Consider the following 96,970-nt stretch of genomic DNA (forward strand, 5'->3'; position numbering starts at 1 on the left):
ATCCTCACTCGACCCACGCGACTTCGACTGCAGCGTCGACAGCGTCTGCGCTCCCATGTCGAACTTCATCAGGCTCCCCCTGCCGGGCTGGACGGCTGTCGTTGTAAGTGGAGTCATATTTATCAAGTCGGGATGAGTGCTGCAATCGAGGGTACAAAGCCTGTGGATAACCGTGTGGCGGCGTACGTGTGGCGGCGTACCAGCGAGCCGCCCGATTACGACCCGGTGGTTCCGCCACAGCCTAGATTCGGTTTATGAAGATCCTCAGTGTGAATGTCGGGGCGGCGAAGGCGGTCGAGTACACCGACGCGCCGTCCGGAACGACCGGTATCGACAAGCAGCCGGTGACCGGGCCGGTGCGGGTGACGGCCCCGGGCCCGGCCGGGGTCGGAGCGAGCGGGGTGGCCGGTGACACGGTCTGCGACCTGCGCTATCACGGGGGCGACGACCGGGCCGTCTACGCGTTCGCCCGGGAGGACCTGGACACGTGGGAGCGGGAGCTGGGGCGGCCGCTGACCAACGGCGCATTCGGGGAGAACCTCACCACCGTGGCGATGGACCTGCGGGAGGCGCTGGTCGGCGAGCGGTGGCGGGTCGGGGACGAGGTCGTGCTGGAGGTGACGGGGGGCCGCATCCCGTGCCGTACGTTCGCGGGCCGGCTCGCCGAGAAGGGCTGGCTGCGGCGGTTCACGCAGGCGGGCTCCTCGGGGGCGATGCTGCGCGTCATCGAGCCGGGCGAGTTCCGCGCCGGCGACCGGGTCGAGGTGGTGGACCGCCCGGATCACGAGGTCACGGTCGGGCGGCTGTTCCGCGCCGTGACGACCGAGCGGAAGTCGCTGCCGGACATGCTGGTCGCCGCGGAGTGGATGGAACGCGAGCAGCTCGAGATCGCCAGGAAGTACGCCGCCAAGTACGGGAGCCGCTGACGGCCCGGCCGTACCCGGTCCCCGGCCGTACCCGGCTCCCGCCGAAAGGCCCGTGGGCCGTCCGCCGCGCTACCGCCCGCGGCGCGCCATCGACGGGCGGAGGCGGTTCATGACGCTCATGTACGAGGCGGGGAAGAGGCGGGCCAGCACGTCGGGGACGACGGCGGAGGCGGCGATCAGGACCCGGGGCCGGCGGGTGCGAATGCCCGCCAGGATCTGCTCGGCGGCCTTGTCGGCCGGGTAGGTCAGCAGCTTGGCGAAGCTCTCCTTGCCCGCGCGGGACTCGGCGGCGTCGGCCGCGGCGGCCACGCGCGCGTTCTCGGCGATACGGGTGCGGATGCCGCCGGGGTGGACGGTGGTGACTCCGGTGGCGCGGTCGGCGAGCTCGTGGCGGAGCGCCTCGCTGAAGCCGCGCAGCGCGAACTTGCTGGCGGCGTACGCCGACTGGCCGGGCGGCGCGATCAGCCCGAAGAGGCTGGAGATGTTGACGATGTGGCTGCCGGGGGAGCGCAGGAGGTGCGGGAGGAAGAGGCGGGTGAGGGCCACCGGGGCGCGGAAGTTGATGGCCTGTACCCAGTCGAACTCCTCGGCCGTCAACTGCTCGAAGCGGCCGCCGAGCGCCACCCCGGCGTTGTTGATCAGAAGCGTGATGCGGGGGTAGGCCTCGGTGATCCGCGCGACGAGGGCGTCCAGGCCGTCGGTGTCGGAGAGGTCGGCGATGTGGGTGTCGACGGTCAGGTGCGGGTGGTTGGCGCGTACCTTGCCGGCGACCGCCGCCAGCCGGTCGGCGTCCCGGTCGATGAGGACGAGACCGCTGCCGCGCGCCGCGAGGCCGTAGGCAAGCTGCTCGCCCATGCCGCCGGCCGCGCCGGTCAGGACCGCGGTACCGCCGGCGAAACGGTACGGGGAGAGGGCGGCGGCAGGCATGGGACTCCTCCGGTCAGGGGCTTCGGTGATCTCCGGCCGCCCAGTCTGCCCTTGAAGCGCCGTCCGCGGCTTGACCCTGCGCGACAGAGGCTTGTCTCTGCGCGACAGCCGGTCACCGCCGCGCGGCGCCCGAAGTCAGCTCGTACGCCCCTCCGGAGGGTCCGGAAGACCCGGAAGCCGTTCCCCGCGCCGCACCCCCGTCGGCGACGTCCCCCACCACCGTCGGCAGCAGCGGCTCAGGGCCGACTGTTCGGAGAGGCCGAGGAGGGCGGCGATCTGGGTCATCGGGATGGCGGTGCCCGTGAGGTAGTGGCGCGCTGCCTGGCGGCGTACGTCGTCGAGGATCGCGGCGTACGTCGTGCCTTCGTCGCGCAGCCGCCGCTGCAGCGTGCGCGGGTGGACGCTGAGCAGCCGCGCCACGGCGCCGATGTCGGGCGGGGTGGTGCCCAGCGACTGCTGCACCGCGCCGCGGACCCGGAGGACGATATCGGCCCGTTCGTCCGGTGCCTGTTCGGCGAGGAACGCCAGGGCGAGCCGCCGGAGGTGTTCGTCGCCGCCCGCGAGCGGCCGGTCGCCGAGGCTCTTCGGTACGCGGAGCAGGGCGGCGGGGCGTCCGACGCGTACAGGGACGCCGAAGAACTCCTCGTACGTGGCGAGCGGGGCGGCGGGCCGGTACGGGAGCTCGACGGTGCGCAGCCCGTAGGGGCCGTCGACGAGGAACTGGATCGCGCGGTGCAGGAAGCCGAGGCCCAGGTCGGTGCCCTGGACGGGCGCCGGCAGTCCGGGGTGCGGGCCGTAGCGGAGCGCGGCGATGCCCGGCGCGTCGTACGGGTCGGGTTCGAGGGTGAGGCTGAGGGCCTGCGCGTGGACGAAGAGGTAGCGCGAGGTGCATTCGAGCGCGTCGGCGACGGTGGGGGAGTGCTGGATGGCCAGGGCCAGCGCGCCGAGCATGCCGAAGTCCTGCCGGGCCGCGACGCGCAGCCCGAGGTCGGGACGGTCCAGCCCGGCGGCGGCCAGCTCCAGCACCTTCGTCATGGCCTGGTCGTCGACCAGGAGGTCGTCGGCGTCGAGCGCGGCGACGGGCAGGCCGGCGGCCGCGGCGTATTCCTCGGCGTCGCCGCCCAGCTCGGCGACCGTCGCGCGGAAGCCCCGCAGCCCCGCCGATCTGATCACCGACATGCGGGGAGCCTGTGGCTGGACCCGGTCACCGACATGTCGTTCAGGGTCAAATACGTGTCGCGTGAAGTCAAGAACCCCACCGGCCCCATTGCGCACACTGGGGCCATGACCACTTCCGCCGGCCAGCGGCCGGACACCGAGCACATCGATGTCGTGATCGTCGGCGCCGGGCTGTCCGGCGTGGGCGCGGCCTACCGGCTGCAGACGGAGTGCCCGGGACGCTCGTACGCGATCCTGGAGGCGCGCGATTCCATGGGCGGCACCTGGGACCTGTTCCGCTACCCCGGAATCCGCTCGGACTCCGACATGTTCACGCTCGGCTATCCGTTCAAACCGTGGCGGGACGCCAAGTCGATCGCGGACGGCCCGACGATCCTGCGGTACATCAAGGAGACGGCGGCGGAATTCGGGATCGACCGGCACATCCGGTACCGCACGAAGGTGCTCTCCGCCGACTGGTCGACGCGGGAGGCGCGCTGGACGCTGACCCTCGAGCGCACCGACGAGGCGACGGGCGAGGCCGTGCGCTCCACCCTCACCTGCGACTTCCTGTACTCCTGCGCCGGGTACTACAACTACGACCGGGGGCACGCGCCCGACTTCCCCGGCCTCGACTCCTTCGCCGGGACGGTCGTCCACCCGCAGTTCTGGCCCGAGGAGCTGGACTACAAGGGCAAGCGCGTGGTCGTCATCGGCAGCGGGGCCACCGCCGTGACGCTGGTGCCGGCGATGGCCGGACAGGCCGATCGGGTCACCATGCTGCAGCGCACGCCGACCTGGATCAGCGCCGTGCCGGGCCGCGACAAGATCGCCGACAAGGTGCGGAGCGCGCTGCCCGCGGGCGTGGCCCACCGCGCCGTGCGAACGAAGAACATCCTCTTCGGCATCGGCTTCTACCAGTTCTGCCGGCGGCGCCCGCAGGCCGCGCGCAAGCTGCTCACCCGCCTGAACACCCGCATGCTGAAGGACGAGCAGGCGGTGCGGGAGCACTTCACGCCCTCGTACAACCCCTGGGACCAGCGGCTGTGCGCGGTGCCGGACGCCGACCTCTTCAAGGCGCTGAAGACGGGCCGGGCCGAGGTCGTCACCGATCACATCGACACCTTCGTGCCCGAGGGCATCCGGCTGAAGTCGGGGAAGGTGCTCGAAGCGGACGTCGTCGTCACCGCCACCGGGCTGCAACTGCTGGCCTTCGGCGGGATCACGCCGGAGATCGACGGGCGGCCGGTCGAGCTGTCGCGGCAGTTCGTGTGGCGCGGCGCGATGATGACCGGCGTGCCCAACTTCGCCGTCTGCATCGGCTACACCAACGCCTCCTGGACGCTCCGCGCCGACCTCACCTCGCGGCTGGTGTGCAAGGTGCTGAACTTCATGGACCGGAACGATTACGCGGCGGTGGTGCCGGAGCCCGGCCGCCCGCTCGCCGAGCGGCCGCTGCTCGATCTCGCCGCCGGGTACGTCAAGCGCTCCATCGACGCCTTCCCGCGCCAGGGCGACCGCGGGCCGTGGAAGGTACGGCAGAACTATGTGCTGGACGCCGCCACGACGATGCGGACCAACCTCCGGCGCACGCTGAGGCCCACGCCCCGCGCGGCCGTGCGCGGCGGGCAGCACGTGCCGGGCCGCGAGCCGGAGCGCGCGCCGGCCGGTGTGCCGGGGCAGGACCGGGCGCACACGCGGGCGGAGGCCGCCAAGTGACCGCCGCCGACACGACATATGTAGACGTCGCGGGCCATTCCGTACGCGTACGCGTCAGCGGCGCCGCGGACGGCCCGCCGGTCGTGCTGCTGCACGGCATCGCGCGCAGCCTGGAGGACTGGCAGCTCACCCACGACCTGCTCGCGGCGCGCGGGTACCGGGTCATCAGCACCGACCTGCCCGGCTTCGGCCTGACCCGCCGGATGAAGGGCCGCGCCGGGCTCGCCTCCTTCGCGCGCGCCGTGGTGGGCGTGCTGGACGCGCTGGGGGAGCGGCGGCCCGTCCACCTGATGGGCAACTCGCTCGGCGGCGCGGTCGCCATGACCGTCGCGGCGGAGTACCCGGACCGGGTGGCGGCCCTCGTCCTCGCCAACAGCGCCGGCTTCGGCCGCGAGGCCAACCTCTCGCTGAGCTCCATGGGGTACGCCGCACTGGCGGCGCTGCCCGGCGTCGGGAAGCGGTTCCGGGGGCGGGCCCGGGAGGCCGGTGTCCAGGTCAACCGCGATCTGTTCCACGACCCGCGGCACGCGACGGAGGAGCTGATCCGGCACGCCGGGCTGGTCGGCCGGCAGCCCGACTTCCGCGCCACCTTCGTGGCCACGATGCTGAGCCTGGGCGTGCCGGTCCTCGGCTCGTACCCCGGCTGGCGCCGCGCCCTCCTCGCGCGGACCGCGGCGGCCCGCGTGCCCACGCTCGTCGTCTGGGGCGACGCGGACGCGGTGCTGCCGGTCGCGCACTTCCACGCCGCGGTCGCCGCGCTGCCGCACGCCCGCAGCCACCTCTTTCCCGCCACCGGGCATATGCCCCAGATCGAACGGGCGGCGGAATTCACCGCGCTGGCGGCCGGGTTCCTGGACAGCGTGGCGGGCCCCGCGAAGGATGTTCCGGACCCCGCGGAGGGCACTGTGGGGGACGACGCCGGGAACGCGGCGGCGAGGGGCACCGCGAAGGGATGACGTGACCGATGGCGGGGACGTGCGCGCCGGCCGCCCGGGCCGCACCGGTACCGGCCCCGCTGCGCGCCCGCTACGAAGTGACGCGCTCGACGGTGGCCGGCCGCCCGGTCCTGCGGCTCACCCCGCGCCGCGGCGCCACCGGCCGCCACCTGCTCTACACGCACGGCGGCGCGTACGCCTTCCCGCTGCAGACCGCCCACTGGTGGCTCCTCCAGCACGCCGCGAAGGGCACCGGCGTCACCCTGACCGTGCCGCTGTACCGGCTCGCCCCCGAGGGTGACGCGCCCGCGGCGTACGCCCTGCTGCGTACGGTCTACGACGCGCTGTGCGCCGAGGCGGGGTCCGGGAACGTCACACTCGGCGGCGACTCGGCCGGCGGCGGGCTCGCGCTCGGCCAGGCCGTCGCGTACCGGGACGCGGGCCTGCCCCCGCCGCGCCAGGTGCTGCTGTTCTCGCCCTGGCTGGACCTCACGATGTCGCACCCCGCGCTGCCGTCCCTCGAACCGCTCGACCCGTTGCTCCGTACCGATGACCTGATCGAGGCGGGGCGGCTGTGGGCGCACGGCGCCGATCCGCGCGACCCGCTGCTCAGCCCGCGGTTCGCGGATGTGGCCGGGCTGCCGCCGGTGCACGTCTTCCAAGGCGGCCGGGACCTCTTCGCCGCCGACGCGCGGCTGCTGGCGGACCGGCTGGCGGCGGCCGGCAACGGCGGCACGTACACGTATGAGCCGGAGGCGGGCCACGTCTACGTGAGCGCGGTGTGGACCCCCGAAGCGCGGAGATCTCTGCCCCGGGTCCGCCGCCTGCTCGGCGACCCAGTGACTCGCCAAGTGGGTTGATCCTACGAAGAGTTGAGCCCGCGGTCGGCGTAACTGACAGAGAGTCAGTTGGCCTGAAGTCGCCTCTCGGGGCGGCGTGTTACCCGCGGTACAACAACGGAATGACTCTTCCGAAACGGACGCCGGAACTGACCCGAAGAACGGTCCTCGCCGGCCTCGGCAGCGTGCCCCTGGCCGCGGGCATCGCCGGCGCGGCGCCACGCCAGGAGGCGCCGCCCGGCCCCGGTGACGGCGACCGCGCCACCCTGCTCCGCGGCGCCGACCTCGTCCTCACCATGGACCCGGAGGTGGGGGACGGCGAGCTGGGCACCCTGGAGCACGCGGACGTACTGATGCGCGGCGGACGGCTGGCCGCGGTGGGCCCCGGGCTGACCGCGCCGGCGGGCGCCCGTGTGATCGACGCGCGCGGCAGGCTCGTTCTCCCCGGCTTCGTCGACCTGCACAACCACCTCTGGCAGTCCAGCATCCGCGGCGGCTGCTCGGACCAGGACCTGAACGGCTGGCTGGCCGCCTGCAACCGCGCCACCCTCCCGAAGATCGACGCCGCGGACATGTACCGCTTCGTGCGCCTCGCCGCCCTGGACGCCCTGCAGGCCGGCGTCACCACCGTCGTCGACTGGGTGCACGGCATCCCGTACGACACCAGTGAGCAGTACGTCCGGGCGCTGGACGACACGGGGCTGCGCTTCGTGTACGCGATGACGCAGAGCGCCGACGCGATCGACCTCATACCGCGGGTCAAGAAGGAGCTGCTGGATCCGCTGCCGCTCGCCTCCGCGCAGGTGTCCGTGCACGCGGGCATGGAGGCGGTACCGGAGCTGCGCCGCTTCCGGGAGGTCGCGCATGACCTGGGCGTCATGCTCAACTCGCATGTACTGGAGCACCGCGACGATCGCACGGACGACCCGATCCGCTCGCTCCGCGAGGCCGGCGCCTTCGGGCCCGGACTGCTGATGAACCACGCGATCCACCTCACCGACGACGAGATCGCGCTGACCGCAGAGCACGACGTGCGGGTGGCGCACTGCCCGCTCAGCAACATGCGGCTGGCCTCCGGGATCATGCCGCTGCCCGCCATGCACCGGCGCGGCATCAAGGCCGGGCTCGGCCACGACGGCGGCACCAACGACACCTCGGACATGTTCAACGTGATGAAGGCCGCGGTCGGGCTCCAGCGCGCGCTGCACGAGGACGCGGAGATCCACCCCACCCTCCCGGCCGTGCTGCGGATGGCGACGCTGGGCGGGGCCGAGTGCATCGGAATGGCCGACCGGATCGGCTCCCTGACGCCCGGCAAGCGCGCCGACGTCCTCGTCCTGGACCCCGGCACGCTCAACTTCGCGCCCCGCTTCGACTGGATCAGCCAGATCGTCCTGAACGGCCAGCCGCCGAACGTCTCGTACGTCTTCGTCGACGGCCTGCTGCGCAAGGCGGACGGGGAGCTGGCAGGCGTCGACACGGAGGAGGCCGTACGGGAGGCGGAGCGCGCGGCCGCGCACGTCCGGGCCGCGGCGTAGCAGCCCCGGTGAGTGGCTGCGGGGCGGCGCTCAGCGGGGGAAGACCTCGAAGGTGACCGCCGGGAGGCCGCGGTGGCGTTCGCCCCCCATCTGGAGCATCTGCTCGATGAAGCCGCGGGCGTAGGCCAGCGGGTCCTGGGCCCCGCCGTTCAGGCCTTCGATGTACGAGCGGTGCTCGGCGAGCGAGGCGATGGCGCGCTCGATGCCGGGGCCGACCTCGACGGCGTGCGTGGGGTGCGGCGAGCCGGCGACCGCCACCCGGCGCACGCCGTTCCAGGGCGCGAGCCCGTACTCCTTGAGCAGCTCGGGGAAGATCCAGCGGTTGCCCGCGTCGCCCGCCGCGTCCAGGACGGCCCGCCCGACCACCCGGTGGTCGGGCGTGTTCCAGTGCACGCCGCCCCAGGTGTCGTGGTGGTTGAGGGTGATCAGCAGCTCCGGGCGGTGCCGCCGGACGGCGGCCGACAGGTCGCGGCGGAGCGGCAGCCCGGCCTCGATGACGCCGTCCGGATGGTGCAGGAACTCCACGTTCTGCACGCCGACCGCCGCCGCGCTCGCCCGCTGCTCGGCCTCCCGGATCACCGCGCACTCCTCGGGGACGAGCCCGTCGATGCCCGCCTCTCCGTGGGTGACCAGCAGATACGTGACCTCGCGGCCGGCGTCGGTCCACTCGGCGACCGCGGCGGCGGCGCCGTATTCGAGGTCGTCGGGGTGGGCGACGATCGCCAGCGCGCGCTGCCAGTCGTCGGGCAGCGGAGTGAGGCCGGCAGGGCCGGGGGCCGTGGGGTCGGGTGCGGGCACGAGGGGCTCCTTCCCGGGGCGGCGCTACGCGGCGCGTCCCTGCGCGGCGTACCCGGCGGACGGCGTACGCCTGCTTCGAGCATGCCACGGTGCGGCGGCCGGGCATGGCGGAAACGGGGCGGTCGGAAACGGCTGATCCTCGACGGTCGCGGGGGCCTGCGGGCGGTTCCAGGGACTCCCGGGAGGCGCCGGCGCGCGGCCGTGGCGCGCGCCGGGCGCGCGAGTGACCCCGCCACTGTGCCTGCTGAGCTGCATGTCATCACATCGGGTGAATAAGTGGCCCAGGCTTGCGGGTGGCAACGGTGGGTTGCCACGCTGTTGCTGACTGTCAAGCCCTTGGGAGGGCATGTGCCTTTCGGTGAGCAGCCCGCGTACCTCCGCGTCGCCGGTGACCTGCGTCAGAAGATCGTCGACGGCGTGCTGCCGCCGCACACCCGCCTCCCCTCGCAAGCCCGCATCCGCGAGGAGTACGGAGTTTCGGACACGGTCGCGCTGGAGGCGCGCAAGGTCCTGATGGCCGAAGGGCTGGTGGAGGGCCGCTCGGGATCGGGGACGTACGTCCGCGAGCGCCCCGCCCAGCGCCGCATCGCCCGCGCCGGATTCCGTACCGGCGCCGGCGCGACACCGTTCCGCCAGGAGCAGTCGGACGAGAAGGTCAAGGGCACCTGGGAGTCCAGCAGCGAGCAGGACGAGGCGAGCGAGGCGATCGCGGACCGGCTGCGCATCAGGCCGGGCGAGCGGGTCATGCGCACCCACTACCTCTTCCGCACCGAGGGCGAGCCGGTGATGCTCTCCACCTCCTGGGAGCCACTGGAGGTGACGGGCCGGACGCCCGTGATGCTGCCCGAGGAGGGACCGCTGGCCGGGCGCGGCGTGGTCGAGCGGATGGCCGCCATCGACGTGATCGTCGACAACGTCGTCGAGGAGGTCGGGGCCCGGCCGGGGCTGGCCGAGGAGGCGATGGTGCTGGGCGGCGTGCCCGGCCATTCCGTACTGGTCATCTCGCGGACGTATTACGCGGGCGGCCGGCCCGTGGAGACCGCCGATGTGGTCATGCTCGCCGACCGGCACCGGATCGCGTACCACCTGCCGGTGAAGTGATCCTGAAGCGGCCGGTGAGATGGCCGCCTGAAGGGGTTGATGCGGGAACCGGTGGCGTGGCGCCGTTCCCGGTAGCGAAGTGCCTCGTGGGGGCTGGTGACTGACGTCGGCACAGCACCGTCCGTACTGGTGCGTAACCACCAGGTCAGCACCCCATAACGCCCGTCAATGTCCGCATTTGTCGCCCACTTTGCGATGTTGAAAAACTCACACCACCCAAGTGAACAGGGGCATTTGACCGAACCTTGGATTCCGATCTTCCGTTTCGCTCTTACGATGGCGAAGTTTGTGCACGGCCGTGGGGGAAGATCAGGAGACCAAGCACGTTGAGCACGCCGAAGACCTCGAGCGCGGAGCAGGGCTCCCACTCGAACTACCGCAGGTCCCTCGGGACCATCGCCCTGACGGCCACGGGACTCGGGTCGATCATCGGCTCCGGCTGGCTGTTCGGAGCCGAGCGCGCCGCCGCCATCGCCGGTCCTGCCGCCATCCTGGCCTGGGTCATCGGCGCCGTCGTCGCCCTCACCATCGCGCTCACCTACAGCGAGCTGGGCGCGATGTTCCCCAAGGCCGGCGGCATGGTCCGGTACGGCCAGTACTCGCACGGCTCGCTGGCCGGCTACCTCGCCGCCTGGGCCAACTGGATCGCGATCGTCTCGGTCATCCCCGGTGAGGCCACCGCGTCCGTCCAGTACATGAGCTCGTGGGACTTCGGCTGGGCGCAGGGCCTGTACGACGGCAAGGAGCTCACCGGCTCCGGCGTCGCCTGCGCCAGCGTGCTGCTGGTCTTCTACTTCTTCCTGAACTGGTTCGCGATCACGCTGTTCGCGAAGACCAACACCGCGATCACGGTCTTCAAGGTCGTCGTACCGATCATGACCGCGGGCGCGCTGATGCTGGCGCACTTCGACACCAGCAACGTCAAGCAGTTCGGCGGCTTCGCCCCGAACGGCTGGAGCGCGGTCTTCACCGCCGTCGCCCTCTCCGGCATCGTCTGGGCCTACAACGGCTTCCAGTCCCCGCTGAACATGGCGGCCGAGGCGCGCAACCCCGGCAAGTCGCTGCCCAAGGCGGTCATCCTCTCGATCGTCATCGCGCTGGTCATCTACCTCGCGCTGCAGGTCGCCTTCCTCATGGGCGTTCCGCACGGCGACCTGACCAAGGCCGGCAGCTGGGCCGGGCTCGGCTTCAACTCCCCGCTGGCCGACCTCTCGCTCGCCTGGGGCCTGAACTGGCTGGCGATGCTGCTGTACGCGGACGCCTTCATCTCCCCGTCCGGCACCGGCATGATCTACGCCGCCACCACCTCGCGCATGATCCACGGCGTGCAGGAGAACGGCCACCTGCCCGGCATCTTCGGCCGCGTCGACAAGAAGACCGGCGTGCCGCGCCCGGCCCTGGTCCTCAACCTGGTCATCGCGTTCCTCTTCCTCGCGGTCTTCCGCGGCTGGGGCTCGCTCGCCGAGATCGTCTCCATCGCGACGGTCATCTCCTACATCACCGGCCCGGTCGCCGTGATGTCGCTGCGCCGCCTCTCGCCGGACCTCAAGCGCCCGGTGCAGCTCCGTGCGATGCCCGTCATCGCCCCGATCGCCATGGTCTTCGGCTCGCTCGTCCTGTACTGGGGCCGCTGGCCGCTCACCGGCAAGGTCATCCTGATCATGGCCGTGGGCCTGCCGGTCTGGGCCTGGTACGAGCTGCGCAAGCCCTGGGTCGAGCTGAAGCCGCACCTGAAGGCCGGGGCCTGGATGGTCGCGTACCTGCTGGTCATGGCCGCGGTCTCGTACTGCGGCGGCACGGAGTTCGGCGGCCGCGGCTTCATCCCGCAGGGCGTGGACCTCGCGGTCGTCGTGGTGCTCGCGCTGGCCTTCTACTACTGGGGCGTGCGCAGCTCCTGGCGCAACCCCTCGCTCGTCGAGGCCGAGGCCGAGGCGCGCGCCGCCGCCGAGCGGGACGAGGTCACCGACGGTGGCGACGAGGGCCGGGACCCGGCCGACAAGGTCGACGCCCGCGTCTGACCCGCCACCCGCACACGTCCGGCCGCCCGGCACCTTCTCGGTGCCGGGCGGCCGCCGTTTCCGGGCCCGCCTGCCGGCCCGTCAGCGGTACGAGTGACGTGCGGCAACGGATGTGGACGGTGACATGGCCGGTTCGGTGCCTCTTTGTGCAAAGACGTATCCGGTGCGTGAAGGTCGGGCGTAGGCTCGGGCATATGCGGATCGGGTTTTCGGTGTTAGTGCAGGACGGGCGCGCCACGGCGCGCCGGACGGCGGACGGAGGAGCGCGATGACCGACAGTGGCGCCGTACTGCCGTGGCTGGTCATCCGCGAGGACGACAACGGCAACCGCTACCGCGTCGGCCGGTACGCCACCCGCACGGAAGCGGAGCAGGTCGCCGACCGGCTCGGTGCCCGTGCCCACGAGCGGCTCTACGTGGTCGAGCGCGTCGACCGCGCCACGGCCTGACGGTCGCGGGCGGCGGGACCGGCCGGGACCGGCGCGGGAAGGGCGAGGCGGACAGGGACGACGAAACGGGGAGCGGCGGCCGCATAGGCTGCCGCGTATGAGTGCGGTGCGCGTGGTGGTGGGCGGAGCGGTGCTGGACCGCGGGCGGTTGCTGGCCGCGCGGCGCAGCGCGCCGCCGGAGCTGGCCGGGCGCTGGGAGCTGCCCGGCGGCAAGGTCGAGGACGGCGAGACGCCCGAGCAGGCGCTCGTACGGGAGCTGCGCGAGGAACTGGGCGTCGCGGTCGAGCCGCTGGCGCGCATCCCGGGGGAGTGGCCGCTGAAACCCGGACTGGTGCTCCAGGTGTGGACCGTACGGCTGGTCTCCGGGACGCCGCGGCCGCTGCAGGACCACGATGCGCTGCGCTGGCTGCCGCCGGGCGACGAGGACACGGTGGACTGGCTGGACCAGGACCGGCCGGCCGTCGCCGAGGCGATGACCCGGCTGGTGAAGCAGGGGGCGCTCGGCTGACGGGCTACGCCGTTCGCGCCACGATGCACCTGGTTGACCCTCTTGGGGCGATAACCGAACCCTGATATCGGGTATGTGCTGATTAACCCCCCTCAAAATGTACAAAACCGCCGGGGGAGCATCGGGCTGGGGAAGTGATCGGCGTGAGCGACAGCGCAGCGGCAGGGCCCCCGGGGTCTCCTGCGTCGCAGGCCCGCCGGCTGGGCACGGCCGCGGTCCCTCCGATCGCCGAGTGGAGCTTCCCCGCCGAGCCGGGCGTGGTCCGTACGGCCCGTGCCATGGTCCGCGAGACGCTGCACGACTGGGACATGGAGCCGGCGGTGGACGTGGCCGTCCTCCTGGTCAGCGAGCTGGTGACCAACTCCCTGCGGTACGCCAGCGGGCCGATCGGCGTACGGATCGTCCGGCTGCGCGGCGGCGACCTCCTCGTCGAGGTGTCCGACCCGCTCCCCGACCCGCCCCGCGAGCGCACGGCCGCGCCCGACGACGAGGGCGGCCGCGGGCTGCAGCTCGTGGCATGCAGTGCCCGCCGCTGGGGCACCCGACGGGGCAGGAGCGGCAAGACGGTGTGGTTCGAGCTCGCCGAAACCGGCTGACGCCCCCCGGACGATCGCGCCCCATGTGGTCGTCGCGCAGAAAACACTGCTTCGTGCCTGGTGGGGAGGTTGGAGCGCACCGTGGCTGGTTATGAGTCTGGGTGACGTCACGATCGTTGCAGATTCATCGAGACCTCGTCGATGACCTGCGATCGAGACTGTGCTGTGATCGTGAAGACCGTGTTCCGGATAGCCGTGTTGCTGGATACTCGGCCTGTCCGGTCCGGGCACGATGAGCTGGAGGGGACGGGGCTCGTGAGCGAGATGTCAGCGGGTGAGGAACACCCTGCGATGAGGGATGGGTCGGGCCGGATGGACGTACCGGACGGCCCGCCCGTCTGGCAGAGCAGCGCGCCCGGATCGATCTACGACTACATCCGCGTCGCCTCCTTCGCCCTCGGGCCCGACGGCCGCATCGAGCAGTGGAGCCGCCGCGCCGCAGACATGCTCGGCATCCCCGCCAAGGACGCGATCGGCCAGGATCCCGTGGAGGCGTTCGTCCCGCGCGAGCTGCGCGAGGCCGGGCACCGCACGGTCAGCGAGATCCTCGACGGCCGCGAGTGGACCGGCCTGGTGCCCTACCGCACGGGCCCGGAAGCCCCTGTCGACGGCCTCGCCGAGATCTATGTCATGCCGTCCGAGACCGGCACGGGTGAACGGGCCGCGGTCTGCCTCGTCGTGGACGTACGGGCGCTGCGCGGCATCGAGACCGATCTCGCCGCCGCGCAGGCGGTTTTCGGACAGTCCCCGATCGGATTCATGCTCTTCGGCACGGACCTGAGGCTGCGTCGGGTCAACGAGCGCTTCGCCACCGTCTTCGGCGGCCCGCCGAGCAGGTTCAGCGGCGCGGCGCCCGAGGAGTACCTGCCCCGCCCCGAGGCCGACCGGCTCAACGCCGCGCTGCGCCGGGTCCTGGAGACCGGCGACCCGGTCGCCGAGATGCAGCTCGTGGGCACCCCGCACGGCACGAACGAACGCCGCCGCTGGTCGGTGTCGCTGTACCGGCTGCACAGCGCCAGCGGGCGCCCCATCGGCGTCGCGGCGCTCGCCCAGGACGTCACGGGCCGCCGCCGCGCCGAGCGGGAGGCCGCCAACGCCCGCCGCAATCTGGCGCTGTTGAACGAAGCGGGGGCGCGCATAGGCAATTCGCTGGACCTGGAGACCACGGCCCGCACTCTCCTCGACGTCGCCGTGCCGCAGTTCTGCGACCTGGCCTCGGTCGACCTGTACCAAGGACTGCTGGCCGGGGACGAGGCGCCGCCCGGCATGACCGACGGCAGCGCCGAGCTGCGCCGGGTCGCCTTCGCCAGCGCCGTGTCCGACGGGCCGCTCCCGGAGGGCGGCAGCGGCGGCAGCGCCCCGGGCGGTGACGCGGCGGAGGACGACGGCACGCCGGTCGCGGTCGGCGCGGTGCACCGCTTCCCCTTCAACTCCCCTTGCGCGGGCGCCCTCCGTACGGCCCAGGCGCAGATCATGCCGGGGCGGCAGACGGACGACGAGCGGCCCGAGCTCGGCGCCGTGGTGCACTCCACCCTCGCCGTGCCGATGGTCGCCCGCGACACCGTCGTCGGCCTGGTGCAGTTCTCCCGTACGAAGGGCAGCGAGTCCTTCGGCGAGCGGGACACCGCGCTCGCCGTGGAGCTGGCGGCGCGCGCCGCCGTCTGCATCGACAACGCCCGGCTGTACCGCCGCGAGCACGAGCGCGCGCTGATCCTCCAGCGCAGCCTGCTGCCCCCCGGCGACCCCGAGGCGGCGGGCCTGGACATCGCCTGCCGCTATCTGCCCGGTACGACCGCGACGGAGGTCGGCGGCGACTGGTTCGACGTCATCGAGCTGCCCGGCCACCGCACGGCGCTGGTCGTCGGCGACGTCATGGGCCGCGGGCTGCGCGCAGCCGTCGCCATGGGCGAACTGCGCACGGCGGTACGGACGTTGGCCCTGCTGGACCTGGAGCCGGCCGAGGTGCTCTCGGCGCTCGACGAGATCGCGCGCGGGCTGGGTGCCACGGGCAGCGAGGGACGCTCGGGCCCGCGGGGGCGCGGAGCGGCGGGGGGCGCCGGGCCGGCAGCGGGCGGGTACGGAAGTACGGCTACGGGCGCGGAGACCGGCGCGGAGGAGGGTGTGCACGCGGGCTCGCGGCGCACCGACCGCGCCGCCGACCTCTCCGAGGTCTACCTCGCCACCTGCGTGTACGCCGTCTACGACCCGGTCACCCGGCGATGTACGTTCGCCAACGCCGGCCATCTGCCGCCCGTCCTGGTCGAGGAGGGCGAGGACGCCCTGCTCCTCGACGTCCCGCCCGGCATGCCGCTGGGCGTCGGCGGCGAGCCCTTCGAGGAGACCGAGGTCGAGCTGCCGGACGGCGCGCTGCTCGCCCTGTACACCGACGGTCTGGTCGAGTCCCGGGACCATCCGCTGGACGAGGGCCTGCAGGCGTTCCGTACGGCCCTGTCGGCGGCCGGCCGCCCGCTGGAGGACGCCTGCGACCACGTACTGTCCGCGCTGGACACCCGGCACGGCGAGGACGACATCGCCCTGCTGATGGCCCGGGTGCACGGCCTCCCGAAGGACGCGGTCGGCGACTGGAACCTCGCCCCCGAGGCCCGCTCGGTCGCCCGCGCCCGCGAACTGGCCCGCGACCAGCTCACCGACTGGGGCCTGGAGCCCCTCGTCGACACCACCGAACTGCTGGTCAGTGAGCTGGTCACCAACGCCCTGCGGCACGGCCACGGCGACATCCGGCTGCGGCTGCTGCTGGACCGCACGCTGGTCTGCGAGGTCTGGGACGCGGACCTCGCGCAGCCGCGGCGGCGGCGCGCGCGGGACACCGACGAGGGCGGCCGCGGTCTCCAGCTCGTCGGCCTCCTCAGCAGGGGCTGGGGCAGCCGGCGTACGCCGCGGGGCAAGACCGTCTGGTTCGAACTGGACCTGCCCGACGGCGACACGGAGCCGGTGGATCCGGCGGATGCGCTGCTGGACCTCTTCTGACCGGACCTCTTCTGAGCGGCGCGGCCGGCCGGGTCACCCCGACCGGCGTCGCCGGATCGTCTTCCCCAGCCAGATCAGTGGGTCGTACTTGCGGTCCGCCGCACGCTCCTTGAGCGGGATCAGTGCGTTGTCCGTGATGCGGATGTTCTCGGGGCAGACCTCGGTGCAGCACTTGGTGATGTTGCAGTAGCCCAGGCCGTGGTCGTCCTGGGCGGTGCTCTTGCGGTCCAGGCCCACCTCGGACGCGGCGTCCAGCGGGTGCATGTCCAGTTCGGCGACGCGCATCAGGAAGCGGGGGCCCGCGAACGCCTCCTTGTTCTCCTCGTGGTCGCGGACGACATGGCAGGTGTCCTGGCAGAGGAAGCACTCGATGCACTTCCGGAACTCCTGCGAGCGCCCCACGTCCTCCTGCCGCATCCGGTACTCGCCGGGCTTGAGGTCGGCGGGCGGTACGAAGGAGGGCACCTCGCGGGCCTTGGCGTAGTTGAAGGAGACGTCCGTGACCAGGTCGCGGACGACGGGGAAGGCCCGCATCGGGGTGACCGTGACGGTCTCCGCACGGTCGAAGACGGACATCCGCGTCATGCACATCAGCCGCGGCCGGCCGTTGATCTCCGCGCTGCACGAGCCGCACTTGCCGGCCTTGCAGTTCCAGCGCACGGCCAGGTCCGGCGCCTGGGTGGCCTGCAGCCGGTGGATGATGTCCAGCACCACCTCGCCCTCGTTCACCTCGACGGTGAAGTCGCCGAGGCTGCCGCCCGCCGCGTCCCCCCGCCACACCCTGAAGTGCGCGTCGTACGAACTCACGAGCTCAGCTCCTCGTCCGTCAGGTACTTCGCCAGTTCGTCCCGCTCGAACAGCTCCAGCAGGTCGGCGCGGATCGCCGGCGTCTCCCGCCGTTCCAGCCGGATGTGGGCGAGCGCCGGATCCTCGGGGAGCCCCGGGCGGCCGTCGTTCGTGGCCAGTCGGCACAGCAGGTTGACGCGGCGCCAGCGGCGGTCCATCTCCGGGTGGTCGTCGCGGGTGTGGCCGCCGCGGCTCTCCCGGCGCTCCAGCGCGGCCCGCGCCACGCACTCGCTGACCAGCAGCATGTTCCGCAGGTCGATGGAGAGGTGCCAGCCGGGGTTGTACTGCCGGTGGCCCTCCACCCCGGCCCGCCGCGCCCGCACCCGCAGGTCCGCCAGCTTGTCCAGCGCCTGCTCCATCTCCGGCTGCCGCCGGATGATGCCCACCAGGTCGTTCATCGCCTGCTGGAGCTCCTGGTGGAGCGTGTACGGATTCTCCGCCGGGCCCCCGGTGTGCAGCGGGTCGGCGCCCTCCGCGCTGAACGGCCGCAGCGCCTCCGCCTCGGCCGCCTCGATCTCCCGCGGGTCCACGGCGGGCCGCTCGCCGCTCACCAGCGCCGCGGCGTACTCCGCCGCGTACAGCCCGGCCCGCCGCCCGAAGACCAGCAGGTCGGAGAGGGAGTTGCCGCCGAGCCGGTTGGAGCCGTGCATACCGCCGGCCACCTCGCCCGCGGCGAACAGCCCGGGCACGCCGGCCGCCGCCGCGGTGTCCGGGTCGACGTCCACGCCGCCCATCACGTAGTGGCAGGTCGGCCCGACCTCCATCGCCTCGGCCGTGATGTCCACGTCCGCCAGTTCCTTGAACTGGTGGTGCATGGAGGGCAGCCGGCGGCGGATCACCTCGGCGGGCATCCGCGTGGAGACGTCCAGGAAGACGCCGCCGTGCGGGGAGCCACGGCCCGCCTTGACCTCGGAGTTGATGGCCCGCGCGACCTCGTCGCGGGGCAGCAGCTCGGGCGGCCGGCGGTTGTTGTCCGGGTCCTCGTACCAGCGGTCGCCCTCGTCCTCGGACTGCGCGTACTTCTCCTTGAAGACGTCCGGGACGTAGTCGAACATGAAGCGCTTGCCGTCGCTGTTGCGCAGCACGCCGCCGTCGCCGCGCACGGACTCGGTGACGAGGATGCCCTTCACCGACGGCGGCCAGACCATGCCGGTCGGGTGGAACTGCACGAACTCCATGTTCACCAGCGGTGCCCCGGCGAGCAGCGCGAGGGCGTGGCCGTCGCCGGTGTACTCCCAGGAGTTCGAGGTGACCTTGAAGGACTTGCCGATGCCGCCGGTGGCGAGGACGACGGCCGGGGCCTCCAGGACGAAGAAGCGGCCGGACTCGCGCTCGTAACAGAACGCTCCCGCGACCCGGCCGTCCTGCTTGAGGCTGTGTTCTTTCAAGATCCGGGTGACCGTGCACTCCTGGAACACCTTCAGGCGCGCGTCGTACGTGCCGAACTCCCGCTCGTCCTCCTGCTGCAGGGAGACGATCTTCTGCTGGAGGGTGCGGATCAGCTCCAGGCCCGTACGGTCGCCGACGTGCGCGAGGCGCGGGTACTCGTGCCCGCCGAAGTTGCGCTGCGAGATCCGCCCGTCCGGCGTGCGGTCGAAGAGCGCGCCCCAGGTCTCCAGCTCCCAGACCCGGTCCGGGGCCTCGCGCGCGTGCAGCTCGGCCATCCGCCAGTGGTTCAGGAACTTGCCCCCGCGCATGGTGTCGCGGAAATGGACCTTCCAGTTGTCGCCCTCGTTGACGTTCCCCATGCTGGCCGCGATGCCGCCCTCGGCCATGACCGTATGGGCCTTGCCGAAGAGCGACTTGCAGATCACCGCCGTCCGCATGCCCTGCTCGCGGGCCTCGATGGCGGCCCGCAGCCCGGCGCCGCCCGCGCCCACCACGACCACGTCCCAGCCCTGCCGTTCGACTTGCGTCATGAAAGTGCGCACCTTCCTGGAAGCTCTAGAAGAACCGCGGATCGTCGAAGGCCCCGACGGACAGCAGGTAGACGTAGAAGTCGGCGGCGGCCACGCTGATCAGCGAGGCCCAGGCGAGTACCGCGTGCCGGGCGTTGAGCTTCCCGACCCAGCCCCACAGCCGGTACCGCACCGGATGCTTGGAGAAGTGCTTCAGGCGGCCGCCGACGATGTGCCGGCAGGAGTGGCAGGAGAGGGTGTACGCCCAGATCAGCACGATGTTGACGAGGAAGACCAGGCTGCCCAGGCCCATATGGCCCCAGGCGTAGCTCTCGTCGCGGAAGGCGAGGACGGTGTCGTACGTCAGCACGCCCGCGACCAGCAGCGCGGCGTAGAAGAAGTACCGGTGGATGTTCTGCAGGATCAGCGGGAAGCGGGTCTCGCCGCTGTAGCTCTTGTGCGGCTCGGCGACCGCGCAGGCCGGCGGCGAGGCCCAGAAGCCGCGGTAGTACGCCTTGCGGTAGTAGTAGCAGGTCAGCCGGAAGCCCAGCGGGAAGATCAGGATCAGCAGCGCGGGGGACAGGCCCCACCAGCTACCGAAGATCTCCCAGTTGGGGCCTGCGCGCATCGTCTCGCAGTTCTCCGCGAGGCAGGGGGAGTAGAACGGCGAGACGTAGGGCGCGTGGTAGTAGTCGGCGTTCGCGAACGCCCGCCACGTCGAGTACACGACGAACGCGAGCAGTCCGGCCGCGGTGCTCGCCGGGTACAGCCACCAGCGCTCGGTGCGCAGGTGACGGGCGGGGATGGCGGCGCGAGCGGGGCCGTGCACCCCGCTCGCGCCGGTCGTGGATGAGGGTTCTGTGCCTGTGGCCAACGTCGGTCTCCGTGAGCGGGGGGTGACGGACTGAAGGGGGGCGTCCGGGGGGGCGGCCGGCCGCTACGGCGCGCGGCGGTCGCGGGCGCCCAGTCCCTCGTCCTCGGCGTCGGTCCACAGGGAGGCGTCGTAGGGGGCGTCCGGGATGGTCACCATGTCGGACACCGCGCGCCCCGCGGTCGGCACCGGCCGGTCGCCGGCATCGGGCGCGGCCTGAGCACGCAGCAGTTCGAGACTCTCGCGCAGATGCTCGGTGTCGCTGCGGACCCGGCGTATCTCCAGCCCGCCGCCGACCCGCTGTTCCAGGCGTCCCACCGAGCGGACCAGGTCGTCCAGGCTGCGCTGCACAGCCGTCAGATCATCGTGCAAGGACATGACGAGCCCTCACTTCCGAGGGTGCGGTCGGCAATCTCATGCGCCTGCGAGTGTCGCGCGTCACAGTCGCGGTTGGGAAGGGATTCGCCGGTATTCCGGGTCACGATGGCGCATAGGGGGGCGTGACCGGTCGTACCGGAACGCGTTGGGCCGGGCGGGTGGCCTTGGGGAGTACGCCCGCCGTGTCGCCGGGCCGCGCGGCGCGCCGTCGTTTTGAGTGGACGGGCCATAGATGTGATGAGCCGCAAAGTCGGCCGAATGTGATCAGCGGCGGCGCCGCCGCGCGGGCGAGCCCGGAGGTAACAGTGATGACCGACGACGTCGGACCGCAGGGCGCGAACGGCGGCCGGACGGCGGGCCGCGGGCGCCGCCGGGTCGCGCTCCTCACCGCGGGCGCGCTGCTCCCGCTGCCCGTACTGGCCGGCTGCAGCGGCGACGAGCCGCGGCCCGCCGGCGCCGGCAGCCAGGACATCGCCCCGGCCGCCCCGGCGACGCTGCGCGACGGCGGCACGGTGCGCTGGGCCGTGGACGAGCTCCCCCGTACCTTCAACGCCTTCCAGGCGGACGCCGGCGAGAGCACGGACACGGTGGCGGGCGCCGTGCTGCCCGCGCTGTTCACCCTGGACGCCGACGGCGTACCGCAGCGCAACCCGGACTACCTCAAGGCCGCCGAGGTCACCCAGCGCGAGCCGAAGCAGGTCGTGCGGTACGCCCTGAACCCCGCGGCGCGCTGGAGCGACGGCCGGAAGGTCTCGGCGGCCGACTTCGCCGCCCAGTGGAAGGCGCTGCGCGGCAGGAACGCCGCGTACTGGACGGCGCGCAACGCCGGCTACGACCGCATCGAGAAGGTCGAACCGGGCGACGGTTCCGGCGAGGTCCGGGTGACCTTCGACCGCCCGTACGCCGACTGGCAGTCGCTCTTCACGCCGCTGTACCCGAAGAGCGTCATGGGCAGCCCGGCGGCGTTCAACGACGGCGCGCGCAAGAAGCTCGCGAGCAGCGCCGGGCCGTTCCGGGTGCGGGAGCGGGACGCCCGCGCCGGCACGGTCACCCTCGTACGGAACGCGGAGTGGTGGGGCGGCCGGGCCCGGCTGAAGAAGATCGTGCTGACCGAGCTGCCCGTCACGAAGCGGCCCGCCGCGCTGGCCAAGGGGAAGATCGACGTCGCGGAGATCGACCGTGGCACGGCCAAGGAGCTGACCACGGCGGGCGGCGGGAACCAGCAGGCCGCCGTCGGGGACGACGCGCCGCGCGGCGCCGTCTCCGCCGACGCGCTGCGCCACCAGGCACTGGCCCGCGGCACCGACGCCGAGCGCACGGCGGAGCAGAAGCACCGCAAGGAGGCAGCGGCCGCCGCCGAGCGCCGCGCACACCTGCGCGGCTACACCGTCCACCGCGCCCTCTCTCCGTCCTTCACACAGCTCGCCCTCAACGGCAGCACCGGGCCGCTCACCGACGAGCGGGTCCGCCGCGCGGTGGCCCGCGCCATCGACCGCGGCACGCTGGCCAAGGAGGTACTGGGCCCGCTCGGGCTGCCCGCGGCGCCGGTCGGCAGCCATCTGCTGCTCGCCGGGCAGCCCGGGTACCGCGACAACAGCGGCGCGCTGGGCGGCCAGGACACCGGGGCCGCGCAGGCGCTGCTGGCCGACGCGGGCTGGCGGATGCCGGAGGGCGGCGCCGAGGAGAAGACCGACGCACAGCCCGGCGAGCGCGAGGCACCGGAGCGGCGCAGCGCCGCGGAGGGCGGGCGGACGGACGGGGAGAACGGGCGGACGGACGACGGGAACGGGCAGCGAGCCGCCGGGCGCGAGGACGCCGGTGGCTCCGCCGGCGCCCGGCAGCCGCACGGCGGCCCCGCCCGCTCCGGTACCGACCGTCCGGCGGCGGCCGGCTTCCCCGCCGGTACCGCCCCCCTCTCCGCGCTGACCGGCGCCGGGTCCGCCGGGCTCCAGAGGGTGGCGCTGCTGCGGCAGAGCGCGGCGCTGTACGACGCGGCGGCGCGCGCCGGCCGGCGGCACGCCGCGGGGGACACCGGGTCGGCGGCGTACGCGTCGTACGAGCGGGCGAGCGGCCGGGCGGCGGACGCCTGGGACGCGGCCGACGTGCTCGCGGAGGCCGCACAGCAGCAGACCACCGCGCTCGCGGCCGGCGCCGGGCAGCCGGGCTGGGACGACACCAAGCCGGGCGCGGGCCGGGAGGTCGCGGGAACGGGCCCGGCCGGCCCGCTCAGCGCCGTCCAGGCCCGGGAGGCCGCGGCCGCCGCCGAGCGGAACCGGCTGGCGGCCGCGACGGAGCGCGCGGACGGCGCCCCGGCGCGGGAGCGGCCGGCCGCCCAGGGCGGCGCCCAGGCCGGGAACGCGCCGGGCGCGGACGACGAGAAGAACAGCCACGGCGGCAAGGCCGACAAGGCCGACGAGGCAGGCATGGCCGACGAGGGCGCCAGGACCGGCAAGGGCGGCGGGCACGCGCACGGCAAGGACGACGCCGCTGCCCGCAAGAGCGCCGTCTTCGTGAAGAAGAACGGCCGGCCGCTCATGCTGCGCTTCGTCCTGCCCGACGGCCCCGGCACCGCGCAGCTCCGTACGGTCGCCGACCGGATCTCCGAAATGCTGCGGAAGATCGGGGTACGGACGAGCGTCCAGAAGGTGGCCGACAAGAGCTACTTCGAGGACCACATCGCGTCCGGGGACTACGACCTGGCGCTCTACTCCTGGCCCGGCAGCGCCTACCCGGCCACCGACGCCCGGCCCATCTACGCCAAGCCCCGGCCCGCCGCCGACGGCTCGCTGACCGTCGAGCATAACTACACCCGGGTCGGCACCGACCGGATCGACCAGCTCTTCGACCAGGCGTCCGCCGAGCTCGACCCGGACGCGGCCCGGGACCTCGTGGCCCAGGCCGACCAGCGGATCTGGGCGGCTGCAGGATCGATCCCGCTGTACCGGCAGCCGCAGCTCGTCGCGGCCAGGTCCCAGCTCGCCAATGTGGGCGCTTTTGGCTTCGCATCGCCCGTGTATCAGGACATCGGCTACAAGAAATAGCAGGTCAGCATGGGTGCGAGCGGGCTGGGGCGGCCGATGCCGCGCCAGCCCCGTACCATGGGATGAGGCCGTGGCGTCTGCATGCCCGGCGGGCGCGCGTGCCGGACCGTACGCGCCGTCAACCACAATTCCGGGAGAAGCGCCGCAAGTGCCCACGCGCCACGACATTCGTAACGTCGCCATCGTCGCCCACGTCGACCACGGCAAGACCACCCTTGTCGACGCCATGCTCAAGCAGGCGGGAGCCTTCGCCGCGCACGCCGCCGAGAACCTCGACGAGCGCATGATGGACTCCAACGACCTGGAGCGTGAGAAGGGCATCACGATCCTCGCCAAGAACACGGCGGTGAAGTATCACCCCAAGGACGGCGGGGACCCGATCACGATCAACATCATCGACACCCCCGGCCACGCCGACTTCGGCGGTGAGGTCGAGCGCGGTCTGTCGATGGTCGACGCGGTCGTCCTGCTGGTCGACGCCTCCGAGGGCCCGCTGCCGCAGACCCGCTTCGTGCTGCGCAAGGCGCTGGCCGCGAAGATGCCGGTCATCCTGTGCATCAACAAGACCGACCGCCCCGACTCCCGGATCGCCGAGGTCGTCGACGAGACGTACGACCTGTTCCTGGACCTGGACGCGGACGAGGAGCAGATCGAGTTCCCGATCGTCTACGCCTGCGCCCGTGACGGCGTCGCGTCGCTGACCAAGCCGGAGGACGGCACCGTCCCGGCCGACAGCACGAACCTGGAGCCGTTCTTCACCACGCTGCTGGAGACCGTCCCGGCCCCCGAGTACGACGAGACCGCGCCGCTGCAGGCCCACGTCACCAACCTCGACGCGGACAACTTCCTCGGCCGTATCGCGCTGCTCCGCGTCGAGCAGGGCGAGCTGAAGAAGGGCCAGACCGTCGCGTGGATCAAGCGCGACGGCACCATCTCCAACGTCCGCATCACCGAGCTGATGATGACCGAGGCGCTGACCCGCAAGCCGGCCGAGGTGGCGGGCCCCGGTGACATCTGCGCCGTCGCCGGTATCCCCGACATCATGATCGGCGAGACGCTGGCCGACCCGGAGAACCCGATCGCGCTGCCGCTGATCACGGTCGACGAGCCCGCGATCTCGATGACCATCGGTACGAACACCTCGCCGCTGGTCGGCCGCGGCGGCACGGGCAAGGGCGCGGACGCCAAGGCCGCGGTCAAGGACCGCAAGGTCACCGCCCGCCAGGTGAAGGACCGCCTGGAGCGCGAGCTGATCGGTAACGTCTCGCTGCGCGTGCTGGACACCGAGCGCCCCGACGCCTGGGAGGTGCAGGGCCGCGGTGAGCTGGCGCTGGCCATCCTGGTCGAGCAGATGCGCCGTGAGGGCTTCGAGATGACCATCGGCAAGCCGCAGGTGGTCACCAAGGAGGTCGACGGCAAGACCTACGAGCCGACCGAGCGCATGACCATCGACGTGCCCGAGGAGCACATGGGCGCGGTCACGCAGCTCATGGGCGTTCGCAAGGGCCGGATGGACAACATGTCCAACCACGGCTCCGGCTGGGTCCGCATGGAGTTCATCGTGCCGTCCCGCGGTCTGATCGGCTTCCGTACGGAGTTCCTGACCAACACCCGCGGCACCGGCATCGCGCACTCGATCCACGAGGGCCACGAGCCCTGGTTCGGCACGCTGACGACCCGTAACAACGGCTCCCTGGTCGCCGACCGCGCCGGTGTGGTCACCGCCTTCGCGATGACCAACCTCCAGGAGCGCGGTGTGCTCTTCACCGAGCCCGGCACCGAGGTGTACGAGGGCATGATCGTCGGCGAGAACAGCCGCGCCGACGACATGGACGTCAACATCACCAAGGAGAAGAAGCTCACCAACATGCGCTCCTCCTCGGCCGATTCCTTCGAGGCGATCGTGCCGCCGCGCAAGCTCTCCCTGGAGCAGTCCCTGGAGTTCTGCCGCGACGACGAGTGCGTCGAGGTCACCCCGGAGGCCGTCCGCATCCGCAAGGTGAACCTGGACGCGCGTGAGCGCGCCCGCGCCGCCTCGCGCGCCAAGCACGGCTGACGGTCTTAAGGCCCCGCAGGCCGACTCCCCAGCGCCCCGCCGGACTTCTGTCCGGCGGGGCGCTGTCGTATGCACGCTGTGTGACCATCCGGCCTCGCGTCCGCTATCGCAGCAGTGGTTGCCCCGTCAAGACGCCGATGGTCGTCCGCGACCCCCGCCGGGTGGCCGAATAGTGGACGGGCGGCGCCCTCCGGGCAGTTGGGGGTCCGATTCCTTCCCGTCTGGATGGATTGGTTTGTCCGGTTTCCGGACGTAGATCTCCGGGATGTGATCAAACCGAGACCAGAGACTCGTGGCTTATGGGGCGAACGTGACTAAGGATGGGGGCATTGAGCTCGGGTCAATGGGTCACGCGCTGTGAAGGCGCCGACTCACGAGCATCGGGGGCTGGTCGCCGCGCTGCCAGGGGTGTCAGCGGACGGCCGGCTCCTTTCCATGTCAAGAATGGACTCATGAGGAGGCAGTCCCATGCGCGGTGCCAGAAGCGCTACTTGGGTCGCGGGAGCCATAGCCATCGCCCTCGGTGTGACGGCGTGCGGCGGGAGCGGTGACAGCGGGGGTTCCGAGGCCGGAGTCGTACGGTCCGCCTGGGGCGACCCGCAGAACCCGCTGGAGCCCGCCAACACCACTGAGGTGCAGGGCGGCAAGGTCCTGGACATGATCTTCCAGAACCTCAAGAAGTACGACCCGAAGACCGGCGCGGCCCAGAACGACGCCGCCGAGTCCATCGAGACGAAGGACCAGCAGACCTTCACCATCAAGGTGAAGAAGGGCCTGACGTTCTCCAACGGCGAGCCGCTTACCGCCAACTCCTTCGTCGACGCCTGGAATTACGGCGCGCTGGCGACCAACCAGCAGAAGAACAGCTACTTCTTCGCCGACATCGAGGGCTTCGACAAGGTCGCCCCGGCAAAGGGCAAGCCGACCGCGAAGACCCTGTCGGGCCTGAAGGTCGTCGACGACCACACCTTCACGGTCAAGCTGACCCAGAAGATGTCGACCTGGCCGGTCCGCCTGGGCTACAAGGCGTTCGCGCCGCTGCCGAAGAAGTTCTTCACGGACCACAAGGGCTACCTGGACAAGCCCATCGGCAACGGCCCCTACGCGGTCGACTCGTACCAGAAGGGCACGCAGATGAAGCTCGTGCCCAACAAGAAGTACCGGGGCGACGACAAGCCGCAGAACAAGGGCGTGCTGCTGAAGGTCTACACGGACTCCAACACCGCCTACTCCGACCTGCAGGCCGGCAACATCGACGTGCTCGACAGCCTGCCCGCCGAGCAGATCAAGAACGCCAAGACCGACCTGCAGGGCAACTACGTCTCCCAGCCGGCCGGCATCAACCAGACCATCACCTTCCCGCTCGACAAGGGCGCGTGGAGCAAGCCGGGCATGGAGAAGGTCCGCAAGGGCATCTCCATGGCGATCGACCGCAAGCAGATCACCGAGAAGATCTACAACGGCACGCGGACGCCGGCCACCGACCTCACCTCCCCGGTGCTCGGTGCCGCCAACGGCTACTCCAAGGACATCTGCGGCGACGCCTGCACGTACAACCCCACCGAGGCCAAGAAGCTCATCAAGGACGGCGGCGGCCTGCCCGGCGGGAAGATGACCATCAGCTACAACGCGGACAAGGACTCCCACAAGGAGTGGGTGGACGCGATCTGCAACAGCGTCAACAAGGTGCTGGGCGACGACAAGGCGTGCGTGGGCAACCCCGTGGGCACCTTCGGCGACTTCCGCAGCCAGATCACCAAGGGCGAGATGACCAGCGCCTTCCGCGCCGGCTGGCAGATGGACTACCCGCAGATCGAGAACTTCCTGACGCCGCTGTACGCCACCGGCGCCAGCTCCAACGACTCGCACTGGAGCAACAAGAAGTTCGACGACCTGCTGAAGCAGGCCGCGAGCGAGCCGGACACCAAGAAGGCGACCAAGCTCTACCAGGACGCCGAGAAGCTGGTGTTCGACGACATGGTCGCCATCCCGCTCTTCTACCAGAACGGCGTCGCCGGCTGGTCGCAGAACGTCTCCAACGTCTCGCTCGACGCCTTCAGCGTCCCGGTCTACACCCAGATCAAGGTCAAGAGCTGACCCGACGCAGCCCCTGAGCGGGCCGCACCGAACCAACCGCTCACGGCGGCAGGGAGCAGCCGGTCACCCGCGCCTCGTCCATGAGGCCCGCGGGCCCGGCTGCCCCCGCGTCGGCGCACTTCTGGAGGACACATGGGGCGCTACGTCGTGCGACGACTGCTCCAGATGGTGCCCGTCTTCATCGGCACCACTTTCCTGATCTTCGTCATGGTCTACGCGCTCGGCGATCCCGTCGCGGCCATGTTCGGAGACCGGACCCCCGACCCGGCCACAGCCGCCCAGATCCGGGAGTCCCTGCACCTGAACGACCCGCTGTGGAGCCAGTACCTGCAGTACATGGCGGGCATCTTCCAGGGCGACTTCGGCACCGCCTTCAACGGCCGGCCGGTCATCGAGCTGATGGGGGACGCCTTCCCCAACACCATCCAGCTCACCCTGGTCGCCTTCGTCATCGAGCTGGTGGTGGGCGTGGCGCTCGGCGTCGTCGCGGGCATGCGCCGCGGCCGCCTGATCGACACGGGCGTGCTGGTCCTCACCCTGTTCGTGATCTCCATCCCGACCTTCGTCACCGGCTACCTGCTGCAGTACTTCGTCGGCGTGAAGTGGGGCGCGCTGCCCCCGTCGGTCTCCACCGAGGTGCGCTTCGAGGAGCTGATCCTGCCCGGTATCGTCCTCGCGGGCGTCTCGCTGGCGTACGTGGCCCGGCTGACCCGCACCTCCATCGCGGAGAACATCCGCTCCGACTACATCCGCACCGCCACCGCCAAGGGCCTGCCGCGCCGCCGCGTGATCAGCGTGCACCTGCTGCGCAACTCCCTGATCCCGGTCGTCACCTTCCTCGGCACCGACATCGGCGGCCTGATGGCCGGCGCCATCGTCACCGAGCGGATCTTCAACCTCCAGGGCGTCGGCTACCAGCTCTACCAGGGCATCCTGCGGCAGAACGCGCCGACGGTCGTCGGCTTCGTGACCGTGCTCGTGGTCGTCTTCCTCGCCGCCAACCTGCTCGTCGACCTGCTCTACGCGGTCCTGGACCCGAGGATCCGGTATGCCTGAGATGACCAAGACAGCGGCCGATGAAGCCGTGGCCGCCGTCGAGTCCGTGCCCGAGCAGGCCGAGAAGGCCCGCTCCCTCTGGGGCGACGCCTGGCGGGACCTGCGCCGCAACCCGATCTTCTACATCTCCGCCGTACTGATCCTCTTCCTGGTCGTCGTCTCGATCTGGCCGTCCATCATGACGAGCACCAGCCCGTACGCCTGCGACGTCTCCAAGTCCGCCCAGGGCGCGGCCCCCGGCCACCCCTTCGGCTTCGACAAGCAGGGCTGCGACGTCTACGCCCGTACGGTCTACGGCGCCCGCGCCTCCGTCACCGTCGGCATCTGCACCACCCTCCTCGCCGCCGTCCTCGGCTGCGTCATGGGCGGTCTCGCCGGTTTCTTCGGCGGCTGGTGGGACTCGCTGCTCTCCCGGATCGGCGACATCTTCTTCGGCATCCCGATCCTGCTCGGCGGCATCGTCTTCCTGTCCGTCGTCAAGGGCGGCTCGATCTTCACGGTCGTGCTGCTGATGGCCGTACTCGGCTGGCCGCAGATCGCCCGTATCGCGCGTGGCGCGGTGATCACCGCCAAGCAGCAGGACTACGTCCAGGCGGCCCGCGCGCTCGGCGCGTCCACCCCGCGCATGCTGCTCCGGCACATCGCCCCGAACGCGCTGGCGCCCGTCATCGTCGTGGCGACCATCGCGCTCGGTACGTACATCTCGCTGGAGGCCACCCTGTCGTTCCTCGGCGTCGGCCTGAAGCCGCCGACGGTCTCCTGGGGCATCGACATCTCCCAGGCCGCCACCCAGATCCGCAACGCCCCGCACACCCTGCTGTACCCGGCGGGCGCGCTGTCTCTTACGGTGCTGGCGTTCATCATGCTCGGCGACGCGGTGCGCGACGCCCTCGACCCCAAGCTGCGCTGAGGGAGGCGTACGTGACCACCACCGAGAAGACCGCGGCCGTGCCCGGCCCGCGGACCCCGGAAGCGGCCGGTTCGCCGCTGCTCCAGGTCCGCGACCTGCACGTCGAATTCCACACCCGGGACGGCGTCGTCAAGGCCGTCAACGGCGTCAACTACAGCGTGAGCGCGGGCGAGACGCTCGCCGTGCTCGGCGAGTCGGGCTCCGGCAAGTCCGTGACCGCCCAGGCGATCATGGGCATCCTCGACATGCCGCCGGCGAAGATCCCGCAGGGCGAGATCCTCTTCCGCGGCCAGGACATGCTGACGATGTCCGGCGAGCAGCGCCGGAAGATCCGCGGCGCCAAGATCGCCATGATCTTCCAGGACGCGCTGTCCTCCCTGAACCCGGTGCTCTCCGTCGGCTACCAGCTCGGCGAGATGTTCCGCGTCCACCAGGGCCTGTCCAAGAAGGACGCCAAGGCCAAGGCCATCGAGCTGATGGACAAGGTCAAGATCCCGGCGGCGAAGAGCCGGGTGGGGGACTACCCGCACCAGTTCTCCGGCGGTATGCGCCAGCGCATCATGATCGCGATGGCGCTCGCCCTCGAACCGGACCTGATCATCGCCGACGAGCCCACCACGGCCCTCGATGTGACCGTCCAGGCCCAGGTCATGGACCTGCTCGCGGAGCTGCAGCGCGAGTACAACATGGGGCTCATCCTGATCACCCACGACCTCGGCGTGGTCGCGGACGTGGCCGACAAGATCGCGGTGATGTACGCGGGCCGGATCGTCGAGCACGCACCCGTGGGCGAGCTGTACAAGACCCCCGCGCACCCCTACACCCGCGGCCTGCTGGACTCCATCCCGCGCCTGGACCAGAAGGGCCAGGAGCTGTACGCGATCAAGGGCCTGCCGGCCGCGGCAGCGCGTGCCACTTCTGGAAGGAGACGCTCCATGGCTGAGCCCGTCACGAAGAACGCGGACCGCGAGCCGATCCTCCAGGTCCGCAACCTGGTGAAGCACTTCCCGCTCACCCAGGGCGTCCTGTTCAAGAAGCAGGTCGGCGCGGTCAAGGCGGTCGACGGGATCTCCTTCGACCTGTACCGCGGCGAGACGCTCGGCATCGTGGGTGAGTCCGGCTGCGGCAAGTCCACCGTCGCCAAGCTGCTGATGAACCTGGAGCGGGCGACCGCCGGTGAGGTCTTCTACAAGGGCGAGGACATCACCAAGCTCACGGGGCGCGCCCTGAAGGCCGTCCGCCGCAACATCCAGATGGTCTTTCAGGACCCCTACACCTCGCTCAACCCGCGCATGACGGTCGGCGACATCATCGGCGAGCCCTTCGACATCCACCCCGAGGTGGCCCCGAAGGGCGACCGCCGCCGCAAGGTCCAGGAGCTGCTGGACGTGGTCGGGCTGAACCCGGAGTACCTCAACCGGTACCCGCACCAGTTCTCCGGCGGCCAGCGCCAGCGCATCGGCATCGCCCGCGGCCTCGCGCTCAACCCCGAGATCATCATCTGCGACGAGCCGGTCTCCGCGCTCGACGTCTCGGTCCAGGCGCAGGTCGTCAATCTGATGGAACGCCTCCAGGACGAGTTCGAGCTCTCGTACCTCTTCATCGCGCACGACCTCTCGGTCGTCCGGCACATCTCCGACCGCGTCGGCGTGATGTACCTCGGGAAGATGGCCGAGATCGGCACGGACGAGGAGATCTACGAGCACCCGACGCACCCGTACACCCAGGCCCTGCTCTCGGCCGTACCGGTCCCCGACCCGGAGGCGCGCGGCGGCCGCGAGCGGATCATCCTCAGCGGCGACGTGCCGTCCCCGGCAAACCCGCCCTCGGGCTGCCGGTTCCGCACCCGCTGCTGGAAGGCGCAGGACAAGTGCGCCGAGGAGACGCCGCTCCTCGCCGTCCCCGAGGCGCTGAAGGACACCGGCTCGCTCGCCGCGCACGAGTCGGCCTGCCACTTCGCGGAGGAGAAGGACGTGGTGGGGGCGGCGTAGCGGGGGCGGCGTGGGCCGCCTACATTCCGAGGCCCTTGTCCGGCCGGGGCGGTTCCGGCGCCGGCCCGGCGGCCGGGGCCTGTACGGGGCGTGCCGCGGCCGGGCCCTTGGACGGCCCGGGCGGCATGCCGGTCTGCCACACCGGCGGCGCGGCTTCGGCCTTGGCCGGGCCGTGGGTCCCGGTCTCCGGGGCCGGCGGCCGCGGCCCCACCCACCGCTCCGGTACCCCGGGCAGCCGCTGCACCGAGTCCGTCGCCCGCGCCGTCGCGAAGGCGGCGGCCTGGTGCGCGACCGGCGCGAACCCGGGAGCGGCGTTGGCGCTCTCCGACGGGATCTGGCGCACGCCCATCCTGTTCAGCTCGCCGACCGTCTGCTGGTCGAACACCTGTCGCGGCAACTGCCAGGAGGCCGCGCCGGTCACGTCCACGCGGTGCTCCTTGCCGTCCACCGGAAAGGTCAGCCCGTACCCCAGGTACTGCTGGTGCTCGTCGAAGAGCAGCGTGCCCTCGACCTTGCCGCCCGCCTCCCGCACGCGGTCCGCGAGTTCTCGGGTGACCGGCGGCAGTGGATTCGTACGGCCGAGGCTGGCGACGTACCCGTCGGCGAGCACCTCCGTCACGTTGCCGTCCCGGTCCGTGAACGGCACCCGGAAGAGCTGCTTCCCGTCCGGCCCCGGCACGGTCTCCACTGCGCCCAGCCGGGCCTGCTCGATGGTCAGCCGGTCACCGTACCCGGAGCTGTCCCCCGTCATCTCCCGGTACTGCACCTGATGGTTGAGCGCGGGCGGGGTGTTGCCGCCCAGGATGGTGACGCGTGCGTCCGGGTTCTGCTCCAGGATGATCTCCGCGTTGGCCACGCCGGTGCCGCCCGATCCCGCGATGATCCAGTGCTGGGCGGCGCGCGGGTCGAACCGGTTGTCGGCGACCTCGTCGCCCATCAGCGCCCGCCCGGGCGCGGCCGCGCGGGCGTCCTCCCACTTCTGTGTGGCCTCCAGCGTCTGGCGGATGCCGTCCACCGTCTCGCCCTGCACGGTCTTACTGTCACCCAGCCGTCCCCGGACCGCCTCCTCGTCCAGCATGCGCAGTACGGCGGCGGCACCGCCGCCCGAGCGCTCCGCTTCGTGGAGCCGCTCCCGCAGCTCGGGCACGCGCTCGCCCAGGAGACGCACCGCCTCGCCCAGGCTCTCCACGCCCCGGACACCGCGGCGGTTGTCGTCGCGTGCGACACCCGGCACGACCTCCGGCGTCAGCCCCGTGGCGATGACCGGTGTACCGGCCACCTCGACCGTGAGCGGCTCGCCGCCGCTCAGCGGCTCGATCCGCGTCACGAGCCTGCCGTGCTTGTCCAGCGCGAGCTGTCCGTACCCGTCCACCAGCGGCCCACGCGCCGCCAGCCGGTCCTCCCACGCGCGGGTCGCCAGGATGGACACCCGGTCGGTGGGCCCGCCGACCGCGTAGGGATCGAGCCCGACGCGCCGCAGGTCGCGGTCCTGGTCGGCGGACTGTACGAGCCCCGCGCCCGGGTCCAGATGCCAGCGCCCGACCGCGTCGACCAGCAGCATGTCCTCGTCGCGGCCGGTCAGCGCGGCGCCGCCCCCGATCATCACCGGGCGCGGCTCCACTCTGCCGCCGTGCCACAGCGCCTCGTCCCGCATCTGCCGCTCGGTGGCCGCGCTCCGGGCGCTCCGCGCCGCGGCCTCCTGCTCGGCGGTCTCGGCCATGGCACTCGCCGGCGCGTCCGCCTCCGGCAGCGCGACCGACACCACCCGCCCTCCAAGGACGGTCCGCACCTCCCGCGCGGCCAGCGCCTCCGCCTCCCGGAACGCGTGCAGGGCGGCGGCGTCTTGGGGGGAGAGGTGTTCTATGGGGTGGGCGAGGTCGTCCGTCAGCCGTTCGGCGTCGGACGAGAGATGGTCACGTGCGTAGCCGAGCCGGATGCGGGCGTCCATGGCGCTCTGGGCGAACGCTTCGCTCTCGTCGAGTGCCGCTGTCGGCCGCAGGCCGCACCGGTCGATCAGACCTGACAGCTCCGCCCGTATCCCGGCCCTCTGTTCCACCGGGAGCGAAGGGTCGGAGAGCTGCTGTGCGAGCCAGTTGAGCTGCCCGATCTGTCCTCGGTCCGTCGCGGACAGCTCCGCATCGGACGGCAGCTCCGCCCCGTTCTGGAGCATGTCCCGCACCACAGGGGCGAGACCGGCGCTGGACCGTTCCCGGCCGGCCAGGAACTCGCCCGCGCCCTGGGAGAGCACCCGCCCCAGCTGGTCGAGGGGCAGGCGGTCGGACGCGTGCACCATGTAGTGCTCGGAGGTCGTGTTGATGAACGTACGCGCCACCGTGCCGTCCGGGAGCGGCACCGCGTCCACCCAGACGGAGATCGACTGTCCGGAGACATGCAGCGCGTCGAAGAACGGGCGCCCGTCGTCGTGCTTCAGCTCGGCCCGGAAACCGGCGAGTTCCAGTACCTGCGGCAGCAGCCGCTGCGCTTCCGCGAGCAACTCGCGCTGGCTCGTCCATGAGCCCTGCTGCCGCGGCATGCTCAGCAGCAATCTGGGATCGGTACCCGCGTCCACGTGCTCCCCCGATGACGTCAACTCCCGTACTACCGTGAGCCGCAGCGTATAGGATCGCGATCATGCTGATAGCGCGTTCGGCCCTGGAAGCCCACCTCTACATGGACCTGCATCCGTGCGAATGCGGGGTCGCGGATTTCGCGCGTCAGCACAGCCTCCAGCAGCGCGAGGGTGCGCTGGTATCGGTGTACGAGGGCGCGTGCGCGGGGTGCGGGCGTCAGCGGCAGTTCGCTTTCGAGATGGCGGAGGAAACGCCGCCGCCTCCGCCGGCATTCGGCGGTCCGACGCCTTCCCGGATCATTGACCCCGGGGAGTTCAAGGCGGTGGCCGGCCGGATCACCACCCGTATCAGCCCCGAAATGCTGCGGACTCCGGCAAAGGACCGTCGGCAGTTCCGCCCGCAGGCCGTTTACGCGCTCGCGGCGACGGAGGAAATCCTCAAGTTCTTCGCCGAGGGGCAGGACCAGCTTCCGGCCGAGGCTTTTCACTCGGAGCTCGGCCGGGCGATGTACGAGAGGGACCCCGGCAAGTTCGCGCGGGACCTCGTGGAGTCCGACATCGAGCTGAAGCGTCAGATCCTCGCGGACATCGACAAGGTGAGCCCGCCGCTTTCCTGACCTCCGCCCCCACCCCCCCTCCGCGCCCCCGGCCACCCCGGGGGCGCTCGCGCATTCGGATGGTTTCCGTGGAGCCGGGGGCTCGTACGGCCGTAGTGGGAGTGCGACCGCATCCTCTTTGGGTTCTTATGTGGCCTACGTACGACTTGTGTCGCGGACTGAGGAGGCACCGGATGCGTGGAGCCACCCGTGCGAAGTGGGCGGTGGGAACGGTGGCCGTCGCCCTCGTGGCGACGGCGTGTGGTGGCGGCGGGGGCGGCGGTGGCGGGGACGGCAAGGGAGTCCTCAGTTCGTCCTGGGGTGACCCGCAGAACCCCTTGGAGCCCGCCAATACCAACGAGGTGCAGGGCGGCAAGGTCCTCGACATGATCTTCCGGGGGCTCAAGCGGTACGACCCGAAGACCGGCGAGGCCGAGGACATGCTCGCCCGGAAGATCGAGACCAAGGATCAGCAGAATTACACGGTCACGATCAAAAAGGGCTGGAAGTTCAGCAATGGGGAGCCGGTCACCGCGCAGTCGTTCGTGGATGCCTGGAATTATGGGGCGCTGATCGACAACAATCAGAAGAATGCCTATTTCTTCGGGTATATCGAGGGATACGAGAAGGTCCATCCGGAGAGCGGGAAGTCCAGCGCCAAGACGCTGTCCGGGCTGCGGGTGAAGGATGACCACACCTTTACCGTGCGGCTCAACCAGAAGTTCTCCACCTGGCCGCAGACGCTCGGGTATCCCGCCTTCGCGCCGCTGCCGCGCGCCTTCTTCAAGGACCATGACGGCTGGCTGAAGAAGCCGGTCGGGAACGGGCCGTACAAGGTCGAGTCCTACACCAAGGGGTCGGCGATGAAGCTGCGGAAGTGGGGCGGGTACACGGGCCCGGACAAGGCCCGGAACGGCGGCGTGGACCTGCGGGTCTACACCGACAACAACACCGCCTACACCGATCTGCAGGCCGGCAATCTCGACCTCAGCGATGACATTCCCGCCGCGCAGCTCAAGAACGCGAAGGCGGACCTCGGCGACCGGTACATCAATCAGCCCGCCGGAATCATCCAGACCCTGACCTTTCCCATGTACGACCCCAAGTGGGGATCGCAGAAGATGGCGAAGGTGCGGCAGGGGCTGTCCATGGCGATCGACCGCAAGACGATCACCCGGCAGATCTTCCAGAACACCCGCACCCCGGCCAGTGACTGGACCTCGCCCGTGCTCAAGGCCGACGGCGGGTACAAGGCCGGGCTGTGCGGAACGGCGTGCGCATACAAGCCGGCCGAGGCGCGCAAGCTCATCAAGGAGGGCGGCGGGCTGCCCGGCGGCAAGGTCACCGTCACGTACAACGCCGACACCGGCTCGCACAAGGACTGGGTCGACGCGCTCTGCAACAGCGTCAACAAGGTGCTGAAGAACGACAAGGCGTGTGTGGGCAATCCGGTGGGGACTTTCGCGGACTACCGGAACCAGATCACGGCCAAGAAGATGAAGGGGCCGTTCCGTGCCGGCTGGCAGATGGACTACCCGCTCATCCAGAACTTCCTGCAGCCGATGTACTACACCGACGCCTCCTCCAACGACGGCAAGTACAGCAACAAGCAGTTCGACAAGCTGGTCGACGAGGCCAATGCCGAGACCGACCGGCAGGCGGCCGTGCGGAAGTTCCAGGACGCGGAGAAGGTACTGGTCAAGGACATGCCGGTGATCCCGCTCTGGTACCAGAACGGCAGCGGGGGCTACACCGACCGGCTGAGTGATGTGAGACTCAATCAGTTCAGCGTGCCCGTCTACGACCGGATCAAGGTCGGCAGCTGACCTCATGGGACGCTACGTCATCCGGCGGCTGCTCCAGATGATCCCGGTGTTCATCGGCAGCACGTTCCTGATCTTCTTCATGGTGTATGCGCTGGGCGACCCGGTCGCCGCGATGTTCGGCGACCGCGCCCCCGACCCCGCCACCGCGGCGCGCATCCGCGAGGAACTCCTCCTCGACCAGCCGCTGTGGAAGCAGTACCTGCACTACATGGGCCAGATCTTCCGCGGGGACTTCGGCACCGCCTTCAACGGGCAGCCGGTCACCGAGCTGATGGGCACCGCCTTCCCGGTCACCCTGCGGCTGACCCTGGTCGCCATCGTCATCGAGATCATCGTCGGCGTCACCCTCGGCGTCCTCAGCGGGCTGCGGCGCGGGCGCGCGCTGGACACCTCGGTCCTGGTCTTCACCCTGGTCGTGGTCTCCATTCCGACCTTCGTCAGCGGTTATGTGCTGCAGTTCCTGCTCGGCGTGAAGTGGGGGTGGGTGAAGCCGACCGTCTCCACCGACGCGTACCTGGACGAACTGCTGCTGCCCGGCGTGGTGCTCGCGCTGGTCTCGCTCGCGTACGTCACCCGGCTCACCCGCACCTCGCTCGCCGAGAACGCGCGCGCGGACTATGTGCGCACCGCGGTGGCCAAGGGGCTGCCGCGGCGCCGGGTCGTCACCCGGCACCTGCTGCGCAACTCGCTGATCCCGGTGATCACCTTCATCGGTACCGACATCGGCCAACTGATGGGCGGCGCCATCGTCACCGAGCGGATCTTCAACATCCACGGCGTCGGCTTCCAGCTCTACCAGGGCATCCTGCGGCAGAACTCGCCCACCGTCGTCGGCTTCGTCACCGTCCTCGTGCTGGTCTTCCTCTTCGCCAACCTCGTCGTCGACCTGCTGTACGCCGTCCTCGACCCGAGGATCCGCTATGCCTGAGCAATACGTACCGAAAGAAGCGGTCACCCATGGGGACGGCGGCACCACCGCCCTGGCGATGGCCGAGGCCGAGACGCTGGAGGGCGGCCGGAACGGCCGGGGCGGGAGCCCGCGCGACAAGCCGCGCAGCCTGTGGGGCGACGCCTGGCGCGACCTGCGCCGCAACCCCGTCTTCCTGGTCTCCGCGCTGATCATCCTCTTCCTGGTCGTCATCGCGATCTGGCCGGAGCTGATCGCCGACGGGAATCCCTACCGCGCGGACCTCGCCAAGGCCCAGGAGGGCTCCGCGCCCGGCCACCCCTTCGGCTTCGACACCCAGGGGCGGGACGTCTACACCCGTACCGTCTACGGCGCCCGCGCCTCCATCACCGTCGGCATCTGCGCCACCGCGGGCGCGGCCCTCCTCGGCAGCGCCCTCGGCGGCCTCGCCGGCTTTTTCGGCGGCTGGTGGGACGCGCTGCTCTCGCGCGTCGCCGACATCTTCTTCGGCATCCCCGTGCTCCTCGGCGGCCTGGTCTTCCTGTCCGTCGTCACCAGCAAGACGGTGTGGCCGGTGGTCGGCTTCATCGTGCTGCTCGGCTGGCCGCAGATCGCCCGGATCGCCCGCGGCTCCGTCGTCACCGCCAAGCAGAACGACTACGTCCAGGCCGCGCGGGCGCTCGGCGCCTCCTCCGGCCGGCTGCTGCTGCGGCACATCGCGCCCAACGCCGTGGCCCCCGTCATCGTCGTCGCCACCATCGCGCTCGGTACGTACATCTCCCTGGAGGCCACGCTGTCCTACCTCGGCGCGGGCCTGAAGCCGCCCACCGTCTCCTGGGGCATCGACATCTCCACCGCCTCCACCTACATCCGCAACGCGCCGCACATGCTGCTGTATCCGGCGGGCGCGCTGTCGATCACGGTGCTGGCGTTCATCATGCTCGGCGACGCGGTACGCGACGCCCTCGACCCCAAGCTGCGCTGAGGAGACGGCTGATGGCCACCGCCACCACTCCCGAGCCCGCGCCGGACTCCAGTACACCGGCCCCTGCCCTGCTCGATGTACGCGACCTGTACGTGGAGTTCCGCACCCGCGACGGCGTCGCCCAGGCCGTCAACGGCGTCAGCTACCGCGTCGACGCGGGCGAGACGCTCGCCGTGCTCGGCGAGTCCGGCTCCGGCAAGTCCGTCACCGCCCAGGCGGTCATGGGGATCCTCGACTCGCCGCCCGGCTTCGTCACCGGCGGCGAGGTCCTCTTCCGGGGCCGGGACCTGCTCAAGGCCGCGCCCGAGGAGCGGCGCAGGGTCCGCGGCGCCCGGATGGCGATGATCTTCCAGGACGCGCTGTCCTCGCTGAACCCGGTGCTGTCGGTGGGCGCGCAGCTCGGCGAGATGTACGAGGTCCACCAGGGAATGAAGCGCAAGGACGCGCGGGCCAAGGCGGTCGAGCTGATGGACCGGGTGAAGATCCCCGCGGCCCGCAGCCGCGTGGGGGACTACCCGCACCAGTTCTCCGGCGGTATGCGGCAGCGCATCATGATCGCGATGGCGCTGGCCCTGGAGCCGGACCTGATCATCGCCGACGAGCCGACGACGGCGCTGGACGTCACGGTCCAGGCCCAGGTCATGGACCTGCTGGCCGACCTCCAGCGCGAGTACGCCATGGGGCTGATCCTGATCACCCACGACCTGGGCGTGGTCGCGGACGTCGCCGACCGGATCGCGGTGATGTACGCGGGCCGGATCGTCGAGACCTCTCCCATTCACGATCTCTACAAGACCCCCGCGCACCCCTACACCCGCGGCCTGCTGGACTCCATCCCGCGCCTGGACCAGAAGGGCCAGGAGCTGTACGCGATCAAGGGCCTGCCGGACGTGGCGCCGGGCCGGTCCAGCGCCTGCCACTTCTGGGAGGAGACCGTGCGTGACGAGGAGCCGCCGCATGACCGCTGAGGCCATTCTGGAAGTGCGCGACCTGGTCAAGCACTACCCGCTGACCCAGGGCATCGTCCTGAAGAAGCAGGTCGGCGCGGTCAAGGCGGTCGACGGCGTCTCCTTCGACCTGCGCAAGGGCGAGACGCTCGGCATCGTGGGGGAGTCCGGCTGCGGCAAGTCCACTGTCGCGAGGACACTGGTCGGCCTGGAGCGGCCGACCGCGGGCGCGATCCGGTACCACGGCGAGGACATCGCCAGGCTGTCCGGGCGGGCCCTGAAGGCGGTGCGCCGCAACATCCAGATGGTCTTCCAGGACCCGTACACCTCGCTGAATCCGCGGATGACGGTGGGCGACATCATCGGCGAGCCGTACGACATCCATCCGGAGGTGGCCCCGAAGGGGGACCGGCGGCGCCGGGTGCAGGAGCTGCTGGACGTGGTCGGGCTGAACCCGGAGTACGTGAACCGGTACCCGCACCAGTTCTCCGGCGGGCAGCGGCAGCGGATCGGCATCGCGCGGGGGCTGGCGCTGCGGCCCGAGATCATCGTCGCGGACGAGCCGGTGTCCGCGCTGGACGTCTCCGTACAGGCGCAGGTCGTGAACCTGCTGGAGCGGCTGCAGGACGAGTTCGATCTGTCGTACGTCTTCATCGCGCACGACCTGTCGGTGGTGCGGCACATCTCGGACCGGGTGGCGGTCATGTATCTGGGCCGGATCGTGGAGACCGGCACGGAGGACGAGATCTACGGGCACCCCACGCACCCGTACACGCAGGCGTTGCTCTCCGCGGTGCCGGTGCCGGATCCCGATGCTCGGGAGCATCGGGAGCGCATCCTGTTGGCCGGGGACGTGCCGTCGCCGGCGGATCCGCCGTCGGGGTGCCGGTTTCGCACGCGGTGCTGGAAGGCGCAGCCGGTGTGTGCGGAGGTCGTGCCTCCGCTGGCCGTGCCCGAGTGGTTCGCGGGGGCCGCGGGTCCGGCGCATCCTTCCGCGTGTCACTTCGCGGAGGAGCGCCACGTCGTGCCGAGTGAGTAGCCCGGTGCGGCACCGTTGTGGCTGGTCGCGCAGTTCCCCGCGCCCCTGAAGGGGCGCGGGGAACTGCGCGAGCAACCGGCGCGGCGGGAAAGGTCGTCATGACCCGGACCACCGCGGCGATGCGGTCAGGCTTCCTTCGAGGGGGCGCTGCCCTCCTCGATCGCCGCGAGCGCGGGGTCCAGCACGATGTCCTCGCCCCGCGAGGCAAGCGTCGGCTCCTCCGGAAAGTGGCACGCCGTCAGGTGCCCGGCCGCGTTCCCCGCGATCTGCAACAGCGGCGGCTCCTCGGTGGCGCACTTGTCCTGCGCCTTCCAGCAGCGGGTGCGGAAGCGGCAGCCGGAGGGCGGGTTGACCGGCGAGGGCACGTCGCCCGCGAGCCGGATGCGCTCGCGGTCGTCCTCGCCGTCCTCGGTGAGCTTCGCCTCCGGCACGGCGGAGAGCAGCGCGTGCGTGTACGGGTGGCGCGGCCGGGAGTAGATGGACTCGCGGTCGCCGACCTCGACGATCTTGCCGAGGTACATCACCGCGACCCGCTGGCTGAAGTGCCGCACGATCGCCAGGTCGTGGGCGATGAAGAGGAACGCGATGCCCAGCTCGCGCTGGAGCTCCTGGAGGAGGTTGACGACCTGCGCCTGGATGGAGACGTCCAGCGCCGAGACCGGCTCGTCGGCGATGATCAGCTTCGGTTCCAGGGCGAGGGCGCGGGCCACGCCGATGCGCTGCCGCTGGCCGCCGGAGAATTCGTGCGGGAAGCGGTTGTAGTGCTCGGGGTTGAGGCCGACGGTCTCCAGCAGCTCGCGGACCTTCTTCTCGCGGCCGCCGGGCGGGTTGATCCCGTTGATCTCCATCGGGCCGCCGATGATCGTGCCGACGGTCTGCCGCGGGTTCAGCGAGGAGTACGGGTCCTGGAAGATCATCTGGATCTCGGACCGGACCGGCGCGAGCTGCTTGCGGTTCGCGTGGGTGATGTCCCGGCCCCGGTACGAGATCGTGCCGCTGGTGGGCTCCAGCAGGCGGGTCAGCAGCCGGCCCGTCGTGGACTTGCCGCAGCCCGACTCGCCGACCAGGCCGAAGGTCTCGCTCGCGTACACGGTCAGGTCGAGCCCGTCCACCGCCTGCACGGCGCCGATCTTCCGCCGGAACGGAAAGCCGCCCATGATCGGGAAGTGCTTGGTCAGGCCCTCGGTGACCAGCAGCGGCTCGCCCGCCGGGACGGCGTCGCGGGGAGCGGGCAGGGTGACGTCTGTGGTTTCACTCATGATGGTCGTCGCTCCCTAGCCCAGCCGGGGCTTGATCTGCTCGGTGAAGAAGGTGTGCTTCTGCTCGGCGGTCAGGTGGCAGGCCGAGGCGCGCCCCGGCGCCAGCAGCGGCCGCTCGTCGGCGCAGCGGGTGCCGCCCACCTCCGAGGTGAAGGCGCAGCGCGGGTGGAAGGGGCAGCCGGACGGCGGGTTGAGCAGGCTCGGCGGGGAGCCGGGGATCGGGTGCAGCGGCTCGTCGACGCTGGCCGACAGGCGCGGCATCGAACCCAGCAGGCCCCAGGCGTAGGGGTGCTGGGGCGCGGTGAGGATGTCCTTGACCGTGCCGCGCTCCACCGCCCGGCCCGCGTACATCACCAGCAGCTCGTCGGCCATGTTGGCGACCACGCCGAGGTCGTGGGTGATCAGGATGATCGCGGAGCCGAACTCCTGCTGGAGGTCCTTCAGCAGGTCCAGGATTTGGGCCTGGACGGTGACGTCGAGCGCGGTGGTCGGCTCGTCCGCGATGAGCAGCGCGGGGTTGCAGACCAGCGCCATGGCGATCATCGCGCGCTGGCGCATGCCGCCGGAGAACTGGTGCGGGTAGTCGTCCACCCGCAGGCCCGGCTGCGGGATGCCGACCTTGGTCAGCATCTCGATGGCGCGCTGCCGGCCCTCGCGCTTGCTCGCGCCGGTGTGCTTGATGAACGGTTCGGCGATCTGCCGGCCCACCGTGTAGTACGGCGAGAGCGCCGTCAGCGGATCCTGGAAGATCATCGCCATCTTGTTGCCGCGGAGCTTCTGCAGCGTGCGCTCGCGGGCGCCGGTCAGCTCCTGGCCGTCCAGCGTGATCTCGCCGGCGATCTCGGTGGAGGCGGGGTTGTGCAGGCCCAGGACGGCGAGGTTGGTCACCGACTTGCCGGAGCCGGACTCGCCGACGATGCCGAGCGTCTGACCCTTCTGCAGGTCGAAGGAGAGCCCGTCGACGGCCTTGACGATGCCGTCCTCGGTGGAGAACCGCACGTACAGGTCGCGGACCGACAGGAAGGGGTCCGATCCGGTCGGGACCGGTGCGCCTTCGGTCTTGGTGAGTGTGGTCACTGGTGGCTCTCCTAGGACAGGCGCACGCGCGGGTCGATGAACGCGTAGCAGGCGTCGACGATGATGTTGAAGAGGACGATGAACGCCGCCGCGAACAGCATCACGCCCATGACCATGGGCAGGTCGGTGTCCCGTACGGACTTCACCGCGAGGGTGCCCAGGCCCGGCAGGGCGAAGGTCTGTTCCGTGATCATCGCGCCGCCGAAGAGCGAGCCGAGGTCGATGCCGAAGATGGTGACGATGGGGATGAGGGACCCTCGCCAGGCGTACCGGAAGAAGACCGTCCCCCGGGTCATGCCCTTGGCGCGTGCGGTACGGACGTGTTCCTCGGCGAGCTGCTCGATCATCGAGGAGCGCGCCATACGGGTGTACTGCGCGGTGAAGATGACCGACAGCACGCACCAGGGGATCAGCAGCCCCATGAACCAGGCGGCCGGATTGTCCGTGAAGTTGACGTACTTGGGCTGCCCCAGGATTTCCAGGTTGTACACCAGCAGCGCCAGCACGATGGGGCCGATGAAGTAGATCTGCATCGAGCTCAGCACCAGCGAGGCGGAGCTGAAGACCTTGTCGACCAGCTTGCCCTGCTTCCAGGCGGCGATCATGCCGGTGCCCAGGCCGACCGTGAGGAAGACCGCCGCGCCGCCGATGGTGAGCGAGATGGTGGTCGGGAAGCGGTCGATGATGGTGTCCCAGACCGGGTCGCCGTTCGCGAACGAGTAGCCGAAGCACGGGGCCGGGCAGGGGCCCTGGGCGAAGTCGCGCCCGGTCACGATGCCGGACATGAAGTCCCAGTACTGGACGGGGATCGGCTTGTCCAGGCCGAGATTCTTGTGAATCAGGGCGATGGCGTCCGGGGTGCAGTTCTTTCCGCAGGACAGCAGCGCGGGATCCTTTGGGGCGGCGAAGAACAGGAAGAAGGTGAACGCGCTGATCAGCAGCAGGATCACGATCGCGCCGAGGGACCGGCGGAAAAGGAAACGAAGCATGGCAGATCGCAGCTCTCGTGGGGCAGCGGAAGGAGGTGGGTGGGGACCGCGCGGTGTGCCCGTCCGGTCCGGACGGGCACACCGGGCGCCAGGGTTACCGGCGCGAGGGCACGGTTACTTCTTGAGGAACAGCTTCGTCGGGTCGACACCGCTGATGATGTCGTTGTTCACGACGCCGCCGACCTTGGAACCGTGGAGCTGGATCTGCTTGTAGTAGAAGGTCGGGATCGCCGGCAGGTCCTCCTTGAGGATCTTCTCGTTGAGCTTGAACCACTCCTCGGAAGCCTTCTCCTGGTCCGACATCTTGGCGATGCGGTCCATCTCCTTGCTGACTTCCGGGTTGTCGTAGTGCGAGTAGTTCGGCGAGCCGTCCTGGACCTGGCGGCCGTCCATGGTGGGCGGCAGCACGGTCGAGGCACTCGGCCAGTCCGCGCCCCACGCGGAGGCGTAGATGTCGAACTTGTTGTCGACCTTGCCGATCACGTCGTAGTAGGTGTCGGAGGGCAGGTCCTTCGGCTGGACGTCGAAGCCGGCCTTCTTGAGGTTGTCGACGATGGAGACCGAGTACTTCTGCGGCTCCGGCGCGTTCATGTAGGCGAAGGTGATCTTCATGCCGGTCTTGCCGGCGTCCTTCAGGATCTTCTTCGCCTTCGCCACGTCGCCCAGCGGCTTCTTCAGCTTGCCGTAGGGGTCGATGTCCTTGTAGCCGGTGACCGTCGGGCTGATGTAGCTGCCCGCCAGCTCGCCGCCGCCCGGGGTGCCGTAGGCGTCCAGGACGGCCTGCGTCGGCATCGCGTAGGCGAGGGCCTCGCGGACCTTCTTGTCCTTGATCCGCTTCATGTTGAAGTTGATGACGCCGACGTAGGGCTGGTAGCCGGAGGTCGAGCGCTTCTTGACCTTCGGGTCGTTGGACACGGTCTGCATGCTGGCCGCGTCGACCTGGTTGTTGAAGCTGACCGCCGTCTGGTTGTCGGAGTTGTCCGCGATCAGACGCTGGGTCGAGTCGGGGTAGGACACACCGAACTGGATGTCGAACTTGTCGACGTACTGGTGGCGGGAGTTGTCCGTCTTCGGGTCCCACTCGGTGTTCCGGACCAGCGTCATGCCCTTGCCGGACTTGAAGGACCCCGGCTTGATCTTGTACGGGCCCGAGGACTGCGGGGCCTTGTCGTACTTCTCCTTGGTGTCCTTCTTCTCCTGCACCGCGGCGTAGCCGGCCATGGCCAGGGCGTAGGGCAGGTCCGGGTGCGGCGACTTGAAGTGGAAGACGATGGTCTTGTCGTCCGGCGTCTCAAGGACGCTGTCCGGAAGGTGCTTGCCCTTGTAGGGGCCGTCCTTCAGGAGCTTGCGGTAGTCGGTGGAGTTGGTGTCCGCCAGCCACTGCTGGAGGTAGTACGGACCGTCGGTGATGAAGGGCGCGAAGGTCCGCTCGATCGAGTGCCGGATGTCCTTGGCGGTGATCGGGGAGCCGTCCTCCCACTTCACGTTGTCCTTGAGGGTGTACTTCCAGGTCTTGCCGCCGTCGGAGGACTGGCCGCTGTCCGTGGCGAGGTCACCGACGACGGTGTACTTGCCCTTGTTGTCCATGTGATAGGTCGTCAGCTTGCGGAACAGCAGCGTGGCGAGCGCGCCCTCGTCGCTGACGTAGATCTGCGCCGGGTCCAGGTGCGAGTAGGTGTCGCGCTGGTAGACCTTGATCGTGCCGCCCTTCCGGGCTCCCGGCACCTCCTCGGCCGCTCCCTTGGACGCCGCGGCGTCGCCGAACGCGATCTGCGAGCGCTGTGCCTCCGCGCCGGAGCGGTCGTTGCCGCCCTCCGTGTTGGTGCCCGCGCCGCTGCTGCACGCGGTGAGGACGAGCGCGCCGGCGGCCAGGGCGACCAGGGTGGCGTGAGTTCTGCGCGTACGGTTGCTGCTCATGACGGTGTATGCACCTGCCTGTCGTTGATCCGTTGCTGCTGCCTGACTCATGCGGTGCCGGGGTGGCAGCACCCCCCACGGAACGGATCTCATCGAGCCCGCTTCGGGTCGAAAGCGTCCCGGACCGAGTCCCCGAGCAGGTTGAAGGCGACGATGAAGATGACCATCGCCAGGCCGGGGAAGAAGAGGTACGTGATGTCGTTGCGGTAGTAGTCGGCCGCGTTGGCGAACATCCGGCCCCAGTCCGGGGTGGGTTCGACGAAGCCGACGCCCAGGAAGGACAGGCCCGCGATGGACGTCACGAAGTTCGGGAGCATGTAGGTCGTCTGGACCAGGATCGGCGTCACCACGTTCGGCAGCAGTTCGCGCCGGATGATGCGGGCCGGTGAGGCGCCGGAGACCTTCGCGGCCTCGATGAACTCCCGTTCTCGCAGTGAGAGGACCTGGCCGCGGAGCAGGCGCGCCAGGCTCATCCAGCCCAGGAACCACATCACCAGGATCAGGATGGTCGCCCGCAGCCAGGTCGGCATGGCGTCCTCGGGGGCCACGAAGACGGCGCCCACGACGGGCACGAAGGCGACGAAGAAGAGCTGGTTCGGGAAGGCCATCAGCAGGTCGATGACCCGGCCGATGAAGTAGTCGATCCTGCCGCCGAAGTAGCCGGCCGCCACACCGAGCACGATCGCGGTGAGCACCGAGGCGATGGTGATCGCGACCGCGGTGTACAGCGTGGTGCGGATGCCGTAGACGAGCTGCATGAACACGTCGCGGCCGAGGGTCGGTTCGATGCCGAACCAGAACTCGCTGGAGATGCCGCCGTTGGGCTGGGTCGGGTAACCGTTCGTCAGCAGGCCCGGTGTGAGCATGCCGTACCGCGTGTAGGGGTCCTTGCCGTACAACGAGGAGATGACCGGGGCCAGCAGGCCGACGGCGAAGAAGAACAGCACGACGTAGGCGCTGATCACTCCGACGCGGTCACGCCTGAAGCGTGCCCACATCAATTGGCCGGGCGAACGGCCGACCAATTCGCCGCCCTTGCGGTCCTTTCCCTTGCTCAGCCCGTCGGGTCCAAGTCCTGGGGTGTCGGTCTTGGAAACCGCGGTCTGGGATGGACTAGTCATCGCGAAGTGCCCCCGCGCCGAGTTCTCTTGGAACATGAAGCGGCACAGAGTTGCACCGCTGGTTGAGCGGACTTTCGCAAGTGATTTACGGCGGAGTCAAGAGTCTGCGGACGGACCGTAGCCAGCTTGTTCGCTTCTTGAGCGAAGATTGCGCAGATTGACGCCACGGCGTGCTTGACAGTTACCGGAGGTGTACGGCATGGGGGACATTTCGTCCCCAACATCCTTAACAAGAAGGACACTTGGCCGTCGCAGCACCGATATACGAACGCGCCATGCTCGACAGCGTACGGCCGTGCGGGTGCCGTTGACCGGCCGGGGAGGCCAACAGCCTCCCCGGCCGGTCGCTTTTCGCCCCACTCCACACGCGCCCGCGTGCACATATCCACGCGGCGGGGCGCGCGTTTCTCCGGTACTAGGAGAGGCCGAGGCTCCGCTTGAGGAATGCGACTTGGAGAAGGAGTAGGTTTTCGGCCACCTGTTCCTGCGGCGTCATATGGGTCACGCCGGACAACGGGAGTACCTCGTGCGGCCGCCCGTCCGCCAGCAGTGCCGAGGAGAATCGCAGGGAATGTGCCACGACCACGTTGTCGTCGGCGAGTCCATGAATGATCATCATTGGCCGGTGCTGATCGGCCGCTTCCACCAGTCCCGCGTCCGTGACCAGGGAATTCCGTACATAGGAGTCCGGATCCTCGTCCGGGTGGCCGAGGTATCGCTCGGTGTAGTGCGTGTCGTAAAGCCGCTGGTCGGTGACGGGCGCGCCCACCACCGCCGCGTGGAAGACGTCCGGGCGGCGCAGCGCGGCCAGTCCGGCGAGAAATCCGCCGAAGGACCAGCCGCGGATGGCCACCCGGTCCAGGTCCAGCGGGAAGCGCTCGGCCAGCGCGTGCAGCGCGTCGACCTGGTCCTCCAGCGTCACCTCCGCGACCCGCCGCGAAATAGCCTTCTCCCAGGCGGGGGAGCGGCCCGGCGTGCCCCGGCCGTCGGCGACCACCACGGCGAACCCCTGGTCGGCGAACCACTGCGAGGTGAGGAAGACGTTGTGCGCCGCCAGCACGCGCTGCGCGTGCGGCCCGCCGTACGGGTCCAGCAGCACCGGCAGCGGCCCGTCCCCCTCCTCGTAACCGGTCGGCAGCAGCACCGCGCACGGGATGTCCCGTTCGCCCGCCGTGGTGAACCGCGGCCGGGCGGTGAGCACCGGCGTCTCGGCGTACGAGGGGATCTCCGCGAGCCGGGTCTCCTTGCCGTCGGCGCTCAGCCGCAGGACCTCCACCTGCGCCCCGGGCCGCTCCGCGCACATGTGCGACACGACCGCCACCTCGCCCACGCGCACCGCGGAGGAGTACGAGGCGTACGGGCGCTCCGTCACCCGCTCCCAGCCGCCCTGGTCGCCGCTGCCGCGGTACCAGGCCCGGTAGACGCCGACGTCGTGCAGGTCTTCGGCGCTCGCCGAGAACAGGACATCTTCCTGGCCGATATCGAGCACCCCGCGCACGTGCAGCGGCGCGGACGTCAGCGGCCGGTCCCCGACGAAGAGCTTGCGCGCGCCGCCCTCGTCGGCGATCCGCACCAGCCGCCGGTCCGGCGTCCAGGCCGGCACGCCCGGATACGGCTCGACCCACACCGGGTCCTCGTCGGCGTGCATCAGGCGGGTCGCGCCGGTCGCGGTGTCGACCGCCAGATACCGCTGGGAGTGCTGGTCACGGGACTGCACCAGGAGCAGCGGCGGGCCGGCGGGGGACCAGTGCACCCGGGCCAGGTACGGGTAGCGCTCGCGGTCCCAGACGACGTCCGTGCGCTCCCCGTCCAGGCCCAGCAGGGCCAGCGTGACCTCGGCGTTGGGGGTGCCGGCCGCCGGGTAGGCGACCTCGGCGGGCGCCTTGTCGGGGTGCGCGGGGTCGGCGATCCACCAGCGCCGTACGGGGGAGTCGTCGACCCGCGCTGCCAGCAGCCGGTCGCTCTCCGGCGACCACCAGAAGCCGCGGTACCGGCTCATCTCCTCGGCCGCGATGAACTCCGCGAGACCCCAGGTCACGCCCGGCCCGTCCGGGGAGGCCAGCGCCCGGTCGCCGTCCGCCGTGCCGTCACCCCCGACGGGCACGACGCGCAGCGCGCCCTCCGCGACGTACGCGACGTACCGGCCGTCGGGGGACGGGCGCGGGTCCACCACCGGGCCGGGAACGGGCAGTTCGCGGCAGGTGCCGGCCCGCAGCTCGGAGACGAACAGCCGTCCGGAGAGGGGGAAGGCGGCCAGTTCCACGGCCGCGTCGGTGGCGTAGCCGACCACGCCGGCCGAGCCCTCACGGGCCCGCTCCCGACGCGCCTTCTCCTGCGGCGACAGTTCCTCGTCGGTGCCGCCCAGCAGCGCCGCCGGGTCCGCGGCCGGGTACTCGCGCCCGGCGTCAAGGTCATGGACCCACAACAGATTCGCCCGATCGGTGCCTGATCGGGAGCGGAGGAAGACGACGCGCGTACCATCCGGCGAGATGCTGAAGCCGCGCGGCACGCCCAGGCTGAAGCGCTGGGTGCGCGCGTGCTGCCGGGGAAATGAGAGCTGTCCGGTCATGGGCCCGAGCGTAAGGGCCATGGGGCTCACCGCGGCCGCTCTCGTCAAGATCGTGTGCGCCCCCACTCTGCACCCGTGCACCTGCATATGCGTGCGCGCCGATAGTTATGATCGCTGAGGCGTGTGGGTATGGAGCCATTGGCCAAAGGGCCGAGGCCGTACCTGCCCAATCCCGTTCCGTCCATGCGTACTTGGAGGTGACCGCCGTGGCACTCTCGATTTCGGCGGTGGTGCTGCTGGCGATCATCGTCTTCCTGCTGGTGAAGAAGTCAGGCTTGAAGGCGGGCCACGCAGTCGTGTGCATCTTGCTCGGCTTCTACATCGCGAGCTCGACGATCGCACCCACCATCAGAGAGCTGACGACCAACATCGCCGGGATGATCGGCGGCATCAAGTTCTGAGCCGGCCGCGGCCGCCTCGGCGGCCGTGACGTGCGCTACCGGGCCCGACCGGGTGGATCATCCGGTCGGGTTCCCCGTGCCGCACGTACGGCTCGTACGCTGTCCCCATGTCCGACCTTCCCGCCCGCCGTCTGCTGCTGGTGCACGCGCACCCGGACGACGAGTCGATCAACAACGGCGCCACCATGGCCAAGTACGCGGCCGAGGGCGCCCTCGTCACGCTGGTGACCTGCACTCTCGGCGAGGAGGGCGAGGTCATCCCGCCGCACCTCGCGCATCTGGCCGCCGACAAGGACGACGTGCTCGGCCCGTACCGCAGCGGCGAACTGGCCGCCGCCATGGCCGAGCTGGGTGTCACCGACCACCGCCTGCTCGGCGCTCCGGGCCGCTACCGCGACTCCGGGATGATGGGCGCGCCCCAGAACGACCGCCCGGACGCCTTCTGGCAGGCCGACCTGGACACGGCCGCCGGCGACCTGGTCGCGGTGGTCCGCGAGGTGCGCCCGCAGGTCCTGGTCACCTACGACCCGGACGGCGGCTACGGCCACCCCGACCACATCCAGGCCCACCGGGTCGCGATGCGCGCCGCCGACCTGGCCGCCGACCCCGCCTTCCGGCCGGAGCTCGGCGCGGCCCACGCGATCGAGAAGGTCTACTGGAACTGCAACCCGCGCTCCGTCGTCGAGGAGGGCTTCGAGCGGCTGCGCGCGGCAGGGCTGTCCTTCCCCGGCGTCGCCGAGGTGGACGACGTCCCCGGAGTGGTGCCGGACGACCAGGTCACCGCCTCGATCGCGGCCGCGCCCGAGCACGGCGCGGCCAAGGCCGCGGCGATGCGCGCGCACGTCACCCAGATCGCCGTGGACGGCCCCTTCTTCGCGCTCTCCAACGATCTCGGCCAGCCGCTGCTGGGCGACGAGCACTACCGCCTCGTGCGCGGCACGCCCGGCGCGCGGGACGGTGCACGCGAGGACGACCTCTTCGCAGGTGTACGGACGCAGGACGGGCCGGAGACGGCCGCGGACACGAGGGAGACGGCGCGATGAGCGGCAACGAAGGGGCGGACAGGCGCAGCCGGGCGTCCGGCAGCGGCGCCGGGGCGGGCGCGGCCGAGACGCCGCGGCAGCCGGAGACGGCTCCCGGCGGCGTACTGAAGGCCGGGCTGTACGTGCTCCTGGCCGTCCTCGGCGTGCTGGTCGCGGTGGCCGGGGCGCTGATCCAGGGGGCGTGGTTCCCCGGCGGCCTGCTGCTCGCGCTGGCGGGCGCCGCGGCGCTGTTCACCGGGGGCGCGCGGGCGGCCGTCTCGGTCGTCGGGGCGCTGGCCCCGGCCGCCGCCTGGCTGGTGACGGTGATCGCGCTCAGCACGACGCGAGCCGAGGGCGACTTCGTCTTCGGCGCCGGGCTGGGGGCCTACGCCTTCCTGCTGGGCGGCATCGCCGTCGCTGTGATCTGTACCACGGCATCCATGGGTCGCCCGTCGCACCTGGGTGCGGTACGACGTGGCATGTGACGGGCCGTCCGAGGCCCTTGTTCGGCGGCGCGGGCAGGCGTCCGTACGGGGAGCGTTCCGCCGCACCCCGGATCCCCGCCCGCGCCGGACAGTATGGTGGTGCGCGCCGCCGAGCCGCCCAAGCACGTCGATGACGAGCGGCGGAGCCAACCGGGAGATCCTGCTTTGAGTCGTGAATCTGACACTTCGTCCTCCGGGCCCCAGGGGCGCGGCGCTGCCGCCTACCCCTCGGGTACCCCGCCGTACGGAACCCGCCAGGGCGACGCCGACGAGGCGGTAGCAGCGCGGCCGGAGGAGCCCAGGACCGAGACCACGCTGACCACCCGCATCAAGATCAATATCCCGGGGTCGCGGCCGATCCCGCCGGTCGTGGTGCGCAAGCCGGTCGGCGAGGACACCGCTGCGAACGGCACTGACGGGGCCGGTGGCGGCCACGGCGGCGCCGGCCGGAACGCGGAGCGCACCGGCAGCACGCCGCGGCCCCGGCCGCAGGCCGCGCCGCCCGCGCCCGCCGCGTCCGCCGAGAACGCGCCCGAGGAGCGGCAGGAGCCCGCGGCCCCGACCAGTACGAGCGACTGGTTCGCGCCGCGCCGGCCCAAGCGCCCGGCGGCCGGCCAGGCCCCCGCGGCGCAGGGCGGCACCCCGCCCGCCGGCGGCCAGGGCTCCGGCAGCGGGCAGTTCCCGCAGCGCCCGGCCGGCGGCGGCCGCCCCGGGCAGTCCGCGCCCGGCCAGGACTCCGTCCTGCCGTACTTCTCCGACGGCCCGGCGGCGCCCGGTGGCGGCGGCCCGGCGGGCCCCGGAGGCACCGCGCCCGGCACGCCCGGCCCGTCGGGACCGACGACCGGCCCTGCCAGCGGCGACCTCTCCTTCCCCGGGGCCGGACCCGCGGACGGCGGCGGCCGGCCGCGCTCCGGGCTGGAGGCGCTGGCGGCGGGCGAGACGCTGCCGCCCTCCGGACCCACTGGACGCACCGCCGAGCGGCCCGGCGGCGCGCGCTCCGGCTCCGACGACTGGCCGGCCGACGACTGGCCGCGCGACGACTGGCCCGCCGGCCCGCTCCACGGAGGCGGGCTCACCGGGGGCGCCACCCCGCCGCCCCTGAGCGACGACACCGCCGAACTGACCCCGCAGCCGGGGCAGCGCGCGGGCGCCGTGGGCCCGGTCACCGGCACGGACAACCGCACCTCCAGCGACACGCTCGTCAGCGGCATCCCCACGGTGCCCGCCGACAGCGCGGCGCCGGCTCCGCCTCGCGGGGACCGTCCGGGTCCCTCCGACGCGTCCGCGGCGCCGAAGCCCCCGCAGCGCGCGAAGATCCCCGAGCCGATCAACCCGCGCAAGAAGGGCCGTAACAAGCTCGTCCTCGCGTTCGGCGGCATCGTCGTGCTCGCGGGCGTCGCCTACGGCGCCGGGCTGCTGCTGGACCACTCCGACGTGCCCGGCGGCACCACCGCGCTCGGCGTGGACATCGGCGGCACGACCAAGGAACAGGCCGTCGAGAAGCTCGACGCGGCCCTGAAGGACACCAGGACCGCGCCGCTGAAGCTGACCGTCGACGGGCAGCCGCAGACCCTGCTGCCCGCCAAGGCGGGCCTGGACATCGACACCCAGGCCACCGTCCGGGCCGCGGCGGGCCGCGACTACAACCCGGTCTCGGTCATCGGCTCGCTGTTCGGCGGTGCCCGTACGGCCGAGCCCGCGATGATCGTCGACGACGAGAAGCTGGACATCGCGCTGAAGGCGGTGGCGGGCGAGCAGGGCGCGGCCAAGGACGGCGGCATAGTCTTCACTGCAGGCAAGGCCGTCCCGCACTACGGCAAGCCGTACAAGTCGATCGACGTCGCGGCCGCCAAGCAGGAGGTCACCACGGCGTACCAGGAGCGGCTCGCCGGCACCGAGGGGCAGCCCGTCGCCCTGAAGACCAGCATGCAGCGGCCGACGGTCCCGGACGCCGAGGTGAACCGTGCCCTGAAGGACTTCGCCAAGCCGGCGATGTCCGGGCTGATCACGGTGCGGACGGACGCCCGGCACACGGTGTCCTTCAGCCCCGAGAAGTCGATCCCGAAGTTCCTCTCCATGAAGCCCGTCAACGGCAAGCTGGTGGAGTACTACGACCGGCCCGCCCTGAAGTCCCTCTACGGCGACACGTTCAAGGGCGTCATGGTCACCAAGGGCGACGGCTCGAAGAAGCCGGTCAGCGTCGAGGAGGTCGCGGGCGCCGTCAGCCAGGCGCTGCGCGGCGCCACCCCGGCCCAGCGGGTCGTCACCATCCCGACGAACCCGAGCTGACCTGAGGCGACGACGCGAAGGCCCCCACGGCACGCCCGTGGGGGCCTTCCCGTACTGCCCGCGAATGTCCCCCGGCGACGGGACCTTCGCCCCTGCAGGGCGGCGGCCGGCGGGCGCATGCTGGTGAGTGCCATGCCTTTCACGCGCCTGAAGCACTCCGGCCGCCGGAGAGCACTGCTCCTGATCGCCGTGTTGGTCCTGCTCGCGCTGGCGGACTGGGCCACAGGCCCGCAGGTGCGCATCATCTCCTTCGCCGGCGTCGTACCGATGTTCGCTGCGCTGCGCTGCTCCGCCCGCTGGACCGCCGCGGTGACGGTCACGTTCGTCGCCGCGAGCGCCTGGATCTACTCGCTGAACTTCGTGGACTGGACCCTGTCCGGCTCCCTCGTGGGGATCGTCGGCACCCTCGTGGTCGCCGCCTTCGCCCTGGGGCTGTGCCACAACCGGCGGCGGCGCGACGAGGTGTACTCCCGTACCCGGCTGGTCGCCGACGAGGTGCAGCGGGCCATGCTGCACGAGTTGCCGCTGCGCGCCGGACGGTACGGCGTCGCCGGCTTCTACGTCTCCGCGCTGGAGGGCGCCCGGGTCGGCGGCGACATCTACGAGGCGGTCGAGACGCCGTACGGCATCCGGCTGGTCATCGGCGACGTGCAGGGCAAGGGCATGCCGGCCATCGGCGCGGGCCACGAGGCGCTGGCCTCCTTCCGCGAGGCCGCGCACTACGAGGCGACGCTGGAGGGGGTCGCCGAGCGCATGGAGGCGTCCCTGAAGCGCCACAATGCGCGTGCGGTCGCGCAGGGCGGCAAGGAGCGCTTCGTGACGGCGCTGCTCATGGAGGTCAGCCCCGAGGGCCGCGGCCGCTCGCTGTCCTGCGGGCACATCCCGTACTACGTCGTCCGCGGCGACACCGTCACCGAGCGCGACGAGGGCCACTGGCTGCCGCTCGGCCTGGGTGACCTGACCGGTGAGCGCCGCCGCGCCTTCGACGCGTGGCCGCTGGACGAGGACTGGGCCGTGCTGTGCACCGACGGCGTGACCGAGGCCCGCGGCCCGGACGGCACGTTCTACCCGCTGAGCGAGCGGCTGGCCGGCTGGACCGGGCTCGGCCCGGCCGAGCTGGCCGCGGCCCTCCGCGCCGACCTGGAGGGCTTCACGGACGGGGCGCTGCGGGACGACGCGACCGTACTGGTCGTCCGGCGCAGCCCGGACAGCGCACCGCTGCGGCCGGCGGCGGACGGCCCGGAGAGGGGCCGACAGGCCGTCCCGGCCCGCCCCCTCCACTGACCGCACTCAGTTCAGCATCGCCCGGGCCGCCGCCGCCTGCCGGCGGACCGTTTCGGCGGCCGCCGGGTCCACCGCCTCCACCACCGTCGCGTACTCCTCCAGCTCCGCCGCGCCGCGCACGAAGTCGCCCCGCTCCACCAGCACCTTGGCGTGCTCGTGCCGCAGCCGTGCCGGATGGCTCGGCAGCAGCAGCGACAGCTCGATCGCCCACAGCCGTACGTCGCTGCGCTCGGGGCGGGCCGCCGCCCAGGCCCTGATGTTGTTCAGGACCCGCAGGACGGTCTCCAGGGGATCGGCGGGCGCCAGCATCTGCGGCGTCAGCGGCTCGCCGGTCGCGCCCGCGACCAGCAGCCCGGCGTCCTCGTCGGTCAGGATCCGCCCGCCGTCGAACGGGTCCACCAGGACGTGCGCGCCGTACGGGTCGCCGAACCCGACGACGTAGTGCCCGGGCAGCGCCACGCCGTACACCGGTGCACCGGCCCGCCGGGCGACCTCCGTCCACACCACGGACAGCAGGATCGGCAGCCCGCGGCGGCGCCGCAGCACCTCGTGGAGCAGCGAGGACTCCAGCCGCTGGTAGTCGGCGGGCAGGCCGTGGAAGCCGCAGCGGTGGCCGAGCAGCTCGGCGACGTTACGGGCCCAGGCGCGCGGGCCGCCGGCCGGCTGGTACGGCAGCAGGCCCGCCAGCCGGTCCAGCTCGATCTGCGCGGCGTCCAGGGCGGGCTCGTCCAGCCCCGGATCGGCCTCCGCGGCCAGCAGCAGGCACAGCAGTGTCAGGTCGGGGCGCTTCTCGCGCGCGGCCGCGGCGAACCGTTCCCGCCGTGCGGCGGCGTCGCGTCCGGGCTCGGGGTCGGGGTGCATGTCAGGTCCGTACCCGTTCAGCGCGGGCCGTCCTGCGGGGCGCGCCGGTAGTGGTAGTGGTGGTGATCGGTGAAGCCGAGGCCGTCGTACAGCGCCCTGGCCCCGGCATTGTCCGCCTCGACCTGCAGGTATGCCGCCGAGGCGCCCTCCTGGAGCGCCCGCTCGGTGAGCGCGGCCATCACCAGCGTGGCCAGCCCCTGCCGGCGGTGCGCCGGGGCGGCCTCCACGGCGGCGAAGCCCGCCCAGCGGCCGTCGATGACCACTCGTCCGATGGCGGCGGGCCCGTCCTCGCCCGGCACCGTCGCGAACCACACGGAAGGCCCGCCGGTCAGTACCTTTACCGCCTCGGGCGGCGCGTCGGCGCTCCGGTTGTACACCGACATCCAGCCCTCGTCCGGTTCCCGGGAGAGCCGTACCCGGCCGGTGTCCGCGTCGGTGTCGGCCAGCGGGGCGAGCGCGCCGACGCGTACGACGGTGGGTGCTTCGGCCGTCCAGCCGCGCCGCTCCAGCTCGGCGGCGAGCAGCTCGTCACTGCCGGCCGCGCCGGTGGACACGACGACGTACGGGGGCAGGCCGCGCGCTGCGTACCAGGCGCGGACGCGGTCCAGCGCGGCGTCCAGCGGAACGCCGGGGTCACCGACCGGCAGCGCGGAATTAGCCCGCTTCGTGAACCCGGCGGCAGCCCTGAGCGTCCATTCCCCGAGCCGTTCCGTCTCGACAGCCGGCCACCCGCGCGCGGCGACCTCCGTGAGCTCCCGGGCGCTCGTCGCGGGGCCTCTCCGGCGGGCCGGTGCGGCGGGGACCACCTTGCCCGCGACCAGCGCGCTCTCCATGATCCGCACCTCCTCACCGGTCCGTCGTGTGATGCTCAGCACACCATCGTCCCACGATGTGAGAACGCCGACCGTGTCGGTGAATCGCTCCGTGGACGTGCCGGGCTCGGCGAGCCTGCGTACCGATACCCTTTTCCCCACGTCAGCAGGGGTGATGGCGACCTCCAGTCGTCCGCCCGTGGTGAATTCCACAGCTGTGCCCGCCCCTCTTGTTCGTCTCGTGCCCGGGACCGGAGATACTAGGTGCGGGCATCGACGACGCCGCGCTCCCGCGCGCCCTGAGGCGGCCGCCCCAAAGACGGTCCGCCGGCCCTAACGAGGAGGAACGACAGCGTGACCTACGTCATCGCGCAGCCTTGTGTCGACGTCAAGGACAAGGCGTGCATCGAGGAGTGCCCGGTCGACTGCATCTACGAGGGCTCCCGGTCCTTGTACATCCACCCGGACGAATGCGTCGACTGCGGCGCCTGTGAGCCGGTCTGCCCGGTCGAGGCCATCTTCTACGAGGATGACACCCCGGAGGAGTGGAAGGACTACTACAAGGCGAACGTCGAGTTCTTCGACGAGCTGGGCTCCCCCGGTGGTGCGTCGAAGCTGGGCCTGATCGAAAAGGACCACCCCTTCATCGCCGCCCTGCCGCCGCAGAACCAGTAAGCGGCAGGCCCAAGCGCCGCTCCGGTCCCGTACGGCCTGCACCGCCGTACGGGACCGAGCCGTTCCCCGACACGTACGAAAGAAGAGCAACGTGGGCGCAGTATCCGCACGCCTCCCCGTCTTTCCCTGGGACCGGCTGGAGCCCTACAAGGCGACGGCCGCCGCGCATGCCGACGGCATCGTGGACCTGTCCGTGGGGACCCCGGTCGACCCGGTGCCGCCGCTGATCCGGAAGGCGCTCGCCGACGCGTCGGACAGCCCGGGCTATCCGACCGTGTGGGGCACGCCGGCGCTGCGCGACGCGCTCACCGGCTGGGCGGGCCGCCGCCTCGGCGCCGCGGGCCTGGACCACACCAACGTGCTTCCCGTCGTCGGCTCCAAGGAGCTGGTCGCCTGGCTGCCCACCCAGCTCGGCCTGGGCGCCGGCGACAAGGTCGCCTACCCGCGCCTGGCGTACCCGACGTACGAGGTCGGTGCGCGGCTGGCGGGCGCCGAGCCGGTCGTCTACGACGACCCCACGGAGCTGGACCCCACCGGCCTGAAGCTGCTCTGGCTCAACTCCCCGTCCAACCCCACCGGACGCGTGCTGAGCGCCGACGAGCTGCGCCGCACGGTCTCCTGGGCCCGCGAGCACGGCGTACTGATCTTCAGCGACGAGTGCTACCTGGAGCTGGGCTGGGAGGCCGACCCGGTCTCCGTACTGCACCCGGCGGTCAACGGCGGATCGTACGACGGCCTGGTCGCCGTGCACTCGCTCTCCAAGCGCTCCAACCTGGCGGGCTACCGCGCGGCCTTCCTGGCCGGTGACGCCGCGGTCCTCGGCGAGCTGCTGCAGATCCGCAAGCACGGCGGCATGATGGTCGCGGCGCCCGTGCAGGCTGCCACGATCGCGGCGCTGGGCGACACCGAGCACGTCGCCGAGCAGCGCGAGCGCTACGCCCGCCGCCGTACCGCGCTGCGCGCGGCCTTCGAGGCCGCGGGCTTCCGCATCGAGCACAGCGAGGCGTCGCTGTACCTGTGGGCGACCCGCGACGAGCCCTGCTGGGACACCGTCGGCGATCTCTCCAAGCGCGGCATCCTCGTCGCGCCGGGTGATTTCTACGGCCCGGCGGGCGGGCAGTTCGTGCGGATCGCGTTCACGGCCACCGACGAGCGGGTGGACGCGGCGGTCCGGCGGCTCGCCGAGTAGCGCATCGGCCCGATACGCGCGAGGGCCCCGGGAGCAGCCGCTCCCGGGGCCCTCGCGCGTCCGGCGGGGGTGTCAGCCGCCCAGGCCGCCCAGGCCGCCGAGCAGGCCCGTGACCGGCAGGCCGCCCAGGCTGTCGGTCGGCAGGCCCTTGGTCACCGGAAGCTGCCCGAGCAGCTCGCCCGCGGGAAGCTGCTCCGCGAGCGGCAGGTCCTTGGTGAGTCCGTCGGTGGGCAGCGACCGGGTGGTCTCGCCGACGGCGTCCTTGGTGTCGCCCGTGACGTGACCGGTGGTCTTCTTGGCGGTGGGGCTGAGCTTGCGCAGCGTCTCGTTGCCGGTGCGGCCGGCCTCCGGGACGGCCTCCTTCACGGCCTCACCGGCGACCGGGCCGGCCACGGCGCTGGTGTTCTCCAGGGCGTTGCCGGCGGTCTCGGTGACGCTCGACGGGTCCACCTTGGTCAGTCCACCCAGGTCGGCGGCCTTGGGCAGGTCCACGGCGCTCGCGGAGCCGGCGGCGCCGACCACGGGAGCTGCGCCCGCTGCGACCAGCAGCGCGGCCCGGGCGATCCGACGCGTAAGGGGGAGGGACATGGTGCTCCTTTGACGGAGAGGGACTTGTTCTTCTGTGCGGACGTGCGGTGCCCGCCGGGCGGCGGCAGTCGACTGCCGGGCGGACGCAGTGAATACCGCGCCAGAGCCCCGAAGGTTGCGGTGCGCCCCGGTAAAGAATTGGTAACGCATCGCATTATCTGTTTCGGATGAAAGTGGGCGAAATTCGTACGTCCGGAGGAGGTGAAAGAACGTCACACCTCTGCCGCCCCAAGGGAGTTACGGGTCAGTGGCAGGGGTGAGGAAAACTCCGGGAATTGTCGACCTGGATTGACGCCATTCCCACTGTCGAGGGAATACCCGGACTACTGCGCGGTGGTGATCCGAACATCTGTCGGCGCAGTGTCACCGGAATCGCCGGACACCTTCTGCCAGCCATTCCCGGAATCCGCCGCGGGCCACCGGCGATCGCCGTAAGAGATGCGTTCGATGCGCAACTCCGACGCGTGCGCCACCGCCCAGGCCGCCAGCTGCCAGCCGCGCTGCCGCGCCGTCGTGCCCGCGCCGTCCGTCACCGGCACCGTGAGCGTGCGGCCGGCCGCCGCCCGGTCGGCCATGACGGCCCGCGGCAGCACCTCGGGCCCGAACTCCCGCACCAGCTTCTCGCGTACCTGCTCAGTGCCGCCCGGCGCGTTCTCGGCGGGCCGGCTCTCCGCACAGCTCAGCGCCGCGGGCACGCGCCCGGTCAGCGCGCCGGTCAGCAGCGCCGCGTTCGCCTCGTGCTTGGCGTACGCCTGCGGAAACGCGCTGCGCTGCACCTTCTGTGCCGCGACCGTCAGCGGCAGCCGGGAGTACCCGGGGACCTGCACCAGGTGCTTGTAGAACTCCCCGGCCGCGTAGACCGGGTCCATGATGTCCTCGGCCGTGCCCCAGTCCTGGGAGGGCCGCTGCTGGAAGAGGCCGACGGAGTCGCGGTCCCCGTACTCGATGTTGCGCAGCCCCGACTCCTGCATGGCCGTCGCGAGCGCGATCGTCACCGCGCGCTCCGGCAGCCCGCGCGAGGCGCCCACCGCGGAGATCGTCGCGGCGTTCGCCGCCTGCTCCGGGGAGAGCTCGTACGGATCGCCGCCGCCCTCGGGCTGCACCGTGCAGCGCGGCGCGCCGGGGCCGCCGGTCACGTACTGCACGACGAGGTACGCCGCGAGCGCGAGGAGCACGGCGAAAGCCGCGAACAGGCGTATGAGGCGCTTGCGGCGGACGGGAGCACGCTGGGGACGGCGAAGCACGCGCAATACGGTACTGGAGCGCAGCGGCGGCCCCCTGCGGACCTCCGGGAACGCACGGCCGCGCGCAACAGGGACGCAACCGGCGCCGGGTAGGGTCGGGACCATGGAACGCCCCGCGCAGACCCCCGTACTCGACCTGTCGCTCGACGCCGCGCAGCTCACCGCGGCGCTGGTGGACGTCCCGTCCGTCAGCCGGGACGAGAAAGTCCTCGCGGACGCCGTCGAGACCGCTCTGCGCGCGCTCCCGCACCTGACCGTGGACCGCGACGGCGACACCATCGTGGCGCGCACGAACCTCGGCCGTGCCGAGCGGGTCGTGCTCGCCGGCCACCTCGACACCGTGCCGATCGCGGACAACGTCCCCTCCCGGCTGGACGAGAACGGCGTCCTGTGGGGCTGCGGCACCTCCGACATGAAGTCCGGCGTCGCCGTCCAGCTCCGCGTCGCCGCCACGGTGCCCGAGCCCAACCGCGACCTCACCTTCGTCTTCTACGAGGCCGAGGAGATCGCCGCCGAGCACAACGGCCTGAAGCGGATCGCCGAGCAGCACCCGGACTGGCTGGCGGGCGACTTCGCGGTCCTGCTGGAGCCGTCGAGCAACCAGGTCGAGGGCGGCTGCCAGGGCACCCTGCGGGTCCTGCTGCGCACCGCGGGCGAGCGGGCCCACTCCGCGCGCTCCTGGATGGGCTCCAACGCCATCCACGCCGCGGCCCCGATCCTGGAGCGGCTGGCCGCGTACGAGCCGCGCCGGGCCGTCATCGACGGCCTGGAGTACCGCGAGGGCCTGAACGCCGTCCGTATCGAGGGCGGCGTCGCGGGCAACGTCATCCCCGACGAGTGCACGGTCACGGTCAACTTCCGTTACGCGCCCGACCGCAGCGGCGAGGAGGCCCTCGCCCACGTGCGCGAGGTCTTCGCGGACTGCGACATCGTCGAGTGGACCATCGACGACCACTCGACCGCGGCGCTGCCCGGCCTCTCGCACCCCGCCGCCAAGGCGTTCATCGAGGCGGTCGGCGGTACCCCGATGCCCAAGTTCGGCTGGACGGACGTCTCCCGCTTCTCCGCGCTCGGCGTCCCGGCGGTCAACTACGGCCCGGGCAACGCCCTGCTCGCGCACAAGCGGGACGAGCATGTCGTCGCCGCCGACGTGATCCGCTGCGAGGAGCGGCTGCGGGCCTGGCTGGAGGGCTGAACCGCGGCCCTGCGGGCACGGACATGTGGTGACCGGGATTCCGGTGATCTCGGGTGGTCTGCGCGGGTAGAGGTTCACCGGAGCGCTGCGCGGCGACCGGGGCCACCGGCAGACCGAATTCCGCCGCTCGTCACCTTTGTGCACATACGCTTTACCGGCAACGATCTGTCTTCCGCCGCAGGCGGGAGACCCTGCGGAGGGAGCACACCATGGCCGATCCTGAGGCAGCCGAGCGCGAGACCATGGCAGCCGAGCGCGATCAGCAGCGACTCGGCCCGGTACTGCGCCGCCGCGACCAGGTGCGAGCCGGCACCACCGATCAGCGGCTGCTGGACTCCGAAGGCCCCTCCGAGTGGGTGCACACCGACCCCTGGCGCGTGATGCGCATCCAGTCGGAGTTCGTCGAGGGCTTCGGCGCGCTCGCCGAACTGGGCCCGGCGATCAGCGTCTTCGGGTCCGCCCGTACGCCCCGTGAGTCGCCCGAGTACGAAGTGGGCGTCGGCCTGGGCCGGGCGCTGGTGGAGGCCGGTTTCTCGGTGATCACCGGCGGTGGTCCCGGTGCCATGGAGGCCGCCAACAGGGGCGCGCACGAGGCCGGCGGCACGTCCGTCGGGCTCGGCATCGAGCTGCCCTTCGAGCAGGGCATGAACGAGTACGTGAACCTCGGCGTGGACTTCCGGTACTTCTTCGTGCGCAAGACCTGCTTCGTGAAGTACGCGCGCGGCTTCGTCGTCCTGCCCGGCGGCCTCGGCACGCTGGACGAGCTCTTCGAAGCGCTCACCCTCGTGCAGACCCGTAAGGTCACGCGCTTCCCCATCGTGCTCTTCGGTACGGAGTACTGGGGCGGTCTGGTGGACTGGCTGCGCAACACCCTCATCGACCAGGGCAAGGCGTCCCTGCGCGACCTGGATCTCTTCCACCTCAGCGACGACGTGGACGAGGCGGTCGCGCTGGTCACGAAGGAAGTGGGGCCGGGGCCCTCCCGGTGAGTACGGCGCGGCCCCCGGTCCTCCGGGGGCCGCGGCCCGTCTCAGGCCAGTCCGCGGCGGGTCGCCGCCGGGGCCCGGTGGCCAGCGATGGAGGCGACCATGTCCAGTACCTGCTTGGTCTCGGCGACCTCGTGGACGCGGTAGACCCGGGCGCCCAGCCATGCCGAGACGGCGGTCGTGGCGAGGGTGCCCAGCACCCGCTCCTTGACCGGCTTGTCCAGCGTCTCGCCGACGAAGTCCTTGTTGGACAGCGAGACCAGCACCGGCCATCCGGTGTCCGTCATCTCGCCGAGCCGGCGGGTGGCCTCCAGGCTGTGCCGGGTGTTCTTCCCGAAGTCGTGCCCCGGGTCGATCATGATCCCGTCGCGCCGTACGCCCAGCTCCACGGCGCGGTCCGCGAGCCCGAGGGTGACGTCCAGGATGTCGGCCATCACGTCCTCGTACGTGGTGCGGTGCGGTCGGGTACGCGGCTCGACGCCGCCCGCGTGCGTGCACACCAGGCCCGCGCCGTACCGGGCAGCGACCTCGGCGAGCTTCGGGTCCACGCCGCCCCAGGCATCGTTGAGCAGGTCGGCGCCGGCCTCGCAGACCGCCTCGCCGACCTCGTGCCGCCAGGTGTCGACGCTGATCACCACGTCGGGGTGGCGCTTGCGGACCTCGGCGACGAAGCCGACCGTGCGCCGCGCCTCCTCCTCGGCGGTGACCTCCTCACCCGGGCCGGCCTTGACCCCGCCGATGTCGATGATCGCCGCGCCCTCCGCGACCGCCTGCTCCACGCGGGCGAGCGCGGGCTCGTCCCGGAACGTGGCGCCCCGGTCGTAGAAGGAGTCCGGCGTACGGTTCACGATCGCCATGATCACCGGCTCGTGCGCGCCGAACTCGCGATTCCCCAGCCGCAGCATTTTCCCTACTCCCTCATGGTCGTCCGCCAGTGACCCTAACTGTCAGAGGCACATGGCACGATCAATGGACGACGGAGAGCGTGGGGAGATGGTCGTGTTCTGGTTCTTGCTCATCGCGTTGGTCGCGGTGGTCGCCGTGGTCACGCTCGCCGTGATCGGTGGCGGTGACGGCGGCGCGCTGCGGGAGGCCGAGCCCGAGCGGCTGCACGATCCGCTGCCCGCCGACCGCCCCTGCACCCGGGCGGATGTGGAGGAGGTACGGCTGCCGCCCGCCCTGCGCGGCTATCGGATGACGGACGTGGACGACGTACTGGACCGCCTCGGCGCCGAGCTGGCCGAGCGGGACGCCCGGATCGCCGAGCTGGAGGCGGCCCTGGCGGGGGCGCACGCGGCGGCGATGGGCGAGCGGGGCCCGGTGGCGGACGCGCGCCCGACGGCGCCGGGGGAGGGCGCCGGCCTGCGCAAGCCCACCGGGATACAGGAGCGGGACGGCATAGGAGAGCCGGGCGGCACAGAGGCGCCGGCCGGCCCGCGCGAGACCCCCGAGGGGGGTGCGAGCGCATGAGCGGCGTCCTGACCGAGCCGGACGGCGTGCCGCGCTGCCCCTGGGGCATGGCGGCCGAGTCGATGGCGGACTACCGCACGTACCACGACACCGAGTGGGGCCGCCCGGTCCACGGGGACGACGCCCTGTTCGAGCGGATGTCCCTGGAGGCGTTCCAGTCGGGCCTGTCGTGGATCACGATCCTGCGGCGCCGCGAGGGCTTCCGCGCGGCCTTCGCGGGCTTCCGGATCGCCGAGGTCGCGCGGTTCACGGAGGCGGACGCCGAGCGGCTGCTCGCCGACCCGGGCATCATCCGCAACCGCCTCAAGATCTCCGCGACGCTCGCCAACGCCCGGGTCGCCGCGGAGCTGGCCCCCGGCGAGCTGGACGCCCTGATCTGGTCGTACGCCCCGGACCGCGCGGCCCGTCCGGCGCCCCGCAGCGCCGCTGACGTCCCGCCGGTCACCCCCGAGTCGACCGCGCTCGCCAAGGACCTCAAGAAGCGCGGCTTCCGCTTCGTCGGCCCGACGACGGCGTACGCGATGATGCAGGCGTGCGGGCTGGTCAACGACCACCTCGCCGACTGCCACGTCCGCGGGGAGACGGAGGCGGCACAGACGGCGGCCTAGGCCCCCGTGCGGGGCCCGCGAGGCCCCGCGCCGCGCGGGTCACCGCCCGACGAACTTCGGCTTCTCCTTCTTCACGAACGCCTCCACCGCGATCACATGGTCCTCCGAGGCGCCGGCCCGCGTCTGCAGCTCGTCCTCCTTGGCGAGCGTCTCGGACAGCGAGTGGTCGGTGCCGTACGCCAGCGACTCCTTGAGCGCGGCGTACGCGGCGGTCGGGCCCTGCGCCAGCCGCAGCGCGAGCGCCCGGGCCTCCGAGGCCAGCTCCGCCGCCGGTACGACCTTGTTCGCGATGCCCAGCTCGTACGCCTCCTGGGCGCTGATGCTGCGCGGGAAGAGCAGCAGATCGGCGGCGCGGCCGTGGCCGATCAGCCGCGGCAGCGTCCAGGACATGCCGGAGTCGGCGGTCAGCGCGACGCCGGCGAAGGAGGTGTTGAAGGAGGCGGAGTCGGCGACGAGGCGGTAGTCCGCGGCCATCGCGAAGCCGGCACCGGCGCCCGCCGCGACGCCGTTCACGGCCGCGACGACCGGCTTGGCCATCCCGGTCAGCGCCTCCACGATCGGGTTGTAGTGCTCGCGTACGGTGCTCAGCGCATTGCCCTCGCCGCTCTCGCGGGTCTCGGCCAGCAGCCCGATGTGCTCCTTGAGGTCCTGCCCGACGCAGAAGGCGCGCCCGGTGGCGGTCAGCAGCACCGCCCGTACGGCGGGGTCGGCGGCGGCCTCGCGCACGGTGTCACGGAGGGCGACCTTGGTCTCCGTGTCGAGCGCGTTCATCGCATCGGGGCGGTTGAGCGTGATCGTGGCAACGCCCTCGGTGACGTCGTAGAGCACGGTGTCGGCCATGGTGGGATCCCCTCCGTCGTGGCTCGGGCTGCGGGTACAAGTGCGGCCCGGCGATCAGAATGCCGGAGATCATCGGCGCTGTCGTGTGACGTACATCAAAGAAAGACAGCGCGCCACGTAGTGGCAGGTGGCGCAGTATCGCAGGTGACTCCCCGAATTGGGTGGTTTTGCGAATGTACGTTGCCGAAGGGATGCCCGCTGATGTTGGTCATCGGGTCCTGCGATGCGGGATAATGACATGGAAGCAATGTGTTCGATGCCGGTGACGCGTGCCCCTCTCCAGAGGGCCGTCGGCTGACGATGAGCTGGTTTCAGGAAGGGGAACGAGCATGGCGGCCATGAAGCCGCGGACGGGCGACGGCCCGCTCGAGGTGACCAAGGAGGGGCGGGGCATCGTCATGCGCGTTCCGCTCGAAGGCGGCGGTCGGCTCGTCGTCGAGCTGACTCCGGACGAAGCCAAGGCTCTCGGAGAGGCTCTCGACAAGGTCTGCGTCTGACGCAGGCGGAGCCTCACTGAATGTCCGGCCCCGGTGGGCGGCGCGTACGCGATACGCGCCCGGCCCCGGGGCCGTGTCGTACCCCCGGCGTAGCGGCCGGACCCGGAAATACGCGTCCATGCGTACACCAGTGGACGTACGGGGGTTCGGTCCCGGCGTACGCGTTCTCGCCCCGGGCACCCTACGCACCCTTACTCACCCGCTGCGCAGGGGCCCCCGGTGCGCGTACCCTCAGCCGCGCTTGACCGCGCACAGTAGGCCGTCGCCCACCGGCAGCAGCGACGGCACCAGGTGCACGCTCTCGCGGATGGACCGCAGCAGCTCCCGCAGCCGCTGTATTTCCGCAGGCTGCTCGCCGGCGTCGACGGTCCGGCCGTCGGCGAAGACGCCCTCGAAGCAGACCACCCCACCGGGGCGCAGCAGGCGCAACGATTCAGCGAGGTACTCGGCGTACTCCATCCGGTCGCCGTCGCAGAAGACCAGGTCATAGCCGCCGTCGGCGAGCCGCGGCAGGACTTCCAGGGCGCCGCCGGGGATGAAGCGGGCGCGGTTGCCGGCGAACCCGGCGGCGCGGAACGCCTGCCGGGCGAACTGCTGCCGCTCCGGCTCCAGGTCGACGGTGGTCAGCACGCCGTCGGGGCGCATGCCGTGCAGGAGGTAGATGCCGGAGACGCCGGTACCGGTGCCGATCTCCGCGACGGCCTTGGCGTCCGCAGTCGCGGCGAGCAGGCTGAGGGCCGATCCGGTGCCGGTCGAGACCGTGCGGATGCCGGCTTCCCGGGCCCGGTCGCGGGACCAGTGCAGGGCGGCGTCGGCCGTGTCGTCGATGGTCCCGGCGCCGTATGCCTCGGCGAATGCCAAGCTCGTCTGCCGGTTGCCGGTAATGGCCCTCTCCTGTCCCCGTAGTTGACGCAACCGTGACTGTATCCGCTGAGTGCGGGAACCCGCAGATGGGACCGGGCGTTGAAGGGGAACAGGGGGGATGCGCGGGTGAAGTCGGAAGAGAACCACAAGCCGGACCAAATGCAGGTCAAAACTGCTTATCCGGAGCTAACGGGTGAGGTGGATATGGTAGGGGCTCTACTGGACACCACCAGAGCCACCAGGGGAGGTGCGGCTGCGGCGGGTGACCGAAGAACGCTGCGGCGTTTTCGAAGGTCGGCCGGCGAGCCGAAATCCGTGACCAACAATGCTGACCATGCCCGCCCGCACAACTCCGCACCCACCGCGACCTTCGCCGCCGATGCGGAATCGCAGGCGTGGACTCCCCCCAGCTGGGAGGAGATCGTCAGCACCCACAGTGCTCGTGTGTACCGCCTCGCCTACCGCCTGACGGGAAACCAGCACGATGCCGAGGACCTCACCCAGGAGGTCTTCGTCCGCGTCTTCCGTTCGCTCTCGACGTACACCCCCGGTACGTTCGAGGGCTGGCTGCACCGCATCACGACCAACCTCTTCCTGGACATGGTCCGCCGACGGCAGCGGATCCGCTTCGACGCGCTGGGCGACGACGCCGCCGAGCGGCTGCCCAGCCGCGAGGCCGGCCCCCAGCAGCAGTTCAACGACACCCACTTCGACGCCGACGTGCAGCAGGCGCTGGACACCCTCGCGCCCGAGTTCCGCGCCGCCGTCGTCCTGTGCGACATCGAGGGCCTGTCGTACGAGGAGATCGCCGCGACCCTCGGCGTGAAGCTCGGCACGGTCCGCAGCCGTATCCATCGCGGCCGCTCCCACCTGCGCAAGGCGCTCAAGCACCGCTCCCCGGCGGCGCGCGCCGAGGAGCGGGACCGCGAGCAGCGGCAGCGCGCGTTCGCGCCCCTGACAGGGGAGGTCGGAATCGCGTGAGCGGTAGCGGCGGTCAGTCCCCCGCTGAGCAGCATCTCGGCGACCGCCTCGCGGCTCTGGTCGACGGGGAGTTGGGGCACGATCAGCGTGAGCGGGTGCTCGCGCACCTCGCCACGTGCGGGAAGTGCAAGGCCGAGGCGGACGCCCAGCGGGAGCTGAAGAACGTCTTCGCCGGTATGGCGCCGCCCGGGCCCTCCGACGGGCTGCTGGCCCGGCTCCAGGGGCTGCCCGGGGGTGATCCCGGCGCGCCCGCGGCCCGGCTCGGTGAGGGCGGCCTCGGGCGCGGTGGCTTCGGCCGGGGCGGCCTGGACGGTGGCGGCTTCGGCCGCGGCGCCATGTCCTTCGCGTACGCACCCTCGGGCGCGCACGCGGTTCCGGGGATGCTGCCGGAGCGGGGTTTCCCTGAGCGGGCCGCCGAGCGTGGTTTCCCGGTGCACGGGCGCGGCGGTGCGCGGCCCGCCACGGGCGCGGGTGCCGGTGCGGCCCCCGGCGTGGGCTCGCCCCGGCGGCGGTTCGCCTTCGTCGCGGCGGGTGCGGTCTCCCTGGCGGCCTTCGCGCTCAGCGGCGCGCTGCCGCTGGAGGCGGCGGTCGACACGGCCGGTGAGGGGGCGAACAGCCCGCTGACGGCCTCGTCGGCGGACGCGAGCGGTGCCGTGGGGGAGCGGCCTGGCGCGGGGCGCGGCTCCCGGGACCGGGACGCGCTGCTCGGCGTACTGCAGGGCCGGGCCACGCCGGCAGCGGCGTCGGCGGAGTTCTACCCCGCGGCGGCCTCCCTCCCCGTCAACTACGCGTCTCCCTCGGTCAGCGACCGCGGCGCGCGCCTGAGCCCCCTGATAGCCCCCGGCCCGTCCGGCGCGTCCGGGTCCGGTACGGCCTCCGGGCTCGGCACGGACGCGGGCTCGGGCGCCGTCGCGGGGACGTCGGTGGGTGCCTCGCCCAGGCTCCCCGGCGCGGGGACCGGAGCCGTCGGCGGTACGGACGGCCCGGCGGGCGCGTCCGGCGGCGGCCCGCTGCCCTCGGCGCTCGCCTCCCCGGCCGCACCGGCCACGTCGTATCCGGCAGCGCCACTGCCTCCGCTGGAGCCGAAGCGGCCCCTGCTGACCCGGAGTGCCTCGGCGGCACCCTGACGTGGCGTCAGGCCGCGCGCCGGGCTCCGCCTTCCGCAGGGCCCGGCAGCCACCGGGCCCTGCGCGCGCCGGCCGCGAACCTGGTTGAATCGCCGAAGGGCCGCACATCGCGCCAGCAGCACGCCCAGGGGGGCGCGCGGCCCCGCACGTGGGCGAACTGTGGGGAGAACATGAACGAGGGCACGGCCTCCGGGCCCCACCACGAGGACCGTTCCGACGCGGCCGCGGACCGCGAGGCCGAAGCGTCGCCGTCGCCGCAGTCGCCGGCATCCGGGGCGGAGCCCCCGCGCGACTCCGCGCAGCCGCTGCATCCCGAAGACCCGTACGGCACGCCTCCGTACGGCGGTCCCGGTCCGTGGGCCCCGGCGCCGCCGGTGCAGCGCCCGGTACCGACACCGCCCGAGGGCGTCACGGTCCCGACCCCGCTCCCGCCCCCACCGGCCCCGGCACCGGCCCCGGCCGCCCCGCAGACGGCTCCGCAGCCACAGCCATACCCCCAGGCACCCGCCCCCGCGGCCCCGGCGCCCGCCGCCGCGACCCCCGCGCCGGCCACCCCGCACCCCCGGCCGGGCGGTCCGTGGGAGCGGTACGACCCCTGGGCCGTGCGGTCCGGTGCGGGAGCGCCGCCCCCGGAGGGGCGCAAGCGCGGGCGCGGGCGGATCGTCCTGGGCGCCGTCGCGCTCGCGTTGGTGGCGGGCGGCGTGGGCGGCGGCGTCGGCGCCTACATCGAGCGCGACGGCGGCGTCGGTGACGTCCGGCTGCCGCAGGTCTCCGGCGAGGAGTCCGGCCGCGCCCCGGACAGCGTGGCGGGCATCGCACATGCCGCGCTGCCCGGCGTCGTCACGCTGCACGTGCGCGGCGGCGACGAGGAAGGCACTGGCACCGGCTTCGTACTGGACCGCAGGGGCCATCTCCTGACGAACAACCACGTCGTCGAGGCGGGCGGCGCGGACGGCGAGATATCCGTCACGTTCAGCGGCGGCGACACCGCCACGGGCCGGGTCGTGGGCCGGGACAGCGGCTACGACCTCGCCGTGGTCAAGGTCGACGGCGTGAGCGACCTCAAGCCGCTCACCCTCGGCAACTCCGACGACGTGCGCGTCGGCGACCCGGTCGTGGCCATAGGCGCGCCCTTCGACCTCGCCAACACCGTCACCGCCGGCATCATCAGCGCCAAGCAGCGCCCCATCACCGCGGGCGGCGAGAGCGGCGACGGCAGCGATGTCAGCTACGTCGACGCGCTGCAGACGGACGCCCCGATCAACCCGGGCAACTCCGGCGGCCCGCTGGTCGACGGCCAGGCGCACGTCATCGGCATCAACAGCGCTATCCGCGCGGCCGGCAGCGGCGACAGCCTCGGCGGCGAGCAGGGCGGCAGCATAGGGCTGGGCTTCGCGATACCGATCAACCAGGGCAAACGCGTCGCCGAAGAGCTGATCAACACCGGCCGGGCGACGCATCCGGTGATCGGCGTGACGCTGGACATGGGGTACTCGGGGGACGGCGCCCGGGTCAGCGCGAAGGGCCGGGGCGGCGGCGCGGCGGTCACTCCCGGCGGGCCGGGCGCGCGGGCCGGCATCAAGGCGGGTGACCTGATCACGGAGGTGGACGGCGGTCCCGTGCACAGCGGGGAGGAGCTGATCGTCAAGATCCGCAGCCACCGCCCCGGGGACCGGCTGAAGCTCAGAGTCGAGCGGGACGGCAGTCCGCGCACGGTCGAGATCACCCTCGGCTCCTCCACCGACCAGGGCTGACCGGCACCCTCAGGTGGCTCGATCGTTTGCACGGTGTTGGGGCGGGTGACTCCCGCTGGACGACCGGGGCCAGGTACCGTGATAGTCGGCCTGGCCGGAAGGCCGCAGGATGGGCCGCGGACGGATCAAGGAGCTGCCAGGTGTTCTTCGACATAGGACCCCTCGAGCTGGTCGCGCTCGTGATCCTCGCGGTACTGATCTTCGGCCCGGACAAGCTGCCCAAGGTGATCCAGGATGTGACGGGATTCATCCGTAAGGTGCGGCAGTTCTCCGACAGCGCCAAGGAAGACATCCGCTCGGAGCTGGGCCCCGAGTTCAAGGACTTCGAGTTCGAGGACCTGAATCCGAAGAACTTCGTACGCAAGCACGTCATGGAGAAGGACGAGTACGGCCTCCAGGACATCCGCAACGGCTTCGACGTGAAGCAGGAGATGGCCGAGGTCACGGAAGCCGTCCGGGGCAACGGCAGCGACGCCGGCGGCGTCCGCCACAGCCTCACCAAGGACTCCCCGGACGCCGCGAGCAGCACGTCCGACCGGCTGACCAAGCGCGAGACCCCCGCTGCCCAGGACCGTCCGCCTTTCGACGCCGACGCCACCTGATACGTCCGTATGTCCGGCTGTGTTGACGCGTATGGCTATGCTCCCCGTGTCCGGGGTGAGGTCGCCTGAGGGGGGCGGGCCGCCCACGACGCAGGGCAACGAGGAGGCTCCGCGCAGATGGAGACGAAGAGTCCGGCCGGCGCGCACCCGGTGTCCGTTGACACCGGGGAGAAGGTCGACGGCTATCTGATGGCCGATTTCCCGTGGTACGGCCTGGACGAGGCGTTCACGGGCCCGCGCCGGCTGATGCACGCCGGCGTCACCCCCCAAGGCACGGTCGAGCACGGCTCGCTCGCGCACGGCGAGGAGCCCACCATTCGGGTGGAGAAGGTGCCGGACGCCGAGCGCTTCACCGTCGTGGTCACCGTCCCCTGCCGCCCCGTACGGCGCAGCGCGGACGGCACGGGCGTCCTGGAAGCCACCTCGGTCTCCTCGGCCGCCTGGCTGGCCGGCTCGGGCCTGCTGAACTGCACCTGGCCGGCGCAGATGGAGCGGGCGCTGCGGCAGGACTGGCTGGACCAGCAGACCATGCTCGCGTGGGAGCTGGCGGACGACCTGACCGGCGAGGCGTGGAGCGAGCTGACACTCCCGGTGGACGGCGTGCCGACGCCGTTCCACTACCGCGAGTCGGAGTACGGCTGGGTGCTCGCGGGCTCGGCGGGCGACGGCCCGGACGGCGCGCACATCGGCGCGTACGGCCGAGGCATGAGCGCCTACGGCCTGGGCTTCGCGGTCGTCAAGGACATCAAGGCGTACGAGGGCTGAGCCCCGCCGTGTACGAGGGCTGAGCCCTCCGAGGGGCCCCGCCAGGCCCCGGCACGCACGACGAAGGGGCGGACCGTCCGGCGGCCCGCCCCTCGTACGGCCCGGGAATCGCCCCGGTACGGCTCAGAACTTGTTGCGCGGGGTGATCCCCAGCGACATGCCCGACAGGCCGCGCTGGCGGCCGCCCAGCTTGCCGGCGATCGCGCGGATCGCCGCGCCCGCGCCGGAGTCCGGGTCGGTGAGCACGACCGGCCTGCCCTCGTCGCCGCCCTCGCGCAGCCGTACGTCGATCGGGATGGAGCCGAGCACCGGCACCTGCGTACCGGTCGTCTTCGTGAGGCCCTCGGCGACCCGCTCGCCGCCGCCCGTGCCGAAGACGTCGACGATCTCGCCGCTGGGCAGCTCCAGACCGGCCATGTTCTCGACCACGCCGACGATCTTCTGGTGGGTCTGTACGGCGATGGAGCCGGCCCGCTCGGCGACCTCGGCGGCGGCCTGCTGCGGGGTGGTCACGACGAGGATCTCGGCGTTCGGCACGAGCTGGGCCACGGAGATCGCGATGTCACCCGTGCCCGGGGGCAGGTCGAGCAGCAGGACGTCCAGGTCGCCCCAGTACACGTCCGCGAGGAACTGCTGGAGCGCGCGGTGCAGCATCGGGCCGCGCCAGACGACCGGCGCGTTGCCCGGGGTGAACATGCCGATCGAGATGACCTTCACGCCGTTCGCGGCCGGCGGCATGATCATGTTCTCGACCTGGGTGGGGCGGCCCTCGGCGCCCAGCATGCGCGGCACGGAGTGGCCGTAGATGTCCGCGTCCACGACGCCGACCTTCAGGCCGTCGGCCGCCATCGCCGCCGCGAGGTTCACCGTCACCGAGGACTTGCCGACGCCGCCCTTGCCGGAGGCGACCGCGTAGACCCGGGTCAGCGAGCCGGGCTGGGCGAAGGGGACCTCGCGCTCGGCGGTGCCGCCGCGCAGCGCCGTGGCCAGCTCCTTGCGCTGCTCGTCGCTCATCACGTCCAGCTCGACGGCGACGCTGGTGACGCCCTCGACCCCGGCGACCGCGTCGCGCACATTGCTGGTGATCGTCTCGCGCATCGGGCAGCCGGAGACGGTGAGGTAGACCGCGACCGACACCGCACCGTCGGCCGCGATGTCCACCGATTTGACCATCCCCAGCTCGGTGATGGGGCGGTGGATCTCGGGGTCGTTCACCGTCGCGAGCGCATCGCGGATCGCGTCCTCGCTCGGTGCGGCCGTCGTGGGCGTGTCGGTAGCCATGTACTGCATGGTACGGCTCAGTAGGTGGCCTCCGGAAAGGGCCGCACACGGTCGTGTTCGTCACTCTCGGTGGCGGCGGGCCGACGTGCGCTCCTCGTACTCGCCGTCCTCGTCCCGCCGCTCCTCCAGTTCCTTGAAGAGGTCCTGCAGCTCCGAGCGGATCCAGTCGCGGGTGGCGACCTCGCCGAGGCCGAGGCGGAGCGCCGCGATCTCGCGGGTCAGGTACTCGGTGTCGGCGATCGACCGCTCGTTCTGCTTGCGGTCCTGTTCGCGGCTGACCCGGTCCCGGTCGTCCTGCCGGTTCTGCGCGAGCAGGATCAGCGGCGCGGCGTACGACGCCTGCAGTGACAGGGCGAGGGTCAGAAAGATGAAGGGGTACTCGTCGAAGCGCAGCGGCGCGGGTGCCGAGACGTTCCAGGTGACCCAGACGATGATCAGGACGGTCATCCAGACGATGAACCGGCCGGTGCCCAGGAAGCGCGCGATCTTCTCCGACAGCCGCCCGAACGCCTCCGGGTCGTACTCCGGCAGCAGGCTGCGGCGCGGCGCGCGCGGCACGTCCAGCCGCACCCGCGCGCGCTCCCCCGTGACCGCCGCGGCCCGCGCCCGCTCCTTCGCGCTCTCGCGCTCCTCAACGCCCATGCGCGCCCCCACCGGCCGCCCCGGCGGCGCTGCTGCCCTGAGCGCCGCCCGTGTGCCCGTTCACGCGGTCCTCCGCGCGGTCGTCGCCGCCCTCGGCCATGTGCGCGCCGGGATCCACCCCGGGCGCGCCGTGCAGATCTGTCTCGCGCCAGTCCTCGGGCAGCAGATGGTCCAGTACGTCGTCGACCGTCACCGCGCCCAGCAGCGACCCGCTCTCGTCCACGACCGGCGCGGCGACCATGTTGTAGGTGGCGAGATAGCTGGTCACGGACGGCAGCGGGGTGTCCGGCGGCAGCGGCGGCAGATCGCTCTCCACGATCGCGCCGACGAGGGTGAAGGGCGGGTCGCGCAGCAGCCGCTGGAAGTGGACCACGCCGAGGTACTTGCCGGTCGGCGTCTGGTCCGGCGGCCGGCAGACGTACACCTGGGCGGCGAGCGCGGGGGAGAGGTCGGGGTCGCGCACCCGGGCGAGCGCGTCGGCGACCGTGGCGTCCGCGCCCAGCACGATCGGTTCGGTGGTCATCAGACCGCCCGCCGTCCGTTCCTCGTACGACATCAGGCGCCGTACGTCGGCCGCGTCGCTCGGCTTCATCAGTGTCAGCAGCCGCTCCTTCTCGTCCTCGGGGAGCTCGGAGAGCAGGTCGGCGGCGTCGTCGGGGTCCATCGCCTCCAGGACGTCGGCGGCCCGCTCGTCCTGCAGCTTGCCGAGGATCTCGATCTGGTCGTCCTCCGGCAGCTCCTCCAGGACGTCGGCGAGCCGGTCGTCGTCCAGCGCGGCGGCCACCTCGGCGCGCCGCTTCGGGCTGAGGTGGTGCAGGACGCTCGCCAGGTCGGCGGGGTGCAGCTGCTCGAAGGTGGCGAGCAGGCTCTCGGCGCTCTGCCCGTGCTCCTCCAGAGAGAACCCGGTGACCTGCGACCACTCCAGGGTCAACGTTTCTCCGCGGCGCCTGAGCGTGCCGCCCTTCCCCTTCCGTACGAAGACCTTGTCGATCTCCCAGTCGCGGCGGGCCGGCAGCTGGGTGATGCCGATGTCCAGGACGGTGACCTCTTCACCGGTCTCCACGATGCTGACCCGGCGGTCCAGCAGCTCGCCGAGGACGAGCGTCTCGGAGGCGCGCTGCTCGAAGCGGCGCATGTTCACCACGCCGGTCGTGATCACCTGGCCGGACTCCACGCCCGTCACCCGGGTCATCGGCAGGAAGATCCGGCGCCGGCTGATCACCTCGACGACCAGTCCCAGCAGCCGCGGCGGCCGGCCGCCCACCCGCAACATGGCCACCAGGTCCCGTACGCGGCCGACCTGGTCGCCGTTGGGGTCGAAGACGGCGATGCCGGAGAGGTGCGAGACGAACACCCGGGGGGTGACCACCGCCATGCCGCGCGCCTCCGCTCCTTCTCCTCCGGCTCCCGGCGGACCGGGTCCTCTTCCTCCGGCTCCGGCGGACCGGGGCCGCCCGACTCCCGAAAAAACGGCTGAAATCGCGCTTCGGCCGGACTTCAGGCTAACGCGCTCACCGGGCGGGTGCCCCGGCAGGCACCACCGTACGGCTGTCCCCTTCTCCGCCCCGGCCCTCCGCGTCGGAAGGTGTGCGGGGCACCGGTACGCTGCCGTACGCCGTCGAGGCCACCGCGACCGACCCAGTGCACCAGGAGGCAGGCAGCCGTGACCGCTATTTCGCCAGGTTCGCCAGGAACGAGCCGCCGGTCCCGCACCGCCCGCCGCGCGGGCCGGGCGACGGCCGCCGCGGCGGTGTGCGCGGGCCTGGCCCTCGCGCTGGCGGCCTGCGGCGGCGCGAAGGAGGACCCGGACGCGGGCACCAACGGCGTCGGGAAGCTGACCCCCGCCAAGATCCGGAAGAAGACGCTGGCCGCCGCCTCGGGCGCGGGGAGCGTGCACGTCTCCGGCAAGCTCGTCAGCGGCCGCAGCACGTACCAACTGGACATGCAGCTCGCCCAGAACGGCGGCAAGGGCACGGTCAGCACGAAGGACACCACCTTCTCCCTGCTGCGCATCGACAGGTCGCTGTGGGTGAAGGCCGACGCCGACTTCTGGGCGCACCAGAAGGGCTCCTCGCCGAGCAGGAGCGATACGGCGGCCGCCGCCAAGCTGGGTGGCAAGTACGTGAAGGTGCCCTCCGAGGACCGCACGTACCGGCAGTTCAGCGGCTTCACCGAGAAGGAGCCGCTGCTGGACACGCTGCTCACACTGCACGGCGGTCTCTCCCGCGGCGCGCACGGCAGCCTGGACGGGACCCGGACGATCCGCATCGCGGCCGCGCGGGGCAACGGGGGCACGCTGGACGTCTCCCTGGACGGCGAGCCCTACCCGCTGCGGCTGCAGCGGGCCGGCGGCGCGGGCGTGGTCACGTTCGAGGACTGGGGCGAGCACATCGAGCTGGAGCGCCCGGACGACGACAAGGTCGTGGACTACGGGGAGAGCCTCGGCAGCGGGAACTGACCCGGCAGCCCTCAGCCGCGCCGCTTCCGGCGCAGCAGCTTCGGCAGGGCAGCGGGGACCGGCTCGCGGGTCGTGGCGTCGGTCGGCAGCGGACGGGCCGCCTGCGCGTCCGCGCCGAAGTCCGTACGGGCCGTGGGCGCCCCGTCCCCGGTGACCGGGGCCAGCCGCAGCACCCGGCACTCGCGGGCCCAGCGCTCCGGCATGGTGTCCGCGTCCGGCGCGTTCAGCCGCTTGCCCTTCAGCTCGCCGACGGCGGCTTCCCAGGGCTCGCTGTGCGGCGCGGCCTCGGTGACCCGGGCCGTCCAGGCGACCAGCCGGCCGCCCTTGTCCTTGCTGCGGACGGTGACGGTGGCGGTGCCGCCGTCGGTCAGGCCGAGGTCCGCGAGCGGCTGCTCCAGGGGGCCGTCGCCGACCAGGCACGCGGCGCCGTCGTGCCAGACGTGCCACAGCGCGCGGGCCGGACCCTCGGTCCCCTGGACCCAGATGAGGCCGGACTTCTTGGTGGCCTCCTCGATGAGGGCCTGGTCGAGCAGCGGCTGGGGCGCGGTCTCCGTCATGCCCGCAAGCCTAGCCAGGCCCGCCGGCGGAGCGTGCCGCGGCCCGCGCCGGGCGCTCGGACTGCTGTGCGCGCCCCCGCCCGCTACAGCCAGCCGTTGCGCTTGAAGCCGCGGTGGATGCCGAAGCAGATGGCGACCGTGAGCATCAGGACGGCCGGGTAGCCGTACTTCCAGTGCAGCTCGGGCATGTACTTGAAGTTCATGCCGTAGATGCCCGCGATCATCGTCGGCACGGCGAAGATCGCCGCCCACGACGTGATCTTGCGCATGTCCTCGTTCTGGGCCACCGTCGCCTGCGCCAGGTTGGCCTGGAGGATGGAGTTCAGCAGGTCGTCGAAGTTGAGCACCTGCTCGTTGACGCGCGCCAGGTGGTCGGCGACGTCCCGGAAGTACTTCTGGATGTCGGAGTCGACCAGCCGCATCGGCCGCTCGCTGAGCTGCTGCATCGGCCGCAGCAGCGGCGAGACCGCCCGCTTGAACTCCAGCACCTCGCGCTTGAGCTGGTAGATCCGCCCGGCGTCGCCCTTGGACGCGCTGCCGCCCCGGCCCTGCGCCTTGCCGTTCGTGCCGGAGCTGAAGACGTCGATCTCGACCTCGTCGATGTCGTCCTGCACCGCGTCGGCGACCGCGATGTAGCCGTCCACGACCTGGTCGGCGATGGCGTGCAGCACGGCCGAGGGGCCCTTGGCGAGCAGCTCGGGGTCGTCCTGGAGACGGTGCCGCAGCGCGCGCAGCGAGCCCTGGCCGCCGTGCCGGACGGTCACGATGAAGTCCCGGCCGGTGAAGCACATCACCTCGCCGGTCTCCACGACCTCGCTCGTGGCGGTCAGCTCGGCGTGCTCGACGTAGTGGATCGTCTTGAAGACGGTGAAGAGCGTGTCGTCGTACCGCTCCAGCTTGGGCCGCTGGTGGGCGTGGACGGCGTCCTCGACGGCCAGCGGGTGCAGCCCGAACTCCTGGGCGATGCCGGCGAACTCGCGCTCGTTCGGCTCGTGCAGCCCGATCCAGGTGAAGCCGCCGTTCTCGTGCACGTCGGCGATGGCCTCGGAGGGGCTGACGTGGCGGCTGACGCGGCGTCCGTCGCGGTAGACGCCGCAGTCGACGATGGCGCTGTTGGTCGTGGCGGCGCGGGTGGTCTCGTACTCGTACGGGGAGTCGCCGCGACGCCGGGAGGGGCGGACGGCGGCGCGCAGGTCGCGGATCATCGACATGGCGGGCTCCTTCACGGGCCGGCCGTCAGCCGAGGGCGCGGGGCGTAACGCAACCCGGAACGTGGACGTACGCGGCATCGTCGGCCGTACGTCCGCAAAGCGGGCGGCGCTCCGTGCGGTGGTGCTGACGGCAGTTCGCAGTGCGGAAAGAACTGGGGAAAACCGAGGTGCAGGCGTTCTTCCGTCAAAAGCTGCGGGTGCGAAGGGTCTTCCTGTGTTTCACCGCGAAGCGGTGGGGTACGGAAGCTCTCGGAATCAGGAGAGTCGCATCATCAGCGGGAGGACGGGAGAACTGCCGGTACTGCACGGTCGACTAGGATCCATGCCAGTCCCACCTCCTCCGGCCGGTCCCTGCTGGGGGACGACGTCTTTCGCTGACCAGATGGCAAGGCTATCAGCCGCCTGAACCGTTACGGCCCCGCTCCGCCGCCGCTTTGCCTGTTCCATACCGGGCACCCGGCCGGGCCTATGCTCGCCGCATGTCTGACGTTCTTGAGCTGGTCGAGGCCCGGCTGCTGATGGCCCTGGGGAAGCCGGACGCGCGCGCGGCGGTGACGTTCCTCGGTACGGACCGCATCGAAGTCCTGCGCTACGCCGACGCCGAGCTGGTGCGATACGTCACCCTCGGCATGTCCGCGAACCCCATGACCGATCCCTCCGCGGTACTTGCCGACCCCCTGCGCGGTCCTCGTGCGGAGCTGGTCCTCACGGTCCGCAACGGCCGCGCCGACACCGACAAGGTGCTCAGGTCGCTCGCCGTACTGGCCGCGTCCCCGCAGGTCGAGGGCGTCATCGTGGCCCCGGGCGCGTCCCTGGACGTGGGCGAGCCGCTGTGGCCGGGCGCCCCCTTCACCTCGGTGCTGGTCACCGAGGGCGGGGGACTGGTGGAGGACCTGGAGCTCGACGACCCCATGGAGCCGGTGCGCTTCCTGCCGCTGCTCCCGATGACGCCGAACGAGGCGGCCTGGAAGCGGGTGCACGGCGCGGCGGCCCTGGAGGAGCGCTGGCTGCAGCACGGCACCGACCTGCGGGACCCGCTGCGGAGCGGCGTACCCCTGGACTGACGCACTCCTGTGGGCTGACGCACCGAGATCGAAACGTCACCGTACGAAGATGGCGTGAACCGAGTGGCTGATTGGCCTGAAGGTGACAGCGGCAGGGCGGCGCAGCGCGGCCCCGGACGGGTGATCGTCCTTGACGCGCGGGCGGCCCTGGAGGACCGTTGAGCTTTATGAGGGGCGAACCCAGTTGCCCGAAGTGCGGTGGCCGGGTGCGGGCGCCCGGTCTCTTTGCCGACTCCTGGCAGTGCGACGTGCACGGCACCGTGCACCCGCTCCAGCCGGTGGTGCCGCCGAGCGTCGAAGCGCTGGCCGTGGTGGTCAATCGTGCGCGCGTTCCCGTGTGGATGCCGTGGCCGCTGCCGGTGGGCTGGCTGTTCACCGGTGTGGCCTGCGCGGGGGACGACCGCAGCGGCGGCCGGGCCACGGCGGTGGCCTGCTCGGGACCCGGACCGCTGGGCGGGCCGGGCGAGCTGGTGCTGGTCGCCGAGGAGCTGGGCGTCGGCCTCGGCGCGCGGTACGCGGGCATCGACGGCCCGGACCCGGGCCCGCGCATGAAGGTGGACCGGTCGCCGCACGCCAAGGTGCTGGCCGCCGGCCGGCCGACCCCGATGTGGCACGTCGAGGGCGTCCCCGAGGACCGCGCGGTCTTCGCGGGCGAGGCGTGCGGGCTGTGGCTGTGGGCGGTCGTCTGGCCCGAGCAGTCGGGGCTGCTGATGTACGACGAGCTGGTCCTGACCGACCTGCGGGACGCGGGCGCCGAGGTCGACCTGCTGCCGTGCGGGGCGCTGTCGCCGCGCATCCTGTCCTGAGAGGCGATTCCCGTCCTGCGAGGCGATCGGCCGGCCGTCAGGCCACCGGTTACCCTTTGAGGCGTCCCCTGTTGTCCGGCGCCCTGACCGGCCGTCCCCCGGTCCGCCGTCCCGTCCGTGTCTGGAGTCCGCGTCGTGCGTATCGACCTGCACACCCACTCCACCGCGTCCGACGGCACGGACACCCCCGCCGAACTGGTACGCAACGCCGCCGACGCCGGTCTGGACGTCGTCGCGCTCACCGACCACGACACCGTCGGCGGACATGCGGCGGCCAAGGCCGCGCTGCCGCCCGGCCTCACGCTCGTGACCGGCGCCGAGCTGTCCTGCCGGCTGCCGGCGCGCGACGGCAGCGGCGACGGCATCAGCCTGCACATGCTGGCGTACCTCTTCGACCCCGAGGAGCCGGAGCTCGCCCGCGAGCGCGAGCTGGTGCGGGACGACCGGGTGCCGCGCGCCCGCGGCATGGTCGCGAAGCTCCAGGAGCTCGGCGTGCCCGTGACCTGGGAGCAGGTCGCGCGGATCGCCGGGGACGGCGCCGTCGGCCGGCCGCACATCGCCACCGCCATGGTCGAGCTGGGCGTCGTGCCCACCGTCTCGGACGCCTTCACCCCCGAGTGGCTGGCGAACGACGGGCGGGCGTACGTCGAGAAGCACGAGCTGGACCCCTTTGATGCGGTCCGGCTGGTCAAGGCCGCGGGCGGGGTCACCGTCTTCGCGCACCCGCTGGCCCTCAAGCGCGGCGTGTGCGTCCCCGAGAGCGCGATAGCCGAGCTGGCCGCCGCCGGACTGGACGGCATCGAGGTCGACCACATGGACCACGACGCGCCGACCCGGGACCGGCTGCGCGGCATCGCCGCCGACCTCGGCGTGCTCACCACCGGCTCCAGCGACTACCACGGCAGCCGCAAGACCTGCCGGCTCGGCGAGTACACCACCGACCCCGAGATCTACGGGGAGATCGTGCGCCGCGCGACCGGCGCGTTCCCCGTCCCGGGCGCCGGCGGCTGACCCGGGGCGCCCGGCCCCACTCCTCTCCGCTCCCAGCGGCTTCCCGGCGCCCCGCGCCGTCTTCCTCCTCCGTACACGCGCCGTGCTGCGCGGGTGCGTCCGTACCACCTCTCGCAAGGCCATCACCGTGCTCGACCTCGCTGTCTTCGGATCCCTCTTTCTCACGCTTTTCGTGATTATGGACCCCCCTGGAATCACCCCGATCTTCCTCGCCCTGACCTCCGGCCGTCCGGCCAAGGTGCAGCGCCGGATGGCCTGGCAGGCGGCGGCCGTCGCGTTCGGCGTCATCGCCGTCTTCGGTCTCTGCGGCCGGCAGATCCTGGCGTATCTGCACATCTCCACGCCCGCGCTGATGATCGCGGGCGGGCTGCTGCTCCTGCTGATCGCGCTCGACCTGCTGACGGGGAAGTCGGAGGAGCCGACGCAGACCAAGGACGTCAACGCGGCGCTGGTGCCGCTGGGCATGCCGCTGCTGGCAGGGCCCGGCGCGATCGTGTCGGTGATCCTCGCCGTGCAGCACGCGCAGGGGTTCGCCGATCAGGTCTCGGTCTGGGCGGCGATCGCCGCGATCCACGTGGTGCTGTGGCTGGTCATGCGCTTCTCGCTGGTGATCATCCGGGTGATCAAGGACGGCGGGGTGGTACTCGTGACCCGGCTGGCCGGCATGATGCTCTCCGCGCTGGCCGTCCAGCAGATCATCAACGGCGTGACGCAGGTGGTCAGCGGCGCCTGAGCCCCGGGACGGCCGGACCGTCCGCCGCGTCCCGGAAAACACGCCGCCCCCGTACGGATCGTCCGTACGGGGGCGCGGCTTCGACGGGCCGGTGGTCCGGCGGGCCGGGAAGCCGGGGGTCGCGCTACGAAGCGACCGCCGCGGAATCGGCGGGGCGGATGTAGATGCGCTGGCCGATTGCTGCGGCCTGCTGCACGATCCGGTTGACGGAGGCGGCGTCCACGACGGTGCTGTCCACGGCGGTGCCGTTGACATCGTCAAGGCGCATGATCTCGAAGCGCATAAAGGGCTTCTCCCTTCGTCTGATCCTCCTGAGGAGAACTACTCGAACGGCACGAGTGCCTGTCATCGGTGTCAGGCGTGCCATAGGGGACAACGAAGTGTCCTGAGCAATAATTCCCTACGCTAAAGAAAATTTTCGCCAGACTAATTACTCACCAGTAAGTACGGTCGTCGCACGCCACCCGGCCGGTTGTGTCTCCCCCGCCCGCGCCAGGAGAATCGAACCGGTATGAACGACGACCTCCGGCCCGCGGGCCCCACCGACCTCACCGCTGTCGTGGCGGGCATCGAGCGCACCAACGAGCTGCTCAACCGCGTCCTGGCCGAGGTCGCCACCACTCCCTCGACGCACGCGGTCTTCGTCGACGCCGGCTATCTCTACGCCGCGGCCGGCCGGCTGGTCACCGGTACGGAGGACCGCCGCTCCTTCGATCTCGACGCCGAGGGGATCATCGATGCGTTCATCGAGATGGCCCGCACGGTCTTCCCCGACAGCCGGCTGCTGCGGGTGTACTGGTACGACGGCGCGCGGCGCCGCATCCACACCCTGGAGCAGCAGTCCATCGCCGAGCTCCCCGACGTCAAGGTCCGCCTCGGCAACCTCAACGCCAACAACCAGCAGAAGGGTGTCGATTCCCTGATCCGCTCCGACCTGGAGTCGCTCGCCCGGCACCGCGCCATCAGCGACGCCGTGCTCATCGGCGGCGACGAGGACCTGGTCTCCGCCGTCGAGGCGGCGCAGGGGTACGGCGCGCGGGTGCATCTGTGGGGCATCGAGGCCGGCGACGGGCGCAACCAGGCCGAGCCGCTGCTCTGGGAGGTCGACAGCCAGCGCACCTTCGACCTGGAGTTCTGCAAGCCGTACGTCACCGAGCGCACGGCCCACGACGGCGGCCCCGCGGGCACGACCGACGACGGCCCGGCCCCCAGCCGTGAGGACGTCCGCTTCGTCGGCGCGCAGGTCGCCGCCCAGTGGCTGGCCTCGCGCGGCCGGGACTGGACGGCCGACCTGCTGCCCGGGCACCCGTATCTCCCCGGCGCCGTCGACCAGGACCTGCTGACCACCGCCGAGGGTCTGCTTCGCCACTCCCTGCGCCCCTACGCGGATCTGCGGCGGGTGCTGCGGGACGGCTTCTGGGAGCACGTACGGGCGCAGTTCTGAGCCCGTACGCCGTCCGGGGCATCAGTGCGCCACATACTCCGCGAGGCGCGCGAAGAAGCCGGTCCAGCCCGCCTTGGCCTGCGCGTACTGCTCGGCGGACAGCGTGCCACCGGTCTGCTGGAAGTCCATCTCGGTCTTGTCGCCGAGGCCGTTGAGCGCGACGGTGACCAGCTCGCCCTCGGCGTCCTCCGGCGCCGATGCGTCCTTCAGGGTGAAGACCAGCCGCTCGGGCGGCACGATCTCCCGGTAGACGCCGCCGAACGGCAGCTCGCCGCCGTCCTGGGTGCGCACGACCAGGTGCCACGCGCCGCCCGGCCGGACGTCCATCGCCATCCCCTCGACGGGGACCTCCAGCTCGCCCCCGTACCAGTACGCGAGGGCCTCCGGCGTCGTCCACGCCCGGAACACCCGGTCCCGCGGGGCGTCGAAGAGGCGAATGATCGAAATGCCGCTGTCGTCCGTCATGGCCGTCCGTCCTCCGTCATCGGGTGCGCGGTGGGCCCGAAGCCTGTGTCCGAGGGTCTGTGACCTGGCTGCGGCCTGCCTGCAGCCTGTGGCCCGCCTACAGATGGTCGCCCGGACGGACGCGGCCGGCTTCCCGGAACGGCCGGCGGAGTGCCGTTCCGGCCATTCCGGGAGGGAGCGCGACGGAGGGCGCGCGCTACCGGCCGTCCGCCTCGTCCCAGAAGGCGACCAGGGCCGCCGCCGTCTCCTCGGGCCGGTCGACGTTGGGGGAGTGCTCGGCGCCCGCCACGACGGTGCGGCGCGCGCCGAGCCGCTCGGCCATCTCGTCCAGTTGCGGCACCGGCCAGGCGTAGTCGACGGCGCCGGACAGCACATGCTTGGGCAGCGGTACGGCGGCCAGCGCGGCCACCCGGTCGGGCTCGCCCGCTATCTGCCGGGCGGTGCCGATGAGCTGCTCCGGGACGGTGCCCAGCCAGCGCCGGTGCAGGAACTCGGCGACCTCCGGCGGAGTGGTCTCGCCCGCCGCCTCCGGAGGGTCCAGGTCCCGCATCGCCTGCCAGACGGCCTCCATCGTCAGCGTCGTCAGCGCGTCGATGAGCATTTTGGCGCGGGCCTGCTGCTCGGGGGCGACCGCCGCCGGCCCCGAACTCATCAGCGTCAGCGAGCGGTACGGCGCGGCGTCCTCGAGCACCGCGGCCCGTGCCAGCAGACCGCCGAGCGAGTGCCCCAGCAGATGGACCGGGCCCGCGTCGAGCGCCGCGGCCTGTGCGGCGATGTCCCGGGCCAACTCGCCCTGGGCGTACGCCTGTTCCTCGCGCGGCCCGGGCGACTCGTGCTGGCCTCTGCCGTCCACGGCCACGGCGCGGTACCCGGCCGCCGCCAGGGGCGCGAGCAGCGGGAGGAAGTCCTCCTTGCTGCCGGTGAAGCCCGGCACCAGCAGGGCGGTGCCGCGCACGGGGCCGTCGGGACGCGCGTCGTGCACCGCGAACTCACCCCGCCCGGTGGCGAGTCGGTAAGCACGAGCACACGTGGGCAGATCGAGGAACGGGGGCCTACTCATGGACCAGAGGCTATCCGGGACGGATGTCCGGCGGGTGCCGGAGAGATGACGTCCGCCTGCTCCGCCGTACGGCGTACGGCGTAGCGCGTACGGCCGTAGGGCGGGCGGCAGCGGACGCCGTCCGCGCGGGCCGCCCGTCCGTACGACGACGGCCCCGTACCGCCTGAGCGGTACGGGGCCGTCGATGGCCTGCGGGATCAGCCCTGGGGCGTCGCCTCGGGCGCTGCGGCCGTCTTCTTGGCGGCGGCCTTGCGGGTCCGGCGCGGCTTGGCGGGCGCCTCGGTGGCTTCGGCGGTCACGTCCGTGCCCTCGGCGGCCTCCACAGCGGCCTCGGCCTTCTTGGCGGCCGTCTTGCGCGTGCGGCGCGGCTTGGCCGGGGCCTCGTCCGCCGCGGCGGCCTCGGCGCCTTCCGCGGTGTCCACAGCGGCCTCGGCCTTCTTGGCCGCGGTCTTGCGGGTCCGGCGCGGCTTGGCGGGCGCTTCGGTGGCTTCGGCGGTCGCGTCCGTGCCCTCGGCGGCCTCCACAGCGGCCTCGGCCTTCTTGGCGGCCGTCTTGCGGGTCCGGCGCGGCTTGGCCGGGGCCTCGACGGCCTCGGTGGCCTCGGCCGTCACCTCGGTGCCCTCGGCGGTGTCCACCGCGGCCTCCGCCTTCTTGGCGGCGGTCTTGCGCGTGCGGCGCGGCTTGGCGGCCGGCGCCTCGGCGGCGGGCTCCTCGGGGGCCCTCTCCGTGACGGCGGCCTTCGCGGCGGCGCGCTCGGCGGCCTTCGCGGCAGCGGCCTCCTCGGCGGCGCGGCGCTCGGCGGCCAGCCGCTGCGCGGCGACCTCGACCGTCTGGAAGCCCACCGAGGTGTCCTCCTTGACGATCACCGGGCGCCGGGGCGCCGGAGCCTTGGCGACGGGCGCCCGGCCCTCGGCGGTGGCAACCGCGGCCTCGGGGGCCGCGCCCTGGGGAGCGCGGGTGCCACGCGCACGGCGGCGGCGCGGCTTGGCCGGCGCCTCCTGCGCGGCGTCCGGGCCGGTGCCCTGCACCGGAACGGTCGCGGTCGCGGCTGCCGCCGGCTCGGCGGTCACCGGCTCGGGCTCGGCCACGGCGTGCGCGGTGGCGGTCCGCTGCGCGGTGGCGGCGGACGTGGCGGTAGCGGACGCGGCGTTACCGGACGCGGCACCGCGCGTACGGCGACGGCGGCGCGGCTGGCGGGGCTCGGTCGTGCCCTCGGCGGTGTCCGCCGCGGTCTCGGCCGCCTCGCTGCCCTGCGTACCGGCGGCAGCCGCCTCGCCCTCGATGGGGGAGCCGTTGCGCATACGGCGGCGCTTGCGCGGCGTACGCGTACGCTCCGGGCGCTCCTCCTCGCGGTCCCGGCCGGCCTTGCGCGGCCCGCGGTCGCGGCCGCCGGTCTCGCCGAGGTCCTCGACCTCCTCGGCCGCCAAGCCCGCGCGGGTGCGCTCCGAGCGCGGCAGCACGCCGGTGACGCCCTGCGGGATGTTCAGCAGCTCGTAGAGGTGCGCGGAGGTGGAGTACGTCTCCTCCGGATCGTTGAACGAAAGGTCCAGCGCCTTGTTGATGAGCTGCCAGCGCGGGATGTCGTCCCAGTCGACCAGCGTGACCGCGATGCCCTTGGCGCCCGCGCGGCCCGTACGGCCGATGCGGTGCAGGTAGGTCTTCTCGTCCTCGGGCGTCTGGTAGTTGATGACGTGCGTCACACCGCCGACGTCGATGCCGCGCGCCGCGACATCGGTGCACACCAGGACGTCGACCTTGCCGTTGCGGAAGGCGCGCAGCGCCTGCTCGCGGGCGCCCTGGCCGAGGTCGCCGTGGACCGCGCCGGAGGCGAAGCCGCGGCGCGCGAGCTGGTCGGCGATGTCGGCCGCGGTGCGCTTGGTGCGGCAGAAGATCATCGCCAGCCCGCGGCCCTCGGCCTGCAGGATGCGCGAGACCATCTCCGGCTTGTCCATGGAGTGCGCGCGGAAGACGTGCTGGGTGGTGTTGGCGACCGTCGCGCCCTCGTCGTCGGGCGAGGTGGCGCGGATGTGGGTCGGCTGCGACATGTAGCGCCGCGCCAGCGAGATGACCTGCCCGGGCATGGTCGCGGAGAACAGCATGGTCTGCCGCTTGGCCGGGAGGTACTGGATGATCTTCTCGACGTCCGGCAGGAAGCCGAGGTCGAGCATCTCGTCGGCCTCGTCCAGGACGAGGGCGCGGACCTGCGAGAGGTCCAGCTTCTTCTGGCCCGCCAGGTCCAGCAGCCGGCCCGGGGTGCCGACGACGACGTCGACGCCCTTCTGGAGCGCCTCGACCTGGGGCTCGTACGCCCGGCCGCCGTAGATGGCGAGCACGCGGACGTTACGGACCTTGCCGGCGGTCAGCAGGTCGTTGGTGACCTGCTGGCACAGCTCGCGGGTGGGGACGACGACCAGCGCCTGCGGCGCGTCGGTCAGCTGCTCGGGCTTGGCCCGGCCGGCCTCGACGTCGGCGGGGACGGTGACGCGCTCCAGGAGCGGGAGGCCGAAGCCGAGGGTCTTGCCGGTGCCGGTCTTGGCCTGGCCGATGACGTCGGAGCCGGAGAGGGCCACCGGGAGGGTCAGGGCCTGGATGGGGAACGGAGTCGTGATGCCGACGGCCTCGAGGGCTTCGGCGGTCTCGGGGAGGATCCCGAGGTCTCGGAACGTAGACAGGATGCTTGCCTCTTCTGTGAGTCGCGGCGCGAGGCGTCGAAGGGGATCAACCGTGCCTGCCTGCCGTCGTACGGGTTCGTACTCGGCTCGGCCCGGCCTCCTAGGGCCGGATGGCGCGGGACCACTGCCTTCGCTCAGGCGCTCGTGCCGCGAGCGGTGTTCCCCTGCCGTGCGCAGTCTTGTACGCGTCGGGGCAGAGGGCGGTCGGGGTGGAGCCGATCGGGCCACCGACCGGGCATCCGCATTCGTGAAACACCCACCGAAACTTCGGCGGGCTCTTTACCACCATACCCCGGATGAGCGCATGTGTGTCCGGGCAATCGTTCGGTCGGGTGGTACCCGAGTGGCTGACCAGGCCCTTCCCCGGGTTGCGGAGCGGGCTATTGTGCGCTGCATGGAGACGCCTGACAACGCCACCGCCGACGCCCCCGCCACGCCCGACGAGCCCACCGGGATCGCCGCCCAGACCTGGGAGGAGGCGGCCGCCGACCCGCAGTACCGGGCCGCGGTGACCGACCTGCTCGGCGCCCTCGCGTACGGCGAGCTGTCCGCCTTCGAGCGGCTGGCCGAGGACGCCAAGCTGGCGTCCACGACGGACGACAAGGCGGAGCTGGCGAAGATGGCGACGGCGGAATTCCACCACTTCGAGCGGCTGCGCGAGCGGCTCGCGCAGATCGACGCGGAGCCCAACGCGGCCATGGAGCCGTTCGCCGCCGCGCTGGACGAGTTCCACCGCCAGACGGCCCCGTCGGACTGGCTGGAGGGCCTGGTCAAGGCGTACGTCGGCGACTCCATCGCCAGCGACTTCTACCGCGAGGTGGCGGCCCGGCTGGACTCCGACACCAAGGAGCTGGTGCTCGGTGTGCTGGATGACACAGGGCACGCCTCCTTCGCCGTCGAGAAGGTCCGCGCGGCCATCGAGGCCGATCCCCGGGTCGGCGGCCGGCTCGCGCTGTGGGCGCGCCGCCTGATGGGCGAGGCGCTCTCCCAGGCGCAGCGGGTGGTCGCGGACCGGGACGCGCTGTCGACGATGCTGGTCGGCGGCGTGGCCGACGGCTTCGACCTGGCGGAGGTCGGCCGGATGTTCTCGCGGATCACCGAGGCGCACACCAAGCGGATGGCGGCGCTGGGACTGGCTGCGTAAGCGGAGCCCGGACCGGGGCCGCGTGCAGAGGCCCCGGCCCGGCGCGCCCAGCGGCGTGCGATCACTCACACCTCTGTGCGCCCCGCACTGCTCCGGCAGGCGGGGCGCACAGACGCGAACGCGCCGTTTCTCCCTCCGGACATCGGCCGGAAACCGCCCGTCCCGGCGTCTGCCCTTCTGGGGCTGTCCGTCTCAAAGTTCGGGACGGGGCCGCTCAGGCTGCCGTCGCTGATCGGCGCAGTCGCCGGGCGGGCCGGGGCTCGGGCCGCATCAGCAGCGAGAGCAGCGCCGCGGACAGGCCCACGGCCACGACGAGGACGACCGGTATCCGCCCCGGCCCCAGGATCGTGTGCGCCAGCAGCGCGCCGAAGACGGCCGCGGCGGGGCCCGTGGACAGCGTCAGGCTGCGCTTCGGGAAGCGGCCGGGCAGCCGCCGGAGGGCGGCGAGGGCGAGGGCGAGGCCCAGGGCGGCGGCGCTGAGCACTTCCAAGATCATGTTTCCCCTCCCGCACGGATGACGCCGCCGTGCCGCGGCGGTGTCACGGCCATTCGTGGGCCGTCGTACCCAAGGGGCGCCACGGGCAATCGTGCCGGGCCGGACAAAGGTGCGATCACCGCTCTGAGCAGGGAAAAGTGCCCGACAGTGCGGAGAGCGGGCGCATACGTACGGGCGGCGCCCCAGGGAGTGTCTCCCTGGGGCGCCGCCCGTCATACGTGCTGTGCGCGGCAGGCGTCCTACAGAGCGCCGAAGCCGACCTTGCGCCCGGCGGGCTCGCCGATCTCGACGTACGCCAGCCGGTCCGCCGGTACCAGGACCTTGCGGCCGTGTTCGTCCTCCAGGCTCAGCAGCTGCGACTTGCCGGCCAGCGCGGCGGCCACCGCGCTCTCGACCTCCTCGGCAGGCTGCGAGCTCTCCAGGACGATCTCGCGGGGCGCGTGCTGCACGCCGATCTTGACCTCCACGGCTTATGTCCCTCCGACGGTCTCGGTCCCCCCGGCCTGACCAGGGGGCGGTGTGCGCGACGATCCGCGCCGTACGCAGCACACATTAGCCCGGTACGGGGACGGACAGGCCGCTATGGAGCACGCCCGCAGCGAACACGGGGCCCGGTGCCCCGTGTGCCGCGGCGGGCGTCAGTGGCCCTCGGTGCCGTGCAACGGGAAGCCCGCGATGCCCTTCCAGGCCAGCGAGGTGAGCAACTGCACGGCCGTGTCCCGGGTGACCGTGCGCTCGCTGGAGAGCCAGTAGCGCGCGACGACCTGGGACACACCGCCCAGGCCCACCGCGAGCAGCATGGACTCCTCCTTGGACAGCCCGGTGTCCTCCGCGATCACGTCACTGATCGCCTCGGCGCACTGCAGCGAGACCTTGTCCACGCGCTCGCGGACGGCCGTCTCGTTGGTCAGGTCCGACTCGAATACCAGTCGGAATGCGCCGCCCGGGTCCTCCACGTACGCGAAGTACGCGTCCATGGTCGCCGCGACCCGCTGCTTGTTGTCGGTGGTGGAGGCCAGGGCCGTCCGCACCGACTGCAGCAGCGCCTCGCAGTGCTGGTCCAGCAGGGCGAGGTACAGGTCGAGCTTGCCGGGGAAGTGCTGGTAGAGCACCGGCTTGCTGACGCCGGCCCGCTCGGCGATGTCGTCCATCGCCGCAGCGTGGTACCCCTGCGCCACGAAGACTTCCTGTGCAGCGCCCAGGAGCTGGTTGCGCCGCGCCCGGCGCGGCAGGCGCGTGCCCCGAGGGCGCGCGGCCTCTGTCTGCTCGATGGCGCTCACGCCGCCTCCCAGTGTCGTTCCGTACGAGATGCACACAGCACGGTGCACCGCGCCCGCCATCGTACTTTTGGGTAACGAGGCTGTGCGCGGTCAGGAGCGAGAATTTATCCGCCCGGGGCTTGCAGGAAGCCGACATACCGGTTCAGGTCACCGGTAATCGTCTTCGTCCAGCTCGACCACCCGGGCCTGTTCTGCACGGTCCGCTTCGTTCGCCGAGTCGGGATCGCCCCCGGTCAGCGCGTCGTCCTGTTGTGGAGCGATGTCCGCGAGCTGTTCCTGGGCATCCGCCTCGGGCGCTTCCGTATCGATTTCGGTCGCCTCGTCCTTGTTGAAGGTTTCCGGATCTGTGGGGTCGACAGGCATGGTGGCTCCCCTTTCCTGGGCGAGCGCCCTTTACACGAGCCTAGGAGAGGGGATTGCCCGGCGCGACGTGGTACGCGCCGCGAACGGGTGGCGATACCGGGAAGCGCGGCTGCACGGCTACGAAGCGGGCGCGCGGCCATGAAGCGGCCGCGTCCGCTGCCCATGAAGTGGCCGCCGCGCTTCGAAGGCGCGCTCGTGACGCAAGAGACGTGTGATGGCGAACACATCAGAATGGGCGTGATCGTCTCGTAACATCGACGCATGTCTTCCACGGAGCCGCCGGACACCCGAACCGCGCTCCCGGTGCCGCCCGGGGGCCCGGGCCCGCGCGTCGGCACCGAGGAGACGCTGCGCAGCGTGAGCCTGCCGGGCGCGACGCTCAGCGTCCGCGCACCCGCCCGGGTGCGCGAGGGCCTGCCGCCCGCCCTGTACGTGCACGGCCTCGGCGGCTCGTCACAGAACTGGTCCGCCCTGATGGCGCTGCTCGCCGACCGGGTGGACGGCGAGGCACTGGACCTCCCCGGGTTCGGCGACTCCCCGCCCCCGGACGACGGCAACTACTCCATCAGCGGCCAGGCCCGCACGGTCATCCGGTACCTCGACCAGCGCGGCCGCGGCCCCGTCCACCTCATCGGGAACTCCATGGGCGGCGCGGTCTCGACCCGGGTCGCCGCGGTCCGCCCCGACCTCGTGCGGACCCTGACGCTGGTCTCGCCCGCGCTGCCCGAGCTGCGCCCGCAGCTCAGCGCGCTGCCCACGGGGCTGCTGGCGGTGCCCGGCGTCACCACCCTCTTCAGCCGCCTGACGCGGGACTGGACGGCCGAGCGCCGCACCCGTGAGGTGCTCGCCCTCTGCTACGGCGACCCCGCGATGGCCACGCCCGAGGAGGTGGCGGCGGCGGTCGAGGAGACCGCGCGCCGGCTGGAGCTCCCGTACTTCTGGGAGGTCATGGAGCGCGCCTCGCGCGGCATCGTGAACGCCTACACGCTCGGCGGCCAGCACAACCTGTGGCGGCAGGCGGAGCGCGTCCTCGCGCCGACCCTGCTCATCTACGGCGGCCGGGACCGGCTGGTCTCCTTCCGGATGGCCCGCAGGGCGGCCGCCGCCTTCCGCGGTTCGCGCCTGCTCACGCTCCCCGAGGCGGGCCACGTCGCGATGATGGAGTACCCGTCGACCGTCGCCCGCGCCGTCCGGGAGCTGCTGGACGACGCGGAGCGCGCGGCCACGGGAGAAGCGGCCGGTGGCCGGGAGGACCGTGCCGCCCGCCGCGCGACGGGTGACACCACCGCCGATGCGAGCAGGAGCTGACGGGCCCAGTGGGACGCCATAGCCGCCGGACCCCGGAGGGGACGACCGACTCCACGGAGAGTAGTGCTGTTACGGGGGCGACCGGTACCTGGGGCGAGCGCGCCGCGGCCTCCCGGAGGCCCGTGGAGGCGGGCGACGCGGCGGTGCCGGACCAGGGCGCCGTCGCGGGCCCCCGGCCCCCCTACGACCCCGGTACGGGCGGTCGTCGGCGGCGCGGCGAGCCCGGCCCCGAGGCCGGTCCACCCGTGCGCGGCGGGCACCCCGAGCAGCCGGAGCCCGGCGCCTCCCCGGGGCAGGGCGTGCCCGTGCTGCCGCACCAGCGCGGTACTGGTGGCGCGCGGCCCGGCGTACTGGGTACGCCGGTCGACCCGGGCGGCGGCAGGCCGGGGCCGAAGCAGGAGTACCTGGACGCCTTCGCCAACGACGCCCACTTCGCGGCCGGCGCCCCGTCCGCTCCGGGACCGCAGCGCCCCCCTATGGCAGCGCAGCCCCCGATGGCGGCCTCCTCCTCGCCCGCCTCGGACACGCCGCAGGGGCTCTCCCCGTCGCCCGCGCCGCATCCGTACACACCCGGGGTGGACGAGGAGATCGCCGCCTACGAAGCGGAGTTCGGGGCCCAGGGGGCGATGGAGGACGCATCCGGTGAGGCCCGGCGGCGGAAGGGCGCCAAGGGGCGCACCTTCACCGGTGTGGCCGCCGCCGCGGTGACCACCGTGCTCGCGGTGGTGGTCGCCGGACAGGTCGCCGACGCCCGCAAGAGCGGCGTCGACGGGCCGCCGCCGAGCGGCGGGGACGCGTCGCCGGAGCCGGACGCCGGCCGGCCGCACGGCGGGCCCACGGCCGCGCCCGCCACGTACGCCGCGAAGATGGCCAAGATGTATCCGCTCGCCGCCGACCTGAAGGGCCGCGGGACGTTCAAGCCGGTCGGCGGAGCCGCCCCCGCGCCGGGCCGCGGCGATGTGGTGCGCTACCGCGTCGACATCGAGGACGGACTGCCGCTGGACGGCGAGCTCTTCGCCGAGGCGGTGCACAAGACGCTGAACGACGACCGCAGTTGGGCGCACGGAGGGCGGCGCTCGTTCGCCCGCGTCGCCTCGGGCCGGGCGGACTTCGTCATCACCCTGGCGAGCCCCGGCACCACCGACGAGTGGTGCGCCAAGTCCGGCCTGGACACCAGCGAGGATCGGGTCTCCTGCGACTCCGCCGCGACCGAGCGCGTGATGATCAACGCGTACCGGTGGGCGCGCGGCGCGGTGACGTACGGCCCCGACAAGATGTACGCGTACCGGCAGATGCTGATCAACCACGAGGTGGGGCACCGGCTCGGCCACGACCACGAGGGCTGTCGCCGGCAGGGCGCGCTCGCGCCCGTGATGATGCAGCAGACCAAGTTCCTGACCACGGACGGCGCCACCTGCCGCCCGAACGCCTGGCCGTTCCCGACCGGCTGAGTGGCGCGCTCCGGTACCGCCTCAGAACGCCGAGCCTGGTGGAAAGTTACGCCGCTTCACCCCTTTTGGTGGCGCGATGGACAACCGTCCGTCGCGCCACCGGTGCTTCTGCGTAGCGTCGTGTTGCAGGCGGTGACGATCCGGCCACCGCCCGGAAGGACGCCGATCCGAGGACGGGGGTGCACTCGTGCGCATTGGACTGCTCACCGAGGGTGGCTATCCGTACGCGTCCGGTGAAACGCATGCCTGGTGCGACCGCCTCGTGCGCGGGCTCACCGGCCATGACTTCGAGGTGTACGAGCTCAGCGGCGGCTCCGGGGCGTACGCGCCGGGCCGGGACGCCGCGCGGCCCCGGAGCGGCCGGCGCGGTGCCCGGCGCGGCCGGGCGGCCGTGGGCCGCCGCGAACGGCAGCGCTTCGCCGGGCACTTCGCCGATCTCGCGGCGGCGTTCTGCGGCCCGCCGGGGGAGGCCGGGCACGAGGCGGACCGTTTCGCCGCCGGCCTGTACGGCCTCGCCGACCTGGCCCGCGGCACCGGCGCGCTGCCCGAGCTGCTCCGCTCCGAAACGGCCGTCCGCGTCCTCGAGGCCGCCTGCCGTGCCCCCGGTGCTCTGCCGGCCGCGCGCGCGGCCCAGGTCACCGACCTGCTGGCCGTCACCGAGGCGCTCGACGGCGCCCTGCGCCCGCTGTCGCTGGACTGGTACGGCGACGGCGCCGGCGGTCCGTACGGGGACGGGCGCGGCGCGCTGCCCGGGGATGCCGAGGGGCAGGGGCTCGGCGGGGTCGATCTCTGCCATGTGACGTGCGGTGGCCCGGCGGCCCTCGCCGGACTGCTGGCCAAACGCTTCTGCGGCACTCCGCTCCTGGTCACGGAGTACGGCGTACGGCTGCGCGAGCACCATCTCGCGCGCGCCACGGCAGCGCTCAGCTCCCCCGTGCACGCGCTGCTGGCCGCCTTCGAGGGCGCGCTGGCCACCGAGACGTACCGCACGGCCGACCTGATCACCCCCGGCAACACCCGCATCCGCCGCTGGCAGGAGCGGTGCGGCGCGCCCCGCGACCGCCTCCGGACGGTCTATCCGGGCATGGACGCCGGCCCGTTCGCCCGCGTCCCGGACGCCGCGGCCGACGACTCCAAGACCCTGGTGTGGGTCGGCACGGTCGAGCCCGACAAGGACCTCATCGGGCTGCTGCACGCCTTCGCGCAGGTCCGCGCGGCCGAGCCGGACGCGACGCTGCGGATCATCGGCGCGCCCGGCGCCGGCCCGGAGGCGCCCGCCTATCTGGCGCACTGCCGCGCGCTGGCCGCGCAGCTCTTCCCGGACGAGGCCGCCGACGCGATCACGGTCGGCGAGAACCCGGTCTCGTTCGAGACGATCGGCGACCCCGGGGTGGCGCGGCCGACCGACGCGTACGAAGCGGGCGCGGTGCTGGTGCTCTCCAGCGTCGTCGGCGGGTTCCCGAGGACGCTGGTGGAGGCGATGTTCTGCGGCCGGGCCACGGTGTCCACGGACGTGGGCGCCGTCTGCGAGGTCATCGGCGGCACGGGCCTGGTCGTACCGCCGCGCAACCCACGGGCGCTGGCCGACGCGTGCACCGCCCTGCTGGGCGACCCGGAGCGGCGGGCCCGGCTGGGCGCCGCGGCCCGGGCCCGGGCACTCGAACTGTTCACCGTCGAGCAGAACATCGCGGCATTTCGTGGCATCTACCTGGAGCTGATGTCCCGCGCCCCGGTCCGGCACGCGGAGCGGGACGTGGACGGCGCGCCGCGCCCCTTCGCGCGCCCCGCCGAGTCGCGTCTGCCGGGCTCATGGGCCGCCACCGGCCCGTCCTCCGCCCCGAAGGACCGCGGCCACACCCCCAGTTGGGCCCGGCCGCCCGCCGTACCGCACGACGCCGGGGCGCGGGTGCCGGCCGGCGCGGCCCGGACGAGAGGAGGCGACGCATGACCGCTTACCGGACGCGGGCCGCCCAGCGGCCCGACACACCAGTGACCCCGCAGAGCCCGGGCGCCTGGGACCCCCGTTCCAGCGCGCTGCTCGGGGGAGGCCCTGGGGGTACTGACGCCCCTGGAAGCGCTGCACGCCCCGGAGACCCCGGAGGTACCGGACCGGCGCCCGACGACGCCAGGGCGCCCGTCCCCGGAGGAGCAGCCGCTCCCGGAGCGGCCCCGGCCTCCGGAGCGGCGCCCGCCCGGAAGGGCCCGCCCCGGCGTGGCCCCGCCGACCCCGTGCGCGAGCTGATGCACCGCCACCGTGAGCTGTGCGAACGGGCCGTCGACCCGCTGGAGATCGCCGCGGGGCTGGAGGCGCACGGCGTGACCGACCGTACGGCCGCCCGGTTCCGGCACCGTGACGTCTTCTCGCTCGCCGAGGAGCTCTACGCCCGCGTGCCACGCGCCGAGGCGCCAGCGGCCGCGCCTCGCCCCGCCGACCCGGCACCGCTGCCGTCCGGCCCGGTCCGCGCGGCGCTGCACGTGCTGCCCGGCGCGCTGGCCGCCACGACGGTCACCGCCGTCACCGCGGTCCAGGGCCCGGCGCCATCCTTCCTCCGCCCCGCCCTGGCCTTCGTAGGCGCGGTGTTCGTGGTCCTGGCGCTGCGGCTGTGCCTACGGAGCGGGCCGCTGCGCACGGGGCGCGGCGTCGGCCGTGCGGCCGCCCTGTGGACCTGCTGGCTCGCCGGGTACGCCCTGTTCGCCGACCGGCTGCTCGGGGCGCTGCGGGCCGACGGCCCCGAGGCGTCCCTCGCCCGCCTGTCGGCCGCCCTCCCGTCGCTGTCCGGCGCCTTCTCGCCGGTCACCGGGCCGGCGTCCGCGGCCGCCCACGCGCCGTTCCCGTCCGGCCCGCTGCCGGCCGCCGCCGCGATCGCCGTCGCGCTGTGCTGTGCGGTCGCGCCCGCCGCCTGGTGTGCGCGGTGGTTCGCGGTACGGGGGCGGCGGCGGCTCGCGGCCAGCCGCGGCCTCGGGGAGTTCGCCGCCGGAATGCGGCCCCTTCTGGCGGGCGCGGCGCTGCTCTTCGTGGCCGCGACCGTCGCACTGCTGGCCGTCGCGGGAGTCCTGGCGGGCCGGCTCGGCACCGGTAGTGCGGCGGCGCTCCCGCCGCTCCGCGCGCTGACCCCGTTCGCCGCCGCGCTGACCCTCGCCGTGCTGCTCTTCCTGGCCCGCCTCCTGGCCGTCCACGGCTTCCCAGCGGCGGCGGGCCGTGGCCTGGCCGTGGCGGTGGCGCTGGAGGCCGTCGCCCTGGCCACGCTGCCCGCGGGGCGGCTGCCGGGCGCCGCCGCGGTGGCCCGCCCCGTGGAGGCGGCGGCCGGCCTGCTCGGCCCCGCCGTCGTACCGGCCGTCGCCTGCGCGGCCGCCGCGCTCGGCCTGTTCGTCTACGGGCTGCGGGCATTGACCGGCGCGGCGGCGCATTCCCCGGCGCCCGGCACCGCCGCGCTCCGGTCCGGCACCACCACGCTCCGGCCCGGCGTCGCCGACACCCCGCCGCCCGGTCCGCCGGCGGCGGCCACTCCGTAACGAGCCGCGCGGCCCCCCACCCGTCACC

Annotated in this window: 85 protein-coding genes and 1 pseudogene; 52 read left to right on the forward strand and 34 right to left on the reverse strand. The window is 72.1% G+C overall.

From position 1 onward, the window contains the following. The first annotated feature begins 254 nt into the window (after window positions 1-254). Window positions 255-926, forward strand: coding sequence for an MOSC domain-containing protein (locus tag IG84_RS0133475; RefSeq protein WP_031065837.1), 672 nt, complete (start codon window positions 255-257; stop codon window positions 924-926). A gap of 69 nt (window positions 927-995) precedes the next feature. Here the strand turns inward: IG84_RS0133475 and IG84_RS0133480 are convergent, their stop codons facing one another. Both IG84_RS0133480 and IG84_RS0133485 read right to left on the reverse strand, forming a co-directional pair. Further along, window positions 996-1,853: an SDR family NAD(P)-dependent oxidoreductase gene (locus IG84_RS0133480; RefSeq protein ID WP_031065840.1), complete on the reverse strand. Its 858-nt coding sequence runs from the start codon at window positions 1,851-1,853 to the stop codon at window positions 996-998. A 135-nt stretch (window positions 1,854-1,988) separates the two neighbouring features. Next, window positions 1,989-3,032, reverse strand: coding sequence for an AraC family transcriptional regulator (locus IG84_RS0133485; RefSeq protein WP_031065844.1), 1,044 nt, complete (start codon window positions 3,030-3,032; stop codon window positions 1,989-1,991). 105 nt (window positions 3,033-3,137) lie between these two features. Between IG84_RS0133485 and IG84_RS0133490 the strand changes: the two genes are divergently transcribed. The 4 genes from IG84_RS0133490 (at window position 3,138) to IG84_RS38405 (ending at window position 8,042) form a co-directional block, all read left to right on the forward strand. Then, window positions 3,138-4,730: a flavin-containing monooxygenase gene (locus tag IG84_RS0133490; RefSeq protein WP_078649734.1), complete on the forward strand. Its 1,593-nt coding sequence runs from the start codon at window positions 3,138-3,140 to the stop codon at window positions 4,728-4,730. Further along, entirely contained in the window at window positions 4,727-5,686 is a 960-nt protein-coding gene (locus IG84_RS0133495) for an alpha/beta fold hydrolase (protein ID WP_063761899.1), read from the forward strand. The genes IG84_RS0133490 and IG84_RS0133495 overlap by 4 nt, the downstream gene beginning before the upstream one ends. An 8-nt stretch (window positions 5,687-5,694) precedes the next feature. Beyond that, complete coding sequence (locus IG84_RS0133500) at window positions 5,695-6,525, forward strand: alpha/beta hydrolase fold domain-containing protein (protein WP_051862764.1); 831 nt, start codon at window positions 5,695-5,697, stop codon at window positions 6,523-6,525. A gap of 101 nt (window positions 6,526-6,626) precedes the next feature. After that, window positions 6,627-8,042 carry an amidohydrolase family protein gene (locus IG84_RS38405; RefSeq protein WP_031065858.1) on the forward strand — a complete coding sequence of 472 codons (1,416 nt, stop codon included), beginning with the start codon at window positions 6,627-6,629 and terminating at the stop codon, window positions 8,040-8,042. Window positions 8,043-8,072: 30 nt separating this feature from the next. On the opposite strand, the gene IG84_RS0133510 is transcribed toward IG84_RS38405, so the two are convergent. Further along, window positions 8,073-8,840 (reverse strand): PIG-L deacetylase family protein, encoded by a 768-nt coding sequence (locus IG84_RS0133510; protein ID WP_037801168.1) that lies wholly within the window; start codon window positions 8,838-8,840, stop codon window positions 8,073-8,075. A gap of 348 nt (window positions 8,841-9,188) precedes the next feature. On the opposite strand from IG84_RS0133510, the gene IG84_RS0133515 reads away from it, so the two are divergent. The 6 genes from IG84_RS0133515 to IG84_RS0133540 all read left to right on the forward strand — a co-directional run bounded on the left by IG84_RS0133515 (window position 9,189) and on the right by IG84_RS0133540 (window position 16,499). After that, window positions 9,189-9,941, forward strand: a complete 753-nt coding sequence (locus IG84_RS0133515) for a GntR family transcriptional regulator (protein ID WP_031065863.1) — start codon at window positions 9,189-9,191, stop codon at window positions 9,939-9,941. Between the two features lie 326 nt (window positions 9,942-10,267). Then, the gene (locus IG84_RS0133520; protein WP_031065866.1) at window positions 10,268-11,959 is read left to right on the forward strand and encodes an APC family permease; all 1,692 of its coding nucleotides are present in this window, start codon (window positions 10,268-10,270) and stop codon (window positions 11,957-11,959) included. A 268-nt stretch (window positions 11,960-12,227) separates the two neighbouring features. Continuing rightward, the gene (locus IG84_RS0133525) at window positions 12,228-12,407 is read left to right on the forward strand and encodes an SPOR domain-containing protein (RefSeq protein WP_031065870.1); all 180 of its coding nucleotides are present in this window, start codon (window positions 12,228-12,230) and stop codon (window positions 12,405-12,407) included. A 97-nt stretch (window positions 12,408-12,504) separates the two neighbouring features. Then, window positions 12,505-12,915, forward strand: coding sequence for a (deoxy)nucleoside triphosphate pyrophosphohydrolase (locus tag IG84_RS0133530; protein ID WP_031065872.1), 411 nt, complete (start codon window positions 12,505-12,507; stop codon window positions 12,913-12,915). A 200-nt stretch (window positions 12,916-13,115) separates the two neighbouring features. After that, the gene (locus IG84_RS0133535) at window positions 13,116-13,511 is read left to right on the forward strand and encodes an ATP-binding protein (RefSeq protein ID WP_031065875.1); all 396 of its coding nucleotides are present in this window, start codon (window positions 13,116-13,118) and stop codon (window positions 13,509-13,511) included. A gap of 291 nt (window positions 13,512-13,802) precedes the next feature. Further along, window positions 13,803-16,499 carry a SpoIIE family protein phosphatase gene (locus IG84_RS0133540; RefSeq protein WP_245659694.1) on the forward strand — a complete coding sequence of 899 codons (2,697 nt, stop codon included), beginning with the start codon at window positions 13,803-13,805 and terminating at the stop codon, window positions 16,497-16,499. 33 nt (window positions 16,500-16,532) lie between these two features. Here the strand turns inward: IG84_RS0133540 and IG84_RS0133545 are convergent, their stop codons facing one another. The 4 genes from IG84_RS0133545 to IG84_RS0133560 form a co-directional block, all read right to left on the reverse strand. Then, on the reverse strand, window positions 16,533-17,306 hold the full coding sequence (locus IG84_RS0133545) for a succinate dehydrogenase/fumarate reductase iron-sulfur subunit (protein WP_031065879.1): 774 nt from the start codon (window positions 17,304-17,306) through the stop codon (window positions 16,533-16,535). Next, window positions 17,303-19,264 (reverse strand): fumarate reductase/succinate dehydrogenase flavoprotein subunit, encoded by a 1,962-nt coding sequence (locus IG84_RS0133550; protein ID WP_031065881.1) that lies wholly within the window; start codon window positions 19,262-19,264, stop codon window positions 17,303-17,305. Before IG84_RS0133550 ends, IG84_RS0133545 begins: the two co-directional genes overlap by 4 nt. 25 nt (window positions 19,265-19,289) lie before the next feature. After that, window positions 19,290-20,117 (reverse strand): hypothetical protein, encoded by an 828-nt coding sequence (locus IG84_RS0133555; RefSeq protein WP_031065882.1) that lies wholly within the window; start codon window positions 20,115-20,117, stop codon window positions 19,290-19,292. Window positions 20,118-20,180: 63 nt separating this feature from the next. Beyond that, a complete protein-coding gene (locus tag IG84_RS0133560) occupies window positions 20,181-20,492 on the reverse strand; it encodes a hypothetical protein (protein ID WP_031065885.1) in 312 nt (103 codons plus the stop codon). Window positions 20,493-20,800: 308 nt separating this feature from the next. Between IG84_RS0133560 and IG84_RS0133565 the strand changes: the two genes are divergently transcribed. The 7 genes and pseudogenes from IG84_RS0133565 (at window position 20,801) to IG84_RS42455 (ending at window position 31,643) form a co-directional block, all read left to right on the forward strand. After that, window positions 20,801-23,533: an ABC transporter substrate-binding protein gene (locus IG84_RS0133565; protein ID WP_031065889.1), complete on the forward strand. Its 2,733-nt coding sequence runs from the start codon at window positions 20,801-20,803 to the stop codon at window positions 23,531-23,533. A gap of 148 nt (window positions 23,534-23,681) precedes the next feature. Beyond that, complete coding sequence (gene typA / locus IG84_RS0133570; RefSeq protein WP_031065892.1) at window positions 23,682-25,589, forward strand: translational GTPase TypA; 1,908 nt, start codon at window positions 23,682-23,684, stop codon at window positions 25,587-25,589. Between the two features lie 468 nt (window positions 25,590-26,057). After that, complete coding sequence (locus IG84_RS0133575; protein WP_031065896.1) at window positions 26,058-27,686, forward strand: peptide ABC transporter substrate-binding protein; 1,629 nt, start codon at window positions 26,058-26,060, stop codon at window positions 27,684-27,686. Window positions 27,687-27,818: 132 nt separating this feature from the next. Next, on the forward strand, window positions 27,819-28,742 hold the full coding sequence (locus IG84_RS0133580) for an ABC transporter permease (RefSeq protein ID WP_031065900.1): 924 nt from the start codon (window positions 27,819-27,821) through the stop codon (window positions 28,740-28,742). A gap of 1 nt (window position 28,743) precedes the next feature. After that, window positions 28,744-29,652: an ABC transporter permease gene (locus IG84_RS0133585; RefSeq protein ID WP_245659698.1), complete on the forward strand. Its 909-nt coding sequence runs from the start codon at window positions 28,744-28,746 to the stop codon at window positions 29,650-29,652. Between the two features lie 38 nt (window positions 29,653-29,690). Beyond that, window positions 29,691-30,563, forward strand: a pseudogene (locus IG84_RS42450) (ABC transporter ATP-binding protein); the annotation flags it as partial. 24 nt (window positions 30,564-30,587) lie between these two features. Then, window positions 30,588-31,643, forward strand: coding sequence for an ABC transporter ATP-binding protein (locus IG84_RS42455; protein ID WP_031066073.1), 1,056 nt, complete (start codon window positions 30,588-30,590; stop codon window positions 31,641-31,643). A gap of 19 nt (window positions 31,644-31,662) precedes the next feature. On the opposite strand, the gene IG84_RS0133600 is transcribed toward IG84_RS42455, so the two are convergent. Beyond that, window positions 31,663-34,188 carry a hypothetical protein gene (locus tag IG84_RS0133600; RefSeq protein ID WP_031065904.1) on the reverse strand — a complete coding sequence of 842 codons (2,526 nt, stop codon included), beginning with the start codon at window positions 34,186-34,188 and terminating at the stop codon, window positions 31,663-31,665. Window positions 34,189-34,274: 86 nt separating this feature from the next. Here IG84_RS0133600 and IG84_RS0133605 point away from each other — a divergent pair, with 86 nt between their 5' ends. From IG84_RS0133605 to IG84_RS0133630, 6 genes are all read left to right on the forward strand, one after another. After that, the gene (locus tag IG84_RS0133605; RefSeq protein WP_037801174.1) at window positions 34,275-34,829 is read left to right on the forward strand and encodes a hypothetical protein; all 555 of its coding nucleotides are present in this window, start codon (window positions 34,275-34,277) and stop codon (window positions 34,827-34,829) included. 173 nt (window positions 34,830-35,002) lie between these two features. Further along, window positions 35,003-36,634 (forward strand): peptide ABC transporter substrate-binding protein, encoded by a 1,632-nt coding sequence (locus IG84_RS0133610; protein WP_031065910.1) that lies wholly within the window; start codon window positions 35,003-35,005, stop codon window positions 36,632-36,634. Between the two features lie 4 nt (window positions 36,635-36,638). After that, entirely contained in the window at window positions 36,639-37,562 is a 924-nt protein-coding gene (locus IG84_RS0133615) for an ABC transporter permease (protein ID WP_031065912.1), read from the forward strand. Next, window positions 37,555-38,526 (forward strand): ABC transporter permease, encoded by a 972-nt coding sequence (locus tag IG84_RS0133620; protein ID WP_031065914.1) that lies wholly within the window; start codon window positions 37,555-37,557, stop codon window positions 38,524-38,526. Before IG84_RS0133615 ends, IG84_RS0133620 begins: the two co-directional genes overlap by 8 nt. Window positions 38,527-38,537: 11 nt before the next feature. Beyond that, window positions 38,538-39,494 carry an ABC transporter ATP-binding protein gene (locus IG84_RS0133625; RefSeq protein ID WP_051862765.1) on the forward strand — a complete coding sequence of 319 codons (957 nt, stop codon included), beginning with the start codon at window positions 38,538-38,540 and terminating at the stop codon, window positions 39,492-39,494. Beyond that, window positions 39,484-40,512 carry an ABC transporter ATP-binding protein gene (locus IG84_RS0133630; protein WP_031065921.1) on the forward strand — a complete coding sequence of 343 codons (1,029 nt, stop codon included), beginning with the start codon at window positions 39,484-39,486 and terminating at the stop codon, window positions 40,510-40,512. Before IG84_RS0133625 ends, IG84_RS0133630 begins: the two co-directional genes overlap by 11 nt. Window positions 40,513-40,637: 125 nt before the next feature. Here IG84_RS0133630 and IG84_RS0133635 read toward each other — a convergent pair whose 3' ends face one another. From IG84_RS0133635 to IG84_RS0133660, 6 genes are all read right to left on the reverse strand, one after another. Continuing rightward, window positions 40,638-41,771: an ABC transporter ATP-binding protein gene (locus IG84_RS0133635; protein ID WP_031065924.1), complete on the reverse strand. Its 1,134-nt coding sequence runs from the start codon at window positions 41,769-41,771 to the stop codon at window positions 40,638-40,640. A gap of 15 nt (window positions 41,772-41,786) precedes the next feature. Continuing rightward, a complete protein-coding gene (locus IG84_RS0133640; protein WP_031065927.1) occupies window positions 41,787-42,848 on the reverse strand; it encodes an ABC transporter ATP-binding protein in 1,062 nt (353 codons plus the stop codon). A gap of 11 nt (window positions 42,849-42,859) precedes the next feature. After that, window positions 42,860-43,837, reverse strand: coding sequence for an ABC transporter permease (locus IG84_RS0133645; protein ID WP_031065930.1), 978 nt, complete (start codon window positions 43,835-43,837; stop codon window positions 42,860-42,862). Between the two features lie 114 nt (window positions 43,838-43,951). After that, the gene (locus tag IG84_RS0133650) at window positions 43,952-45,754 is read right to left on the reverse strand and encodes an ABC transporter substrate-binding protein (RefSeq protein ID WP_031065934.1); all 1,803 of its coding nucleotides are present in this window, start codon (window positions 45,752-45,754) and stop codon (window positions 43,952-43,954) included. A gap of 89 nt (window positions 45,755-45,843) precedes the next feature. Further along, window positions 45,844-46,875 (reverse strand): ABC transporter permease, encoded by a 1,032-nt coding sequence (locus IG84_RS0133655; RefSeq protein WP_031065937.1) that lies wholly within the window; start codon window positions 46,873-46,875, stop codon window positions 45,844-45,846. Window positions 46,876-47,290: 415 nt separating this feature from the next. Then, complete coding sequence (locus IG84_RS0133660) at window positions 47,291-49,444, reverse strand: S9 family peptidase (RefSeq protein ID WP_031065941.1); 2,154 nt, start codon at window positions 49,442-49,444, stop codon at window positions 47,291-47,293. A gap of 206 nt (window positions 49,445-49,650) precedes the next feature. Between IG84_RS0133660 and IG84_RS0133665 the strand changes: the two genes are divergently transcribed. From IG84_RS0133665 to IG84_RS0133685, 5 genes are all read left to right on the forward strand, one after another. Next, a complete protein-coding gene (locus IG84_RS0133665) occupies window positions 49,651-49,845 on the forward strand; it encodes a hypothetical protein (RefSeq protein WP_030264052.1) in 195 nt (64 codons plus the stop codon). A 107-nt stretch (window positions 49,846-49,952) separates the two neighbouring features. Further along, window positions 49,953-50,888, forward strand: a complete 936-nt coding sequence (gene mshB, locus IG84_RS0133670) for an N-acetyl-1-D-myo-inositol-2-amino-2-deoxy-alpha-D-glucopyranoside deacetylase (protein WP_031065945.1) — start codon at window positions 49,953-49,955, stop codon at window positions 50,886-50,888. Next, on the forward strand, window positions 50,885-51,352 hold the full coding sequence (locus IG84_RS0133675) for a DUF6113 family protein (RefSeq protein WP_245659695.1): 468 nt from the start codon (window positions 50,885-50,887) through the stop codon (window positions 51,350-51,352). The genes mshB and IG84_RS0133675 overlap by 4 nt, the downstream gene beginning before the upstream one ends. 165 nt (window positions 51,353-51,517) lie before the next feature. Further along, entirely contained in the window at window positions 51,518-53,641 is a 2,124-nt protein-coding gene (locus IG84_RS0133680; protein ID WP_031065949.1) for a hypothetical protein, read from the forward strand. Window positions 53,642-53,773: 132 nt separating this feature from the next. Next, entirely contained in the window at window positions 53,774-54,925 is a 1,152-nt protein-coding gene (locus IG84_RS0133685) for a PP2C family protein-serine/threonine phosphatase (protein ID WP_051862771.1), read from the forward strand. Window positions 54,926-54,931: 6 nt separating this feature from the next. Here the strand turns inward: IG84_RS0133685 and IG84_RS0133690 are convergent, their stop codons facing one another. After that, on the reverse strand, window positions 54,932-55,786 hold the full coding sequence (locus IG84_RS0133690; protein ID WP_031065955.1) for a transglutaminase-like and tetratricopeptide repeat-containing protein: 855 nt from the start codon (window positions 55,784-55,786) through the stop codon (window positions 54,932-54,934). 17 nt (window positions 55,787-55,803) lie between these two features. Next, window positions 55,804-56,811 (reverse strand): GNAT family N-acetyltransferase, encoded by a 1,008-nt coding sequence (locus tag IG84_RS0133695; protein ID WP_031065957.1) that lies wholly within the window; start codon window positions 56,809-56,811, stop codon window positions 55,804-55,806. 141 nt (window positions 56,812-56,952) lie between these two features. On the opposite strand from IG84_RS0133695, the gene fdxA reads away from it, so the two are divergent. Beyond that, complete coding sequence (gene fdxA, locus IG84_RS0133700; RefSeq protein WP_030264070.1) at window positions 56,953-57,273, forward strand: ferredoxin; 321 nt, start codon at window positions 56,953-56,955, stop codon at window positions 57,271-57,273. 91 nt (window positions 57,274-57,364) lie between these two features. Further along, on the forward strand, window positions 57,365-58,462 hold the full coding sequence (gene dapC, locus IG84_RS0133705) for a succinyldiaminopimelate transaminase (protein WP_031065960.1): 1,098 nt from the start codon (window positions 57,365-57,367) through the stop codon (window positions 58,460-58,462). Between the two features lie 72 nt (window positions 58,463-58,534). Here the strand turns inward: dapC and IG84_RS0133710 are convergent, their stop codons facing one another. Together IG84_RS0133710 and IG84_RS0133715 are read right to left on the reverse strand one after the other, a co-directional pair. Next, window positions 58,535-59,050 (reverse strand): hypothetical protein, encoded by a 516-nt coding sequence (locus IG84_RS0133710; RefSeq protein WP_031065962.1) that lies wholly within the window; start codon window positions 59,048-59,050, stop codon window positions 58,535-58,537. 323 nt (window positions 59,051-59,373) lie between these two features. Next, the gene (locus IG84_RS0133715; RefSeq protein ID WP_031065963.1) at window positions 59,374-60,294 is read right to left on the reverse strand and encodes a VldE C-terminal domain-containing protein; all 921 of its coding nucleotides are present in this window, start codon (window positions 60,292-60,294) and stop codon (window positions 59,374-59,376) included. 103 nt (window positions 60,295-60,397) lie between these two features. Here IG84_RS0133715 and dapE point away from each other — a divergent pair, with 103 nt between their 5' ends. Beyond that, window positions 60,398-61,489: a succinyl-diaminopimelate desuccinylase gene (gene dapE, locus IG84_RS0133720; protein ID WP_031065966.1), complete on the forward strand. Its 1,092-nt coding sequence runs from the start codon at window positions 60,398-60,400 to the stop codon at window positions 61,487-61,489. Window positions 61,490-61,698: 209 nt separating this feature from the next. After that, the gene (locus IG84_RS0133725) at window positions 61,699-62,478 is read left to right on the forward strand and encodes an LOG family protein (RefSeq protein WP_031065969.1); all 780 of its coding nucleotides are present in this window, start codon (window positions 61,699-61,701) and stop codon (window positions 62,476-62,478) included. 41 nt (window positions 62,479-62,519) lie between these two features. On the opposite strand, the gene folP is transcribed toward IG84_RS0133725, so the two are convergent. Continuing rightward, the gene (folP, locus tag IG84_RS0133730; RefSeq protein ID WP_031065972.1) at window positions 62,520-63,380 is read right to left on the reverse strand and encodes a dihydropteroate synthase; all 861 of its coding nucleotides are present in this window, start codon (window positions 63,378-63,380) and stop codon (window positions 62,520-62,522) included. Between the two features lie 94 nt (window positions 63,381-63,474). Here folP and IG84_RS0133735 point away from each other — a divergent pair, with 94 nt between their 5' ends. Both IG84_RS0133735 and IG84_RS0133740 read left to right on the forward strand, forming a co-directional pair. Continuing rightward, window positions 63,475-63,945 carry a DivIVA domain-containing protein gene (locus IG84_RS0133735; RefSeq protein ID WP_078649755.1) on the forward strand — a complete coding sequence of 157 codons (471 nt, stop codon included), beginning with the start codon at window positions 63,475-63,477 and terminating at the stop codon, window positions 63,943-63,945. Then, window positions 63,942-64,553: a DNA-3-methyladenine glycosylase I gene (locus IG84_RS0133740; RefSeq protein ID WP_031065979.1), complete on the forward strand. Its 612-nt coding sequence runs from the start codon at window positions 63,942-63,944 to the stop codon at window positions 64,551-64,553. The genes IG84_RS0133735 and IG84_RS0133740 overlap by 4 nt, the downstream gene beginning before the upstream one ends. A 39-nt stretch (window positions 64,554-64,592) precedes the next feature. Here IG84_RS0133740 and chcB read toward each other — a convergent pair whose 3' ends face one another. Further along, entirely contained in the window at window positions 64,593-65,393 is an 801-nt protein-coding gene (gene chcB / locus IG84_RS0133745) for a 2-cyclohexenylcarbonyl CoA isomerase (RefSeq protein WP_031065982.1), read from the reverse strand. A 329-nt stretch (window positions 65,394-65,722) separates the two neighbouring features. Here chcB and IG84_RS40270 point away from each other — a divergent pair, with 329 nt between their 5' ends. After that, on the forward strand, window positions 65,723-65,890 hold the full coding sequence (locus IG84_RS40270) for a DUF3117 domain-containing protein (RefSeq protein WP_107054016.1): 168 nt from the start codon (window positions 65,723-65,725) through the stop codon (window positions 65,888-65,890). A gap of 231 nt (window positions 65,891-66,121) precedes the next feature. Here the strand turns inward: IG84_RS40270 and IG84_RS0133755 are convergent, their stop codons facing one another. After that, window positions 66,122-66,805, reverse strand: coding sequence for an O-methyltransferase (locus IG84_RS0133755; RefSeq protein ID WP_031065985.1), 684 nt, complete (start codon window positions 66,803-66,805; stop codon window positions 66,122-66,124). Window positions 66,806-66,958: 153 nt separating this feature from the next. Here IG84_RS0133755 and sigE point away from each other — a divergent pair, with 153 nt between their 5' ends. From sigE to IG84_RS0133780, 5 genes are all read left to right on the forward strand, one after another. Further along, window positions 66,959-67,735, forward strand: a complete 777-nt coding sequence (gene sigE, locus IG84_RS0133760; protein ID WP_078649738.1) for an RNA polymerase sigma factor SigE — start codon at window positions 66,959-66,961, stop codon at window positions 67,733-67,735. Continuing rightward, window positions 67,732-68,862: an anti-sigma factor family protein gene (locus IG84_RS0133765; protein ID WP_031065992.1), complete on the forward strand. Its 1,131-nt coding sequence runs from the start codon at window positions 67,732-67,734 to the stop codon at window positions 68,860-68,862. Before sigE ends, IG84_RS0133765 begins: the two co-directional genes overlap by 4 nt. A 170-nt stretch (window positions 68,863-69,032) precedes the next feature. Further along, the gene (locus IG84_RS0133770; protein WP_078649741.1) at window positions 69,033-70,616 is read left to right on the forward strand and encodes a S1C family serine protease; all 1,584 of its coding nucleotides are present in this window, start codon (window positions 69,033-69,035) and stop codon (window positions 70,614-70,616) included. A 140-nt stretch (window positions 70,617-70,756) separates the two neighbouring features. After that, the gene (locus IG84_RS0133775) at window positions 70,757-71,218 is read left to right on the forward strand and encodes a sec-independent translocase (protein WP_031065997.1); all 462 of its coding nucleotides are present in this window, start codon (window positions 70,757-70,759) and stop codon (window positions 71,216-71,218) included. Window positions 71,219-71,335: 117 nt separating this feature from the next. Further along, window positions 71,336-71,983: a hypothetical protein gene (locus IG84_RS0133780; protein ID WP_031065999.1), complete on the forward strand. Its 648-nt coding sequence runs from the start codon at window positions 71,336-71,338 to the stop codon at window positions 71,981-71,983. 123 nt (window positions 71,984-72,106) lie between these two features. On the opposite strand, the gene IG84_RS0133785 is transcribed toward IG84_RS0133780, so the two are convergent. The 3 genes from IG84_RS0133785 to IG84_RS0133795 are packed head-to-tail and all read right to left on the reverse strand — an operon-like array spanning window position 72,107 to window position 75,281. After that, window positions 72,107-73,264, reverse strand: a complete 1,158-nt coding sequence (locus IG84_RS0133785; RefSeq protein ID WP_031066004.1) for an Mrp/NBP35 family ATP-binding protein — start codon at window positions 73,262-73,264, stop codon at window positions 72,107-72,109. Between the two features lie 60 nt (window positions 73,265-73,324). Continuing rightward, the gene (locus IG84_RS0133790; RefSeq protein WP_031066008.1) at window positions 73,325-73,906 is read right to left on the reverse strand and encodes a DUF1003 domain-containing protein; all 582 of its coding nucleotides are present in this window, start codon (window positions 73,904-73,906) and stop codon (window positions 73,325-73,327) included. After that, the gene (locus IG84_RS0133795; protein WP_078649743.1) at window positions 73,896-75,281 is read right to left on the reverse strand and encodes a magnesium transporter MgtE N-terminal domain-containing protein; all 1,386 of its coding nucleotides are present in this window, start codon (window positions 75,279-75,281) and stop codon (window positions 73,896-73,898) included. Before IG84_RS0133795 ends, IG84_RS0133790 begins: the two co-directional genes overlap by 11 nt. 288 nt (window positions 75,282-75,569) lie before the next feature. On the opposite strand from IG84_RS0133795, the gene IG84_RS0133800 reads away from it, so the two are divergent. After that, a complete protein-coding gene (locus IG84_RS0133800; RefSeq protein WP_342668481.1) occupies window positions 75,570-76,364 on the forward strand; it encodes a hypothetical protein in 795 nt (264 codons plus the stop codon). 11 nt (window positions 76,365-76,375) lie between these two features. Here the strand turns inward: IG84_RS0133800 and IG84_RS0133805 are convergent, their stop codons facing one another. Both IG84_RS0133805 and IG84_RS0133810 read right to left on the reverse strand, forming a co-directional pair. Next, window positions 76,376-76,921 (reverse strand): hypothetical protein, encoded by a 546-nt coding sequence (locus IG84_RS0133805; protein ID WP_031066018.1) that lies wholly within the window; start codon window positions 76,919-76,921, stop codon window positions 76,376-76,378. Window positions 76,922-77,004: 83 nt separating this feature from the next. Continuing rightward, window positions 77,005-78,132, reverse strand: coding sequence for a magnesium and cobalt transport protein CorA (locus IG84_RS0133810; protein WP_031066022.1), 1,128 nt, complete (start codon window positions 78,130-78,132; stop codon window positions 77,005-77,007). Between the two features lie 479 nt (window positions 78,133-78,611). Between IG84_RS0133810 and IG84_RS0133815 the strand changes: the two genes are divergently transcribed. The 4 genes from IG84_RS0133815 (at window position 78,612) to IG84_RS0133830 (ending at window position 81,746) form a co-directional block, all read left to right on the forward strand. Further along, complete coding sequence (locus IG84_RS0133815; protein WP_031066025.1) at window positions 78,612-79,196, forward strand: suppressor of fused domain protein; 585 nt, start codon at window positions 78,612-78,614, stop codon at window positions 79,194-79,196. A gap of 167 nt (window positions 79,197-79,363) precedes the next feature. After that, entirely contained in the window at window positions 79,364-80,002 is a 639-nt protein-coding gene (locus tag IG84_RS0133820) for a DUF6758 family protein (RefSeq protein ID WP_031066028.1), read from the forward strand. Window positions 80,003-80,137: 135 nt separating this feature from the next. After that, window positions 80,138-81,013 (forward strand): PHP domain-containing protein, encoded by an 876-nt coding sequence (locus IG84_RS0133825; protein ID WP_031066032.1) that lies wholly within the window; start codon window positions 80,138-80,140, stop codon window positions 81,011-81,013. Between the two features lie 127 nt (window positions 81,014-81,140). Then, window positions 81,141-81,746 (forward strand): MarC family protein, encoded by a 606-nt coding sequence (locus IG84_RS0133830; RefSeq protein WP_031066034.1) that lies wholly within the window; start codon window positions 81,141-81,143, stop codon window positions 81,744-81,746. Between the two features lie 124 nt (window positions 81,747-81,870). Here the strand turns inward: IG84_RS0133830 and IG84_RS41725 are convergent, their stop codons facing one another. Further along, window positions 81,871-82,029 (reverse strand): hypothetical protein, encoded by a 159-nt coding sequence (locus tag IG84_RS41725; protein ID WP_169749916.1) that lies wholly within the window; start codon window positions 82,027-82,029, stop codon window positions 81,871-81,873. A gap of 228 nt (window positions 82,030-82,257) precedes the next feature. Between IG84_RS41725 and IG84_RS0133840 the strand changes: the two genes are divergently transcribed. Further along, window positions 82,258-83,190 (forward strand): NYN domain-containing protein, encoded by a 933-nt coding sequence (locus tag IG84_RS0133840; RefSeq protein WP_031066038.1) that lies wholly within the window; start codon window positions 82,258-82,260, stop codon window positions 83,188-83,190. A gap of 21 nt (window positions 83,191-83,211) precedes the next feature. On the opposite strand, the gene IG84_RS0133845 is transcribed toward IG84_RS0133840, so the two are convergent. The 3 genes from IG84_RS0133845 to IG84_RS0133855 all read right to left on the reverse strand — a co-directional run bounded on the left by IG84_RS0133845 (window position 83,212) and on the right by IG84_RS0133855 (window position 87,285). Then, window positions 83,212-83,655: an SRPBCC family protein gene (locus IG84_RS0133845; RefSeq protein ID WP_031066042.1), complete on the reverse strand. Its 444-nt coding sequence runs from the start codon at window positions 83,653-83,655 to the stop codon at window positions 83,212-83,214. 196 nt (window positions 83,656-83,851) lie between these two features. Beyond that, window positions 83,852-84,715, reverse strand: a complete 864-nt coding sequence (locus IG84_RS0133850; protein ID WP_031066045.1) for an alpha/beta fold hydrolase — start codon at window positions 84,713-84,715, stop codon at window positions 83,852-83,854. A 197-nt stretch (window positions 84,716-84,912) separates the two neighbouring features. Further along, window positions 84,913-87,285, reverse strand: a complete 2,373-nt coding sequence (locus IG84_RS0133855) for a DEAD/DEAH box helicase (protein ID WP_245659696.1) — start codon at window positions 87,283-87,285, stop codon at window positions 84,913-84,915. A 496-nt stretch (window positions 87,286-87,781) separates the two neighbouring features. Between IG84_RS0133855 and IG84_RS0133860 the strand changes: the two genes are divergently transcribed. Then, window positions 87,782-88,531: a ferritin-like fold-containing protein gene (locus IG84_RS0133860; RefSeq protein ID WP_031066051.1), complete on the forward strand. Its 750-nt coding sequence runs from the start codon at window positions 87,782-87,784 to the stop codon at window positions 88,529-88,531. Between the two features lie 214 nt (window positions 88,532-88,745). On the opposite strand, the gene IG84_RS0133865 is transcribed toward IG84_RS0133860, so the two are convergent. The 4 genes from IG84_RS0133865 to IG84_RS0133880 all read right to left on the reverse strand — a co-directional run bounded on the left by IG84_RS0133865 (window position 88,746) and on the right by IG84_RS0133880 (window position 90,670). Beyond that, window positions 88,746-89,027, reverse strand: coding sequence for a hypothetical protein (locus IG84_RS0133865; RefSeq protein ID WP_031066054.1), 282 nt, complete (start codon window positions 89,025-89,027; stop codon window positions 88,746-88,748). A gap of 239 nt (window positions 89,028-89,266) precedes the next feature. After that, window positions 89,267-89,494 carry a DUF3107 domain-containing protein gene (locus IG84_RS0133870; RefSeq protein WP_030264152.1) on the reverse strand — a complete coding sequence of 76 codons (228 nt, stop codon included), beginning with the start codon at window positions 89,492-89,494 and terminating at the stop codon, window positions 89,267-89,269. Window positions 89,495-89,665: 171 nt separating this feature from the next. Beyond that, window positions 89,666-90,307, reverse strand: coding sequence for a TetR/AcrR family transcriptional regulator (locus IG84_RS0133875; protein ID WP_030264153.1), 642 nt, complete (start codon window positions 90,305-90,307; stop codon window positions 89,666-89,668). 147 nt (window positions 90,308-90,454) lie between these two features. Next, window positions 90,455-90,670, reverse strand: a complete 216-nt coding sequence (locus IG84_RS0133880; protein ID WP_031066056.1) for a hypothetical protein — start codon at window positions 90,668-90,670, stop codon at window positions 90,455-90,457. A gap of 261 nt (window positions 90,671-90,931) precedes the next feature. On the opposite strand from IG84_RS0133880, the gene IG84_RS0133885 reads away from it, so the two are divergent. From IG84_RS0133885 to IG84_RS38415, 4 genes are all read left to right on the forward strand, one after another. Continuing rightward, window positions 90,932-91,978, forward strand: a complete 1,047-nt coding sequence (locus tag IG84_RS0133885) for an alpha/beta fold hydrolase (RefSeq protein ID WP_051862767.1) — start codon at window positions 90,932-90,934, stop codon at window positions 91,976-91,978. Window positions 91,979-92,100: 122 nt separating this feature from the next. Then, window positions 92,101-93,429, forward strand: a complete 1,329-nt coding sequence (locus tag IG84_RS0133890; RefSeq protein WP_245659697.1) for a DUF3152 domain-containing protein — start codon at window positions 92,101-92,103, stop codon at window positions 93,427-93,429. A gap of 187 nt (window positions 93,430-93,616) precedes the next feature. Then, window positions 93,617-95,377, forward strand: coding sequence for a glycosyltransferase (locus tag IG84_RS0133895; RefSeq protein ID WP_063761901.1), 1,761 nt, complete (start codon window positions 93,617-93,619; stop codon window positions 95,375-95,377). A 281-nt stretch (window positions 95,378-95,658) separates the two neighbouring features. Continuing rightward, window positions 95,659-96,942, forward strand: a complete 1,284-nt coding sequence (locus IG84_RS38415; RefSeq protein WP_063761903.1) for a hypothetical protein — start codon at window positions 95,659-95,661, stop codon at window positions 96,940-96,942. Window positions 96,943-96,970: the final 28 nt, after the last annotated feature.

The sequence above is a fragment of the Streptomyces ochraceiscleroticus genome, assembly GCF_000720485.1.
Taxonomy (GTDB): Bacteria; Actinomycetota; Actinomycetes; order Streptomycetales; family Streptomycetaceae; genus Streptomyces; species Streptomyces ochraceiscleroticus.

Bases quoted from the DNA above. Each gene is read 5' to 3' on its own strand.
- IG84_RS0133475 (WP_031065837.1), top strand. From the start codon at position 255: ATGAAGATCCTCAGTGTGAATGTCGGGGCGGCGAAGGCGGTCGAGTAC.
- IG84_RS0133480 (WP_031065840.1), bottom strand. From the start codon at position 1,853: ATGCCTGCCGCCGCCCTCTCCCCGTACCGTTTCGCCGGCGGTACCGCG.
- IG84_RS0133485 (WP_031065844.1), bottom strand. From the start codon at position 3,032: ATGTCGGTGATCAGATCGGCGGGGCTGCGGGGCTTCCGCGCGACGGTC.
- IG84_RS0133490 (WP_078649734.1), top strand. From the start codon at position 3,138: ATGACCACTTCCGCCGGCCAGCGGCCGGACACCGAGCACATCGATGTC.
- IG84_RS0133500 (WP_051862764.1), top strand. From the start codon at position 5,695: ATGGCGGGGACGTGCGCGCCGGCCGCCCGGGCCGCACCGGTACCGGCC.
- IG84_RS38405 (WP_031065858.1), top strand. From the start codon at position 6,627: ATGACTCTTCCGAAACGGACGCCGGAACTGACCCGAAGAACGGTCCTC.
- IG84_RS0133525 (WP_031065870.1), top strand. From the start codon at position 12,228: ATGACCGACAGTGGCGCCGTACTGCCGTGGCTGGTCATCCGCGAGGAC.
- IG84_RS0133530 (WP_031065872.1), top strand. From the start codon at position 12,505: ATGAGTGCGGTGCGCGTGGTGGTGGGCGGAGCGGTGCTGGACCGCGGG.
- IG84_RS0133540 (WP_245659694.1), top strand. From the start codon at position 13,803: ATGAGGGATGGGTCGGGCCGGATGGACGTACCGGACGGCCCGCCCGTC.
- IG84_RS0133550 (WP_031065881.1), bottom strand. From the start codon at position 19,264: ATGACGCAAGTCGAACGGCAGGGCTGGGACGTGGTCGTGGTGGGCGCG.
- IG84_RS0133560 (WP_031065885.1), bottom strand. From the start codon at position 20,492: ATGTCCTTGCACGATGATCTGACGGCTGTGCAGCGCAGCCTGGACGAC.
- IG84_RS0133565 (WP_031065889.1), top strand. From the start codon at position 20,801: ATGACCGACGACGTCGGACCGCAGGGCGCGAACGGCGGCCGGACGGCG.
- IG84_RS0133575 (WP_031065896.1), top strand. From the start codon at position 26,058: ATGCGCGGTGCCAGAAGCGCTACTTGGGTCGCGGGAGCCATAGCCATC.
- IG84_RS0133580 (WP_031065900.1), top strand. From the start codon at position 27,819: ATGGGGCGCTACGTCGTGCGACGACTGCTCCAGATGGTGCCCGTCTTC.
- IG84_RS0133585 (WP_245659698.1), top strand. From the start codon at position 28,744: ATGACCAAGACAGCGGCCGATGAAGCCGTGGCCGCCGTCGAGTCCGTG.
- IG84_RS42455 (WP_031066073.1), top strand. From the start codon at position 30,588: ATGGCTGAGCCCGTCACGAAGAACGCGGACCGCGAGCCGATCCTCCAG.
- IG84_RS0133605 (WP_037801174.1), top strand. From the start codon at position 34,275: ATGCTGATAGCGCGTTCGGCCCTGGAAGCCCACCTCTACATGGACCTG.
- IG84_RS0133610 (WP_031065910.1), top strand. From the start codon at position 35,003: ATGCGTGGAGCCACCCGTGCGAAGTGGGCGGTGGGAACGGTGGCCGTC.
- IG84_RS0133615 (WP_031065912.1), top strand. From the start codon at position 36,639: ATGGGACGCTACGTCATCCGGCGGCTGCTCCAGATGATCCCGGTGTTC.
- IG84_RS0133620 (WP_031065914.1), top strand. From the start codon at position 37,555: ATGCCTGAGCAATACGTACCGAAAGAAGCGGTCACCCATGGGGACGGC.
- IG84_RS0133625 (WP_051862765.1), top strand. From the start codon at position 38,538: ATGGCCACCGCCACCACTCCCGAGCCCGCGCCGGACTCCAGTACACCG.
- IG84_RS0133630 (WP_031065921.1), top strand. From the start codon at position 39,484: ATGACCGCTGAGGCCATTCTGGAAGTGCGCGACCTGGTCAAGCACTAC.
- IG84_RS0133635 (WP_031065924.1), bottom strand. From the start codon at position 41,771: ATGAGTGAAACCACAGACGTCACCCTGCCCGCTCCCCGCGACGCCGTC.
- IG84_RS0133645 (WP_031065930.1), bottom strand. From the start codon at position 43,837: ATGCTTCGTTTCCTTTTCCGCCGGTCCCTCGGCGCGATCGTGATCCTG.
- IG84_RS0133650 (WP_031065934.1), bottom strand. From the start codon at position 45,754: ATGAGCAGCAACCGTACGCGCAGAACTCACGCCACCCTGGTCGCCCTG.
- IG84_RS0133655 (WP_031065937.1), bottom strand. From the start codon at position 46,875: ATGACTAGTCCATCCCAGACCGCGGTTTCCAAGACCGACACCCCAGGA.
- IG84_RS0133660 (WP_031065941.1), bottom strand. From the start codon at position 49,444: ATGACCGGACAGCTCTCATTTCCCCGGCAGCACGCGCGCACCCAGCGC.
- mshB (WP_031065945.1), top strand. From the start codon at position 49,953: ATGTCCGACCTTCCCGCCCGCCGTCTGCTGCTGGTGCACGCGCACCCG.
- IG84_RS0133675 (WP_245659695.1), top strand. From the start codon at position 50,885: ATGAGCGGCAACGAAGGGGCGGACAGGCGCAGCCGGGCGTCCGGCAGC.
- IG84_RS0133685 (WP_051862771.1), top strand. From the start codon at position 53,774: ATGCCTTTCACGCGCCTGAAGCACTCCGGCCGCCGGAGAGCACTGCTC.
- IG84_RS0133690 (WP_031065955.1), bottom strand. From the start codon at position 55,786: ATGCACCCCGACCCCGAGCCCGGACGCGACGCCGCCGCACGGCGGGAA.
- IG84_RS0133710 (WP_031065962.1), bottom strand. From the start codon at position 59,050: ATGTCCCTCCCCCTTACGCGTCGGATCGCCCGGGCCGCGCTGCTGGTC.
- dapE (WP_031065966.1), top strand. From the start codon at position 60,398: ATGGAACGCCCCGCGCAGACCCCCGTACTCGACCTGTCGCTCGACGCC.
- IG84_RS0133725 (WP_031065969.1), top strand. From the start codon at position 61,699: ATGGCCGATCCTGAGGCAGCCGAGCGCGAGACCATGGCAGCCGAGCGC.
- folP (WP_031065972.1), bottom strand. From the start codon at position 63,380: ATGCTGCGGCTGGGGAATCGCGAGTTCGGCGCGCACGAGCCGGTGATC.
- IG84_RS0133740 (WP_031065979.1), top strand. From the start codon at position 63,942: ATGAGCGGCGTCCTGACCGAGCCGGACGGCGTGCCGCGCTGCCCCTGG.
- chcB (WP_031065982.1), bottom strand. From the start codon at position 65,393: ATGGCCGACACCGTGCTCTACGACGTCACCGAGGGCGTTGCCACGATC.
- IG84_RS40270 (WP_107054016.1), top strand. From the start codon at position 65,723: ATGGCGGCCATGAAGCCGCGGACGGGCGACGGCCCGCTCGAGGTGACC.
- sigE (WP_078649738.1), top strand. From the start codon at position 66,959: ATGGTAGGGGCTCTACTGGACACCACCAGAGCCACCAGGGGAGGTGCG.
- IG84_RS0133770 (WP_078649741.1), top strand. From the start codon at position 69,033: ATGAACGAGGGCACGGCCTCCGGGCCCCACCACGAGGACCGTTCCGAC.
- IG84_RS0133780 (WP_031065999.1), top strand. From the start codon at position 71,336: ATGGAGACGAAGAGTCCGGCCGGCGCGCACCCGGTGTCCGTTGACACC.
- IG84_RS0133785 (WP_031066004.1), bottom strand. From the start codon at position 73,264: ATGGCTACCGACACGCCCACGACGGCCGCACCGAGCGAGGACGCGATC.
- IG84_RS0133790 (WP_031066008.1), bottom strand. From the start codon at position 73,906: ATGGGCGTTGAGGAGCGCGAGAGCGCGAAGGAGCGGGCGCGGGCCGCG.
- IG84_RS0133795 (WP_078649743.1), bottom strand. From the start codon at position 75,281: ATGGCGGTGGTCACCCCCCGGGTGTTCGTCTCGCACCTCTCCGGCATC.
- IG84_RS0133805 (WP_031066018.1), bottom strand. From the start codon at position 76,921: ATGACGGAGACCGCGCCCCAGCCGCTGCTCGACCAGGCCCTCATCGAG.
- IG84_RS0133810 (WP_031066022.1), bottom strand. From the start codon at position 78,132: ATGTCGATGATCCGCGACCTGCGCGCCGCCGTCCGCCCCTCCCGGCGT.
- IG84_RS0133815 (WP_031066025.1), top strand. From the start codon at position 78,612: ATGTCTGACGTTCTTGAGCTGGTCGAGGCCCGGCTGCTGATGGCCCTG.
- IG84_RS0133820 (WP_031066028.1), top strand. From the start codon at position 79,364: ATGAGGGGCGAACCCAGTTGCCCGAAGTGCGGTGGCCGGGTGCGGGCG.
- IG84_RS41725 (WP_169749916.1), bottom strand. From the start codon at position 82,029: ATGCGCTTCGAGATCATGCGCCTTGACGATGTCAACGGCACCGCCGTG.
- IG84_RS0133840 (WP_031066038.1), top strand. From the start codon at position 82,258: ATGAACGACGACCTCCGGCCCGCGGGCCCCACCGACCTCACCGCTGTC.
- IG84_RS0133845 (WP_031066042.1), bottom strand. From the start codon at position 83,655: ATGACGGACGACAGCGGCATTTCGATCATTCGCCTCTTCGACGCCCCG.
- IG84_RS0133850 (WP_031066045.1), bottom strand. From the start codon at position 84,715: ATGAGTAGGCCCCCGTTCCTCGATCTGCCCACGTGTGCTCGTGCTTAC.
- IG84_RS0133860 (WP_031066051.1), top strand. From the start codon at position 87,782: ATGGAGACGCCTGACAACGCCACCGCCGACGCCCCCGCCACGCCCGAC.
- IG84_RS0133865 (WP_031066054.1), bottom strand. From the start codon at position 89,027: ATGATCTTGGAAGTGCTCAGCGCCGCCGCCCTGGGCCTCGCCCTCGCC.
- IG84_RS0133880 (WP_031066056.1), bottom strand. From the start codon at position 90,670: ATGCCTGTCGACCCCACAGATCCGGAAACCTTCAACAAGGACGAGGCG.
- IG84_RS0133885 (WP_051862767.1), top strand. From the start codon at position 90,932: ATGTCTTCCACGGAGCCGCCGGACACCCGAACCGCGCTCCCGGTGCCG.